The organism is Herbidospora sp. RD11066, from assembly GCF_054661255.1.
The window spans coordinates 112505-198642 of sequence record NZ_BAAGDO010000014.1; the positions used below are offsets into that span (position 1 = coordinate 112505).

Annotated in this window: 75 protein-coding genes, 2 tRNA genes and 1 riboswitch (1 of these 78 cut by a window edge); of the genes, 41 read left to right on the forward strand and 36 right to left on the reverse strand. The window is 68.9% G+C overall.

Annotation, left to right across the window (positions count from 1 at the left end; translation table 11 throughout):
• The 3 genes in view from cobC to speB are tightly spaced (each overlapping or abutting the next) and all read left to right on the forward strand, a layout consistent with a single transcriptional unit that may run on beyond the window.
• A protein-coding gene (gene cobC, locus ACYQ78_RS36585) for an Rv2231c family pyridoxal phosphate-dependent protein CobC (RefSeq protein ID WP_459805568.1) crosses the window boundary here: on the forward strand, nucleotides 1–223 show its final stretch. 911 nt of this gene lie to the left of the window's left edge; 223 of the gene's 1134 nt are visible here — the last part of the coding sequence; its start codon lies off the left edge, out of view; it ends in the stop codon at nucleotides 221–223.
• Complete coding sequence (gene cobT / locus ACYQ78_RS36590; RefSeq protein WP_459805569.1) at nucleotides 207–1232, forward strand: nicotinate-nucleotide--dimethylbenzimidazole phosphoribosyltransferase; 1026 nt, start codon at nucleotides 207–209, stop codon at nucleotides 1230–1232. The genes cobC and cobT overlap by 17 nt, the downstream gene beginning before the upstream one ends.
• Nucleotides 1229–2230: an agmatinase gene (gene speB, locus ACYQ78_RS36595; protein WP_459805570.1), complete on the forward strand. Its 1002-nt coding sequence runs from the start codon at nucleotides 1229–1231 to the stop codon at nucleotides 2228–2230. Before cobT ends, speB begins: the two co-directional genes overlap by 4 nt.
• A gap of 18 nt (nucleotides 2231–2248) precedes the next feature.
• On the opposite strand, the gene ACYQ78_RS36600 is transcribed toward speB, so the two are convergent.
• Entirely contained in the window at nucleotides 2249–3232 is a 984-nt protein-coding gene (locus ACYQ78_RS36600) for a CHRD domain-containing protein (protein WP_459805571.1), read from the reverse strand.
• Between the two features lie 215 nt (nucleotides 3233–3447).
• Here ACYQ78_RS36600 and cobA point away from each other — a divergent pair, with 215 nt between their 5' ends.
• From cobA to ACYQ78_RS36615, 3 genes are read left to right on the forward strand one after another with little or no spacing between them, the layout of a single operon-like run.
• A complete protein-coding gene (gene cobA, locus ACYQ78_RS36605; RefSeq protein ID WP_459805572.1) occupies nucleotides 3448–4680 on the forward strand; it encodes a uroporphyrinogen-III C-methyltransferase in 1233 nt (410 codons plus the stop codon).
• A gap of 47 nt (nucleotides 4681–4727) precedes the next feature.
• Entirely contained in the window at nucleotides 4728–6500 is a 1773-nt protein-coding gene (locus ACYQ78_RS36610) for a dynamin family protein (RefSeq protein WP_459805573.1), read from the forward strand.
• Nucleotides 6497–8122 (forward strand): GTPase, encoded by a 1626-nt coding sequence (locus tag ACYQ78_RS36615; protein WP_459805574.1) that lies wholly within the window; start codon nucleotides 6497–6499, stop codon nucleotides 8120–8122. The genes ACYQ78_RS36610 and ACYQ78_RS36615 overlap by 4 nt, the downstream gene beginning before the upstream one ends.
• Before the next feature lie 98 nt (nucleotides 8123–8220).
• On the opposite strand, the gene ssb is transcribed toward ACYQ78_RS36615, so the two are convergent.
• Nucleotides 8221–8760, reverse strand: coding sequence for a single-stranded DNA-binding protein (ssb, locus tag ACYQ78_RS36620; protein ID WP_459805575.1), 540 nt, complete (start codon nucleotides 8758–8760; stop codon nucleotides 8221–8223).
• Nucleotides 8761–10314: 1554 nt separating this feature from the next.
• Between ssb and ACYQ78_RS36625 the strand changes: the two genes are divergently transcribed.
• The 4 genes from ACYQ78_RS36625 to ACYQ78_RS36640 all read left to right on the forward strand — a co-directional run bounded on the left by ACYQ78_RS36625 (nucleotide 10315) and on the right by ACYQ78_RS36640 (nucleotide 17317).
• Nucleotides 10315–11535, forward strand: a complete 1221-nt coding sequence (locus ACYQ78_RS36625) for a GGDEF domain-containing protein (protein WP_459805576.1) — start codon at nucleotides 10315–10317, stop codon at nucleotides 11533–11535.
• 21 nt (nucleotides 11536–11556) lie between these two features.
• Entirely contained in the window at nucleotides 11557–13221 is a 1665-nt protein-coding gene (gene ettA / locus ACYQ78_RS36630; RefSeq protein ID WP_459805577.1) for an energy-dependent translational throttle protein EttA, read from the forward strand.
• A gap of 766 nt (nucleotides 13222–13987) precedes the next feature.
• Nucleotides 13988–14674: an HAD family hydrolase gene (locus tag ACYQ78_RS36635; protein ID WP_459805578.1), complete on the forward strand. Its 687-nt coding sequence runs from the start codon at nucleotides 13988–13990 to the stop codon at nucleotides 14672–14674.
• A gap of 84 nt (nucleotides 14675–14758) precedes the next feature.
• Entirely contained in the window at nucleotides 14759–17317 is a 2559-nt protein-coding gene (locus ACYQ78_RS36640) for a glycosyl hydrolase family 18 protein (protein ID WP_459805579.1), read from the forward strand.
• Nucleotides 17318–17432: 115 nt separating this feature from the next.
• Here ACYQ78_RS36640 and ACYQ78_RS36645 read toward each other — a convergent pair whose 3' ends face one another.
• Nucleotides 17433–17780, reverse strand: coding sequence for a hypothetical protein (locus tag ACYQ78_RS36645; protein WP_459805580.1), 348 nt, complete (start codon nucleotides 17778–17780; stop codon nucleotides 17433–17435).
• A gap of 93 nt (nucleotides 17781–17873) precedes the next feature.
• Between ACYQ78_RS36645 and ACYQ78_RS36650 the strand changes: the two genes are divergently transcribed.
• A complete protein-coding gene (locus tag ACYQ78_RS36650) occupies nucleotides 17874–18581 on the forward strand; it encodes an SDR family oxidoreductase (RefSeq protein ID WP_459805581.1) in 708 nt (235 codons plus the stop codon).
• Between the two features lie 9 nt (nucleotides 18582–18590).
• Nucleotides 18591–19046: a winged helix-turn-helix transcriptional regulator gene (locus tag ACYQ78_RS36655; RefSeq protein WP_459805582.1), complete on the forward strand. Its 456-nt coding sequence runs from the start codon at nucleotides 18591–18593 to the stop codon at nucleotides 19044–19046.
• A gap of 73 nt (nucleotides 19047–19119) precedes the next feature.
• Here the strand turns inward: ACYQ78_RS36655 and ACYQ78_RS36660 are convergent, their stop codons facing one another.
• The 4 genes from ACYQ78_RS36660 to ACYQ78_RS36675 form a co-directional block, all read right to left on the reverse strand.
• Nucleotides 19120–20613 carry a glycoside hydrolase family 13 protein gene (locus ACYQ78_RS36660; RefSeq protein ID WP_459805583.1) on the reverse strand — a complete coding sequence of 498 codons (1494 nt, stop codon included), beginning with the start codon at nucleotides 20611–20613 and terminating at the stop codon, nucleotides 19120–19122.
• Between the two features lies 1 nt (nucleotide 20614).
• Entirely contained in the window at nucleotides 20615–20992 is a 378-nt protein-coding gene (locus ACYQ78_RS36665) for a globin (protein WP_459805584.1), read from the reverse strand.
• A 34-nt stretch (nucleotides 20993–21026) separates the two neighbouring features.
• Nucleotides 21027–21914, reverse strand: a complete 888-nt coding sequence (locus ACYQ78_RS36670; protein ID WP_459805585.1) for a mechanosensitive ion channel family protein — start codon at nucleotides 21912–21914, stop codon at nucleotides 21027–21029.
• A gap of 598 nt (nucleotides 21915–22512) precedes the next feature.
• A complete protein-coding gene (locus tag ACYQ78_RS36675) occupies nucleotides 22513–22671 on the reverse strand; it encodes a hypothetical protein (protein ID WP_459805586.1) in 159 nt (52 codons plus the stop codon).
• A 418-nt stretch (nucleotides 22672–23089) separates the two neighbouring features.
• Here ACYQ78_RS36675 and ACYQ78_RS36680 point away from each other — a divergent pair, with 418 nt between their 5' ends.
• The 4 genes from ACYQ78_RS36680 (at nucleotide 23090) to ACYQ78_RS36695 (ending at nucleotide 28623) form a co-directional block, all read left to right on the forward strand.
• The gene (locus ACYQ78_RS36680) at nucleotides 23090–24673 is read left to right on the forward strand and encodes a tetratricopeptide repeat protein (RefSeq protein WP_459805587.1); all 1584 of its coding nucleotides are present in this window, start codon (nucleotides 23090–23092) and stop codon (nucleotides 24671–24673) included.
• Nucleotides 24670–25176, forward strand: coding sequence for a GNAT family N-acetyltransferase (locus ACYQ78_RS36685; protein WP_459805588.1), 507 nt, complete (start codon nucleotides 24670–24672; stop codon nucleotides 25174–25176). The genes ACYQ78_RS36680 and ACYQ78_RS36685 overlap by 4 nt, the downstream gene beginning before the upstream one ends.
• Nucleotides 25177–25432: 256 nt before the next feature.
• Nucleotides 25433–27466 (forward strand): tetratricopeptide repeat protein, encoded by a 2034-nt coding sequence (locus ACYQ78_RS36690; protein WP_459805589.1) that lies wholly within the window; start codon nucleotides 25433–25435, stop codon nucleotides 27464–27466.
• Nucleotides 27463–28623, forward strand: coding sequence for an MFS transporter (locus ACYQ78_RS36695; protein WP_459805590.1), 1161 nt, complete (start codon nucleotides 27463–27465; stop codon nucleotides 28621–28623). The genes ACYQ78_RS36690 and ACYQ78_RS36695 overlap by 4 nt, the downstream gene beginning before the upstream one ends.
• On the opposite strand, the gene ACYQ78_RS36700 is transcribed toward ACYQ78_RS36695, so the two are convergent.
• Entirely contained in the window at nucleotides 28620–29057 is a 438-nt protein-coding gene (locus ACYQ78_RS36700) for an NUDIX hydrolase (RefSeq protein ID WP_459805591.1), read from the reverse strand. The two genes, ACYQ78_RS36695 and ACYQ78_RS36700, sit on opposite strands and share 4 nt — an antisense overlap.
• Nucleotides 29058–29137: 80 nt before the next feature.
• Here ACYQ78_RS36700 and purU point away from each other — a divergent pair, with 80 nt between their 5' ends.
• A complete protein-coding gene (purU, locus tag ACYQ78_RS36705; RefSeq protein ID WP_459805592.1) occupies nucleotides 29138–29986 on the forward strand; it encodes a formyltetrahydrofolate deformylase in 849 nt (282 codons plus the stop codon).
• A gap of 398 nt (nucleotides 29987–30384) precedes the next feature.
• On the opposite strand, the gene ACYQ78_RS36710 is transcribed toward purU, so the two are convergent.
• On the reverse strand, nucleotides 30385–32448 hold the full coding sequence (locus ACYQ78_RS36710) for a prolyl oligopeptidase family serine peptidase (RefSeq protein ID WP_459805593.1): 2064 nt from the start codon (nucleotides 32446–32448) through the stop codon (nucleotides 30385–30387).
• A gap of 297 nt (nucleotides 32449–32745) precedes the next feature.
• Between ACYQ78_RS36710 and ACYQ78_RS36715 the strand changes: the two genes are divergently transcribed.
• The 3 genes from ACYQ78_RS36715 to ACYQ78_RS36725 are packed head-to-tail and all read left to right on the forward strand — an operon-like array spanning nucleotide 32746 to nucleotide 34318.
• Nucleotides 32746–33255, forward strand: a complete 510-nt coding sequence (locus tag ACYQ78_RS36715) for an HNH endonuclease (RefSeq protein WP_066363596.1) — start codon at nucleotides 32746–32748, stop codon at nucleotides 33253–33255.
• A gap of 10 nt (nucleotides 33256–33265) precedes the next feature.
• Nucleotides 33266–34081 (forward strand): GNAT family N-acetyltransferase, encoded by an 816-nt coding sequence (locus tag ACYQ78_RS36720; RefSeq protein ID WP_459805594.1) that lies wholly within the window; start codon nucleotides 33266–33268, stop codon nucleotides 34079–34081.
• An 18-nt stretch (nucleotides 34082–34099) separates the two neighbouring features.
• Nucleotides 34100–34318 (forward strand): FmdB family zinc ribbon protein, encoded by a 219-nt coding sequence (locus ACYQ78_RS36725; RefSeq protein WP_459805595.1) that lies wholly within the window; start codon nucleotides 34100–34102, stop codon nucleotides 34316–34318.
• Between the two features lie 340 nt (nucleotides 34319–34658).
• Here the strand turns inward: ACYQ78_RS36725 and ACYQ78_RS36730 are convergent, their stop codons facing one another.
• The 4 genes from ACYQ78_RS36730 to ACYQ78_RS36745 form a co-directional block, all read right to left on the reverse strand.
• A complete protein-coding gene (locus ACYQ78_RS36730; protein ID WP_459805596.1) occupies nucleotides 34659–35480 on the reverse strand; it encodes a serine hydrolase in 822 nt (273 codons plus the stop codon).
• 50 nt (nucleotides 35481–35530) lie between these two features.
• Complete coding sequence (locus tag ACYQ78_RS36735) at nucleotides 35531–36019, reverse strand: helix-turn-helix transcriptional regulator (RefSeq protein ID WP_459805597.1); 489 nt, start codon at nucleotides 36017–36019, stop codon at nucleotides 35531–35533.
• 38 nt (nucleotides 36020–36057) lie between these two features.
• Nucleotides 36058–37890 (reverse strand): dihydroxy-acid dehydratase, encoded by a 1833-nt coding sequence (gene ilvD, locus ACYQ78_RS36740; protein ID WP_459805598.1) that lies wholly within the window; start codon nucleotides 37888–37890, stop codon nucleotides 36058–36060.
• A 147-nt stretch (nucleotides 37891–38037) separates the two neighbouring features.
• Nucleotides 38038–38856 (reverse strand): nuclease-related domain-containing protein, encoded by an 819-nt coding sequence (locus ACYQ78_RS36745; RefSeq protein ID WP_459805599.1) that lies wholly within the window; start codon nucleotides 38854–38856, stop codon nucleotides 38038–38040.
• A gap of 123 nt (nucleotides 38857–38979) precedes the next feature.
• On the opposite strand from ACYQ78_RS36745, the gene ACYQ78_RS36750 reads away from it, so the two are divergent.
• The gene (locus ACYQ78_RS36750; protein WP_459805600.1) at nucleotides 38980–40377 is read left to right on the forward strand and encodes an amidase; all 1398 of its coding nucleotides are present in this window, start codon (nucleotides 38980–38982) and stop codon (nucleotides 40375–40377) included.
• A 3-nt stretch (nucleotides 40378–40380) separates the two neighbouring features.
• Here ACYQ78_RS36750 and ACYQ78_RS36755 read toward each other — a convergent pair whose 3' ends face one another.
• Together ACYQ78_RS36755 and pepN are read right to left on the reverse strand one after the other, a co-directional pair.
• The gene (locus ACYQ78_RS36755; protein ID WP_459805601.1) at nucleotides 40381–41349 is read right to left on the reverse strand and encodes a hypothetical protein; all 969 of its coding nucleotides are present in this window, start codon (nucleotides 41347–41349) and stop codon (nucleotides 40381–40383) included.
• A 71-nt stretch (nucleotides 41350–41420) separates the two neighbouring features.
• On the reverse strand, nucleotides 41421–43988 hold the full coding sequence (pepN, locus tag ACYQ78_RS36760) for an aminopeptidase N (RefSeq protein ID WP_459805602.1): 2568 nt from the start codon (nucleotides 43986–43988) through the stop codon (nucleotides 41421–41423).
• A 167-nt stretch (nucleotides 43989–44155) separates the two neighbouring features.
• Between pepN and ACYQ78_RS36765 the strand changes: the two genes are divergently transcribed.
• From ACYQ78_RS36765 to ACYQ78_RS36775, 3 genes are read left to right on the forward strand one after another with little or no spacing between them, the layout of a single operon-like run.
• On the forward strand, nucleotides 44156–44776 hold the full coding sequence (locus tag ACYQ78_RS36765; RefSeq protein WP_459805603.1) for a mycothiol-dependent nitroreductase Rv2466c family protein: 621 nt from the start codon (nucleotides 44156–44158) through the stop codon (nucleotides 44774–44776).
• A 46-nt stretch (nucleotides 44777–44822) separates the two neighbouring features.
• Nucleotides 44823–46226, forward strand: a complete 1404-nt coding sequence (locus tag ACYQ78_RS36770; protein ID WP_459805604.1) for an aldehyde dehydrogenase family protein — start codon at nucleotides 44823–44825, stop codon at nucleotides 46224–46226.
• A 37-nt stretch (nucleotides 46227–46263) separates the two neighbouring features.
• Nucleotides 46264–47469, forward strand: a complete 1206-nt coding sequence (locus ACYQ78_RS36775) for a nucleotide sugar dehydrogenase (protein WP_459805605.1) — start codon at nucleotides 46264–46266, stop codon at nucleotides 47467–47469.
• On the opposite strand, the gene def is transcribed toward ACYQ78_RS36775, so the two are convergent.
• Nucleotides 47466–47954 (reverse strand): peptide deformylase, encoded by a 489-nt coding sequence (gene def / locus ACYQ78_RS36780; protein ID WP_459805606.1) that lies wholly within the window; start codon nucleotides 47952–47954, stop codon nucleotides 47466–47468. The two genes, ACYQ78_RS36775 and def, sit on opposite strands and share 4 nt — an antisense overlap.
• A 70-nt stretch (nucleotides 47955–48024) precedes the next feature.
• Here def and ACYQ78_RS36785 point away from each other — a divergent pair, with 70 nt between their 5' ends.
• Entirely contained in the window at nucleotides 48025–48492 is a 468-nt protein-coding gene (locus ACYQ78_RS36785; RefSeq protein ID WP_459805607.1) for a ribose-5-phosphate isomerase, read from the forward strand.
• Here ACYQ78_RS36785 and ACYQ78_RS36790 read toward each other — a convergent pair.
• Both ACYQ78_RS36790 and ACYQ78_RS36795 read right to left on the reverse strand, forming a co-directional pair.
• Nucleotides 48489–48635: a hypothetical protein gene (locus tag ACYQ78_RS36790; protein WP_459805608.1), complete on the reverse strand. Its 147-nt coding sequence runs from the start codon at nucleotides 48633–48635 to the stop codon at nucleotides 48489–48491. The genes ACYQ78_RS36785 and ACYQ78_RS36790 overlap by 4 nt on opposite strands.
• A 10-nt stretch (nucleotides 48636–48645) precedes the next feature.
• Nucleotides 48646–49869, reverse strand: coding sequence for a GNAT family N-acetyltransferase (locus ACYQ78_RS36795; protein WP_459805609.1), 1224 nt, complete (start codon nucleotides 49867–49869; stop codon nucleotides 48646–48648).
• 117 nt (nucleotides 49870–49986) lie between these two features.
• On the opposite strand from ACYQ78_RS36795, the gene ACYQ78_RS36800 reads away from it, so the two are divergent.
• Nucleotides 49987–51099: a PP2C family protein-serine/threonine phosphatase gene (locus ACYQ78_RS36800; RefSeq protein WP_459805610.1), complete on the forward strand. Its 1113-nt coding sequence runs from the start codon at nucleotides 49987–49989 to the stop codon at nucleotides 51097–51099.
• A 160-nt stretch (nucleotides 51100–51259) separates the two neighbouring features.
• Here the strand turns inward: ACYQ78_RS36800 and ACYQ78_RS36805 are convergent, their stop codons facing one another.
• Nucleotides 51260–51865, reverse strand: a complete 606-nt coding sequence (locus ACYQ78_RS36805) for a LuxR C-terminal-related transcriptional regulator (RefSeq protein WP_459805611.1) — start codon at nucleotides 51863–51865, stop codon at nucleotides 51260–51262.
• Nucleotides 51866–52052: 187 nt separating this feature from the next.
• On the opposite strand from ACYQ78_RS36805, the gene ACYQ78_RS36810 reads away from it, so the two are divergent.
• Complete coding sequence (locus ACYQ78_RS36810; RefSeq protein ID WP_459805612.1) at nucleotides 52053–53354, forward strand: M50 family metallopeptidase; 1302 nt, start codon at nucleotides 52053–52055, stop codon at nucleotides 53352–53354.
• On the opposite strand, the gene ACYQ78_RS36815 is transcribed toward ACYQ78_RS36810, so the two are convergent.
• Nucleotides 53355–53855 (reverse strand): DinB family protein, encoded by a 501-nt coding sequence (locus ACYQ78_RS36815; protein ID WP_459805613.1) that lies wholly within the window; start codon nucleotides 53853–53855, stop codon nucleotides 53355–53357. It abuts the gene before it with no gap.
• Between the two features lie 18 nt (nucleotides 53856–53873).
• Here ACYQ78_RS36815 and ACYQ78_RS36820 point away from each other — a divergent pair, with 18 nt between their 5' ends.
• Together ACYQ78_RS36820 and ACYQ78_RS36825 are read left to right on the forward strand one after the other, a co-directional pair.
• Nucleotides 53874–54221 (forward strand): MmcQ/YjbR family DNA-binding protein, encoded by a 348-nt coding sequence (locus tag ACYQ78_RS36820; protein ID WP_459805614.1) that lies wholly within the window; start codon nucleotides 53874–53876, stop codon nucleotides 54219–54221.
• Between the two features lie 47 nt (nucleotides 54222–54268).
• Nucleotides 54269–55051, forward strand: coding sequence for an SDR family NAD(P)-dependent oxidoreductase (locus tag ACYQ78_RS36825; protein ID WP_459805615.1), 783 nt, complete (start codon nucleotides 54269–54271; stop codon nucleotides 55049–55051).
• Here ACYQ78_RS36825 and ACYQ78_RS36830 read toward each other — a convergent pair.
• From ACYQ78_RS36830 to ACYQ78_RS36885, 12 genes are all read right to left on the reverse strand, one after another.
• Entirely contained in the window at nucleotides 55046–55465 is a 420-nt protein-coding gene (locus ACYQ78_RS36830; protein ID WP_459805616.1) for a MarR family winged helix-turn-helix transcriptional regulator, read from the reverse strand. The two genes, ACYQ78_RS36825 and ACYQ78_RS36830, sit on opposite strands and share 6 nt — an antisense overlap.
• Entirely contained in the window at nucleotides 55462–57156 is a 1695-nt protein-coding gene (locus tag ACYQ78_RS36835; protein WP_459805617.1) for an MFS transporter, read from the reverse strand. Before ACYQ78_RS36835 ends, ACYQ78_RS36830 begins: the two co-directional genes overlap by 4 nt.
• Nucleotides 57157–57267: 111 nt before the next feature.
• Nucleotides 57268–58599, reverse strand: a complete 1332-nt coding sequence (locus ACYQ78_RS36840; RefSeq protein WP_459805618.1) for a UDP-glucose dehydrogenase family protein — start codon at nucleotides 58597–58599, stop codon at nucleotides 57268–57270.
• 21 nt (nucleotides 58600–58620) lie between these two features.
• Nucleotides 58621–59835, reverse strand: a complete 1215-nt coding sequence (locus ACYQ78_RS36845) for a right-handed parallel beta-helix repeat-containing protein (protein ID WP_459805619.1) — start codon at nucleotides 59833–59835, stop codon at nucleotides 58621–58623.
• Nucleotides 59836–59837: 2 nt separating this feature from the next.
• The gene (locus ACYQ78_RS36850) at nucleotides 59838–61703 is read right to left on the reverse strand and encodes a right-handed parallel beta-helix repeat-containing protein (RefSeq protein WP_459805620.1); all 1866 of its coding nucleotides are present in this window, start codon (nucleotides 61701–61703) and stop codon (nucleotides 59838–59840) included.
• Nucleotides 61700–63814: a right-handed parallel beta-helix repeat-containing protein gene (locus ACYQ78_RS36855; protein WP_459805621.1), complete on the reverse strand. Its 2115-nt coding sequence runs from the start codon at nucleotides 63812–63814 to the stop codon at nucleotides 61700–61702. The genes ACYQ78_RS36850 and ACYQ78_RS36855 overlap by 4 nt, the downstream gene beginning before the upstream one ends.
• Complete coding sequence (locus tag ACYQ78_RS36860) at nucleotides 63814–65064, reverse strand: glycosyltransferase family 2 protein (protein ID WP_459805622.1); 1251 nt, start codon at nucleotides 65062–65064, stop codon at nucleotides 63814–63816. The genes ACYQ78_RS36855 and ACYQ78_RS36860 overlap by 1 nt, the downstream gene beginning before the upstream one ends.
• A gap of 867 nt (nucleotides 65065–65931) precedes the next feature.
• On the reverse strand, nucleotides 65932–66852 hold the full coding sequence (locus ACYQ78_RS36865) for a coiled-coil domain-containing protein (protein WP_459805623.1): 921 nt from the start codon (nucleotides 66850–66852) through the stop codon (nucleotides 65932–65934).
• A 55-nt stretch (nucleotides 66853–66907) separates the two neighbouring features.
• Nucleotides 66908–67045, reverse strand: a riboswitch (cyclic di-AMP (ydaO/yuaA leader).
• Nucleotides 67046–67121: 76 nt separating this feature from the next.
• Nucleotides 67122–68138, reverse strand: a complete 1017-nt coding sequence (locus ACYQ78_RS36870) for a galactose-1-phosphate uridylyltransferase (protein WP_459805624.1) — start codon at nucleotides 68136–68138, stop codon at nucleotides 67122–67124.
• Entirely contained in the window at nucleotides 68139–68912 is a 774-nt protein-coding gene (locus ACYQ78_RS36875) for a DeoR/GlpR family DNA-binding transcription regulator (RefSeq protein WP_459805625.1), read from the reverse strand.
• A 68-nt stretch (nucleotides 68913–68980) separates the two neighbouring features.
• Complete coding sequence (locus ACYQ78_RS36880) at nucleotides 68981–69553, reverse strand: TIGR03086 family metal-binding protein (RefSeq protein ID WP_459805626.1); 573 nt, start codon at nucleotides 69551–69553, stop codon at nucleotides 68981–68983.
• A gap of 59 nt (nucleotides 69554–69612) precedes the next feature.
• Entirely contained in the window at nucleotides 69613–70827 is a 1215-nt protein-coding gene (locus ACYQ78_RS36885; protein WP_459805627.1) for an ion channel protein, read from the reverse strand.
• A 153-nt stretch (nucleotides 70828–70980) separates the two neighbouring features.
• Here ACYQ78_RS36885 and ACYQ78_RS36890 point away from each other — a divergent pair, with 153 nt between their 5' ends.
• Complete coding sequence (locus ACYQ78_RS36890; protein WP_459805628.1) at nucleotides 70981–71397, forward strand: DUF7144 family membrane protein; 417 nt, start codon at nucleotides 70981–70983, stop codon at nucleotides 71395–71397.
• Nucleotides 71398–71400: 3 nt separating this feature from the next.
• On the opposite strand, the gene ACYQ78_RS36895 is transcribed toward ACYQ78_RS36890, so the two are convergent.
• Together ACYQ78_RS36895 and ACYQ78_RS36900 are read right to left on the reverse strand one after the other, a co-directional pair.
• A complete protein-coding gene (locus ACYQ78_RS36895) occupies nucleotides 71401–73137 on the reverse strand; it encodes an ATP-binding SpoIIE family protein phosphatase (protein WP_459805629.1) in 1737 nt (578 codons plus the stop codon).
• A gap of 246 nt (nucleotides 73138–73383) precedes the next feature.
• Nucleotides 73384–73457, reverse strand: a tRNA-Pro gene (locus tag ACYQ78_RS36900).
• 90 nt (nucleotides 73458–73547) lie between these two features.
• On the opposite strand from ACYQ78_RS36900, the gene ACYQ78_RS36905 reads away from it, so the two are divergent.
• Nucleotides 73548–73621 (forward strand) — tRNA-Gly (locus ACYQ78_RS36905).
• A gap of 159 nt (nucleotides 73622–73780) precedes the next feature.
• Complete coding sequence (locus ACYQ78_RS36910; protein WP_459805630.1) at nucleotides 73781–74167, forward strand: hypothetical protein; 387 nt, start codon at nucleotides 73781–73783, stop codon at nucleotides 74165–74167.
• Here the strand turns inward: ACYQ78_RS36910 and cutA are convergent.
• The gene (cutA, locus tag ACYQ78_RS36915; RefSeq protein ID WP_459805631.1) at nucleotides 74157–74498 is read right to left on the reverse strand and encodes a divalent-cation tolerance protein CutA; all 342 of its coding nucleotides are present in this window, start codon (nucleotides 74496–74498) and stop codon (nucleotides 74157–74159) included. The two genes, ACYQ78_RS36910 and cutA, sit on opposite strands and share 11 nt — an antisense overlap.
• 24 nt (nucleotides 74499–74522) lie before the next feature.
• Here cutA and ACYQ78_RS36920 point away from each other — a divergent pair, with 24 nt between their 5' ends.
• From ACYQ78_RS36920 to ACYQ78_RS36930, 3 genes are read left to right on the forward strand one after another with little or no spacing between them, the layout of a single operon-like run.
• The gene (locus ACYQ78_RS36920; RefSeq protein ID WP_459805632.1) at nucleotides 74523–74990 is read left to right on the forward strand and encodes a flavoprotein; all 468 of its coding nucleotides are present in this window, start codon (nucleotides 74523–74525) and stop codon (nucleotides 74988–74990) included.
• A gap of 5 nt (nucleotides 74991–74995) precedes the next feature.
• Entirely contained in the window at nucleotides 74996–75892 is an 897-nt protein-coding gene (locus ACYQ78_RS36925) for an SDR family oxidoreductase (protein WP_459805633.1), read from the forward strand.
• Nucleotides 75889–76794, forward strand: coding sequence for a GNAT family N-acetyltransferase (locus tag ACYQ78_RS36930; RefSeq protein WP_459805634.1), 906 nt, complete (start codon nucleotides 75889–75891; stop codon nucleotides 76792–76794). Before ACYQ78_RS36925 ends, ACYQ78_RS36930 begins: the two co-directional genes overlap by 4 nt.
• Before the next feature lie 186 nt (nucleotides 76795–76980).
• On the opposite strand, the gene ACYQ78_RS36935 is transcribed toward ACYQ78_RS36930, so the two are convergent.
• Nucleotides 76981–77448: an ATP-binding protein gene (locus tag ACYQ78_RS36935; protein ID WP_459805635.1), complete on the reverse strand. Its 468-nt coding sequence runs from the start codon at nucleotides 77446–77448 to the stop codon at nucleotides 76981–76983.
• 264 nt (nucleotides 77449–77712) lie between these two features.
• Here ACYQ78_RS36935 and ACYQ78_RS36940 point away from each other — a divergent pair, with 264 nt between their 5' ends.
• The 6 genes from ACYQ78_RS36940 (at nucleotide 77713) to ACYQ78_RS36965 (ending at nucleotide 85757) form a co-directional block, all read left to right on the forward strand.
• A complete protein-coding gene (locus ACYQ78_RS36940) occupies nucleotides 77713–78582 on the forward strand; it encodes a helix-turn-helix domain-containing protein (protein WP_459805636.1) in 870 nt (289 codons plus the stop codon).
• 173 nt (nucleotides 78583–78755) lie between these two features.
• On the forward strand, nucleotides 78756–80135 hold the full coding sequence (tig, locus tag ACYQ78_RS36945; protein WP_459805637.1) for a trigger factor: 1380 nt from the start codon (nucleotides 78756–78758) through the stop codon (nucleotides 80133–80135).
• Between the two features lie 212 nt (nucleotides 80136–80347).
• Nucleotides 80348–80992 (forward strand): ClpP family protease, encoded by a 645-nt coding sequence (locus tag ACYQ78_RS36950; protein ID WP_459805638.1) that lies wholly within the window; start codon nucleotides 80348–80350, stop codon nucleotides 80990–80992.
• An 11-nt stretch (nucleotides 80993–81003) separates the two neighbouring features.
• Complete coding sequence (locus ACYQ78_RS36955) at nucleotides 81004–81648, forward strand: ATP-dependent Clp protease proteolytic subunit (RefSeq protein WP_459805639.1); 645 nt, start codon at nucleotides 81004–81006, stop codon at nucleotides 81646–81648.
• Between the two features lie 200 nt (nucleotides 81649–81848).
• Nucleotides 81849–83126, forward strand: a complete 1278-nt coding sequence (gene clpX / locus ACYQ78_RS36960) for an ATP-dependent Clp protease ATP-binding subunit ClpX (RefSeq protein ID WP_459805640.1) — start codon at nucleotides 81849–81851, stop codon at nucleotides 83124–83126.
• A 48-nt stretch (nucleotides 83127–83174) separates the two neighbouring features.
• Nucleotides 83175–85757 carry a valine--tRNA ligase gene (locus ACYQ78_RS36965; RefSeq protein WP_459805641.1) on the forward strand — a complete coding sequence of 861 codons (2583 nt, stop codon included), beginning with the start codon at nucleotides 83175–83177 and terminating at the stop codon, nucleotides 85755–85757.
• The last annotated feature ends 381 nt before the right edge of the window (nucleotides 85758–86138 follow it).

An 86138-nucleotide genomic window follows, 5' to 3' on the forward strand; every position in this document is an offset into this window, starting at 1 on the left:
GGGCGAGGTGGTTCCCGACCCCCAGGCCTCCTTCGTCTGTGTACGTCTCCCGCACGCCCTCCACCTCAGAACCCTCCTGCGGGACAGGGGTTTCGCGGTCCGGAGATGTGACACCTTCCCCGGCCTGGGCCCCGACTGGCTACGGATCGCCGTGCGCGACGATGAGACGACGGCCGCCTTCCTGGCGGCGCTGAAGGAGGCCCGTGATGATCACCCCGCTTGACCCCGCAGCCATGGCCGAGGCCCGTGCCCACCACGACCGCCTGACCAAACCCCGGGGCGCCCTCGGCGTCCTGGAGGACGTCGCGGTCCAGCTGGCGGGCATCGCGGCCGTCTCACCCCCGCCGCTCCCCGAGCCGGTGGCGCTGGCGATCTTCGCGGCCGACCATGGCGTACACGACCAGGGGGTTTCTCCCTGGCCCCAAGAGGTGACCCAGCAGATGGTCGCCAATTTCCTGGCCGGTGGCGCCGTGGCGAACGCCTTCGCGGGACAGGTCGGCGCGTCGGTCACCGTGGTCGACGTCGGGGTGAACGGGGATCTTCCGGACGCCCCGCATCTGATCGCCCGAAAAGTGAGGCGAGGCACCGCGGATCTCTCCCTGGGCCCGGCGATGACCGAGGCCGAAGCGGCGGAGGCCAGGAACGCCGGTGCCGAGGTGGCCGAACGGCTGATCGCGCAGGGAGCCAGGTGCCTGGTCACCGGCGACATGGGGATCGCCAACACCACCGCCTCCGCGGCCCTGATCTGTTCGTACACGGGCAAGAAGCCTGAAGAGGTCACGGGACGCGGGACCGGCATCGACGACGCCATGCTGGCCCACAAGATCGACGTGGTCGCCAGGGCGCTGGAGGTGAACCGGGGGAGCGACCCGCTGGCCGCGCTCGGCGGGCTGGAGCACGCCGCCATCGCCGGATTCCTGCTGAAAGCGGCGGAACTGCGGGTCCCCGTCATCCTCGACGGCGTGATCGCCGGAGCGGCCGCGCTCGCCGCCGCCGCGATCGAGCCCGAGGCGGCCGGCTACTGGATCGCCGGGCACCGCTCGGCCGAGCCCGGACACACCGCCGCGCTGGCCCATCTCGGCCTGCGCCCGCTGGTCGACCTGGAACTGCGTCTCGGCGAGGGTACCGGCGGCCTGCTCGCCCACCCGCTCGTCGTCGCGGCGGCCCGGGTGCTGCACGAGGTCGCCACCTTCGACGCCGCCGGAGTCACCGACAAGGAGGCCCTGGCATGACCCGCTACGGCCCCATGTACGGCCCCGACATCACGTTCCTCGGCGTCGACCGCTGCGACCTGACCGACCCGGCCTCCCTCGAAGGGGCCGACGTGATCATCGTGGGCGCCCCGTTCGACGGCGGCACCAGCCACCGCCCGGGGGCCCGCTTCGGCCCCTCGGCGATGCGCCAGGCCTGCTACCTGGCCCACGACGGCTCCCGCCCGAGCCTCGCCCTGCGGGTCGACGGGCTCAAAGACATCAGGGTCCTGGACGCCGGCGACGTCGAGTGCTTCTCCGGCGACCTGGAGACCTCGATCCGGGACATCGAGGCCGCCGTGCACACGATCGCGGCCTCCGGCGCCATCCCCGTCGTCCTCGGCGGCGATCACTCGATCGCGCTCCCCGACGCCCGGGGCGTGGCCCGCCACCACGGCTTCGGCCGGGTCTCGATGATCCACTTCGACGCCCACGCCGACACCGGCGAGATCGAGTTCGGTCACCTCTACGGCCACGGCCAGCCCATGCGCCGCCTGATCGAGTCGGGCGCCATCCGGGGCGACCGGTTCCTCCAGATCGGCCTGCGCGGCTACTGGCCCGGCCCCGAGGTGCTGTCGTGGATGGCCGCGCAGAACATGCGCTCGTACGAGATGACGGAGATCGTCCACAGAGGACTCTCCGCGTGCCTCACCGAGGCCTTCGCGATCGCCCTCGACGACTGCGACGGCATCTTCCTGTCCGTCGACATCGACGTCTGCGACCCGGGCCACGCCCCCGGCACCGGCACCCCCGAACCGGGGGGCCTGTCGGCCCGGGAGCTGCTCGATTCCGTCCGCCGGATCTGTTACGAACTGCCGGTCGTCGGCCTGGAGGTCGTAGAGGTCGCGCCACCCTACGACCACGCCGACATCACCGCCCTGCTGGGCAACCGGGTGGTGCTGGAGGCCCTGTCGGCCATCGCCCGGAGACGGTCGGGCGAACCGTGGGACCCCGGTCAGCCGCTCCTGGACGGCCGCTGAACGCGGGTTGCCAGCGGATTACCAACGGCCGCCGTGCAGCTGGCCGCGCACGGCGCCGCCGGGGAACTCGCCGGTGTGCAGGTTGGCGTAGTAGTTCTTCGGGGTCTTGTTGATGCGGTTGACGATCGCCGACGAGCTCTTGGCGATGCCGGCCAGGCCGTTGACGCCGGCCGGGAGGCCGCCGGTGGCCGCGAAGAAGTCGACGACGACCGCGCCGTTCTTGCCCTTGGGGGCCTTGTGGATGTGGGCGAGGGTCGGCGAGGCGATGTTCTCCCAGACCGTCGCGAAGTGGACCTTGCTGCCCTTGGCCCAGATCAGCCAGACGGCCTTGCCGTTCTTGTCGCCGACCTTCGTGCCGGGGGCCGGGACCTCCTGCCGGCCGTTGGCGATCGCGGTCAGCGTGGTCTTGGTCGCGCCGTTGGCCAGGACGTTGTCGAGGTGGATCGGCTTGATGCGGTGGAGCTGGGCCCGCACGGCGCCGCCGGGGAACTCGCTGGTGTGCAGGTTGGCGTACCAGCCGCCCGGGTTGTTCTTGATCCGGTTGAGCAGGGCCGCGTCGTTGACCGTCACGACGCCCTTGATCGCGCTCAGGCTGGTCGGCAGGGCGGCGCCGAAGAACGGGACCTTGACGTCGCCGTTCTTGCCCTTCACGCCCTGGTGGATGTGGAAGGCGCTGGGCGCCTTGGTGCCCTGCCAGCGGATGGCGTACTCCATCTGGTTGCCGCGGATGCGGAACACCGCGACCGCGATGCCGTCCTTGTCGCCGACCTTCGTCCCGGCCGCGGGGACCTCGTTCTTGCCGAGGAGCGTCGCCGCGAAGTAGGCGTCCGTGGACCGGTGGCCGGGGAGGGCGTTGGAGGCCTGCTCGGTGGTGGTGGCGGCGGGGGCGCCGTGTCCGGAGTGGTCGGTGCCCGGGGTTCCGTGTCCCGGAGTGGCGGCGGCGGGGGTCGCGGCGACCGCGGCGGCGAGGGCCAGACCAGGGACGATGAGCTTGCGCAGCATTTCGGGAACTCCATTTTTGTGGTTCGAGGGTGCTTGCGGATGACATTAGGAGTCGGGAAAGCCCGGTTCTGTGGTCAAATACGCACTCGGAGAACCTTGTGACCGACGTCACTCCTAAGGGGTGACAAGACCGATAACGACGATCTCTTGAGTCCCGTCCCAGGCCAGCCGGTAGGTTTACTGCCTAACGAAACCTGTGCCACAACGAGGGAGAAATGGCCCCCTATCTGCTCGGCCTGCGGCTCGACGGGCGGCGGGTGCTGGTCGTCGGTGGCGGCCGGGTCGCCCAGCGCCGCATTCCCGCTCTGCTCGACGCCGGCGCCGCGGTCACGCTGGTCTCACCCAGCGCGACCCCCGCGCTCGACGACCTGATCGCCGACGGCCGCGTCACCTGGGAACAGCGCCGCTACCAGGAGGGCGACGTCGACGACGCCTGGCTCGTGCACGCCTGCACGAGCGACCGCGCCGCCAACGCCGCCATCGCCGAAGAGGCCGAGGCCAAACGCATCTGGTGCGTCCGCGCCGACGACAAGGACGCCTCCGCCGCCTGGACGCCCGCCAGCGGCCGGGTCGGCGAGATCGGCGTCGCGGTCACCGCGGGGGGAGACCCCCGCCGCGCGGCCGGCATCCGCGACGCCGTGGTCGACGCCCTCCGCGACGGCGCGATCGACGCCCGCCGCCACCGCGACAAGCCCGTCGGTGTCGCCCTCGTCGGCGGCGGCCCCGGCGACCCCGGCCTCATCACCGTGCGGGGCCGCCAGCTCCTGGCCCAGGCCGATGTGGTGATCGCCGACCGCCTCATCCCCCGTTCCCTCCTGGACGAACTGAGCGCCGACGTCGAGCTCATCGACGCCGCCAAAGTGCCCTACGGCAGGTTCCTGGCCCAGGAGAAGATCAACGAGCTGCTGGTCGACCGGGCGCTCGCCGGGAAATTCGTGGTCCGCCTGAAGGGCGGCGACCCGTTCGTCTTCGGCCGGGGCGGCGAGGAGATGATCGCCTGCGCCGAGGCCGGCGTCCCCGTGATCGTCGTCCCGGGCATCACCAGCGCGGTCGCCGTGCCCGCCGCGGCCGGCGTGCCGGTCACCCACCGGGGCGTCAGCCAGGACTTCCACGTCGTCTCGGTGCACGTGGCCCCCGGGCATCCGGCGTCAACCGTCGACTGGAAGCTCTTGGCGGGATCAGAGGGAACCCTGATACTGCTGATGGCCGTGGAACGCATAGCGGAGATCGCCGACACTCTGCTGCGCGAGGGACGTTCGCCGGAAACTCCCGTAATGGTGGTACAGGACGGTACTCTTCCCACCCAACGGGCGGTGCGCGCGACCTTGCACGACGTAGCTGAGCGCGTCCACTCCGCGGGCGTACGGCCACCGGCGATCGTCATCGTCGGCGACGTCGTCAAGGTCGGTCAGGAGATCGAGATGGTGCGAGCGGAGCGAGCCCGATGAAGGCTGCCAACCAGACACCGCGGTCCGAACCCGCAGACGAGGCCGTCATGCCCGAGGAAGAACCAGAGTCGCCCGGCGAGCAGACGCTCAGTTTCCGGGCGATCAAAGAAGACGACGACGCCCCCCCCGAAGCGGAGGAGGACTCCTACGAAGAGGAGTTCGACCTCCCCGAGCAGGTGTCCGGGGCGCTGACCGATGCGCTCACCCAGCTCCGCGAGGCCGTCACCGGCCTCCACCTGGGCCTCGACGTGCCCGGCGCCGACGAGGCCCGCAAGTCGCAGGCGGCGGTGCTGGCCCAGCTCGACGACTACGTCATCCCCCGCGTCCACCGCAGCACCGCCCCCGCCCTGATCGTCGTCGCCGGATCGACGGGGGCCGGGAAGTCCACCCTGGTCAACACCCTCGCCGCGCAGACCGTCAGCGCCACCGGCGTACGCCGCCCCACCACGGGCACCCCCGTCCTGGTCTGCAACCCGGCCGACGAGGCCTGGTTCCAGAAGGGCACGCTGCTGAGCGGCCTCGACCGGGTCGACGAACCGGGGGAGGGCCCCGGCGCCGACTCGATCGTGGTCGCCTCCACCAAGTGGCTGCCCCACGGCGTCGCCCTGCTCGACACCCCCGACATCGACTCGGTCGTCGAGGAACACCACGACATCGCCCACCGCATGCTCGACGCCGCCGACCTGTGGGTCTTCGTCACCAGCGCCTCCCGCTACGCCGACGCCCCCTCGTGGGGCCTGCTGAAGCTGGCCAAGGAGCGCGGCGCCCGCCTGGTGATCGTGCTGTCGCGCGTCCCGGCCCGCTCCCGCGAGGTCATCTCCAAGCACTTCACCCGCATGCTCGACGAATACGGCCTGGGCGAGGTGGAGCGCTTCATCATCAACGAGACCACCGTCACCAACGGCCGCCTGCCCGACGACGAGGTGGCCGACCTGCGCATGTGGCTGTCGGAGCTGTCCGTCGACGAGCAGCGCCGCGCGCTGGCCGTCCAGGCGACCCTGAACGGCGTGCTCAACAGCTTCCGCGCCCGCGTCCCCGCCCTGGCCCGCCACCTGGAGACCCAGGTCGCGCTCCGGGCCGACCTGCGCTCGGACATCGACGCCGCTTTCACCACCGCCCTGTCGGAGATCGAGGAGTCGACCCGCGACGGCTCGCTGCTGCGCGGTGAGGTGCTGGCCCGCTGGCAGGATTTCGCCGGCTCCGGTGACCTGATGCGCACCCTCCAGATCCGCAAGGCCAAGAACCACGGTCCCGAACGCATCGGCGCACTTCGTGGTGCCCTGCGCAGCGGCCTGGAGTCGCTCATCAGCACGGCCGTCCACCGCGCCTCCGAGGAGGTCGTCACCCGCTGGCGCCAGCGCGCCGGAGCGGGCGACCGCCTGGCCGCCCTGCCGGGCCTCGGCCGCCCCGAAGAAGACATCGACCGCCGCACCGCCCGCATGGTCGCCTCGTGGCAGGACCACGTGACCGAGCTGGTCCGCACCGAGGGCGTCACCAAGCGGTCGGTCGCCCGCCTGGTCTCCTTCGACGTCGAGTCGCTGGCCCTGATCTTCACCGTCGGCCTGCTCGGCTACGGCACCGCCGACGCCCCCGGCGGCAACGGAGCCCTCCCGCAGCGGCTCCTGCGCGGCCTCCTCGGCGCCGAGTCGCTCCGCAGCATCAGCGGAAAGGCCCGCTCCGACCTGCGCGCCCGCATCGGCTTACTGTTCGACGACGAGACGCTCCGGTACGTCGACGCCCTCGACGGAGCCGGCATCCCCGACGAGGCCGCGGCCACCCGCCTCTACCAGGCCACGTACAACCTTGAGGTAGCCCGATGACGATAACCGCCGAGCCCAGGCACGGCCTCGGCGCGCGGCTGGCCGCCCTGACCAGGGTGGTCGATCTCGGCCAGGGTCGCGAGGACGACGACCTGCTCACCGAGGCGACCCAACTGATCATCAGGGCCGGCAACCGCCTCAAACTCTCCCCCGACCACACGGTCGTGGCGTTGGCCGGCGGGACAGGAAGCGGCAAGTCGTCCCTGTTCAACGCCATCTCGGGCCTGGAACTGTCCCCAACGGGCGTCCGCCGCCCCACCACGGCCCGCACCCACGCGTGCGTCTGGGGCCTGGAGGGCGCCGCCCCCCTGCTCGACTGGCTCCAGATCCAGTGGCGCCACCGCTTCTCCCGGGCCAGTGCCCTCGACAAGGACGACGGCCAGCTCCACGGCCTGATCCTCATGGACCTCCCCGACCACGACTCGATCCGCGCCCTCACCGACACCGAGGCCGACCGCCTCATCACGGCCGCCGACCTGATCGTCTGGGTCCTCGACCCCCAGAAGTACGCCGACGCCTCCACCCACCGCCGCTACGTCACCGAGCTGGCGGGCCACGACGCCGTGACGGTGTTCGCCCTGAACCAGGCCGACAAGCTGACCTCGGAGGAGGTCGAGGAGTGCCTCGACGACCTCCGCGCGCTGCTGGCCCGCGAGGGCGTCGAGAATCCCCGCGTGGTCGCCACCTCGGCCGTGACCGGCGGCGGCATCGTCGACCTGAGGGCCGAACTGGCCGAGTCGGTCAGCGCCCGCCGGGCGGGCTACCTGCGCCTGGAGGCCGACCTCGACCGCCTGATGCTCCGCCTGGCCAAGGACATGCCGGCCATGCTCAAGGTCGACCCCACCATCGACCCCGCCCGCCGGGCGGGCCTGACCGACTCCCTGTGCGACGCCGTCGGCTCGCCCGCGGTCGGCGAGGCCTTGGAGAACGTCCACGGCACCCGCTCGATCGACTTCGTCGGCTGGCCGTGGGCCCGCTGGGCCGCCCGGATCCAGGGCGACCCGTTGAAGCACCTGAAGCTCGGCGACGTGAAAGACGAGATCCGCAGCCTGGTGGCCAACTCGGTCCACGCCCAGCCCGCCGAGGTCGACAACGCCGTCCAGGCCCTCTCGGACGGCCTGACCCAGGGCATGCCCGAACCCTGGCAGGACGCCGTCCGCGACGCCGCCCGCTCACGGTCGGGCCAGCTTCCCAAGGTCCTGACCGACGAACTGGCCGAGATCGCACCGCCCCTCGACCGCGTGCCCGGCTGGTGGCGCCTGGCCAAGACCTGGCAGTACCTCCTGGTCCTCCTGTTCGTGGCCGGCCTGGGGCTGACGGGCTCGATCCTGGCTTACGGCGTCTTCGGGGCGGGCGAGGCTCCCGTGGAACTGCTGGGAGACGTGGCCGCTCTGCCGTGGGTGCTGCTGATGATGGTCAGCGTGCTCGGCGTGGGCCTCCTCTCGGCGATAGCGAGCCGCAATTTCGTGGTCATGGCCGCGGGCAAGGAACGCGACCGTCTGGAGCGCGAAATGCGCCGCCGCGTCGCCGCCGTGGCCCAGGACCTGGTCATCGAACCGGTCGAACGCGAACTCACCCGATACAACGACTACTTCGCGGCTTTGGACACCTCCCGCCGCTAGGCCGACCTGGGGTTCCCGGCTGATCGGGCCGCCGAAACTGGTTGAGCCTCACGGGCCGGTCTGATCGGGGGAGGTGAACAGACCGGCCCTCGGGTTCGTCAGGCGGCCACGGGGGTCATCTCCTCGGGCCACGTCTCGGACTCCTCGTCCTCCGACGGCTCGTCCTGGCCCGCGCCGCCCTCCAGGACGCGCAGGCCGGGAGTGTTGAGCTCCCAGTCGCGGGTGTCGTCTTCCATCGCCCGCAGGTCCTCGTCGGTGGCGGGCCCCCGCGAGGCGCTCCGGGCCGGACGCTCGAAGGTGGAGATGCCCCACTTCAGGTCGTGGCCGACCGACGTGGCCTCCACCTCGACCCAGAAGCGCTGCTCGCCCTCACGCTCGAACTGCTTGACCCGGAGCTTGCCGACCACCACGACCGGCTGCCCCCGCCGGACCGACTGGGAGACGTGGTCGGCCAGCCCCCGGTAGGACCGAACGGTGTAGAAGGTCGTCTCGCCGTCACGCCAGGTCTGCGACTGGCGATCGAGGACCCGGCGGTCGACGGCCACCCGCATGGACGTGGCCCGGGACCCGTCGCCGAACGTGAACTGCTTCGGGTCGTCGGTGACATTGCCGGTCAGCGTCACGTAGATCTCGCTCATTGCTCTCTGTCCTCCGTCTGCCCGGACCCTCGCCGGGCTCGGACCCAACATTGGCCCGCCCTCCCAGAGGCCACCTGGACAGAATCCGATTCTGTGGATAACCCCTCGGGGCATCCGACCCTGTGGACAACTGCTCTCCGTCCAGAGAGCAACATCCCGTCACCCATGAGGTCGAGTTGGGCACCCCATGGCTGGGCCAGGGCGCTATCGCCGTCTGAAGAGCCGAATCGAGTGCTGAGAAACAAGGGTTCGGTCATCAGGCTCGTGACGGTGCCGCTCAGCGTGTGGCTGGGTGACCCCGGAAGGCGAGGCGGAAGTTCCCGAAAAGAAGCCGAGCGATGCCAGAGGCGCGGCCGACGTGCCCGAAAGGAAGCGGGCGACGCTGAGGGAGCGGCGGAGGTGCTCAGGGGAGCGGGACCGCTAGAGGTGCGGCCCAAGGACCTAGGAGGGAAGCGGGCGAGGCCGAGGAAGTGGCGGAGATGCTCAGGGGGAGCGGGAACGCTAGAGGCGCAACCCAGGGACCCTGGTGGGAAGCGGGCGACGCCGAGGAAGCGGCGGAAGTGCTCAAGGAAGCCGGGCGATGCTGGAGGCGCGACCCAAGCGCTCGAAAGAAGCCGACTGGGGGAACGGAAGTGCCAGGAGCACGGCGACGCTAGAGGCGAGGCTGCAGCGCCCGAAGGGAAGCAGGCTAGGGGCGCGGCCGAAGCGCCGATAGGGAGCTGGGAAATGCCGGGGTGCGGCGGGAATGCCGAACGGTGGCGGGTGATCCTCGTGGCGTTGCGGAAGGGCGAAGGAAGCTGGGTGACGCCAGAAGGCGAGACTGGTAGGGCCGTGGACGCCTCGGATGAGCACCCCTGACCGCTGAGGCATGCACCCACGGGATGAGAGCGATCTCCTGTCGGCGCAGGGCGGCGTTGCACTCGCCGAGCGAAGCGCACCCGCCGGGCTCGTCACGGGTCCCCGCGTCATCAGCGCAAATCAAGCCTTTGCCGCCAAACTCCCCTGGAAACCCAAAAACCAGACCTGGCAGGCGGGCGCCAGATCTGGTTTGTGATCTTCGGGTCCAAGAAAAGTTGGGGGACCCGGTTCGCCGCCCCGGATGGGGAGATCCGGAAGCGGTCATCTACTGGCTGAGCATCTGAGAGACGGTCGCTGGTGCGCGATGGAGGGGGCATCGGCCGTGCGCGGCCGGTATCCCTTTCGCTGTCTTACCAGCGTGGGGAGGACGGCCGATGGCGACTATTCGTGTCGCTGCTAGAGCACCAGACAGGTCAGGTCCAGACAACGCCCCGAGCCATGGCTGCTCCTTTCCACGCACAACCCGCTCCGATTGAGCGGTTTACCTCCGTGCCGGCCACCGGAATGTGATGACCACCTCGCCCAAGGTAGCGGTTCCCGTCGCGCGCCGCACACTCCGCAACTATTGTGTTACACATCGTGAGACGCTGAGTTCAGCGGATGAGAAGGCGTTTGGGGGAGCGGATGACAGCGCCCAGTCAGACCTCGGCCAAACCAATCGGGGGGCCTGCGTCACGGGCGGGCCGCTGGCCTTTGATGGCACAGCGACGCCCGCTGGTCGGCTATCTCTTTCTGATCGTCACCATCGATCTCGCCGCGATCGTCGGGCTGGCCCTCGGGACGGTCCCCTCGATCGGCGATCTGGTGGTGTTCTGCTCGCTCATGGCCTGTGGAGCCGTGTGCATCGAGGCGACCCGGCGGCTCGGCATGCCCGCCGGGGTGTCCCGTGACCTGCTCTCGGCCTGGTGGCTGCCGGTGGCGTTGCTGTTGCCGCCGGTCTACGCCCTCCTGGCGCCGATCCCGTTGCAGATCCTGCTCCAGTTGCGGGTCCGCGCGACGGTCGCCTACCGGCGGGTCGTCACATCGGCGGCGATCGGGCTGGCGGCGGGGGCCGCCTCGCTGGTCTTCCACTCGCAGGTCGACGACCCGGCCCGGCTGACCGAGGGGGTGGGGTGGCCGATCGTGCTGGCCGTCGGCTGCGCGGCGCTGTTCACCATCCTCAACACCGCCCTGATCGCCATCGCCGCCCACACCGCCGACCCCGACCTTCGCTGGCGCGATGTGCTGTGGGATCGGGAGAGCCTGCTGCTCGACGCGGTGGAGCTGTGTCTCGGGCTGATCGTCGCGATCATGTGCGGGCTCAACATGCTGCTGCTCGTCCTGGCGCTGCCGCCGGTCATGCTGCTGCAACGCAGCCTGATGCACGCCCAGCTCCAGGCCGCCGCCCGCACCGATCCCAAGACCGGGCTGCTCAACGCGGCCGCCTGGCAGCGGGAGGCCGACACCGAGATCGTCCGGGCCCATCGCACGGGCGAGATGCTGGCGCTGCTGATCGTCGACATCGACCACTTCAAGCGGGTCAACGACACCTACGGGCATCTCGTCGGTGATCAGGTGCTCATCGGGGTGGCGGCCACACTGCGCTCCCAGCTCCGTGACTACGACGTCGTCGGGCGGTTCGGCGGTGAGGAGTTCGTGGTCCTGCTGCCCCGGGCCGATCTGGCCGAGGCGCGGCGGGTGGCCGAGCGGCTGCGCAGCCGAGTGGGCCGCATGGCGGTGCCGGCCGACGACGCGATGATCACGGTCACGATCTCGCTGGGGGTCGCGATCATGAACGTCCACGGGCATGATCTCATTGAGCTGCTGGCCGCCGCTGACCTGGCGCTTTACCGGGCCAAAGAGCTCGGGCGCGATCGGGTCTGTCTCCCGGCCCAGCAGATGCCCCCGCCCGGCGGTAAGCCAGCAACCGCGTGCTGAGTTGGCACTAAGCTTGTTTGCATGGCCGAGTACATCTACACGTTGCAGCGCGTGCGCAAAGCACACGGCGACAAGGTGATCCTTGACGACGTCACGCTGTCCTTCCTGCCCGGAGCGAAGATCGGGGTGCTTGGCCCGAACGGAACGGGCAAGTCCACCCTCCTGCGCATGATGGCCGGCCTCGAGCCGACCTCGAACGGTGAGGCCAAGCTGATGCCCGGCTTCACCGTCGGCATGCTGCAGCAGGAGCCTCCGCTCAACGAGTCCAAGACCGTTCTCGGAAACGTCGAGGAGGGCGTCGCCGAGACCAAGGCGATGCTCGACCGTTTCAACGCCATCGCCGAGCAGATGGCCACCGACTACAGCGACGCCCTGCTCGACGAGATGGGCAAGCTGCAAGACGAGCTCGACCACCGCAACGCGTGGGACCTGGAATCTCAGCTCGAGCAGGCGATGGACGCTCTCCGCTGCCCGCCGCCCGACGCCGAGGTGACCACCCTCTCCGGTGGTGAGCGCCGCCGCGTCGCGCTGTGCAAGCTGCTCCTGGAGCAGCCCGACCTGCTGCTCCTCGACGAACCCACCAACCACCTCGACGCCGAGAGTGTCAACTGGCTGGAGTCCCACCTCGAGAAGTACCCGGGCACCGTCCTGGCCGTCACCCACGACCGTTACTTCCTCGACAACGTGGCGACCTGGATCCTCGAGCTCGACCGCGGCCGTTGCTTCCCCTACGAGGGCAACTACTCGACCTACCTCGAGGCCAAGGCCGCCCGTCTGAAGGTCGAAGGCCAGAAGGACGCGAAGCGCAAGAAGCGCCTTGAAGACGAGCTCGAATGGGTCCGTTCCAACGCCCGCGCCCGTCAGACCAAGAGCAAGGCCCGTCTCCAGCGTTACGAGGAGATGGCCGCCGAGGCCGACAAGCACCGCAAGCTCGACTTCGAAGAGATCCAGATCCCGCCGGGCCCCCGCCTGGGCACCACGGTGATCCGGGCCGAACACCTGACCAAGGGCTTCGAAGACCGCATCCTGATGGACGGCCTCGACTTCGACCTGCCCCGCAACGGCATCGTCGGCATCATCGGCCCCAACGGTGTCGGCAAGACCACCATGTTCCGCATGATCACCGGCAGCGAGACCCCCGACAAGGGCGCGATCGTCATCGGTGACACCGTGAAGATCTCCTACGCCGACCAGTCGCGTGGCGGCATCGACGCGAAGAAGAACGTGTGGGAGGTCGTGTCCGACGGGCTCGACTTCATCAAGGTCGGCAACGTGGAAATGCCGTCGCGGGCCTACATCGCCGCGTTCGGCTTCAAGGGCCCCGACCAGCAGAAGAAGGCTGGGGTGCTGTCGGGTGGCGAGCGCAACCGGCTCAACCTGGCGCTGACCTTGAAGCAGGGCGGCAACGTGCTGCTGCTCGACGAGCCGACCAACGACCTCGACACCGAAACGCTGTCGTCGCTGGAGAACGCGCTCCTCGACTTCCCCGGCTGCGCCGTGATCACCTCCCACGACCGTTGGTTCCTCGACCGGATCGCGACCCACATCCTGGCCTGGGAAGAGGGCTCGAACTGGTTCTGGTTCGAGGGCAACTTCGCCGACTACGAGAAGAACAAGATCGAGCGCCTCGGCGCCGACGCGGCTCGTCCCCACCGGGTGACCTACCGGAAGCTGACCCGCGACTAACCGCTTTGAGCGGCGAGCCCCAGGCGTCGATCTGACCCAGAAGTAGCAGTTCGCAGGCCGGTTCCGAAGCTCGGAGCCGGCCTCCGCGTTCCGGGGCCGCATGTGGTTCAACTGCGGCCTGCTCATCCGAAAAGGTGCTCCTGTATGGCATCCCGAATGGCGGACCCGGACAGTGGCTCCGAATGGCGTTCCCATGCGGCGGACCTGGGCCGGCGGTCCCGTGCGGCGGACCTGAACGGCAGTCCCGAATGGCGGTCCGGAACGGCGGTCCCGAACGGTGAACCCGGACAGTGGCTCCGAATGGCGTTCCCACGCGGCGGACCTGGGCCGGCGGTCCCGTGCGGCGATCCCGTGCGGCGGTCCCGAACGGCGGTCCGGAACGGCGATCCCGAACGGTGAACCCGGACAGCGGCTCCGAACCGCGGTCCCGAATGGCGGACCCGTGCGGCGGACCCGGACAGCGGCTCTGAACGGCGATCCGTGCGGCGGTCCCGAATGGCGGATCCGGACAGTGGCTCTGAATGGCGATCCTGTGCGGCGGTCTCGAATGGTGGCTTCGAACGGCGGGCCCGAACGGTGGTCTCGGGCGATGGTCCCGAACAGTGGTCCCGAATGGTGGCTTCGAATAGTGGCTTCGAATAGTGTCCCGAACGGCGATCCCAGATGGTGGCCCCGGGCGCCGACTCCGAATGGCGGCTCCGGATGGCGGTCTCGGCTGGCCGGTCTCGGGCAGTGGTTTTGAACAGTGGTTTCGGAAGGCGGCGGTGTGCGGCGCGGTGTTTCGGTGGTCACCTTCGATGGTGATGAGACGTTGTGGGACTTCCAAGGCGCGCTGCGACGTGCCCTCGTGCTCGCCCTCGACCTGTTCCTCGCCGAAGGCGCGACCATCGACGGCGAGCCCGTCACGCTCGACTGGCTGGCGAAGGCCCGTGAGGCAGTGGCCGCGCGTCCCGCGTTCGCCAACGCTCGCATGGAGGACATCCGGCGGGTCTCCTTCGAGGAGTGCGCCCGTCAGGCGTCCCTGCCCGACGAGTTCGCCGATCGGGTGTACGCCGAGTTCATGCACGCCCGCCACGCCGAAGTCAGGCTTTATCCAGACACGCTCCCCTGCCTGGAAGCGCTGGCAGCGATGGGCCTCAGGCTGGGCCTGATCACCAACGGCAACTCGCGTCCCGGCCCGCTCGGCCTGGACGCCCTGCTGTCCTGCACCGTCGTCGCCGCAGAGTGCGGCTACCGCAAACCCGACCCCCGTATCTACCACCACGCCGCAGCCAAACTGGGCGTCGCCGCCGCGGAGTGCGTCCATGTCGGCGACCACATCACCGAAGACGTCCAGGCATCGGCCGAGGCCGGTATGCGCGCCGTCTGGCTCGACCGCTCCCGTACAGGTGAAGGCGCGCGGGCTTGGCGGACCGTTACGAGCCTGGAGGCGCTGCCCGCGCTGCTGGAGTGACGTTTGGGTCTTTACCTCTTGACAGGCCGGGTTTACGCTTCGCGGTATCTCTTAGGAAACTTTCCTTTAAGAAAGGTTCCCCACGTGCGCAGACTCGTTTCTCTCCTCCTGGGACTGGTTGTCACCGCCGTCCTGGCCGTCACACCCGCCTACGCGGCGGCCCGGCTCACCGCGACCTTCGGACTGTCGGGCACCACCGGCAAGTTCGTGGTCGCCAACTCGGGCGACACCGCTGCCAGCGGCTGGTCGATCACCTTCGACCTGCCCGCCGGGGTCACCGTCAGCAACGCGACACACGCTACGACCACGCAGACGGGAACACGGGTCAAACTCACCCCCGCCTACTACATCGCGACCCTTCAGGCGGGCCGCAACACTGAGCCGTACAGTCCGACCTTCACCCTCAGCTCGGCGGCGAGCCCGACCTCCTGCACGATCGCGGGCGCCGCCTGCGACGGCAGCGGCGGACCGCCGCCCCCGGCGCCGCCGCTGGTCGCCGAGTACAACGCCAACGGCACGGCCGCCAGCATCGTGATCTCCAACAACGCCACGACCGCGCTCACCGGCTGGTCGGTCGTCTTCGACCTGCCCGCCGGGGTCACCGCGAGCAACGCCCAGCACGGCGCGATCAGCCAGACTGGCCGGACGGTCACCGTCACCCCCGCCCACTACAACGGCACGATCCAGCCCGGCCGCAGCACCGAGCCCTACAGCCCGGCGTTCACGCTCAGCCAGGCCAACGCGCAGGCGACCGGCTGCCGCGTCAACGACGTCAACTGCGACGGCTCCGCCGACACCCCGCCCGGCGCTCCCGGCAACCTGTCCTCGCCGGTCAAGACCACGCGGACCGTCTCGCTGACCTGGACGGCGCCCACCCCGGGCAGCCTGCCGATCACCGGCTACGAGGTCTACGGCGGCCCGGCCACGATCGCCGCCACCGGCACCTCGGCCACGGTCACCGGCCTCAACCCGAACACCAACTACACGTTCACCGTCAAAGCCAAGGACCGGAAGGGCACGCTCGGAGCGGCCAGCGCCGCGCTGAGTGTGCGTACCAACAATCCGGCGGACGACACGACGGCGCCGAGCGTGCCGGGGAACCTCAGGAGCACGGCCAAGACCTCCGGCAGCGTCACCCTGGCCTGGAACGCCTCCACCGACAACACCTCGGTCGCCAACTACGACATCCTGGTGAACGGCACCGTGGCCACCACGGCGCTCGGCACCTCGGGCACGGTCATCGGCCTGTCGCCGTCGACCGAATACACCTTCACCGTGCGGGCGCGCGACGGCTACGACAACCTGTCGGCCGCCAGCGCGCAGCTCAAGGTGACCACCGCCGACATCGTCGAGAGCGGCTACGCCAAGGTCGGATATTTCGTGCAGTGGGGGATCTACGGGCGGCAGTACTTCGTCCGCAACCTCGACACCACCGGCGCGGCGGCGAAGCTGACCCACCTCAACTACGCCTTCGGCAACATCGACCCGGTCAACCTGACCTGTCTCCAGGGCGTGACCCGGGGCACCACGGCCAACCCGCAGGACCCCAACCAGGGTGACGGCTCGGGCGACGCCGACGCCGACTACGGGCGGCCGTTCAGTGCGGCGCAGTCGGTTGATGGGGTCGCCGACACCGGCTGGGAGGCGCTGCGCGGCAACTTCAACCAGCTCAAGAAGCTCAAGGCCAAGCACCCACACCTGAAGGTGCTGATCTCCCTGGGCGGCTGGACCTACTCCAAGTACTTCTCCGACGTCGCCGCCACCGACGCCGCGCGCAAGAAGTTCGTCACCTCGTGCCTCGACATCTACATCAAGGGGAACCTGCCGATGGCCGGCGGCGCGGGCGGTCCGGGCGTGGCCGCCGGGATCTTCGACGGCATCGACCTCGACTGGGAGTGGCCGGGCGCCGAAGGCCACCCGGGCAACCACGTCAGCCCGGCCGACAAGGCCAACAACACCCTGCTGATCGCCGAGTTCCGCCGCCAGCTCGACGCCCTCGGCGCGCAGACCGGCAAGCGCTACCAGCTGACCGCGTTCACCCCCGCCGACCCGGTGAAGGTCGCCGCCGGCTGGGACCTGCCCGAGGTCGCCAAGTCGCTCGACATCTTCAACGTCCAGGGCTACGACTTCCACGGCGCGGGCAGCGACAACTCCTGGGAGCCCAACCGGACCGGCCACCAGGGCAACCTCTACGCCGATGTCGACGACCCCTACAACTTCCACTTCAGCGTCGAAAACGCCGTCAACGTCTACACCAACGCCGGGGTCAGCCCCCGGAAACTCACCATCGGCCTGGCCTTCTACGGGCGAGGCTGGCAGGGCGTCGCCGACGGCGGCAAGTTCGGTGAGTGGCAGACCGCCACCGGCGCCTCCCAGGGCCAGTTCGCCGACGAGGCCGGCACCCGCGGCTACTCCAACCTGATCGCCTCGGTCCCCGGCTGCACCCCCCGCCACGACGAACAGTCCGTCGCCACCTTCTGCCACACCGGCAACGGCGGCACCTGGTGGACCTTCGACGACACCTGGTCGATCGGCAGGAAGACCGCCTGGCTCAAGAGCAGGAACCTGCTCGGCGCCATGATCTGGGAGATGTCCGGCGACACCGGCACCCTCATGTCCGCTGTGGACGCGGGCCTGCGCTAACAGAAAATCCTTCTTCTCCGTTACGGCTCCGCCTACCCCGACCCCGACCACCGCCCCCGCGACCCGCCGTATCCGGCGCCGACCACCCGCTCCCGCTCCAGTGGTCGACGCCGGATCACGGCAACTGATCGTCGGGCATCCAGCAGCCGTAGTCCGACAACGGCATGCGCTCGTCGAGCACGATCCGATGCACTTCCCCCGCCGGGGACAGCCCGTCGTCACGATCGACGACCCGCTGCCCCGGCCGTGGCGGCTCCGCCGCGTCGCCCGCCAGCTTCCCGAACCGGTCGAGCATGGTGCCGACGACGTCGTACAGATCGGCGAGGTGCGCGTCCTCGTCATCGTTGTCGGGATGGAGCTCCCGGAAGGCCGCCCGCGCCGCCGCCATGAACCGCTCCGGATCCACGACCACGACGTCCCGGCGCGTCCGGACGCTGATCGTCATGCCCGCTCGTAATTCCATCGCCCGAAGGTACCCCCGGCGGCCCTGAGTTGGACATTACAACTCAGGTCGGCTAGGTTCTGGGTAGGAACTCAGAACTCAGGGGGTACGCACATGGACATCCAGAACTCCGTCGCCGTGGTGACCGGGGCCAACCGTGGCCTGGGCCGTCAGCTCGCCGCCGAGCTGCTCAAGCGCGGGGCCACGAAGGTCTACGCGGGCGCCAGGCGCCCCGAGTCGATCGACCTGCCGGGAGTGGTGCCGATCCAGCTCGACATCACCGACCCCGCGTCCATTGAGAGCGCCGCCAAGAGCGCGCCCGACGCCACGCTGCTGATCAACAACGCCGGCATCAGCACCGGCGTGGGCCTGATCGAGGGCGACCTCGCCGACATCAGGCTGGAGATGGAGACCCACTTCTTCGGATCCCTCGGGGTCGCCCGCGCCTTCGCGCCCATCCTCACCGCCAATGGGGGAGGGGCGATCCTCAACGTGCTGTCCGTCCTGTCCTGGGTGCACTTCCCCACGGTGGGCGGCTACAGCGCGGCCAAGGCCGCCGAGCTGGCCATGACCAACGTGATCCGCCAGGAACTCGCCCCGGCGGGCATCGACGTCACCGCCCTCCACGTCGGCTACATGGACACCGACATGGCCCGCAACGTCAGCGCCGACAAGATCGACCCGGCGCTCGTCGCCTCACTGGCCCTCGACGGCATCCAGTCGCGCGCCCTCGAAGTGGTCGCCGACGACACCAGCCGCAACGCCAAGTCGGCCCTCTCGGGCCCGCTGCACCAGCTCTACCCTGGTCTCCCGACTAACTAGGCTGTCGCCATGAGCTCCGCCACCTGCGAATCAGAAGAGATGTGCTCGATCGCCCGCACGATCGAGGTCGTCGGCGACAAGTGGACCATCCTGATTCTGCGCGAGGCGGCGCTCCGGCAGGTGACCCGCTTCGCCGACTTCCGCGACGGGTTGAGGATCGCCCCCGACATCCTCACCAGCCGCCTGAACACGTTGCTCGACGCGGGCGTCATGGAGAAACAGCCCTACCGCGAACCGGGCGCCCGCACCCGCTACAGCTACCACCTGACCCCGGCGGGCGAGAAGCTGATCGTCGTGCTCGCCGCCCTCCAGCAGTGGGGCGACGAACACCGCCCCCCGAGCTCGGGCCCCTCGGTCCTCCGCCGCTCGGCCGACCACGGCCGCCCGGTCCGCGTCGCGTTCGTCGACGACACCGACGCCGTGGTCCCCGCCGACGGGGTGAAGTTCACCTACGCCGCCGGGTAGAAGTTCTTCCTCCGGGGGCGGAAGTCCATGGGAGAAGCGAACGGGTGGAATTCTTTCCTTCTTGGAACAAGGCTCAGGTCAGCAGCCAGGCTCCGCCGTCGGGCGGGAGGAGGTCGTCGACCAGGGGCGCCGAGGCCAGGGCGATCTCCTTGTGCTCGGGCAGCGCGACCGCGACGTCGCCGCAGTTGATCGCGCAGATGACCGAGCCCCGGCGGAAGAACAGGGTGTCGGCCGGGCCGGGCAGCCACTCGATCTCGTCGCCCTCCATGATCCGTTTCCGCCAGGCCAGCGCCGCCTTGTAGAACGACAGCGTCGAGGTCGGGTCGCCGGCCTGGCGCTCGGCCGACAGCAACGCCCAGCTCGACGGCTGGGGGAGCCATGATTCCCCCGTACCGAAGCCATAGGGGCTCGAAGAGCCCGACCAGGGGAGCGGGACCCGGCAGCCGTCGCGGCCGGGGAGTTCGCCGTCGGTGCGGAAGAAGATCGGGTCCTGCCGCTTGTCGGGAGGAATTTCCACCACCTCGGGGAGGCCGAGTTCCTCCCCTTGGTAGAGATAAGCCGACCCCGGGAGGGCCAGCATCGCCAGGAGGGCGGCCTTCGCCCGGTCGACGCCGCCCGACGGCGACAGCGAGCCCTCGCCGTAGCGGGTGACATGGCGCACCGCGTCGTGGCTCGACAGCACCCATGTGGGCGCGGTGATCTCGGTCAGGGTCTTGTCGATCACCGCCCGGAACGCGTCGGCCGACCACGGCGCCTTCAGCCAGGCGAAATTGAAGCTCTGGTGGAGTTCGTCAGGTCGTACATAAAGAGCGAGATCCTCCGGAGTGTCGGTCCAGACCTCGCCGACGAACGCGCGGTCACCGGGGTAGGAGTCCATGAGGGCCCGCCACTCGCGGTAGACCCCGTGGACCTCCGGGCGGCTCGACATCGGGCTGCCCGACACGAAGCCCTCGCGGGTGTCGGGCAGGTCTTCGGCCTTGTAGAGGCCGTTGGCGACGTCGATGCGGAAGCCGTCGACCCCCCGGTCGAGCCAGAACCGCAGCACGTCGAGGAACTCGGCGTGCACCTCGGGGTTGCGCCAGTTGAAATCGGGCTGCTCGGGGGCGAACAGGTGGAGGTAATAGGAGCCGTCGGCGACGCGGGTCCAGGCCGGGCCGCCGAAGACCGACTGCCAGTCGTTGGTCTCCGTCCGGAACAGGTAGCGGTCGCGCTTGATGCCGAGCAGCGCCTCGCGGAACCACGGGTGCTCGACCGAACTGTGGTTGGGGACGATGTCGACCATCACCCGGATGCCCAGGTCATGGGCGTTCGCGACGAGCGCGTCGAAGTCGGCGAGCGTGCCGAACACGGGGTCGACGTCGCGGTAGTCGGCGACGTCGTAGCCGCCGTCGGCCATCGGCGAGGTGTAGAAGGGCGTCAGCCAGACGGCGTCGACGCCCAGCTCCGCCAGGTAGGGGAGACGGCTGGTCACTCCGGGCAGGTCGCCGACGCCGTCTCCCGAGGCGTCGGCGAAGCTGCGGACGTAGATCTCGTAGACGACGGCGTCGCGCCACCAGGGGGAGGTCATCTCATGCGTTTACCAGGCTGTGGGCGGCGTAAACCAGGTATTGCCACAGCTTGCTCTCCTGCTCGGCGGGGAGTTGGAGATCGTTGACGGCGTCGCCCATGTGCTTCAGCCAGGCGTCGCGCTCGGCCTCGCCGATGACGAACGGGGCGTGGCGCATGCGCAGCCGGGGGTGGCCGCGCTCGACGCTGTAGGTGTTCGGGCCACCCCAATATTGCACCAGGAACATGCGCAGACGATCTTCGGCGCCCTCGAAGTCGTCTTCTGGGTAAAGGGGTTTGAGCAGCGGGTCTTCGCGGACGCCCTCGTAGAACCGGTGGACGAGGCGGTTGAAGGTCTCCTCGCCGCCGACAAGATCGTAAAAGGTCTGCTCGCTACTCACCGTCTCAGGTTAAAACAGCTCCCGAGTGCCGGTGTCACGCGATCGTGGCGATGGCCAGGCCGCGCTCGTCGAAAGCCCGCTTGATCCGGGCCCGCAGCTCGCGCGCGACCTCGTGTTGCTTGCCCGGCGCGGTCTTGGCGACCACCCGGAAGACGATGGCCGTGCCCGAGATCTGCTCCATGCCGAAGACCTGGGGCTCCTCGACGATGACGCTGTCGCGGTAGTCCTGCTCCTCCCACATCTCGGTGGTCACGCCGACCAGGAGTTCCCTGGTCACGGCCACGTCGGAGTCGTAGGCGACCGGGATGTCCACGAGGGCGCGCGACCAGCCCTGCGACTCGTTGCCGACCCGGGTGATGGTGCCGTTGCGGACGTACCAGACCTTGCCGTCGGCGTCGCGGAGCCGCGTGATGCGCAGGCTGACCGCCTCGACGGTGCCGGTGGTGACCGCGACGTCGACGACGTCGCCGACGCCGTATTGGTCTTCCATCAGCATGAACATGCCGGCGATGAAGTCCTTCACGAGCTCCTGGGCGCCGAAACCTATGGCGACGCCGAGGATGCCGACGCTGGTCAGCAGGGGTGCCAGGTCGAGGCCGAGGCGCGAGATGACCATCAGCAGGGCGGTGCCGAGGATCACTATCGACGTGATGTGCTTCAGCACCGAGCCCAGCGTCTCGGAGCGCTGGCGGCGGCGCTCGGCGAGGATCGCGTCGAGACCCTCCTGCGGGCCGCCGAACCGGGAGCGCAGCCGCTCCGGCATCGACACGGAGGAGGCACGGTTGGAGACGCGCTTGATCAGGCGGTGCACGATGGCCCGGAGTATCAGCGCGACAACGAGGATCAGCACGATCGCGATGGTCGCGCTGAGCAGGCCTGCGATGATCTTGGCCCAATCGCCGTTCGAAATGAGACTGCTCATCAGGTTACAGAGCCCGAAGTCGTCTGAACTACACAATGCGGTGGCCGCTTCCTTCGGATCCGGTATGAAGCCCTCCGGAGTCGGCGATGTAAGCGGAGACGGCGAGACGACGGTCGGTATAGGCGTCGCGACGGGTGTGGCGATAGGTGTCGCGACGGGGGTCGGGCTCGGGGAGAGCAGGAACACGGAGTGGATCCCCCTCGGATCGGCTCGGTCGGATTCGGGCAGCCTGCACCCATATTGCCGATCGAACCGGCTGCCGTCACATTCACGCCGGGGGACGTGAGCATCGTCTCACCGGGCCGCGGAGGGCGGCGGGACGGGTGCTCGTGTGGCGGTCAGCGGGGCGGAGACGCGCACCCGGAAGCGTGTCTCATGCCTTTCTCCGAGAGGGGGATCCCCCCCAGTGCCACCCGATTTCAGCAGGTGGCAGACCGGGGAAAACCGTGGACATCACCGAAATTCGGAGCCGGCGGGCCGGCCACAACGTTCCCGAGGGAACGTTCCGCACCGGGCCGCCCGCCGGCTCCGTGAGGCCGCGGCGGTGACGACGGGCCCCGGGTGACTGCGCTTCACCCGGCCCGCCGCCGTTAGCGATCTACTCGCCCACCGCGGCGAGAACGCGGGCGACCTTGCTGGCTGCCCCGGCCGGATCATCTGCTCGATGCATCCGCTCCCCCCAGGACCACCAGTAGTCGGCCGACTTGCAGACGACGTTCTCGGTGAGACTCGTCGCCTTCGGGTTGATCACTCGCACGAAGGCCCGTCCCGATTGGGTGGTTACGACCCGTGCGAGGAGCCCCCGCGAATCAAGCTCCGAAGCGAGGCGCTCCAGATGCCCGAAATCGTCCTCCCCCAACGATTCGTCCTTCCTCTCCCGCATTCCGAACCCTGCGTTCGGTGCTGGTTGGCCCAAGATGACTCACTGCGCCTGATGGGTCAACGAGGTGATAACTGGTCGTTGGATGCGGTTAGCACCAAGTGGGTTGAAGAATGTCGTCCGCCGGTGGACGATCCTCTATCAGCACGTTCTATTGCAGGTCCGGGCCACACCAAATCTGGTCCATTATTTCTTCTGGGCGTAGTGCAACCTCAAGGTTACGCTGTGTCAACGAATTGTGGACCGGTCGGGACATGTGGACGGCGCGTACGGCCGGCCACGGAGAGGGGCCGGTATGTCCGGCAGGCAGCACAAGGAAACGGAGACCGCCCGGCGGGTGCGGGCCAGAGGCCTGGCCAACGGGCGGAGTCTGGCGAGCATCGCCGAAGAGATCTTCGAGGCATGCTCGGTTCAGTTCGGTACGTCCCGGATCAAATGCCACCGCCTCTCATACGGCATCGCACTAGCCGACGTCATCGAACAAGTACGCGCTCTCTTCGAGCGAGACGGCAAGAACCCTCCGGGGATCGGGGAGACCCTCCTGTCGGCGTACGAGTCGGGGCTCAAGCGGCCCGGGCCCGAATACCTCCATTACCTGTGCACCGTCTACCGGGTTGAACCGGTCGCCCTCGGATACGAGGGTCCGTGCATCTGTGGCCACGGCCACCGGATGCCGGGCGTCGTACGCGGTGGCGACCCCCAAGAGGCAAGACCCGACGTTTCCCCGGTCCCGCGCGAACTGCTGCTCCAGACGGACGGCGGTGCAACCGCGCAGGGCGGGGGCGAGGAGGACGAGAACGTGCTACGGAGGACGCTGCTGAGGCTCCTGGCCGGTGGTGCCGGGGCGACGGCGGTTGGGCTCGACGCCCAGGTGCTCGCCGCCACGGAGAACAACCGGCGCAAAATGGACGACGTCATGGTGTCGGCCACGGTTTCCCCGGCGATGCTCGATCAGTGGGAAGAGGCCACGATCGGCTTCGGCAGGCAGTACATGAACACCCCACCCTTACGCCTGCTCTGCGACGTGCAGCTGGAGTTCTCCGCGATCCGCAAGGCGCTGGAGCGGCGCCAGCCGGTCGACCTGCAAGAGCGGTTATGCCGCATGGCCGCGCAGTTATCCGGCCTGACCGGCATGATCCTGATCGACCTGGGCGACCACCGGCTCGCCCGGACGTTCTTCCGCACCGGCCGCACCGCCGCCGACGAGACCGGCGACCGCGCGCTGCGGGCCTGGGTGACCGCCAGGGAATCCCTGGTGCCGCTCTACTACGGCGACCCGCGCGAGGCCCTGACCCTCGCGAAGAAGAGCCGCGACCTGGCGGGGCAGACCCCGTGCGCGGCCAAGACCATGGCCCCGGTCGTGGAGGCCCGCGCGCTGGCGATGCTCGCCGGTGCGACCGGCCAGAAGAAAGACGTCGTGGAGCAGGCCAAGCGGGCCCTCTCGCGGGCGCGGGCGGCCTTCGCCCAGATGGTGCCCTCGGAGCAGGAGGACGCCGCGTTCGGCTACACCGAGAGGCAGCTCTACTTCTACCAGGGCGACGTCCTGGTGAAGCTGGGCGAGACCCTGGAGGCCGACGTCGTCCTCGAACAGGCCCTCGGGCAATATGCCGGAGAGCCGCTCGACCAGACCCTCATCCGCATCGACCTGGCCATGTGCCGGCTGCTGGAAGGTGACCCCAAAGAGGCGGTCAAGCAGGGCCTCGACGCCCTGCACCGCATCGAGCACATCCACCGCACCGAACTGGTCATGGGCCGCGTCCACGACCTGATCAGAGCGGTCATCGCCAAGAACGGCGAAAGCGTGGAGGGGCTCAGGGACCTTCAGGACGAGGCGCTCATCCGGGCGACCATCTCCGCCGACCCCACGGTCAACATATGACGGCCCCTCTGCGGGTGCGCCGCTACCAGTTTTCGGATCTCGAAGAGGTATGGGCGCTGCACCAGGTCAGCCTGGCCCAGGTCGGGCTGACCCCCGGCGGCGGGGTCTACTACGACGACGACTTCCCCCGGATCAAGGAGATCTACCTGGAAGACCGGGGCGAGTTCCTGGTCGGAGAGGTGCCCGGCGGCCACATCGCCGCGATGGGCGGGCTGCGCCGGGTCGACGACCAGGTGGCCGAGATGTGCCGCCTGCGCGTCCACCCCGACTACCAGCGGCGCGGTTACGGCGCGTTGATCCTCGAGACCCTCGAAGAGCGGGCGCGCGAACTCGGCTACTCGGTGCTGCGCGGTGACACCACCCTGCAACAGGATGCGGCGGTCGCGCTCTATCGGAAGTACGGGTGGCGGGAAGTGAGCAGGGAGGAAAGAGGCGTTTCGGTTGTGCTTTATGGGGAGAAAGTCCTGACTTCTGCCCGTTCTTCGCAATTCACCCCCAGATAGTCGGGTTCTACTATTGGCGAAACGCACATTCGTACTAATAATTGTGCGTTGTTGCCCAAAGTGGGGAACCCTTTAGCGGGGAAAGAGGCACGATGAAGAAGATCATTGTCCGGAAGCCCGGCACGGTGAAACTCACCGGGACCGCGAGCGTCATCCACAAGGGGTGAGGGCGGGGCCTCGGCAGATCTGGGTTCGGGGAGATCTCTCTCGTGACCGCTTGGCGGCGCTCCGTTCTCTCGGAGCGCCACCTCTGTTCATGGCCGCCGTCAACGCGCATCGGCGGCTACGCGGGCCGTACACGTTCGGCGGAGCGTTGCTCCGCGTGCTCGTGGCCGAGGCGATGGAGCGTTCCCCTGGCCTAGCCGACCGATTCGACATCGAGATCGACGCCGTCCTCCCGGGCCTGCGCGAGGCCGTCCCGGGTCGGCGGCGTCCGATCGACGCGACGCTTCCCGAAGACGAGCGCATCCTGGTCCCGGCGCCGCGCCGCACGTTGCGCCTGGCCAACGGCATCGCCGAGCTGGCCGCCGAGGTCATGCCCGAGGGCGTGTCGCTGGTGGCCGACAACGTGCGCGAAGCCGACCCGACCGACCTGGAGCTACTCCAGGTGCTGGCCAGGCGGCTCCCGGGCGTCACCGTGGTCATGTTCGACGGGGCGTCGGCGCCCGCTGACGTGATCGTCTCCGACGGCACCACCGACGACCCGGCGGCCTGGGCGGCCTACGAGGCGCTCGCGCCGGACGTCCGGAAGCACCTCCACGACATGCGCGCCACGCAGCTCGGCCCCGAGGAGATGCTCGGCGCACTCCCGTGGCACCTGGAGCGGGGCAGCGACCAGGCGGCCGCCGTCGAGGCGCTGTGGGCCGCCGTCGACCGCTGCGTGGGCGAGGGCTTCCTGCACGCCGTCGTGGACCTCGGGCGCCGCGGCCTGGCGCTCTCCGAGCCGGGCTCGCCCGGCTGGTGGCGCTTCGCCCAGCGCACCGCCACCGCCCTCGGCGGCCTCGGTCAGCCGGAACAGGCTCTGGTCGTGTACGACCAGGCGCGCCGCACCAGCCTCGATCCCGCCGTCCACGCGGCGTCGGCCTACGGCACCGCGATGCTCGACGCCCGCCACCCCGACCCCGCCCAGCGCGACCTCGGCCGGGCCACCGCCTGGATCAACCAGGCCATCGCGATCTCCACGATCCTCCCCGACCCGCGCGAACGCGCCTTCAAGCTGGGCTTCGACCAGAACGGCAAGGCCCTCATCGAACTGCGCCAGGGCCGCCTGGACGCCGCCCTCGACCTGGTCGAATCGGCCATGGAGCTGGCCGGCGAACTCCCCGAGGGCGCCCATCCGCTGCACCGCATGGTCCTGCTGGCCAACCGCGCCCAGCTCCTGGCCGCCATGGGCCACCCGAAACAGGCCCTGCACGACCTCGACCGCGCCATCGCCTACGACCCCGCCGTCCCCGACCACTACCTCGATCGCGGCAATCTGCGCTTACGCTTGGGCCAGACCGACGCCGCCCTGGCCGACTACGAGACGGCGATCGAGGTCAGCCCGCCCCTCCCCGAGGCCTTCTACAACCGCGGCGAACTCCGCCTGGGCCAGGGCGACCTGCTCGGCGCCCAAGCCGACTTCGACCACGTCCTCGACCTCGACCCGGGTTTCCTGAACGCCTACGTCAACCGCGCCGCCATCCGGGAGATGCTCGACGACCACGAGGCGGCCAGAGCCGACGTGCGAGCGGGCCTGGCCCTCGACCCCCGCAACCCCCATCTGCACGCGGTCCTCGGCCAGCTCGAAACCGCCCAGGGCGACCATCGAGCCGCGATGGCCGCCTTCGACGTGGCCCTCGCCGGAGCCCCCGACCTCCCGTCGATCTGGGCCAACCGAGGCATCCTCCGCTACGAGTCGGGCGACCCGACCGGCGCGATAGCCGACCTCACCCGATCCCTCGAACTCGACGAGAACGCGGCGGTCTACTACAACCGCGCCATCGCCCACCGCGCCCTTGGCCACGAGGAGTCGGCCCAGGAGGACCTGAACAGGGCACACGACCTCGACCCGGACGACCCCGACATTAGACACGCCCTAGGGGACGTGAGCGGGGCCCACGCCTCTGTGAATGCCCCCGGCGAGGTGGCCGGGACGGACCTGGACCCTTCCGATGCCGATATCCGGTCGGCTCTCGGTCGGCGAGAGGAGGCGGCCGACTCCGCCGCCCCGGACCAGGGAGCGACAGTTCGGGAGGAAGCGAGGAGAGCCCGCGATTTCGGCCTGGGTGATCCTGGCCCGAGCCCGTGATTCGTGACTACGTCCTGTTCTGGACGGGTTCGACGGTCTCGTTCCTCGGTACCCGGGCGAGTGCGATCGCCTACCCGCTGCTCGCCCTGGCCGTATTGGGCTCGCCGGTCGCGGCCGGCCTGATCGCCTCCATCGGCATGGTCCCCTACCTGGTGCTCTACCTGCCGGGAGGGGTGTACGTCGACCGCCGCGACGCCCGCACCCTGATGGTCGGGGCGGAGACCGCCAGGCTGGTGGCCGCGCTCGTCATGGTCGTCGTGGTGGCCACCGGGCAGCCGGGGTTCGCGCTGTTCGCCCTGGTCGCGGTGGCCGACGGCACGGCGGCGGTGATCTACTCGCTGGCCGAGGTGAACCTGCTGCGCGGCATCGTCGACCAGCCGAAGATCGCCGGTGCGCTGGCCGGGAATGAGGCCAGGACCAGCGTCGCCGGGCTGCTCGGCCGCCCGGTCGGCGGATTCCTGTTCGGCCTGGGGCACGCCGTGCCCTTCGTCGGCGGGGTGGTGACCTCGGCGGTGTCGATCGTCACGCTGGCGTTCCTGCGCCGGGTGCCACCGGAGGCTCGTACGGAGAAAGCCCTGCTCACCGAGGTGGCCGAGGGCCTGAGATGGCTCGTCGGTGATCGCTACCTGCGCGCCACCACCACACTGTCGGGCCTGGAGAACGTGATCGCGCACGCGCTCTTCCTCGTCTACCTGGCCGCCATGCAGGAACGCGGCGTCACCGCGGCGGCCACCGCCGTCGCCTTCGCGGCAACGGGCGCCGGCGGCCTGGTCGGCGCCGCCTGCGCCCAGTGGTTCTTCCGCCGGTACGGCTACCGCCTGTTCTCCTACAGCCTGTGGGTGTGGGCCGTGGCCCTGATCCCGCTGGTCTTCTGGTTCACCCCGGTGACCTTCGCGATCAGCTCGTTCACGATGACCTTCGCCGGAATCGTCGGCAACGTGGCCTGCGGGACCTACATGTTCACCGAGGTGCCCGCCGGAATGCTGGCCCGGGTCAAGTCGGTCGACATGCTGCTGGAGACCGCCGGGGTCGCCCTCGGCCCCCTCGCGGGCGGCCTGCTGATCGCCTCACTGAGCCCCGCGACGGCCATCTCGGTACTCCTGGGCGGAACAGTCTTGATAGCGGCAGCAGGTACATACTCGGCCAAGTCCATCTAGAGCAGTCGTTCGATGACGTCTCGGAGATTGGGTGGTTCCACCCGCTCCTCCAGGGAGTCGAGCGAGTCGGGGGTGTGCCAGGCGTGCCCCCGGTAGGTTCCCGTCTCCTCGGAGGTGAAGTCGACACTCGCGACCTGCGGTGTTCCCTCGAACCTGGCCAGGAAGAAGGGCTCGGTCTTCACGTAGTGGACGCCCAGCCAGTGGAAATCGCGTTCCACCGACACCCAGAGGTCTTCGACCGCCTCGCCCGGCAGGCCCGTCTCCTCGGTCAGCTCGCGCCGGGCCGCCGCCAGCGGCGACTCGCCGGGGTCGATGCCGCCACCGGGGGGTTCCCAGAAGACCTCATCGCTGACATGGTCGTGCCAGCGGAGTAAGAGCACCCGCCCGTCGCCGTCGAGGCAGACGACACGGGCGGCAGGTCTGGTCTCAGCCACGGTGCGTCCCCCATCTGCCGCTCTCTGGCCGGGTATCATTCTCCGTCCGAGTCACCCCGTCGACTGAAGGTTTGCGGAAAATGACCGCCGAATACGTGCTGACGCTTTCGTGCCCCGACCGCCCCGGAGTGGTCGCCGCCGTCTCCGGGCTGCTGGCCCGCCACGGCTGCAACATCACCGAGAGCCAGCAGTTCGGAGACCCCGTCTCCGAGCGATTCTTCATGCGCGTGCAGTTCACCGCGGAGGTCCCCGCCGACGTGCTGCGGGGTGACTTCGCCGCCCTCGCGCCCGACTTCGGAATGGAACTCCAGCTTTTCGACCGGTCGGTGCTGCCGCGGGTGCTGGTGCTGGTCTCAAAGTTCGACCATTGCCTCAACGACCTGCTCTACCGTGTCCGGTCGAAGTCGCTCGGCATCGAGATCGTCGCGGTCGCCTCCAACCACCCCGACCTGCGGCCGCTCACCCAGTCGCACGGGATCGACTACCACCACCTGCCGGTCACCCCGGCCACCAAGGAACGCCAGGAGCAGGAGATCCTCACCCTGGTCGACCACTATCGCGCCGACCTGGTCGTGCTGGCCCGCTACATGCAGGTGCTCTCGGCCGACCTGTGCGGCAAGCTCGCGGGCCGGGTGATCAACATCCACCACTCGTTCCTGCCGTCGTTCAAGGGCTCCCGCCCCTACCACCAGGCCGCCGACCGTGGCGTGAAGCTGATCGGCGCGACCGCCCACTACGTGACCGCCGACCTCGACGAGGGCCCGATCATCGAGCAGGAGGTCGCCCGCGTGAACCACACCCACTCACCCGAGGACCTCGTGGCCATAGGCAAAGACCTCGAATCGCAGGCCCTCGCCAGGGCCGTCAAGTGGCACGCCGACCACCGCATCCTCCTCGACGGCCACAAAACGGTCATCTTCCCCCGCTGACCCCTCCCGACCTGGGGCAGCGGGCGGATCGCTGACCGGGGCGCGTCGATCAGGTCATCACCGGACGCGGGGTCGTACAGGAAACGGGTCGGTTCGGCCCGTCGGCTCTTGAGCCCGGAGTCGGGCCGTGGAGCGGGCAGGCCGTTGCCGGGGGCGGGTCGACAGAGAGCAGGTTGGTTCGGCCTGCCGGTTCTTGAGCCCAGAGAACGGGTCGGTTCGGCCCATCGGCTCTTGAACCCGGAGTCGGGCCGTGGAGCGGGCGGGCCTTGCCCGAGGCGGGGTCGTACAGAGAGCAGGTTGGTTCGGCCTGCCAGCTCTTGAGCCCGGAGGTGGGGGCGTACAGAGAACGTGTTGGTTCGGCCTGTCAGCTCTGCCCAGAGCTGACAGGCCGTTTTTGATCAGACCTTCAGGCCCAGGTGGGTGGCGAAGAAGGCGAGCTGGTCGGCGGCGAGTTCAACGCTCTTGCTGACCGCGCGAGCCCCGTGCCCCGCCTCGGCCTCGTTGCGGAGCAGGATCGGGCGGTCGCCCGACGTGGCGTGCTGGAGCGCGGCCGCGGTCTTCCAGGCGTGGAGCGGGTGGACGCGGGTGTCGCTGGCGAAGACCGTGAACAGTGTCGCCGGGTAGTCGACGCCCTCCTTCACGTGGTGGTAGGGCGAGTAGGCCCACAGCCAGCCGAACTCCTCGGGGTCGTCGGCCGAACCGTATTCGACGTTCCACGTGGCGCCCAGGCCGAACTTCTCGTAGCGGATCATGTCGAGCAGCGGGGCCGAGCAGACCACGGCGGCGAACAGCTCGGGACGCCGGGTCAGCGCCGCGCCGACCAGCAGGCCGCCGTTGGAGCCCCCGGAGATGCCGAGCATCTCGGGCGTGGTGATGCCCTGGGCGATCAGGTATTCGGCCGCCGCCTCGAAGTCGAGGAAGGTGTTCTCCTTGTTGGCCAGCATGCCGTCGCGGTGCCACTCTTCACCCTGTTCGCCACCGCCTCTGAGCTGGGCGATGGCGTAGACGCCGCCCGCCTCGACCCAGCTGAGCACCGAAGCCGAGTAGCCGGGCGTCATCGAGATGCCGAAGCCGCCGTAGCCGTTGAGGATGGTCGGGCGCGGCCCGTCGCGGTCGACCGGCGAGATCACCAGCAGGTGGACCTCGGCGTCGCCCGACGGGTAGACCAGGTGTTCGGTTTTCACGGCCGGCACCTCGACCGAGCCGGGGGAGGCCGCCCACAGGGTGGTCTCGCCGGTCTTGGCGTCGTAGCGCTGGATCGTCGGCGGGGTGGTGTTGTCGGTGTAGCCGAACCACGCCTCGTGGCCGCCCTCGGGACGCTCGGAGATGCCGCCGATGGTGCCGATGCCGGGAGTGGGCACCGAGCCGATGCGCTCGCCGGTGTCGAGCCGGTGGATCGTGATCTCGGAGATCGCGTGGCGGGTCCAGCCCGCCAGCAGGACCGGCTCGTCGAGGTCGTCGAGGATGGCGTAGTCGCTCAGCACCGCCTCGGGGTCTTCGGGCAGCAGGTCACGCCACGACTCGTAGCCCGGCTCGGCCGGGGAGGTCACGCAGACCCGTGCGCGGGGGGCGTCGCGGTCGGTGAAGACGTAGAGCCGCCCGTCGCGCCCGAAGTGGAGGCCGGTCTGGGCGTCGACCCCTTCCTGGACGGTCACCAGCGCGGGCGCCGCCACGTCGCCCTCGCGCAGGTCGGCCAGCCACAGGTCGTTGCGCGGCGCCGTGCCCCTGGACGCCGAGATCGTCAGCCACGACCCGTCGCGCGAGACGGAGACGCCGTAGTAGTTGGTCTTCTCAAGCCCTTCACCGAAGATCAGGACGTCGTCGTCGGGCGAGGCGCCGAGGGTGTGCAGGTAGACCCGCCGGTGGAACTGCTCCTCGCCGTCGGGCACCAGCTCGGGGGCCAGGCGGCGGACGTAGTAGAACCGCTCCCCGCCCGGCAGCCAGGCCACGGGGGAGTAGCGGCAGCGGTCGATCGGCCCCTCGACGATCTCGCCGCTGGTGATGTCCATCACGTAGAGCTTCGACTCCTCGTCGCCGCCCACCGAGATCTGGTAGGCCAGCAGACGGCCTTCCTTGTCGGGCTGCCACGTGTCGAGGGTGGTCAGTCCGCTCGGGTCGAGCGCCATCGGGTCGAGCAGGGCCCGCTCGGTGCCGTCGCCGTCGACGACGTAGAGCACGGCGTGCTCCTGGTCGGGGGTGCGCCGCATGAAGAACCGCCGCGCGCCGCGCCAGGCCGGAACCCCGATCGAGCCCGACTTGAGCAGCTCGGACACCCGGCCGCGGAACCGCTCGCGCCCGGCCATCTCGCCCTCGCCGAACAGCTTGGCCTGCGCCGACAGCCAGTCGGCGACCTCCGGAGCGTCCGGCTCCTCCAGCCACCGGTAGGGGTCGGGCACGGTGGTGCCGTGGAGCACGTCGGCCACGTCGGCACGCCTGGCGGCGGGGTAGGAAGGTCGCGTCATGCCTGGCACTCTAAGGCAGCTCACCGACAGGCAGACACCGAGATCTCGACGCCATCGACACGCTTCGCCAGGGGAGTAAAAAGATGATCGCCGGGGCATAAAGAGCATCAGGCGTACCAGTTGCCCAGGTTATGGGGTGGCGGACTTGTCTTCGCAAAGGACACACTTTGGTTGAGGGCGGTGCCGTGGTGACCATCCGCTGGGCCGTCCGGCGGAGGTCCGTGTGAAAGAACGACCTGAGTCCCAACAGGCGGGGCCACAACTTTGGCGCACAGCCACGGCCGAGGGGGTCGGCTGATGCGCCAGGTGCTCCTCCTCAATGCCACCTACGAGCCGCTGACCACTCTCTCGATGCACCGGGCAATAGTGCTCGTGCTCCGCGAGAAGGCGGACATCATCCATCGTGACGGTCGTGGTGGCGTGCTCCGATCCGCGACCCGGACCCTCGACATCCCGTCGGTGATCCGGCTTCGCCGTTACGTCCGAATTCCCTACCGGTCGAGAATCCCGCTCACGCGGGCGGCGCTGATGCGCCGCGACGACTTCCGCTGCGCCTACTGCGGGCAGCGGGCCGAGACGATCGACCACGTCATCCCCCGCTCCAAGGGCGGCCCGCACACGTGGGAGAACTGCGTGGCGTCCTGCATGCCCTGCAACCATCGCAAGGCCGACAAACTCCTTGAGGAGATCGGCTGGCAGCTCCGGGTGCTCCCGGTGGTCCCTCACGGGCCCCACTGGAGGCTGATCGGCGCCCAGCTCGACGGAGACCCGCAATGGGCCCCCTACCTCGAGGAGTCGGCGGCCTAGGATCCCGAGCATGACCTGGGTTCTGAGCGACGATGTCACCGGTTTCCCCGGTGACGCCGAAGACTGGCTGCTCCGCGACCCCGTGCGCAACACGGTCCCGCTGACCGTGCTGCGGGGGTTGCGGAGCGGCGTCTTCCGCGAGGGCAACCTCTGCGGCTGGCACGTCGAAGACGACGAGATCACCGGCGTGGTGCTGCACACCCCGCCCTACCCGCTCCTGCTCGGAGCGGTGCCCGTGGGCTTCCTGGGTTCGCTGGCCAGCGAGCTGATCGCGATCGACCACACGATCCCCGGCATCTCCGCGCCGCTCGAGGTCGCCGAGGCCTTCACCCGCCTCTGGTGGCGCCCCGAGACCCACCGCCGCAGCGAGCGCCTCTACCGTCTGACCACCCTGGCCCCCCACCAGGCCCCAGGCTCGTCGTGTACGGCTTCCGCCCGCGACCTCGACCATCTCGTGAGCTGGTTCCGCGCCTTCCAGAACGAGGCCCACGTCGACCGCGACAGCGACCCGACCCCCGTGGTCTCGGCCCGGACCAATCGGGAGGAACTCCTCTACTGGACCGACGGCGACGCCCCCGTCTCGGTGGTCGGCTTCTCCCAGCCGATCGCCGGGATGTCCCGCATCGGCCCGGTCTACACCCCGCCCGAGCTGCGCGGGAAGGGCTACGGCTCGGCGGTCACCCACGCGGCGACCACCTCGGCCCTGGCGGCGGGGGCGACCGAGGTCCTCCTCTTCACCGACCTGTCGAATCCGACCTCGAACTCGATCTACCAGAAGCTCGGCTACGTCCCCGTCGGCGACTACGCCTCGGTGTCCTACGTCTGAGCCCCTTACTCTGGTGCCATGCCTCGATATGACTACCGCTGCCGCGCCTGCGGGTCGACCTTCGAACTCAACCGCCCCATGGCCGAGGCCAACGCCCCCGCCCCCTGCCCCGGCGGCCACGACGACACCGTGAAACTCCTGTCCACGGTTGCCGTCACGGGCACCGCCAGCGGCAGCTCCGCTCCCCGGCCGTCAGGCGGCGGCGGTGGCTGCTGCGGCGGAGGCTGCTGCGGCTGACCCCGAGCCCCACCACGGTTACCAGGGCGGGGAGTCCCGGCAAACGCCCGCCCAGGCACCAGCGCCTCCGAGCCGAACATCAATGGTGCGACGGGGGCTTCTTCGGGCAACGAGCGCTTCGTGCTTGTGTTCAAGGCGACAGATCATGGCGCGCCCGAGGGCTCTCAGCCGGGCGATCATGATGTGGCGACGCCTTGCGGGTCCGTCGCCATGCCACAGGCCAGCCGCGCACGGAAGTCGGCCGGATCGAGCGGTGGACTTCTCATCCACAGCTCAGGTTGCTCTGACGATCTGAGATCCCTGGCTTCACATCCTCGGCATGGGTCGGACGAGGGGGTTCTCAGCTGCGGATGGCGGTGATCACCAACTTCGCCAGCTCTTCTGTGGTCTTGATCCCGGTCTCCCTGTTGGGATTGTGTTCCGTCAGGATCGCTATGAGCAGGTCGGACGACTCCGACGACAGGTGGCCCACGCTGTTGACCGCCCATCTCCCCTCATGGGCCTGCACCGGCATCCAGCCGTTCTTGATCGCGACCTTCTCCCCGGGCAGGGCGCCTGCGCGCACGCCCCAGGCCTGCGATGGTTCGACCGAGGTCATCAGGTCGTGGGCATAAGCGCGGTTCCGGGCGGTCAGCGGGCCCTCGGGTGAGGTCAGCAGGTCGAGGAGCTTGAGCTGGTCGGCCGGGCAGCTGCGGGTGGTGCCCCAGGCGGTGGCCGGCCAGGTCTGGTCGACGCCCAGCTCCCGCAGCCGCCGGGTCATGCCCTCCTTGCCGCCCAGTTCCACCGCCAGCGCCTGGGCCGCCGCGTTGTCGCTGCGGCGCATCATCGTGTCGGCCCGCAGCCGCTCCGGCGGGGTGAGGGCCCGGCCCTGCGACTGGGCGTTCAGCAAAGTGCCCAGCAGGATCGCCACCTTGGCCACGCTGGCCAGGCGGAACGGGCCCGGCACCGGTTCCATGGTGAAGCGGGTGCCGGTCAGGCGGTCGTGGACCGCCACGGCGGCCCGGCCCGGACGGGCGCGCAGGTAGGCGGCGACCTCGCGGGTCAGGGTCAGGCGGTCGGCCGGGCAGAAGGCCATGGGCACCTCACGGACCGGGGCGGAGATCACTGGGCCTTGGACGGTCCTGACCTGCGCGGATGCCGCCGGTAGGGGCCTCGGGTTCATGATCACAGAGTCGGCCGAGGGCCCTGACCGGCGGTTTCACGACACGCGGGCTATGCCGCAGTCTTACTCCGGCGCTGGAACGGCAGGAAACGTTCCGGTAAGTGAGGGCGAGCCGGGATGTCGGTGGACTCGACCGAGATGATGCGGTCGAAGCGGAAGGCGCGGATGCCCTTGCGCAGGCGGCACCAGCCCGCCAGATACCAGTGTTCGCGGTGGACCAGGCAGGTGACCGGTTCGACGTCGCGCACGCTCAGGTTGCCGGCGGCGTCGAGGTAGTGGATGCGGACGACCAGCCGGGAGCTGATGGCCTGGGCGACCGCGCGGGCGCGGCGGGCGACGTCGGGGGACAGGGGGGTCGTCAGGGTGGACAGGGTCGTGGCGATCACGTCGTCGTCGAGCTCGATGTGGTCGAGGGCGTGGCGCAGACCCCGGCGCGCGGTCACGGACTGCGGACCGGCGCCGAGGTGGGCGAGCGAAAGCGCGAGCGCGGCGAGCTCGGCGGTCGTCAGGGACCCGGTGTGCCGAATGACAGTGGCCATACTCCGATTTTAACTAAGCCCACTGACATTTTCTCGAACTAGTTCGCGAGCTGGGAGAGGTCTCGTGAGGCTCCCGTGCTGGCCGAGGTGGTCAGCGCGGCGTACGCCTGGAGGGCGGCGGTGATCGGGCGCTCGCGGTCGACGGGACGGTAGCGGCCCAGTTCGGACAGCAGCTTCTCGCGGCGCGCGGCCAGCTCGGCCTCGGGCACCCGGAGCTCGATCGAACGCCCGGGGATGTCGATCTCGATCAGGTCGCCGTTCTCGACCAGCGCGATCGCGCCGCCCTCGGCCGCCTCGGGGGAGGCGTGGCCGATCGACAGGCCCGAGGTGCCGCCGGAGAAGCGGCCGTCGGTGACCAGCGCGCAGGCCTTGCCCAGGCCGCGTCCCTTGAGGAACGAGGTCGGGTAGAGCATCTCCTGCATGCCGGGGCCGCCCTTGGGGCCCTCGTAGCGGATGACGACGACGTCGCCCTCCTTGACCTTGTCGCCGAGGATGCCCTCGACGGCGGACTCCTGCGATTCGAACACCACGGCCGGGCCGGAGAAGCGCCAGATCGACTCGTCGACACCGGCGGTCTTCACGACGCAGCCGTCGACGGCGATGTTGCCGTAGAGGACGGCCAGGCCGCCGTCTTTGGTGTAGGCGTGCTCGACGTCGCGGATGCAGCCCTCGGCGCGGTCGAGGTCGAGGGTCTCCCAGCGGGCGTTCTGTGAGTAGGGCTTCACCGTGCGCTTGTTGCCGGGGGCGGCGTACCAGAGATCGGCCGGGTTGGAGATCGCGTCCCACTGGTCGAGCATGTCGCCGAGGGTGCCGCCGTTGACGGTGACCGTCTCGCGGTGGATCAGGCCGCCGCGGGAGAGCTCGGCCAGGATCGCGGGGATGCCGCCCGCCCGGTGGACGTCTTCGATGTGGTACTTGTTCGTCGCCGGGGCGACCTTGCACAGGCACGGCACCCGCAGCGAGATCTCGTTGATCTCCTTCAGGCCGAAGTCGACCCCGGCCTCGCGGGCCGCCGCCAGGATGTGGAGGATCGTGTTGGTCGAGCCGCCCATGGCGACGTCGAGGGCCATGGCGTTCTCGAACGCGTCTTTGGTCGCGATCGAGCGGGGCAGCACCGAGAAGTCGTCGTTCTCGTAGTGGCGGCGGGTGATCTCGACGATCGTCTTCCCGGCGTCCTTGTAGAGCTGCTCGCGGGCCTTGTGGGTGGCCAGGATGGTGCCGTTGCCGGGCAGGCCCAGGCCGATCGCCTCGACGAGGCAGTTCATCGAGTTGGCGGTGAACATGCCGCTGCACGACCCGCAGGTCGGGCAGGCCTCTTCTTCCATCGTCAGGAGGTCTTCGTCGGAGACGCTCTCGTCGGCGGCGGCGATCATCGGGTCGATGAGGTCGAGCTTGCGGCCACCGAGCTGGGTCGTCTTGCCGGCCTCCATCGGGCCGCCCGAGACGAAGACGGTCGGGATGTTGAGCCGCATGGCCGCCAGCAGCATGCCGGGGGTGATCTTGTCGCAGTTGGAGACGCAGATCAGCGCGTCGGCGCAGTGGGCGTTGACCATGTATTCGACCGCGTCGGCGATCAGCTCGCGGGAGGGCAGCGAGTAGAGCATGCCGCCGTGGCCCATCGCGATGCCGTCGTCGACGGCGATGGTGTTGAACTCGCGGGGGATCGCGCCGGCCTCGCGGATCGCGCCGGCCACGACGTCGCCGACCTCGCGGAGGTGGACGTGGCCCGGCACGAACTGGGTGAAGCTGTTGGCCACCGCGACGATGGGCTTGCCGAAGTCGCTACCGGCTACACCGGTCGCCCGGAGCAGGGCCCGGGCACCGACCATGTTCCTGCCGTGGGTGACCGTTCGAGACCTGAGGGCGGGCATGGCCAGACTCCCATCGGAAGACGTTCAACGTCCATACATGGTAAGTCCGCCGCCCGACCGCTGAGACACGGGTCCCAGAACGTGAAACGGCCCGCGCCGTGGTCGGCGCGGGCCTCATTGGACGGTGAATTTTAGAACGTTCCTCCGTCAGACCTCGCTGTAGCGCGACGGCAGGACGTTCTCGGCGGCCTTGAAGATCGAGTCGACCTCCGAGGTCGTGAGCGACTTCTCCCGCTTGGTGATCCACTTGCGGACCATGCTTCCGGAGAACACGTCGACCTCGCGGACGTTGAGGATCCGCCAGGGGATCGCCGGACCGTAGATGGCCAGCGACGGCACGACCGTGATCTCCCGGCCGAGCGCCTTGCTGATCAGGTCGCCGGCCTGGTTGGCCTCCCAGCGCGCCTCGTCGAGGCGCGGCTTCTGGTTGAACGGCCCGTGGAAGAGCTTGCGGTGTGACTGCACGCGGACGGGAAGACGCCGGTCCCACTTCTCTGAGTCGACGGCGTACACCCCCGTCGGGCCCACGACGAGGTGGTCGATCTGGGCGTCGCTGCCGGGGATCGACCGGGCGTGGAGCGTGCGGTAACCACCGCGTTCAAGCTTCTTCAACTGAGCCTCGGTCCGCCTTTCGGCGACCGACGGCCGCCGCCACGCGGGGACGGACGACGTCGTCCGGGCCCGGTAGACGGTCAGCCCGATCGCGGTCAGCACCAAGAACAGCAGACCCGTTCGGACGCTGCCGAACAGCAGACCCGTCACGATCCCCACCGCGACGGAAATTGCTGCTCGGCGTGCCAGATCCTGGTATTTGGGCTGCTGCAAGGTGCTCCGCAGGGACGCGCGCTCAACAGGCGCGTAGGTCGACGCGGGCGTGTCGGGTCGCGTCGGGGGGCGCTCCTCACGATCGCTCACCCAGATCGGTGACGCTTCGTGACCCTCTTCGGGCGCTAGACGGCTATCCACATAACAGACCGTAGTTGAGGCGCCAAGCTGTTGCCTAGTGGAGCCTTGTTCATACTTTTGTGGCCAACATTTGTTGATTCGCCCATGCTGGTATAGGGCATCATCTCCAGATATCTTCCGGCAGTGGCCGGCATACATGACCTCACCGCCCTCGAACTCGCCGCAGCGGTCCGCGCCCGTGACCTGTCGCCCGTCGAGATCGCGGAACACTATCTCGCCCGTGCCGACGAGGTCGGCGCCTTCGTCACCGTGACCGCCGAGATGGCGCTTGACCAGGCGCGACGCCTCGAAAACGAAGATCCGGGAGACCGGCCGCTGTTCGGTGTGCCGGTGCCGGTGAAGGACCTGAACTTCGTGAAGGGCGTGCCCGTCAGGTTCGGTTCGGCCACGTATCAGGGCTTCACGGCGCCCGTGGACGACTCCATCGTGACCCGCCTCCGCGAGGCCGGGACCGTTATGTCCGGTAAGACCAATACGCCAGAGTTTGGTTTGCCCTGCTACACGGAAACAGCCGTCGCGCCACCGGCCCGCACCCCCTGGGACGTCACCAGGTCGGCGGGTGGGTCGAGTGGGGGCGCCGCGGCCGCCGTGGCGGCTGGGCTCGCGCCCGTCGCGCACGGCAGTGACGGAGCGGGGTCGATCCGCATCCCGGCCGCGGCCTGCGGGCTGTTCGGCATCAAGCCCAGTCGTGGACGAGTCTCGTTCGCCCCGATGATCCCCGACCTGGCCGGGCTGTCGGTCAACGGCCCGCTGGCCCGGAACGTCGCCGACGCGGCCGCCCTGCTCGACGTCCTGGCCCACCACCAGCCGGGCGATCTCTACTGGGCACCCGATCCCGAGGGGGCCTTCTCCTCCTACGTCCAGAGAGAGCCGGGACGGCTCAGGATCGCCCGCTACCGCGACCCGGTCGTCGAGGGGTCGGAGCTGCACCCCGAGGTGGTGGCGGCCTACGACCGGGCCTCCAGGCTCCTCGAACAGCTGGGCCACGAGGTCGTCGACATCGACAACCCCTACGGCGCGGACACCGTGCCGCTGTTCGAGCGGATGTGGTTCAGTTTCGCCTGCATGCACGTCGTCGCGCCCGAGCGGGAGCACCTGCTGCGGCCCGTCACGGCGTGGCTGCGCGAGCGCGGGTTCGCCACCTCCGCGCCCGACTTCCTCAGGGCGTGGTCGGCGATCCAGCTCGCCACCCGGTTCGCGCTGCTGGTCACCAACGAGTTCGACGCGGTCCTGACCCCCACGGTCACCGGCCCTACCCCGGAGATCGGCTGGTTCGAGGACGTCGATGACCCCGCCGAGACCTTCGCCCGCATGAAGCGCTTCGCGCCCTTCGCGGCCGTCTACAACGTCAGCGGCCAGCCGTCGGTCAACCTGCCGATCCACTGGACGCCCGAAGGCCTGCCCATCGGGGTCATGCTGGGCGCCCGATGGGGCGGCGAAGGCACGCTGATCTCGCTGTCGGCCCAGGTGGAGGCCGCGGTGGGCGGCTTCTGGGGAGAACGCCGCCCACCCGGCTGGTAGCCCCTATTTCAGCAGCGAGACGACGTGTTCCGACACGTCGGCCAGCAGCCCCGAGGGCCGTACGTCGGTGCCCGCGACGGCGGAGATCAGGCTCGGCAGGCCCTCCAGCGGGAAGCCGTCGTCGACCATGACCTGACCGCCGACGTCGTTCTTGTTGAGCACGGCCCTGCTGCGCCGCCAGGCCTCCAGCACCTCTTCGGGAGAGGGCACGCCGAAGCCGTGGCCGACCGGCGCCGCGTGGCGCAGCCGGACGAGCGGGGTGTCGGCGAAGGCCAGCGCGGTGCGGCAGCGGGTGGACAGGACGTCCTTGTCGGGGACCCAGTCCATGGCCGTGCAGGGGGTGCGGCACTTGGCGACGCAGACGGCCATCGCACCCGCGACCTGGCTGTGCTGGCGGTCGAAGTAGGCCCGCCAGCCCTCGGCCGGCTCCGACGCGACGCGGAGGGATCGCTGGGTGGCCGACTGCTCGGAGCGCGTGTGGTCGCACTCCTTCTCGCCGATGACGCCGAAGCGGCTGCCGGGCGCCTGGAGGCCCTCGGGCCAGCGGGCCGGGTCGCCGGAGTGACCCAGAGCGTCTTCGAAGGCGAGCAGCGGTAGGTATTCGGAGGTTATGTGGAGGGCGGCCATCATGGCGCTGAGCTCCCGCTGGTCCCACCGCACCTTGATCACCTCAAGGAGCAGAGAGTAGGCCGGGCGCAGCGAGTCGAGGGCGCCGCGCGGGCGCTCTTTCGGGGTCTGCGGCATGTGGCAGGCGCGGGCCCGCCGCCGCAGGTCGGCGGGGATCACCGGGGCGTCGAGCTCGCTCGCGAAGTCTTCGGCGTCGAGCGTCAGCAGACGCTGGCCGAACTCGCAGACGGCCGCGACCAGCGCCGCGCGTGCCTCGTCGGGCAGCACGGAGCCGGACAGGGCGCCGACGTCGCCGAAGGAATAACGGCGGGCCAGCGCGATGAGCAGGTCGTGGGCCGACTCCATCCATTCACTTTCTCACGGGGTACGGGGGAGGCCGGGTGCGGGCCCGGCCTCCTCAGAACCTACGTGACCGTTCAGCCCGATGCGGCGTCCTTGGCGCGGGCCCGCAGCGCGCGGGCCACGCCGTCGGCGCCTTCGAGCAGCAGCCGCTTGAGGCCGTGGGGCGGCTGGGCGGAGGTGATCAGCTCGTGGGTGGCGTCGGCCGTCTCCTGGCGGATCAGGTGGGTCGGGTAGCAGCCGACCGCGAAGTTCTGGGCGGTGTCGCTCGTCCAGGTCTTCCAGACGCGGGTGACCTCGGAGAAGAACGCCGGGCCGTAGGGCTCCAGCAGGTCGACCCGGCGCGGCTCGCCGAAGCCGACGATGGTCGAGCGCAGCACCGCGCCGCTCAGCTCACCGCTGACGATGCGGGCCCAGGCGCTCGCCTTGGCCTCCTCGGTCGGGATCGAGGCGCGGGCCTGCGCGGCCGAGCGCTCGCCCGTGGCGGTGGCGTCGCGGACCAGCTCGGCGTCGATGTCTTCGGAGGTGAGCACGCCGCCGACGACCAGGGCCCGGGTGAGGGTCCAGCGCAGGTCGGCGTCGACGGTCAGCCCGGCCGGGGTGTTCAGGCCGAGCAGGATCGCGTGGAGGAAGTCGAGGTCGGCCTTGGAGCCGGCGGTCTCGGCGAAGGCGTTGAGGTAGGCCAGCTGGTGGTCCGACCCGGCCTCGGCGCCCTCGAACAGGCGGCGCAGCGTGGCGGCCAGGGTGGCCATGCCGGTGTCGCGCCACTCGGGGGCGGCGTACTGCTGGACGGCCTGGCGGGCCTGGCGCAGCACGGTCTGCAGCACCGTGAGGTCGGTGACCGAGTGGATGCCGCTGTCGACCAGGGTGACGTAGTCGCGGGTGGCCATCTCGCCGTCGCGCGTCATGTCCCAGGCGGCCGACCAGCACAGGGCGCGCGGCAGCGAGTCGGCGAACTTGACGATGCCGCCGTTGATCACCGTCGCGAGGGAGCGCTCGTCGAGGCGGACCTTGGCGTAGGTCAGGTCGTCGTCGTTGACCAGGACCAGGTCGGGCTGGACCTCGCCGACCAGTTCGGCCACGGAGGTGCGGGCGCCGACGACGTCGAGCTCGACGCGCTTCACGCGGGTCAGCACACCGTCGCGGTCGGAGTAGAGGCCGATCGCGACGCGGTGGGAACGCAGCGTCGGGTAGTCGGCCGGGGCCTCCTGGAGCACCTCGAACCGGGTGAACCGGCCCTCGGCGTCGACCTCGAAGGCGGGCCGCAGGGTGTTGACCCAGGAGGTCTCCAGCCATTCCTTCGACCAGGACGAGAGGTCACGGCCGGAGGTGCGCTCCAGGGCGCCGAGCAGGTCTTTCAGCTCGGTGTTGCCCCAGGCGTACTCGTTGAAGTAGGCGCGCACCCCGGCCAGGAAGTTGTCGAGGCCGACGTAGGCGACGAGCTGCTTCAGGACGCTGGCGCCCTTGGCGTAGGTGATGCCGTCGAAGTTGACCTCGACGGCGTGCATGTCGGGGATGTCGGCGGCGATCGGGTGGGTCGAGGGGAGCTGGTCCTGACGGTAGGCCCAGGCCTTCTCGACGTTGGCGAAGGTCGTCCAGGCGCCCTGGCCCCAGCGGGTGGCCTCGGCCTGGCACAGGACCGACATGTAGGTGGCGAACGACTCGTTCAGCCACAGGTCGTCCCACCAGCGCATGGTCACGAGGTCGCCGAACCACATGTGGGCCATCTCGTGGAGGATCGTCTCGGCGCGGCGCTCGATCAGGGCGTCGGTCACCCGGGAGCGGAAGACGTAGTCCTCCAGGAAGGTGACGCAGCCCGCGTTCTCCATCGCGCCGGCGTTGAACTCGGGGACGAACAGCTGGTCGTATTTCCCGAACGGGTAGCGCAGGCCGAAAACCCGGTGGAAGAAATCGAAGCCCTGTTTGGTTACCTCGAAAATGTTGTCCGCGTCGAGGTGTTCCGCCAGGGACTGGCGAACGTAGATGCCCAGGGGAATGCCGTCGTGCTCGTCGTGCACCGACGCGTACGGACCGGCCACGAGCGCGGTGATGTACGTCGACATGACCGGCGTGGCCGGAAAGTGCCACCGCTTGGCCGCCTGGAGCGTGCCATGACGTCCCTCGTGCGCGTCCATCGAGATGGTGCCGTCGGGGGCCGAGTTGGAGATGACCGCCCAGTCGGCCGGGGCCAGCACCGTGAGCTCGAAGGTCGCCTTCAGGTCGGGCTGGTCGAAGCAGGCGTACATGCGGTGGGCGTCGGCGGTCTCGAACTGGCTGTGCAGGTAGACGCGCTTGTCGACGGGGTCGACGAAGCGGTGGAGGCCCTCGCCGGTGCGCATGTAGTGGCAGTCGGCGTCGATGCGCAGCTCGTTGTGCTCCGACAGGCCCGTGAGCGGGAAGCGGCCCGCCTCGGCGTCGTAGGCGCCGGGCGAGAGGTAGGCGCCGTTCAGGATGACCGAGCGCACGTTGGCGTTGTGCAGGTCGACGAAGGTGTCGGCCCCCGGCTGCGCGCACGTGAAGTGGATCGTCGTGACGCTCTCGAACCGCTCGTCGCCCTCGGTCAGGTCGAGTTCGACCGTATAGGACTGAACGGTCAGCAGCCGGGCGCGCTCCCGGGCCTCGTCACGGGTCAGATTCCCTGCCACATCCGCTCCTCACACACGGCCCGCCGCACCGTCGCGACCGGGATGACCGCATCCTGCCACGACGACCGGACAAAGCCGCACTCAAATGTTTCCCTACCTGGAATAGGTAGATCCCTGACTCCAGTTGTCGATCGATGGAACCACATTCCTGTCGGGAGAGTGAACAAATGTCCGAACACAAGATCGCAGATTTCTGGTTTGACCCCTTCTGCCCTTGGGCGTGGCTGACCTCGCGGTGGATGCTCGAAGTAGAGAAGGTGCGGCCGGTCACCGTCCGGTGGCATTTGATGAGCCTCACCTTCCTCAATGAGGGGCGTGACCTCCCGGAGCAATATCAGGCACGTTTGAGCAAGGCGATCGGCCCCGTCCGGGTCGTCGCCGCCGCGCAGCGCAAATACGGCGACGACGTGGTCGCCGAGCTCTACACCCAGCTCGGCACCCGTTTCCACCCTGGTCAGCGCATCAAGACCCTCGACCATCTCGAAGAGGTCGCGGCCGAGGCGCTCGTGGCGGCCGGGCTCGACCCGGCGCTGGCGCGGGAGATGGACTCCACGGAGTACGACGAGGAGATCCGCCGCTCCCACCACTCGGGCATGGACCAGGTCGGCATGGACGTCGGCACCCCGGTGATCGCGGTCGAGGGCGTCGCCTTCTTCGGCCCCGTGATCAGCCCCGCCCCTAAGGGCGAGGACGCCGGACGTCTATGGGACGGAGTGGTCCTGGTCGCGTCCACCGACGGGTTCTTCGAACTGAAGCGGACCCGCACCAGGGACCCCATCTTCGATTGACAGGTGGAACTCGCCATATGACATCGATCACGCAAGGATGGTGCGCATGCGTCAGCTCTTCGTGAACGGTGCCTGGGTGTCGTCGGCGTCCGGCGAGGGCGTCGACGTCGTGAATCCGGCGACCGAGGAGGTCGTCGACCGGGTCCCGGCGGGGTCCGCCGACGACGTGGCCGAGGCGGTCGCCGCCGCCCGTTTCGCCTTCCCCCGGTGGGCCGCCACCCCGCCGGAGGAACGCGGCGCCCTGCTGTCCCGCGCGGCCGAGCTGATCGAGGCGCGGGCCAGGAAGATCGCCGAGATCATCGCGACCGACATGGGCGCGCCGCTCGGCTTCGCGCTGCGCACCCAGACCCAGATGCCCGCCGGGGTGCTCAGGTCGTTCGCCGCCATGGCCGGGCGGCAGGCCGAGACCACCCGGGTGGGCAGCTCGGTGATCGTCCGCGAGCCGGTGGGCGTGGTCGCCGCGATCACCCCGTGGAACTATCCGCTGCACCAGGCGATCTGCAAGGTCGGCGCCGCGCTCGCGGCCGGGTGCACGGTCGTGCTCAAGCCCAGCGAGGTGGCGCCGCTGGCCGCCTACGCGCTGGCCGAGGTCCTCGAAGAGGCCGGTCTGCCGCGCGGCGTCTTCAACATGGTGAGCGGCCCCGGCCGAACCGTCGGCGAGGCGCTGGCCGCCCATCCCGACGTCGACATGGTCTCCTTCACCGGATCGACCGCCGCCGGGCGCCGGGTCGCCGTGCTGGCGGGCGAGTCGGTCAAGAAGGTCGCGCTGGAGCTCGGCGGCAAGTCGGCCAACGTGATCCTGCCGGGCGCCGACCTCGAGACGGCGGTCAAGGTGGGGGTCGGGCAGGCCTACACCAACGCGGGCCAGACCTGCTCGGCGCTGACCCGCATGCTCGTCCAGTGGGACCAATACGACGAGGCCGTGCGCCTGGCCGTCGAGTTCTCCGGCCGCTACACCGTGGGCGACCCGTTCGCCGACGACACCCGCATCGGGCCGCTCGTGTCGCGGGTCCAGCGCGACCGGGTGGTCCGCTATCTCAACATCGGCCAGGAAGAGGGCGCGCGGCTGGTCGCCGGGGGCACCGAGCCGGTGCACGAGCGCGGCTTCTACGTCGAGCCCGCCGTCTTCGCCGGGGTCGCGCCGGGCATGACGATCGAGCAGGAGGAGATCTTCGGCCCGGTGCTGTCGATCATCCCCTTCGGCACCGTCGACGAGGCCGTCTCGATCGCCAACGGCACCCCCTACGGCCTCTCGGGCGCCGTCTGGGCCTCCGACGACGACCAGGCCGTCGCGGTCGCCCGCAGGCTGCGCACCGGCCAGGTCGCGATCAACGGCGGCAGGTTCAACCCGCTGGCGCCGTTCGGCGGCTACGGGCAGTCGGGCGTCGGCCGGGAGCTGGGCGAGGCCGGGTTCGACGAGTTCCTCCAGGTCAAGTCTTTACAGATGTGACCTTTCCGGCTTGACCCGGGCACCGATACACAAAACCATGCACGTCTTGATCGTGGGGCTGGGCTACGTCGGGCTGCCGACCGCGCTGGCCTTCCTCGAAGCGGGCTGCCGGGTGACCGGCTACGACGTCAGCGCCGCCCGGCTCGCCGCCATCGACGACGGCCAGGCCGACCTGTCGCCCCGCGACCACGCCCGGCTGCGCCGCCACCGGCTCACGACCACCACCGATCCGGCCGCGATCGCCACCGCCGACGCCGTGGTGATCTGTGTGCCGACGCCGGTCGACGAGCAGCACGTACCGAACCTGAAGGCGCTGAGGGCGGCCTGCGGCACGGTCGTCGCGCACGCCGTGCGCGGGCAGCTCGTGGTGCTGACCTCGACGACCTACGTGGGGTCGACCCGCGACCTGCTGATCGAGCGGCTCGACGGGGTCGACGTGGTGTTCAGCCCCGAGCGGGTCGACCCCGGGCCGGGCGGGCGGCCGCTCGAACACGTGCCGAGGGTCCTCGGGCCCGCCTCGAAGAGGGCGGGCGACCGGGCGGAGGAGCTGCTCAAGCGGGTGGCGCCGCAGGTGCACCGGGTGAGCTCGCCGGAGGCGGCCGAGCTGTGCAAGCTGCTGGAGAACTCGTTCAGGGCGGTCAACATCGCGCTGGCCAACGAGTTCGCCGACATCGCCCGCGAGGTCGGGGTCGACCCCGTCGAGGTGATCGAGGCGGCGGCCACGAAGCCGTTCGGGTTCATGCGGTTCGACCCCGGGCCGGGCGTCGGCGGGCAGTGCGTGCCCTCCGACCCCTACTACCTGCTGTGGCGGCTGCGCCGGGCCGCGCCGACCGTGCTGACCGCCGCGATGGGGGCCATCGCCGCCCGGCCGTCGGCGGTCGTGCGGCGGGCGCTGGAGATGCTGGCCTCGGCCGGACGCGACATCCGGGACGCGAAGGTGCTGATCGCGGGGGTGTCGTACAAGCCGGGGGTGGCCGACGCGCGGGAGACGCCGGCCGCGCCGATCATCGCCGAGCTGCGGCGGCTCGGCGCGCGGGTGGAGTTCACCGATCCGCTGGTGGAGGAGCTCGCGGTCGGTGGGGAGTACCTCAAGCGCGCGCCCGACCCCCGCACCGAACCGTGGGACCTCGTCGTCGTGCACACGCTGGGCGGCGACCTCGGGTGGCTGACACCGGAACAGGCGGTGCTGGACGCCACCTACCGGCTGGAGCGCCCCGAGCCCGGCCGCTGGGAGGTGCCCTAAGGGGTCTGCAGCATGATCCGGCGGGCCGCGGTCTTCGGCAGGCGGTCGACGTAGAGGGTGCCGTTGAGGTGGTCGAACTCGTGCTGGAAGCAGCGGGCCAGCATGCCGCGCGCCCTGATCTCCTGCGGGCGGCCGAGCCGGTCGAGACCCCGGACCGTGACGCCCGCCGCGCGCGGGGTCGGCGAGTAGAGGGGCTTGCCGGTCTCCTTGCTCGGGACGGACAGGCACCCCTCCTCTTCGAGGATCTCGGCGTCGTCGTCGATGACGAGCTCGGGGTTGACCAGAGCGCCCTTGCGGTTGCTGATGTCGTACACGAAAAGGCGTTTCGGCACGCCGATCTGGGGGCCCGCGAGACCGACGCCGTCGGCCAGGTACATCGTCGCGAACATCTCGTCGATCAGGCGGCGCAGGTCCTTGTCGAATTCGGTCACCGGCTCGGCCGGGGTGCGCAGCACGGGATCTCCGACATACCGGATCTCGCGCATGGGGCCCTCCGTTGTAAGGGTTGACGGGGGTAATTGGCCGTTACTCTAACGGACCTGAGAAGCTCTCCGTATGCGCGTCTACATCGGTTCTGACCACGCCGGCTACGACCTGAAGAACCACCTGGTCGGCTGGCTCAAAGAAAACGGCCACGACGTGGCCGACTGCGGCCCGTTCGTCTTCGACGCAGAAGACGACTATCCGCCCTTCGTGCTCCGCGCCGCCGCCGGGGTGGTCGCCGAGCCCGGCTCGCTCGGCATCGTGATCGGCGGTTCGGGCAACGGCGAGGCCATCGCCGCCAACAAGGTCAAGGGCGTGCGCGCCGCGCTGGCGTGGAGCGACGAGACCGCCAAACTCGGGCGGCAGCACAACGACGCCAACGTGATCAGCATCGGCGCCCGGATGCACTCGGAGGCCGACGCCACCCGTTTCGTCGAACTGTTCCTCGCCGAGCCCTACTCGGGCGCCGACCGCCACACCCGGCGCATCGACATGCTGAGCGACTACGAGCAGACCGGCGAGCTGCCCCCGCTGCCCTAGGGCTTCTTACGGACCTCCTTGCGGGGGACCTCGTCGCGCAGGGGCCGCCGGTCGGCGGCCTCCTGCTGTTCCTTCGACGGGCGCGACACGTCGCGGGCGCGCATGGCGGTGATCGCCGTGATCGTCAAACTCGTCAGGGCCATGCGCCTCACACTAGAAGACGAGCCCGCCCCACGGCAGAGGGCTCCACGACATGGCCGCCGACAGCTCCCTGACCGCGCCTTCGCGATGCTCGGCGATCTGACCCGCCATCCTGTACGACTCCAGCGACCGCCCCCCGAGATACCCGGCGCCCAGGATCCGGACGTCCAGGCTCAGGTCGGGCGCGTCGGTGGTCGGCTCGCAGGTGGCCTTGGCCGTCGACAGGCGCCAGCGCCCGGCGTTCCACGGGCACACGTCGTCGTCGACCTCGACGACCAGGTCGACCGGCGCGCTGTAGACCCGCCGCGCGAGGGCGCCGGGCACGTCGACCAGGCGGATCCACAGCTCGTCGAGGGTGCCCGCGTTCAGGTGCCGGGGTTCGGCGAGCAGGTGCATGATCGGGTCGTCCACGGGCCGGTTGGCGGCGAACACGCGCGAGCACAGGTCGCGGTCGAGCACGCTGCGCCACACCATCGCGTAGGCGGCCGGGTCGAGCGCGAACAGCTCCTGGAGATCCAGCGTGCCGTCGGGCACGTCGTGGTCGGTGGTCTGGCGCTTCACCCGGAACAGCGCGTAGCCGCGCACGCCGTGGTCGTCTTCGGCCAGCACGCAGCGCAGCCGCCCCGAACCGGCCCTGGCGTTGTCGTCGTCGGCCAGCACCGCGTTCCAGCGGGCCCGCGTGCGCGTGTAGAGACCCGGACGGGTGGTCCGGACCTGCTCGAAGACCTTCTCGAACTCCGCGCGGACCTCCTCGGGCGGCTCCACCCGCAGACGCAGCGACGGATCGACCGGCGCGTCGGGGCGGAAGGCGCTGGAGTGCTTGGGGATCGTGTAGAAGACGTTGTCGACCGCGCGGCCGTAGCCGTAGCGGCCGTAGATGGCGGCCTCCGAGGCGTAGAGCGCCGCGACGACCTCACCCCGGTCGCGCACGTCGGCGAGTTGCCTGCGCATCAGCGAGCTCAGCACCCCCTGCCGCCGGTGGGAGGCCAGCACGCCCACCGAGGTCACCCCGGCCACCGGGAGCACGCCACCGGGCACGGTCATGTCGAAGCTCATGACCTGCGTGAAGCCGACCATCCGGTCGCCGTCGAAGGCCGCGAGGGAACGGTCGAGCTCGCTGACCGCCTTCCACCGGTCGGCCTGGCCGGTGGCCCAGGAGGAGACGAAGGCCTCGTCCAGCAGGTCGAGCACGACGGGGAACTCGGAAGGGGTGACAGGGCGAATGGGGTGATTCACGGCACCACCGTAGGGCCGGGCAAAGAGGGAGGGCCACCCAATATACGTCCTAAATGATCAAGGTGTTGGTCAAGACAGCGCCTCACCACGAAGCCGACCGATACAGTCGTGGTCATCATGAGTTCCCGTCCGGTGCCGCTCATTCCCCCTCGGCTCCGCGCGATTTTGGTGCGGGTCCCGTTTCTGGTGCCGATCGTCCGGTTCGTAAGGAAGAGTTCGTCGAAAGATAGCCATCTGCTGATCGTCCTGGTCGTCGTGAGCCTGCTCATCGGAGTGCTCGGCGTCCAGGTCTCGACGCGTTGGTTCTCGCCGTCGCTCCTCATTCTGGTGACCCTCGCCGGGGGGCTTCAGCTGCGTCTGCGCAGCCTGGCGGCCCTGCTGGTCGCCGTCGCCGCATCGGTCACCTATCTGGGGATCACCTACGGCGCCCGGCAGGTCGGTCCCGGCTATCTGCTGACCATGGGCTTCACGGTCGTGCTCGCCTGGCTGATGTCGCGCACCCGCGGCACGCTCGGCGTGCAGGGGCTGCGCGGCGACGCCATGCTGCTGGAGCTGCGCGACCGGCTCAAGAAACAGAGTGAGCTGCCCTCCTTCCCGAAGGCGTGGGGCGGCAAGGTCGTGCTCAAACAGGCCGGCGGGTCGTCGTTCGGCGGCGACTTCGTGGTCTCCATGCGCGAGGGCACCCGGGTCGAGCTCGCCGTGGTCGACGTCTCGGGCAAGGGCGTCGACGCCGGCACCAGAGCCCTCCTTCTCTCCGGCACGTTCGGCGGCCTGCTCGGCTCGGTGAGCGACTTCCTCGGGGCGTGCAACGCCTACCTGCGCCGCCAGCGCGAGGGCGAGGGGTTCGTCACCGCCGTCCACCTGAGCCTCGACCTGGCCACCGGTGCCTACGAGATCACCTCGGCCGGTCACCCGCCGGTCGTGAAGTTCGATTCGGGCACCGGAACCTGGCGGGTCTCGGCGGCCAAGGGGGTCGTGCTCGGGGTGGTTCCCGACCTGGCCTGCGAGCCCGACCGGGGCACCCTGCGCAGGGGCGACGCGCTGATGCTCTACACCGACGGCCTGATCGAGCAGCCGGGGCGCGACATCGACGCCGGGCTCGACAAACTGCTCGGCGAGGCCGAACGCCTGCTGCCCGGCGGCTTCTCCAAGAGCGCCCGCCAGCTCGTGACCGCGATGTCGTCGGGGCACAACGACGACTGCGCGCTGGTCTTGATCTGGAGACCGTGACACTAGTCACTGGTCGTGCCCTGAGGTGAGTTGAGACCCTTTATCCGGTCGCCGGCGGTACGGGGGTGTCGCCGGAGAGCGGCCCCATTCAGGGTCCCCGGGCCTTCTCAGGTTGGCGGCGCGGCCCACCTGCGGAGGCCCGGCCCCGTCATATATGGGTTCATAACCAGCCCGAGTCACTCGCGATGCGCACGGCGTCGACCCGGTTGCGGGCCCCGGTCTTGCACATGATGCGCGACAGGTGGTTGCGGACCGTTCCCACCGACAGATAGAGCTCGTCGGCGATCTCCTTCGAGCGGGCCCCCTGGGCGGCGATGCGCAGCACGTCGAGCTCGCGCCGGGTCAGCGGGTTCTCCGCCGTCTGGAGGGCGGCCACGGCCAGGTCGGAGTCGACCGCCCGGCGGCCGGCCGCGATCAGGCGGATGCCCTCGGCCAGCTTCTCGGGACCGGCGTCGGTGCCCATGAAGCCCAGGGCGTTGGCCGCGAACGCGCGGCGCACCTGCCCCGGGTTGGCCTGCGAGGAAAGGATCATCACCCGGCACGCGGGCACCTTCTCCAGCAGCCGCGCCGCGGCGGCCAGGCCGCCCATGGCGGGCAGGTCGATGTCGATCACAGCGGTGTCGGGGCGGTGTTCCACCGCGGCCGGGATGGCGTCCTCCCCGGAGGCCACCCCGGCCACGACTTCGAGATCGCTCTCACCGTTGAGAGAGGCGACCAGGCCATGCCGGACGAAAGGAAGGTGCTCGGCCACCAAGATCTTGATCATGAGGCCCCCATTTCATACCTCAGGGTGATCGATCAGACGCACAGTGTCATCGAAGTCTCTCCATTCGGCAAACCCACCGCAAGTTCAACAGCGGAAATACCCGCGAATGCGGACACGGCCGGACGCCGGACAGGGTGGGCTACAGTCGATGCGAGACTGATTTTCCGCCTGCCGGGGGTAGACGCCGATGAGCTGGCAGTACTTTGCCGGGTTCGTGATCCTGTTCGTCGGCCTGTTGGTGTCGATCGCCCTCCACGAGATCGGCCACCTCGTCCCGGCCAAGATCTTCGGCGTGCGCGTCACCCAATACATGGTGGGTTTCGGCTCCACCATGTGGTCGCGCAAGCGCGGCGAGACCGAATACGGCATCAAGTGGATCCCCATGGGCGGATACATCCGCATGATCGGGATGCTGCCGCCCCGCCCGAGCGACGACCCGACCAGGCTGCGGTCGGTCTCGACCGGCCCGTGGCAGGGCCTCATCGAGAACGCCCGGCAGGTCGCCGGTGAGGAGATCAAGCCAGGCGACGAGAGCCGCGTCTTCTACCGCAAGCCGTGGTGGCAGAAGGTCATCATCATGTTCGGCGGTCCGTTCATGAACTTCGTGCTGGCCTTCGGCCTGTTCGCGATCGTCATGATGGGCTTCGGCGTGACCGTGCTCAAGCCGACCGTCAACAGCCTCAGCGACTGCGTGATCCCGGCCACCGAGGCCAACCGCGAATGCACCGCCGCCGACCCGAAGACGCCCGCTGTCCTGGCCGGGCTGCAGAAGGGCGACACCTTCGTCTCGATCGACAGCAAGCCGGTGACCTCATGGGAGGCGGCGACGGCGACCATCCGGGCCCACGGCGCCGGTCCGGTGCCCATCGTCATCGAGCGCGGCGGGCAGCGGCAGACCCTCACGGTCAACCTGATCGCGACCGCCCGGCCCGACCTCGAGGAGCCCGGCAAGATCGTGCAGAACGTCGGCTTCCTCGGCGTCGAGCCGACCCAGGTCATCGAGCGCCAGGGCCCCGGCTACGTCGCCTCCGAGATGTGGGACATGACCACCCGCACCGCCGCGTCGATGATCGACATCCCCGGCAAGATGGTCGGCGTCTGGCACGCCGCCTTCTCGGGTGAGGAGCGCGACCCCAACGGGCCGATCGGGATCGTCGGGGCCGGCCGCATCGGCGGCGAGATCGCCGCCTCCGCGGCGCCGCTAGAGAACAAGATCGTCATCTTCATCAACCTGCTGGCCGGGCTGAACCTGGCGATCGGCATCTTCAACCTGGTCCCGCTGCTGCCGCTCGACGGCGGCCACATCGCGGGCGGCCTGTGGGAGGGCGTCAAGCGCGGCTTCGCCCGCGTCGCCCGGCGGCCGACGCCCGGCTACGTCGACGTGGCCAAGGCGCTGCCGCTCACCTACGCCATGGCGGTGGTGCTGCTCTTCATGGGCGGCCTGCTGATCTTCGCCGACATCGTCAACCCCATCAGGCTGAGCGGCTAGCTACTCGCCGGTCACGCCGTCGATCCGCTCGCGGAGCAGGTCGGCGTGGCCGTTGTGCCGGGCGTACTCCTCGATCATGTGCACGAGGATCCAGCGGTGCGACATGACGTCACCGGCGCGGTTGGTCTTCCTCATCAGGGCGTCGAGATCCGTCTCCGCGCTGATCTTCCGGGCGAGCTCGACCTCGGTCTTCCAGGTGGCGAAGACCTCGTCGGCGGGGGCGGTGCCGAGGGCGTCGAAGTCGTCGTCGGGGGCGGCGTCGGTGAAGAAGATCGGCGCCAGCTCCTCGCCGTTCAGGCGGATGCGGAACCACGCCCGCTCGACGTCGGCCAGGTGCCTGACCAGGCCCAGCAGCGACAGCGACGAGGGCTCGACGGCCCGGAGCGTGAGCTGCTCCCCGGTGAGGCCCTCGCACTTCATGGCCAGGGTGTCACGGTGGTAGTCGAGGAAGGCGGTCAGGGTGGCGCGCTCGTCACCGGCGAGCGGCGGGTCGGTTCTCATGAGGGTTATGGTGCCACCATGGAGCAGTTGGATCGGTTGCGCGCCATTTGCCTGGCCCTCCCCGAGGCGACCGAACGCCTCAGCCACGGCGAGCCGACCTGGTTCGTCCGGGGAAAGAAGACGTTCGTGACGTTCGCCGACCACCACCACGACGACCGGCTCGGCTTCTGGTGCGCGGCGGCGCCCGGGGTGCAGGCCGAGCTGGTGGAGACCGAGCCCGAGCGCTTCTACCGGCCGCCCTACGTGGGGCATCGGGGGTGGCTGGGGGTCTACCTCGACGTCCCGGTGGACTGGGACGAGGTCGCGGCCATCGTGGCCGACGCCTTCCGGCAGGTGGCGCCGAAGACACTCGCGGCCCAGGTGTAGGCGCTCTCCTGCCCGGAGGATTACCGAACGCCGGGAACAACACCTTCATGACACTTGACGGGAAAGTCGCGATCGTCGCCGGAGCGAGCCGGGGCATCGGTGCGGTGACCGCGCGGGCGCTGGCCCGGGCCGGGGCCGCCGTCGTCCTCGCCGCTCGTGATTCCACCGCCATCGAGACCGTCGCCGCCGACATCCGGACCTTCGGCGGGCGGGCGCTGGCCGTGCCCACCGACGTGGGCGACTCCGACTCGGCCGAGCGGCTCGTCGCGGTGACCCTGGAGAAGTTCGGGCGGCTCGACGCGGCGTTCAACAACGCCACCGACGGGCCCGTCCCCGCGCCGCTGGCCGAGATCGACCCGCTCGACTTCGACCTCGGCATCCGGACCAACGTCCGGGGGACCTTCCTCGGGATGAAGTTCCAGATCCCGGCCATGCTGGCCTCGGGCGGCGGGTCGATCGTGAACATGGCGTCGGTCGCGGGGGTGCAGGGCACCGCCAACCTCGCGGGCTACGTCGCGGCGAAGGCCGGGATCATCGGGCTGACGAAGGTGGCCGCGCTCGACTACGCCGACCAGGGGATCAGGGCCAACGTGCTGGCCCCGGGGCCGATCCTGACCTACCACTTGGAGGCGGCGGGGGAGGACGTGCAGCGCAAGGCGGGCAACGCCACCCCGATGCGCAGGGTCGGGCTGCCCGAGGAGGTCGCGGCCACGGTGATCTGGCTGTTCTCCGACCAGTCGTCGTACATCACCGGGGTGACGCTGCCGGTCGACGGCGGGCTCGGGGCCGGGAACAAGCCGCCGCAGATGATGCGCATGTCGGCCTCATGAGTCGGCCAGGGCTTCGATGGCGGGCAGCGCGGCGGCCAGCGCCGCCCGCTGGTCCGGGGGCAGGGCGGAGATCCGGGCGACGAAGAAGGCGATGCTCTCGCCCCGCAGCCGGGTGAGCTCGGCCTCGCCGGTCGGGGTCAGGCTGATCAGGGACGCACGGCCGTCGGCCGGGTCGGGGCTGCGCGCGAGCAGGCCGAGGAACTCCAGCCCGGCGACCACCCGGCTCAGCGTGGGGGCGGTGATGCCCTCGTGGGCCGCGAGGTCGCCGAGCCTGACCGGGCCGAGCTGGGCGACGGCCGCCAGGGTCGAGGTCTGCCCGGCGGTCAGGTCGCCCCGGGTCTGGCGGCGGTTGCGGCGGCCCAGGCGGGCGAGCGCCGCCTTGAGGCGTTCGGCCAGGACGTCGACGTCGGTCATGGCCTGCTCACCGTCACCGCGGCGAGGGGGAGTTCGTCGTGGACGTACCGGCCGCCTCTCAGGAGGGAGGCCACGCCGGCGACCAGCGACATCGCGATGGCCAGCGCGAAGACCACCACCAGGCCCTGGTGGAAGGGGCCAGAGATGAGGGTCGGGAAGTACTCCCGGCCGGTCAGCGTGGCGGCGTTCGCCGGGGCCACGTGTGCGAGCGCGCCGGTCGGGGCCAGCAGGTTCTCGATCGGGTTGTAGCCCAGGAACGCGGCGAACAGGATGCCGACCGGAGGCAGCGCGGCGACCGTCGTGGCGATCCCGGCGGGCACGCCGTGCTGGGTGAGGCCGCCGGTCAGGGTCTGCGGCAGTGTGTTCGCCAATCCGGCGATCATCAGGGAGAAGAACACCCCGATCGACAGGACCATCCCGGCGTTGGTGAACGTCGCGCGCATCCCGGAGGCCACGCCGCGCTGCCCGGCCGGGACCGAGTTCATGATCGCGGTGGTGTTGGGCGCGGTGAACAGGCCCGACCCGACGCCGTTCAGGAAGATCAGCGCCGCGAACACGCCGTAGGGGAAGTCGATCGGCACCAGCAGCAGCCCGAGGAAGGCCAGCGCCGACAGGATCAGCCCGCCCGAGGCGAACGCGCGGGCGCCGTAGCGGTCGGAGAGGTAGCCCGACACCGGGCCCGCGAGCAGGAAGCCCGCCGTCAGCGGCAGCAGGTAGATGCCCGCCCACAGCGGGGTGTCCTCGAAGCGGTAGCCGCGCAGCGGCAGCCAGATGCCCTGCAGCCAGATGATCAGCATGAACTGGAGGCCGCCCCGGGCGATCGAGGCCAGCAGCCCGGCCACGTTCCCGGCCGCGAAGGCGCGGATCCTGAACAGCGACAGATGGAACATCGGCTGCGCGACCCTGGTCTCGATCAGGCAGAAGATCCCCAGGATCAGCAGGCCGCCGACGATCCCGCCGACGACGAGCGGGTTGGTCCAGCCCATCGGGTGGCCGCCGTAGGGCTGGATGCCGTAGGTCACCGCCGCCAGCACCATCGTCAGGCCGGTCGCGAAGGCCAGATTCCCCCACCAGTCGATCTTCGCGCCCTCGACCTTCGTCACGGTCTCCCGCAGCGAACGGTAGGCCCACACCGTCCCGATGACCCCGATGGGCGCCGAGGCGAAGAACACCAGCCGCCAGTTCACCTGCGACAGCAGCCCGCCCGCGACCAGCCCGAGGAAGGTGCCGGCGATCCCGGCGACCTGGTTGATGCCCATGGCCATGCCGCGCCGCCCGGCGGGGAAGGCGTCGGTGAGGATCGCCGCCGAGTTGGCCATCAGCAGCGCGCCCCCGATGCCCTGGAACACCCGCCAGCCGATGAGCCACAGCGCCCCGCCCGACTCCTGGAAGGGGTCGAGGGCCAGGATCAGCGTGCCGATGGTGAAGACGGCGAAGCCCGCGTTGTACATGCGCACCCGGCCGAACATGTCGCCGAGCCGTCCCAGTGTGACCACCAGCACCGCCGAGACGAGCATGTAGCCCATCAGCACCCAGAGCAGGTAGGAGACGTTGCCGGGTTCGAGCGGGTTCAGGTGGATGCCGCGGAAGATCGACGGCAGCGAGATGATCACGATCGAGGCGTTCAGGGTCGCGAGCAGCATGCCCAAAGTGGTGTTGCTCAAGGCGATCCAGGGATAGCGGTTCGACATGAGGCCCCCGAATTACTTGCTTGTCCTAACTAACAAGCAGCGGGCCCGGCAAATGCCCCATACAACACAAAAAGGGACACGCAAGATGCGTGTCCCTTTCGGTGACGAGGGTTACGGCATGCCCAGCGCCCGGTACTCCCAGCCTTCGGCGCGCCAGAACTCGGCGTCGAGGGCGTGGCGGCCGTCCACGATGCGGCGGTGCGCCACCACGGCGGCCAGGGCGGAGGGCTCGATCTCCCGGAACTCCGACCACTCGGTCAGCAGCACCACGACGTCGGCGTCCTGCGCCACGTCCATGGCGCTGGTGCCGTAGCGCAGCTCGGGGTAGGCGCGGCGGGCGTTGTCGAGCGCGGCCGGGTCGTAGACGCGGACGTTGGCGCCCAGGCCGTGCATGGTGCGGGCCACGTCGAGCGCCGGGGCGTCGCGGATGTCGTCGGAGTTGGGCTTGAAGGCGGCGCCGAGGCAGGCGACCTTCTTGCCGTTGAGCTGACCGCCGAGCATCTCGCGGACCAGGTCGATCGTGCGCGAACGGCGGCGGCGGTTGATCGCGTCCACCTCACGCAGGAACGACACGGCCTGGCCGACGCCGATCTCCTCGGCGCGGTAGGCGAAGGCGCGGATGTCCTTGGGCAGGCAGCCGCCGCCGAAGCCGAGGCCCGGCTGGAGGAACCGGCCGCCGATGCGGTCGTCGTGGGCCAGCGCCTTGGCCAGGTGGCGCACGTCGGCGCCGGTGGCCTCGCAGATCTCCGCCATCGCGTTGATGTAGGAGATCTTGGTGGCCAGGAACGAGTTCGCGGCCACCTTCACGAGCTCGGCCGTGGCCAGGTCGGTGACGACGACGGGGGTGTCGTTGTCGATGATCGGCCGGAAGGAGGCCTCGAGCTGCTCGCGGGCCCAGTCGGAGGACACGCCGAACACGAGCCGGTCGGGACGCAGGGTGTCGTCCACGGCGAAGCCCTCACGCAGGAACTCGGGGTTCCAGGCGAGTTCGATCTCGTCGCCGGCCGGGGCCAGCTCCTTGACCAGTGCGGTCAGTCGTGCGGCGGTACCGACGGGGACGGTCGACTTGCCGACGACCAGCACCTTGCGGTCCAGGAGAGGGGCGAGTGCGGCCACGGAGGCGTCGACGTAGGTCAGGTCGGCGGCGTCCATGCCGGGCTTCTGCGGGGTGCCCACACAGATGAAGTGCACGTCGCCGTGGGCGGCGGCCTCTTCAACGGACGTGGTGAACCGGAGGCGGCCGGTCGCCATCGTCTTGGCGAGCAGTTCGGGCAGACCGGGCTCGAAGAACGGCACCTCGCCGGACTGCAGCCGCTCGATCTTGCGAGGGTCGGTGTCCAGGCCGACGACCTCGTAGCCCAGGGAGGCCATGCAGATCGCGTGGGTGGCCCCGAGGTACCCGGTCCCGATGACGGTGAGCCGGGGGAGTGCGGTTTCAGTCATTGTCAGTTCTCTCGCAGAAACTCAGGAGCATTCGCTCTTCTTAGTGAGCGGGCCGCCGGTCACCTCGTTGTCGCAGGAGATGGTGTTGCCTCCCGCGGTGTCGTTGATGCCGTAGCCCCCTGAACCGCCCAGATCGATGACGTTGGCCCGGAAGGTGTTCCCGGTCCCCCAGCCATTGATGATCTTGTGGGTCTGGAAGCCGTCCGCGGGGGAGCCGCGGCCGGTGTTGCGTTCGATCAGGTAGCCGTTCCCCTTGACGTCCACCCAGCTGTCGTTGTGACCATCGCCGGTGATCATGGAACCATCGAAGATGTTTCCGATGATCTTGCCGTCGGAGGTGCCCTCCTTGATGTCGATGGCCTCAGCGGTGGCGCGGATGACGTTCCCGCGCGCGATGTTGCGGTCGCTCTTGTCCATCTGACCGCCGGAGAAGGTGGCCCAGTTGCTCTCGGCGGTGCCGAAATAGACCCCTTCGCCGTACTTGTCCTTGCGCAGTCCAGTGGCCCAGATGAGGTTGTACTGCGCGATGTTGTCGGAGCTGAAGTTCCGGAAGTGGATGCCCTCGTCGCCGATGTGGTTGACGTCCAGGTCCTGCACCACCGAGAAGTTGGTCTTGTCGGCCATCACGCCCTTCTGGGCGTGGCGGACGGTGAAGCCGATCAGGCGCCAGTAGTCGACCTCGTTCAGATGGAAGGCGTAGCCCTCCTTGACGCCGCCGCCGTCGATGATCGCATCACGCGAGCCACAGACGAAGATCGGCTGGTCCTTGGTGCCCTTGGTGGCGGCCACGAAGTGACCCTGGTACTCGCCCGGCTCCATGAAGATCACGGTGCCCGGCTCGGCCGAGGCGAGGGCCTCGGTGAGCTCGTCGGCGTTGGTGACCGTCACGGTCGCGTCAGGACAGGCGATCTTGCCGTCGCCGTCGGGGACCGCGATGTCCGGAGGCTGCTGGCTGGCGGTGAACACCTCGAAGTCCTCGTTCTTCGACTTGTCCTCCTCCACCTGCTCCTCCTCCGCGAAGTCCTCTTCGGCGCCGCTGCCGCTGTTGTCCAGCGTCGGAAGGGGCTGGCTGGTGTCGGGCGCGATGTTCTCGACCGCCGGCCCTCCCGCTTGTTGCTCCTGTTGCCCACCGCCGCCGAAGATCCCGTACATGACGACCACGATCAGGATCGTGAAGGCCGCACCGGCCGCCGCTCCGATCAGGGTCTTCTTGTCGATGTCGATCTCGATGCGCATGGTCAGTTCCTCTCGGCGGACGCCCCGGTGAGCGACCAGACCGGGCGCTCCTCCATGACTGCCTGCCTCTCGTACGGATTGACGACGCGACGCCCGACCCGGGGCCCGTTGTTGCCCAGGGCCCGGATCGCGGAGATGGCGATGACCAGGATGACGCCGAACCAGATCAGGTTCATCGGCTTGGCGATGCGCTTGACCGTGGTCCAGAAGTCCGCGGTGTCCTGCCAGCCGTCAACATTGTTGGTGGTGACCGCCTTCACGCCGGTGGCGCGGGCGGTGTCGAGCGCGCTGCGGCCGGCGCCGCCCAGAGTGTTACCGGTGATCTCGGTCCCGGTCGCGACACCGAGCACCGAGACGCCGTGCAGCGTCGCCTGGTTCACGGTGTTGCCGTTCACCTCGGCCTCGGCGTTGCGCAGGTAGACGGCCGTCGGGACGTTGCTCACGATGTTCCCGACGATCTTGGCGCCGGTGACGCCGTCGCGGACGGCGATGCCCTGGCTCCACTGACCGCTGATCCGGTTGCCGGAGACCCGGACACCCGTCGCGTCCTTGTTCACCACGATGCCCGTCTGCCCGCCGGTGACCTCGGTAGTCTGCACCGACAGGTCGACGCCGCCCTGGATCTCCACGCCGTAGCGCTTGTTCTCCTTGGCCCACGAACTGGTGACCGAGCTGCCGCCGAAGCTCGTCAGCGACTCACCCGAGGCCGACGGGCCGCGGGCCAGCGGCAGGCCGCTGATGGTGAAGCCGTTGCCGCCGTTGGCGACCGCGCCGGAACCGGTGATCGTCACGTTCTGGGTGCCGCGCGAGAGCACGAACCCGTCGCCGCGCGACCCCGTCACCGTGGTGTTCTCGATGGTGGCGTTGCGGGCGAAGCGGTGCAGCAGCACCCCGTCGACCAGGCTCCCGGCCACGGTGACGTTGGCCATCCGCGTCTGGTTCGAGGCGGTGATGAAGATGCCGTAGGCGTTGCCCTTGATCGCCGTCTCGGTGATCTCACCGGTGACCAGGTTCGCCTCCGGCAGCTTGTACGCCACCTTCTTCAGGCCCTGGCCGTCGGTGATCTCCACCTGGTCGTCGCCGCCCATGCGGGGCACGAGCGTGCCGCCCGGGAGCAGCACCTTCTCGTCGGTCGGCGGCGTCGGGGTGGTGACGTCGGCGTCGAGCGTGGTGCGGTCGCTGCCGGTCAGCGCGAGGCCGCCGGTCGCGCCGCTCCAGAACCCGAGGTACTCGACCTGGGCGTGGCTCATCCGCAGCTCGCCGCCGATGACCCGGACGTAGGCCCGCCCGTCGTTGACGCGCGTGTCGGCCGTGTTGATGTTCGGGTCCCAGCTCGTCAGGCGGACCGGGTTCTGCGGCGACCCGTTGATGCGGATGCTGGCGCCGAAGCCGACGATCGTGGCGAACGACCCCGGCTCGCTGCGCATCCGGATCACCAGTGGGCCGGTCGCGTTCTGCAGCACCAGCTTGGCGTTCGGGCCGACGAACAGGTTGATGCTGAGGATGTACGACCCGTCGTTCTGCTTCTGGAAGTACTCCCCGCCCATCTTCTCCAGGTCGGCGACCCGGTAGGCCTCCCGCCGCGACGGCAGCACCAGCGTCTGGCCGTTGGCCGAGCTGGAGATGTGCGGCTGACGGGCCCGCTGGGCGTTGGGGCCGCCCCGGGCGATCGCCGACATCAGCGTCGCCCGGGTCTGCATGATGCGCAGGTCCTCCTGGTCGACCAGGTTCGACTGCTGCTTGGCGTCGGCGGCGCTGACCTCGTCGACCCCGGGGGTCGGCGCGGGCCGGTCGGTGTACGACACGTACGCCCAGACGCTCGCCCCCAGCAGGAGCACCACGAAGAACGTGATCCAGGCCTTCTTCATCGCCCGCCTCCCACGGTGACCGTCGGCACCGTCGGCTGCGTCGGCCGGGGGCGCCCGTTGAACCCGCGGCCGTGGTCGCCGGTGGCCGGGTTCGCCAGGGTCCAGGCCGGGCGTTCCTCCATCGCCTTCTGCAGCTCGTACGGGTCGACGATGCCCCGGCGGCGCCGGTCCATGACGCCGCGCGAGCGCAGGGCGGAGACGAGGATGAGCAGGATCACGCCGGCCCAGATGACGTTCATCGGCTTGACGTAGCGCTTGGCCTTGCTCCAGAAGGTCGAGGTGTCGACCCACTGCTCCTCATTGTTGTTGTGGTCGTTCACGTCGCCGGTCGAGCGCGCGGTGCTGACCGGGCTGGTGCCCGAGCCCACGATGGTGTTGCGGGCGACCTCGGACCCGTCGGCCAGGCCGACGATGGTGACGCCGTGGGCGTTCGGGTCCTTCAGCGTGGTGATCTTGTTGCCGACCACCCGGCCGCTGGCGTCGCGCATGTACACGCCCGTCGGGCCGCCGGTGATGGTGTTGCCGGAGACGTAGGCGTTCTTGACGCCGTCGCGCAGCGCGATGCCCTGACGGACCTGGCCGGTCAGCTTGTTGCCCGACAGCTGCACGCCCTCGGCCCCGGCGCGGACCACGATGCCCATGTCGCCGCCGACGACCTCACTGGTCTGCACGGCCTGCCGGATGCCACCCATGATCTCGATGCCGTAGCGGCCGTTGCCCTTGGCCACACTGTTGTTGACCGAGCTGTCGCCGTAGACGGCGAGCGACTCGCCGGAGGCCGAGGGGCCGTGGGCCAGCGCCCGGCCGTCGAGGGTGAAGCCGTTGCGGCCGTTGTTCTCGGCCAGGCAGTCGTTGACCTGGACCTTCTCGGTGGCACGGGAGAGCACGAAGCCGTCGCCACCGCTGCCGGTGACCTCGGTCTTGGAGATCGTGGCGTTCTTGGCGAACCGGTGCATGAACACGCCGTGGACGATGCTGTCGCGGATCTTGTTGTTGATGATCTGCGTCTGGTTCGACCCCGACACGAACAGCCCGTAGGCGTCGCGGGTGATCACGCTGTTCTCGATCTTGCCGGTGACCAGTTCGTCGGCCGGCACGTGGGAAGCGGTGCCGGGCCCGACGGGGTGGGTTTCGACGTCACCGTAGGAACCGCCGCCGGGCTCCTCGGTGTTGCGGTTGAGGCGGTCGGCCTTGTCCTCGTGGCGCTGCGTCTTGGTGCGGTGGCGGTAGGTGGAGGAGGGCCGCTCGGTGCCGGTCAGCGCGATGCCGCCGGTCCGCCCGCTCCAGAAGCCGAGGTCGGAGACCTGGCCGTACACCATGTCGAACGCGCCGCCGACGGCGCGCACGTAGGCGCGGCCGTCGCTGGTGTCGAGGTCGGGCTTGCTGGCCTTGACGTCCCAGCTGGTGATCCGGACCGGCTTGGTCGCGGTGCCCTTGATGTCGATGTTGCCACCGAAGGTGACGATCGAGCTGAAGGACCCGGGGATGCTGCCCATCCGGAGCGTCATCGGCCCGCGGAGCTGGAGAGTCGCCCCGTCGGCCACGAAGATGTGGATGCCCAGCAGGTAGGACCCGTCGGTCATCAGGCGCACGTACTTGCCGTTCTCCACCTTCTGAAGATCCTTCAGGGTGTACGGCTTCGCGTCGTTGCGCGAGGGCAGCACCATCGTCCGGCCGAACGACGACGAGAAGATCTGCGGCGCCTTGCGCTGCGCCGCCGCGATGCCACCGGTCTGCAGCAGCGCGGTCAGGGCCGCCCGCGTCTGCAGGATCCGCTGGTCCTCCATGTCGACGAGCAGCGACTGCGCCTCGGCGTCCTCGGGGGAGACCTTGATCAGCGGCTCCGGCTCGGAGCTCGGGATCTCGGTCGCGTCACCGGGCGCCGTGGCCGGCTCGGCGGCCGGCTTCTGCGTGGGCCTCTCCGTGGGCTTCGCACTCGGGATCGTCGAGGAGATCCCGGTGTCGCCCGTGGCCTCTCCGTCCGCCGAGGGAGTGGCGGACGGCTTGGCCGGGGGAGTGGGGGACGGCGCGGCGGCGGCCGGCATCACGCCGATCGTGAGCGAACAGAGCACCAGGGCCCCGGCCGCTGCGACGATTCTTTTCAGGGCCATCAGGCCAGCCCCTGCAACGTCGCGGCCGTCTGGCCCTCCGAGCCGGCCTGGTCGGACTTGCGGGTCAGCCAGCCCTGCTTGTTCATGGTGATGAACGCGTAGAGCTTGATCGGCAGCGCGATCATGATGATGACCAGGGTCGTCAGCGGCAGCAGCAGGATCTCCTGCGGGTGACGGCGCAGGTGCGACCAGCCGCGGATGCCACGGCCGATGAGCAGCCAGCCGAGGCAGGTGCCGATGCCCCAGGGCGTCAGTTCGAGGCGACTGAAGAACAGGTAGCCCAGCGTGACGCCCATCGTGACGGGCGTGAGCAGGATCTGCAGCACGGTCACCTTGGTGACCAGCGGGGTCTTCCACAGCCAGCCCTTCCACAGGGCGGTCAGGTAGCAGCGGTAGGAGTTGCGGCTCCAGCGGATGCGCTGCTTGAAGAAGGCCCGGAACGAGCTCGGGAACATCGAGATCGCCCGCGCGGACGACTGGTGCACCGTCTTGTACCCGGAGGCCAGCACCAGCCAGGTGAGCCGCCCGTCGTCACCGGCGATGCACCGGCGGCCGAGGAAGAACTCGTTCTCCAGGTGGTGGACGACCGGCAGGATCGCCGACCGGCGGTAGGCGGCGGTGCGGCCGGACAGGCAGGCCACGCCACCACGGCTGCCCATGGCCGGCACGTAGTCGTAGTAGCGCAGGTTGACCAGCCAGTCGGCGATGCGACGCCAGACGCTGGTGGTGCGCTGGAACACGTTCTGCTGAGTGCCGACGCCACCGACCTGGGGGTCCTCGAACGGCATCTGCACCGCGTCGAGGAGACCCGGCTCCCACCAGGTGTCGGAGTCGGCGAACACCACGATGTCGCCGCGGGCGGCCCTGATGCCGACCCCCAGCGCCGAGCGCTTGCCCGAGTGTTCGTAAATGAGCACGCGCAGCCGGGGGTCGTTGACCTCCCGGAGCTTCGCGTGACATTCGGTGTCCGCGATGTCGACGACGATGATCACTTCACCGGGGTTCTGGGAGAGCCAGCTCTCCAGACACCGGACCAGGATCTCCGCGTCCTCACGGAAGGACGGCACCACGACAGAAACGGAGGCGCGGTAACCGTTGACGACGGGCTTGGCCAGCCGGGACAGCACGACCCGGTAGACCCACAACCCCCATACGAGAGCACCGGCCAGGCCCAGCGGGACGATGTCCCGCCAGCTGCCGTTGGCGCTCGATCTCACCAGCCATTCATAGGCGGTATCGAGCCAACTCATGAATCAGACCCCACGACCTTGTTCTCCTGAGCTTTTTCGCACGCGAAAGAACGCCCCGAGTCGTTCCGGGAATCTCAGGAAATGAGATGACCGGCGGAGCTCACTTTTTGTTCGGCTTTAACGTCAACTTCGGACATCGAAGTCAATTAGAAGGTCGGGCCCCTAGGAAGGGGTGAACCCGACTGCCGAGCCGAGACGGCGGGCCCGGTGACCGCGGGCCGGGGAAAAATCAGCGGATCTCACGCTGGTCCTCTCGCGTGGCATGGGAGGGAGATAGTCGGGATCCGCGCCCGTCCGACTGCGAAGAGTCACAGCTGGAACAGGTGCCACAACGGTCCCGAGGTGTACCGTTCCATAAGCTAATTTCGGGATAAGTCGGTGTCAACGGTGCTGTCGTTGAAACTTTTATCTGTAGTGATGGAGTGGCGCAAGGTAAACATGATGCGAAGTCCGTCTTCCCAGGTGGGGTGGGGTAGGAGCTCCAGGTTGGGGGGTTCCTGCACAGTTCCGAGGGTGGTCGTCCGCAGCAGAATTCACATGCGTGTAACCAGGCCTCCGAAAAACGCTGAAACATGATCGTTATGAAACTCGGTAAACCTTCGGGCGCTTCTGCAAATGATCACTTACTTCGGGTTCCGAAGGATGATCACGCGGGTGTGCGAACCGCGGGGGCTGGGCGCGCACACCCGCGTGATCGTGGGTGGGGCAGTTGGTCTGTGGGGGCCGGTGGGGTGTTCGGTGAGGTTTGAGGGGTTTGTGGTCCCATGGTATTCGCAGGGTAGTCGTGCTACCTGAGAACTCCCTGGGTGGGGGCCGGGTGGCCCGCCGGCCGTGGGCTATTTTGCGGTCTTCGCGGGGGTGAGTGGATCAGAACATCGAGATGTGTACGTGGTCGTAATGGTTGGCGGTGTTGCCGCCCCGGTTGCTCATGAACCGCCAGCCGGTGCCGCTGTTGATGCGCTGGCGCCAGATGACGTACTTCACGCCGAGCTTGGTGCGGTTCTTCAGCGCCCAGGCGGCCAGCGAGTCACCCAGCGCCTGGGCCGCGCCGGTCGCCATCGCGCCGCCGGTGGTCATCATGAAGTCGCAGGCGCGGCCGAGCGGGTGCTCGCCGCTGGTGTCGACGCGGAAGCAGCCGATGGTGTTGCTCAGCTTGAAGGCCGACTTGGCCTCCTCACGCATCAGGCGGGTGCGGGCGGTGATGTTGTCGGCGCCGGTCGGCAGCTCGGGCGCCCAGCCGCCGTTGGTGAGCTTGCCGGGGGCGAGGGGGATCAGGTCGTCGAGCTTGTCCTTGATGTCGCCGATCAGCCCTTCGGCCTCCTTACGGCGCTTCTCGATGTCCTTCGACTTCTCGTCGATCTGGACGACCAGGGCTTTGGCCTCGGCCACCGCCTGGGCCTGCGCCTGTTCCTTCTGCTTGTAGTTGCGCACGATCGCGGCCTGCTCGTTGCCGAGCTGCCGGGCGAGCGGCGACACACCCACACCGGGCGGCAGCAGGACCCCGCCGTTGCCGGGGATCGACTGGTAGCTCATGCTGGCCAGCCGGGCCATCTCGCGCTGGGCCACCGCGAACTCCTCTTTCGCCTTCGCCAGCTTCGCCTGGACCGCCTTCTGGGCCGTCTTCGCCTTGGCGAGGTCCTCACGCGCCGCGTGATACTGCTCGATCAGCGAGTTGACCTTCTTGTCGAGGCTGGTGAGCTGCTTGCGCAACTGATCGGCGTCGGGCTTGGGGGCCGCGGTCGCGGGGCCGGGGGTCAGCACGGCCACGAGGGCGGCGACGAGGACCACCACCGGCAACGGGAGCGACCGGTGAGTGCGACGGGGCGACGTGGCGGGCAGCGCCCACTCCTCTCCTAGCGCCTGCCGGGTTAGCTGACGGATTCGGGCGGAGGAGCCCGGGCGCTCGGCGGCGCCTTCACCCCAGGTTCTGGTGGGTCCCCGGCTCCCGGGCGACACGCCCGGGATTAGGCAGGTCCGCCGAGGTCTCGGCGGGGCTGGTGTGGATAGTAGTGGCAAAGAAGAGACAACTGCTACTCAAAGTTGCAGCCTGATGGATATCAGTCTGTTATGTGGCGTTCCATCTTTCCCGATGCGTCCCTGAGCATGGCGGCGGCCTCTTCCGGGAGGACGTCGTTCACGAAGGCCCCCATACCCGACTCGGATCCCGCCAGGTACTTCAGCTTCGCCGGCGCCCTCCTGATGCTGAAGAGCTCCATGTGCACGTACGCCACCTCCCTCCCGAACCGGACCGGCGCCTGGTGCCAGGCGGCGACATAGGGCATGCGCACCCCGAACAGCCCGTCGAGGGCCCGCAGTACCCCGGTGTAGAGCGGCCCGAACGCCGCCCGCTCCTCCGGAGTGAGCGACGGCAGGTCGGGCGCCTGCCGGTGGGGATAGAGGTGCACCTCGAACGGATACCGGGCGGCTCTCGGGACGAAGGCCGTCCAGTGGTCGTTCGTGGCGACCACCCGCTCCCCGGCACGCTCCTCCGCCACCACGGTGGCGAGAGAGCCTGGCCGGGCGACGGTGAGCATCCGCCGGGAGCGGGGTGTCACATAGGGATACGCATAGATCTGCCCATGCGGATGGGGCAAAGTGATGCCGATTTCCTCGCCCCGGTTCTCGAAGCAGAAGACCTGCTCGACGCCGTCGAGTCTGCCCAGCTCAAGGGTGCGGTCGACCCAGGCGTCCATCACCAGATCGGCCCGTTCCGGTGAGAGGTCGGCGAAGGAGGCGTGGTGGTCGTCGGTGAAGCAGACCACCTCGCAGCGCCCGATGGGGCCGCTGAACGAGGGGAACCGGTTCTCGAACACGGCCACGTCGTAGGCCGAGGGGAGTTCCGACCAGGGGCGCCCGGGGCAGAGCGGGCACTCCTCGGGCGGGGGGAGATGGGTGCGGGTCTGCCGGTGACCGGCCATGGCGACCCACTCGTCGAGCACCGGGTCGTGCCGCAGCTCCGAGGGCGCGGGGCGGGGCGGCAGGTCGCGGGGGTCCTTGGCCGAGTGGTCTCGGGGGGCGAGGTCGAAATAGATGAGCTCCCGGCCGTCGGCCAGGTGGGTGAGGTGACGCTTCATTTAGGGTTCCGCGACGATCAGCTCGCCGACGTGCGCGGCGAGTTCCTCACGGGCCTCCTTGTCCAGGCCGGAATCGGTGACGAGAACGTTGGCCCGGTCGAGCCGGGCGATGGTGGAGATGCCGACGGTGCCCCACTTGGTGTGGTCGGCCAGCACGACGAGCTGCTGCGCGGCGGCCACCAGCTCGCGGTCGGTCTCGGCCTCCAGCAGGTTGGGGGTGGTGAACCCGGCCCGCGCGTTCATGCCGTGCACACCGAGCACGAGGGTGTCGACGTTGAGCGACCGGATCGCCTGCACCGCGATCGGCCCGACGAGGGCGTCGGACGGGGTGCGGACACCGCCCACCAGGACGACCGTCTGGTCGGGCCGCCCGGCGCGGTGGAAGACCTCGGCCACCCGCACCGAATTGGTGATGAGGGTCAGGTCGGCGACGTCGACGAGATGGTGGGCGAACGTCCAGGTCGTGGTGCCGGCCGACAGGGCGACCGCGCTGCCCGGCCGGATCAGGTGGGCGGCGGCGCGGGCGACCGCCTCCTTCTCGGGCTGCTGCCGCACCGACTTGGCGGCGAACCCCGGCTCCTCGGTCGACCCGGGCCCGGCGACGGTGGCCCCGCCGTGCACCTTCTCTATGAGGCCGCGGTCGGCCAGCGCCTCGAGGTCGCGCCGGATCGTCATGTCGGAGACGCCCAGGTCGCGGACGAGGTCGGCGACCCGCACCCCGCCCATGCGCCGGACCCGTTCGAGGATCGCCTGCTGCCGTTGCTGCGCCAGCATCGCCCCTCCTCCTCAACACGTTCCAACAAATCATCTCATAGAAGATGTTGGATCGTGGTGGGAGGAGGTCAGTGGGCCTGCCGTCCCCAGGCGGCCAGCAGCCGCGTCTGCGGGTCGGAGTCCTCCGGCACCGGCACGTGTCCGCCGATGATGCCGGAGCTGCGGTAACCCTCCTCGCTGTCGGCGAACCAGTCGGCGCACATCGAGACGAGTTCCGGGTCGAGCCGGTCGGCCACGCCGATGGCGTTCGACAGGTCCCAGGTGTGGATGAGGGCGTCGGCGAACAGTTCGGTGACGTACTCACGTCCGGAGACGTCGCCGAACGACAGGTGCACGGTCCGGTCGAGCACGCCTTCCGCGGAGGCGGCGGTGATGGCGGCGTGGGCGGCGAAGTCGAACGCCTTGAAGGCGTCGTCGCCGAGGAGGTCGCCGTCGAAGACGTCGCCCACTTCGGCCATGCTGCGGCCGGCGAGCAGTTCGGGAGCCCAGAGCGACTCGTAGACGAGGTGGTTGACGAGGGCGTGCACGTCCCAGTCGACACACGGTGTCCGCAGGTCCCACTGGCCGGGCTTGATGAGGTGGACGCGCGTACCGAAGGCGTCCAGGGCCCGGCGGTAGGCGTCTGCGATTCCGATCGTCACATTTCGACGGTAACCCGAACGGGAGCCCACGTCATGGGGCTTCGGACGGAAGTGACAATTTAGGGCATTTCTGGCGCAGCGGGTGGGACGATCATCTGTTTCTTGCCTGTCACCAGCAACCACGCGGGCAGAATCGTCACACAGGCCACGGGAATCAGCGCCACCTCGCCGACGACCGCCACCGCCGCGAACAGGCTCAGCCACCCCTGCTGCGTGATCGCCAGCACGAACCCCAGCACCCCCGACGTCAGCGCCAACGAGAGCGGCACCGCCGGAACCAGCGTGTGGACGGCCACGCCCAGGGCGACGCCCATGAAGATGGCCGGGAAGATCCGCCCGCCCCGGAACCCGCAGGTCGCCGCCACTGTCAGCGCCACCAGCTTCACCACGAGCACCAGGATGACCGTGCCCACGGCGTAGTGCCCCTGGATCAGTTCCCCCGCCTGGGTCAGCCCTTTGAACAGGGACACCTCGCCGCCGAGAACCCCCAGGCCACCGAGGATCAGCCCGCCTGCTGTGACCATGAGCACCGGGTGGGAGATGCGGTGGAAGACCGCATGGGCGTACGGGAACAGATAGACCGCCACCAGCCCGAGAGCCGCGCCGACGAGCCCGATCAGCGATCCCGAGACCAGATCCATCAGCCGGAACCCGGGATAGCCCGGCACCTTCATACTGAGCGACTCCCCGGCGAGGACGGCCGTGGTGAGCGCACCGGCCCCGGCCGCGACGAGCGGCGCGAAGAGCCGGTCCCAGAGCGGCGTCTCGGTGCCCTTCATCGGCATCTCGGAGAGGATCAGCGCCGCCGCCACCGGGGTCCCGAACAGGGCCCCAATGGTCCCGGCCGCGCCCAGGGCGACCCACATCGCGCCGTCGACCTGCGGGAACAGCCAGCGGCCCAGGGCGAAGGTCAGGGCGATGTTGGCGGAGGTGATCGGGTTCTCCGGCCCGAGGCTCACCCCGGACGACAGGGTGACGACGGCCGCCAGCAGCACTCCGGGTACCACCCAGGCCGGCATCGGCGGCGCGACCAGCCCCTCGGTGGCCGGATCGGGTCCGGCGTGGCCGGGAAAGTGCCGGATCAGCAGGCCCGTGAGGGTTCCCGCCAGGGTGAGGACGAGCAGGATCCGCCACCACTCGAACGAGGGCCAGATCAGGTGCTCCAACCATTCGGCAAGCTCGGTGATGCCGAACAGAATCAGACTCGAGCCAACGCCGACCACCAACGCGGGCAAAACCAGTGCCAGCAGCCTGACCCACGTCGCCTTCGGCATTTCCGCGTCCCCCCGGCCTCAATGCACCGGGAATACCCGTGGGCTGCTCAAAAGAAAGTCTCGCATCGCCAATAGTGCGCCATGTGAGGCATTTGTGGCGATTTATGTGGTTATGGTGGCTATTGCTAGTCGACGAGGAAGGAGCTGGTCGCGTTGACCACCGCATCCACGACACCCACTACGGGCGGACGACTGCCGCACCCCTCCAATTGGCTTCGCTTCGCCGGGATCCTCGGCATCGTGGTAGGGCTGCTCAACATCGTCGGCGGGTTCGCCGCGATCTTGAAGAGCCACTACCTCGTGGTCGGATCATCCGGCGTGCTGATCTTCAACCTCACGTCATGGGGCATCATCTGGCTGGTCGCCGGGGTCCTCATGGTCATCGCGGGCGTAGGAATCCTGCAGGGCGCGATGTGGGCCCGGACCTTGGGCATCGTCCTGGCGGCACTGGTCATCCTGGGCCAGTTCGCCTACGCGGGGGCGTTCCCGATCTGGTCGCTCATCGTGGTGGCACTCGCCGTGGTCGTCATCTACGGCCTGGTGGTGCCCCCGCGCGGCAGCATCGCCTAGCGCTCAGGGAAGTCTCTGCTCAACCCAGACGATCTTCCCGAGAGGGGTCGGGCGCGTGCCCCACCGGTAGGTGAGCCGCTTGATGAGCTGAAGCCCGCGCCCGGTGTCGTCCTCCGAAGTCGGAGTGCGCAACGCCGGGACGGTGGGCGAGCCGTCGGCGACCTCGCAGACCAGGGTTCTGCCCCGGCCCCTCAGCAACCTCAGCTCGATCGGCGGCCAGCCGTGCTTGAGCGCGTTGGTCACCAGCTCGCTGACCACCAGTTCGGTGATGTCACAGACCGACCCGAGGCCCCACTCGGCCAGCGTCGCCCGGACGAACCGGCGCGCGTGGCTGACGAAGCGAGGATCGGCCGGCAGCGAGCAGGAGGCGATCTCGTCGGGCGCGAGTTCATGGACCCGGGCAAGCAGCAGCGCGATGTCGTCGCGCTCGTGCCCGGGTCGCTGACTGTTGATCGTCACGTCGCACATCTCCTCCAGATCCTGGCTCGGCCCCGACAGCACCCTGCGCAGCGCCATGATCCCCAGATCGATGTCCCGGTCGCGGCTCTCCACCAGCCCGTCGGTGTAGAAGGCGAGCACCCCACCGGCCGGCAGCACCATCTCCACCGTCTCCAGCGGCTCGCTCCCGATCCCCAGCGGCAGCCCCGAGGGAAGTTCGATGATCTCCGTACGACCGTCGGGATGCAGCAGCACCGGCGGCACGTGCCCCGCCCGCGCCAGCGCGCAGGTGCGGGTCACCGGGTCGTAGGTGGCGTAGACGGCCGTGGCGATCTGGGTCGGATCGAGGTCCTGGCTCATCCGGTTCAGCCGGAACAGCACCTCGTCCGGGGGAAGGTCGAGGGAGGCGAGCGTCCGCGCGGCGGTCCGAAGCTGCCCCATCGTGGCGGCGGCCCGCGTGCCGTGCCCCATGACGTCACCGACGACGAGCGCCGCCCGGCAGCCCGGCAGCGGGATGACGTCGAACCAGTCGCCGCCGACCCCCATGAGGTCGCTTGCCGGGAGATAGCGGGAGGCGATGTCCATCCCGAGCGGCTGGTGCAGGTCGGCCGGGAGCAGGCTGCTCTGCAGCGTGAGGGCGGTGCGCCGCTCCCGGGCGTACAGCCGCGCGTTGTCTATGCAGACGGCGGTGCGCGCGGCGAGCTCCTCCGCGACCGCGACGTCCTGCTCCTCGAACGCCGGCCCACCGGGATTCCGCGTGAAGATCGCGCACCCCAGCACCCGCCCCCGCGCCCGCAGCGGCACGGCGATGAACGACCCGCCCACCAGCAGCTTGGCCACGACGTCGCGGTCGAGGGTCGCCCCGATCAGCTCCGCGGTGTGCTCGTCGAGCTCCGGATACATGATCGGATGCCCGGTCGACATGCACTGCGCCTGCGGAAGCTGCGCGGAGTACACCGTGACCTCGTTGATCGGAAAGGCCTGCACCCACTCGGCCGGATCGGCCTCCGCCACCCCCATGGCGATCCGCCGGACGAGCGCGGTCCCGTCGACCGGCCGCGAGGGGAACTCCCCGTCGATGACGAGCCGGTCCTGAACCATGATCGCCGAAGTGTCGGCGAACCGGGGCACGGCGATGTCCATGAGCTCACGGCTCGTCTCACCGAGATCCAGGGTCGTGCCGATGCGCCGGCTGGCCTCGTTGAGATAGGCCAGCCGCTCCTGAGCCGAGGCCGCCGAGGCCCGCCGCCATTCGAGCCGGTCGCCCGGCGCCGGCGTCTTGATCACGCTGTTCCGGTTCATCAGTTCCGCATCGTAGGGAGGACAACCGCGGCATTTCATGCCTTTTCCCAGACTGTACGGCCCTTTACGCAGTGGATCGCAGGGTCAAGACCACATCGATCGTCCAGGGGTCCCGGAGGGCATAGGTCATCCGCGCGGAAAGGTAGTGTTCGTCGGCGTTCACGACCGAATGACCGGTATCGCGCGAGAGGCGATTTATTACCTGGCGGCCTCGCGCGTCCGACGACGCGCCGAGGCAGATGTGTGTCGGGGTGACAGGATTTGAACCTGCGGCCCCCTGCTCCCAAAGCAGGTGCGCTACCAAGCTGCGCCACACCCCGTTGGCCGCCTGGCGCCGACGCTCCGAGATCTCCGGTACGCTTACGTTTTGACGGCCGGATGAAGTCTAGACCAGATGCCGACCGGCGCGCGCGGACGTAGCTCAATGGTAGAGCCCCAGTCTTCCAAACTGGCTACGCGGGTTCGATTCCCGTCGTCCGCTCCACGTTGAAAGGCCAGGTCACCCCGTGTGGGTGCCCTGGCCTTCGTCATTTCCGATTTTATTTGTCGATCTTGCAGGCCCGACGGACTCCCGGGTGCGATTCGCCGATATGACTACACTGCTGACTCGCCAGTACCGACACAGTCAAAGGGGATGTACGGCATGGAGTCTCGCATCAAGCAGCGATTCGCCGCATTAGTCAGCACGATGCTGGTCGCCACCGGCGTCGGCGTCATCGCGGCCCCGCCCGCCGCGGCCAGCGGCTGCACGCTTCCCCCGTGCGGCCGGGTGGAGAACCAGACCAGCACCTATATCAGCGTGCGCTGGAAGAACAACGACAGTGACCCCTGGTCGACGGCGAGCCTCGCCCCGGGCGCCGGCATGGGCGGCTTCACGCACAGCCCGCGCCGGGACATCGACGGTTTCTACAGCATCCAGGGCTGCCGCACCGCTTATTCGGTGCGCGCGGGCTCGCAGTACTTCGCCTACGGCGGCTGGGTGAAGGTCAGCTCCAACGAGACCGCCAAGGTGCAGTCGATCACCTGTTGATCTCGGGGGCGGGGCCTTCCGTCTCCCGGTCGATCCAGCCCAGATAGTCGGCCGTGCCGATGGCGATCGGCACGGCCACGATCTCCGGTACGTCGTACGAGTGCACCTCGCGCACGCACCCCGACAGATCCCCGAACCGTTCCGCCGTCGTCTTGAACAGCACCAGCCACTCCCGCGACCGCGTCATCTCCCCGTCCCACCAATAGACGGAGGTGATCGGCCCGACGATCTGCGCGCAGGCGGCGAAGCGACGGCCGACCACCGCGTCGGCGAGACGGTCGGCCTCGTCGGGGGATCCGGCCGTGACACGGACCTCAATATGGTCAGGCATGCCTGCACGCTACCCGGGAGACCCATGGACCTCTATGTGATCGTCTGCGCCGCCGGACCGGTGCGGGATCTGCCCGACCTGATCGCCGAAGCCCAATCCCGATCGTGGACGGTACAGATCGTCGCCACCCCCAAAGCGGTCGCCTTCATCGACGAGGCCGACCTCGAGCGGCGTACGGGAAGAAAGGTGCGCGTTCACTACCGTCACCCCAGCGAACCCAAGCCGCCCCGGGCGACCGCGATCGTCGTCTATCCCGCCACGTTCAACACCATCAACAAGTTCGCGCTCGGCATCACCGACACCTATGCCCTGGGCCTGCTGTCCGAGGCGCCCGGTCTCGGCATCCCGGTGACGATGGTCCCGTTCGTCAACGACGCCCTGGCATCCCGGGTCCCGCACCGCAAAGCCGTCGAGACCCTCAAAGAAGAAGGCGTCACGTTCGCCGCCTCGTGGCGGGAGGCCGAATTCTGTCGGTGGCGACCGGCAGACTGACACGCATGACCATTGCACTGGTAGCAGGAGCGACCCGGGGAGCGGGGCGGGGCATCGCCGCCGAGCTGGGTGCGATCGGGGCCACCGTCTACGTCACCGGCCGCACCACCCGCGAGCAGCGGTCGGAATACAACCGGCCCGAGACCATCGAAGACACCGCCGAGCTGGTCACCCGGGCCGGGGGCGTGGGGATCCCGGTGCAGGTCGATCATCTGGAGAGAGACCAGGTCAGAGATCTGGTCGCGCGGATCGAGCGGGAGCAGGGGCGGCTCGACGTCCTGGTCAACAACATCTGGGGTGGCGAGAACCTCTTCAGCTGGGACAAACCCCTGTGGGGACACGACCTCGACGACGGCATGCGCATGCTGCGGCTGGCCATCGACACCCACATCATCACCAGTCATTTCGCGCTGCCCCTCCTGCTGAAGCACGAGGGCGGCCTGGTCGTCGAGATGACCGACGGCACCGCCGAATACAACGCGGCGAACTACCGGGCCACCTTCTTCTACGACCTGGTGAAGAGCTCGGTCATCCGCATGGGGTTCGCGCAGTCCAAGGAGCTCGGGCCGCGCGGGGCCACCGCCGTGGCGCTGACGCCGGGGTGGCTGCGGTCGGAGATCATGCTGGAGCACTTCGGCGTCACCGAGGAGACCTGGCACGACGCCATCAAGACTGAGCCCCACTTCGCGATCTCCGAATCGCCGGCATTGGTGGGCAGGGCGGTCGCGGCACTCGTCCAAGACCCTGACCGGGCTCGCTGGAACGGCGCGTCGCTCTCCAGCGGCGGCCTGGCCCAGGTCTACGGCTTCACCGACGCCGACGGCAGCCGTCCCGACGCCTGGCGCTACATCGTCGAGGTGCAGGACGCCGGAAAGCCGGCCGACACTACGGGTTATCGGTGAGAGATCACCAGTTGACGGCGATCGCCGAGATCGCGGAAATGGGCTTCGAGGTCCGGCTGCGCGGCGGCTGGGCGATGGATTTCGCGCTCGGAGAGGTGACGCGAGACCACATCGATATCGATTGGTTCGCCTGGGCCCACGACGCCGACCGTCTCGAAGCGGCCCTCGTCGAGCGTGGATTCGTTCCCCAGCCGGGTCCGCCGCGCGACCAGCAGCGTGATCTCGCCCGCGACGGCGTCGAGGTCAGCTTCGCGCTGCTCGCCCCCGATCTGACGGTGGCCGGTGGGCCCTACCGGGGTGCCGCCTGGCCCGCGGGGCTGTTCGACGCGCCTATGGGGCGTCTGGGTGCTCTGACCTGCCCGATCATCGGGGTGGCCGCGCAGATCGAGATCAAGGAAATGATGCCCGTGTGGGTTCCGGGCCTGCCACGGAGGGAGAAAGACGTGTCCGATCTGGCGCTTCTGCGAATGCACGTTCGCCTGAGAGAGGTCCGGGAGTCCGATCTCGAGATCTTCCACACCCAGGAGCAGGACCCCGAGGCCACCCGGCGCTCCCGCTTCCCGGCCCGGGAGAAGGAGAGGTTCCTGACCCACTGGCGCGGGCGGATCCTGGGCGACGACACCAACCACGTGCGGACGGTCGAGGTGGGCGGGCAGGTCGCCGGCCACATCCTCACCTGGTGGGAGGGCGACCACCGCTATCTGGGCTACTGGCTGGGCCGGGAGTTCTGGGGGAGCGGCGTCGGCACCCGCGCCCTGACCCTGTTCCTCGAAGAGGAGAAGGCGCGCCCTCTCCACGCCGACCCCCACCAGGGCAATACGGCCTCGGTCCGCCTCCTGGAGCGACTCGGCTTCACCCGCACGACCGTCAACGACGAGGGCTTCGTCCTGTACGTCCTGTGAAACTTTCGACCGGATACGAGATGCTCTCCACGATGACAAGCGTGGAACCTGTTGAAACTCGCCACGGAGCGCATCTCTCGTCCGGAAGCGCTGAGGGCGCGGCCGGTTGGCGCCGGATACGGGGAAGAGCCGGAGACGGCGGGCGGTGCCAGGGTGGGCGGAGCCGTAACGGAGAAAAAGGAAGTTTCAGTCCTGGGCCCGGAACATCGCCCAGACGGCCTTGCCGCCCTCGTCGAGCGGGTCCCAGCCCCACGCCTGGCTGTAGGTCTCCACGATGTACAGCCCCCGCCCGTTCTCCGAGATGAAGTCGGGCTCCTTGGGCGTCGGCACCTCATTACTGGGGTCCGCGACGGCGAGCAGCACGTGAGGTGCCAGGCGGACCAGCATCAGCGTTATCGGGTGCTCGTTGGGCGCCCCGGTTGGATACAGAGCGTAACGAACCGCGTTGGTCACCAGCTCCGAAACGACCAGGGTCGCATCGTCGGTAAGTTCCGAAAGTCCCCAACCCTGCAGCGTTGATCGCGTAACATCGCGTGCGGTCTTGACCGAATCTGCCAGGGGGCGTAACGGGCAGGTGGTGGCATCGGACTCGGGGGCGGTGCGCACGAGGCGCTCGACTCCGACATCGCGGGCGGATATGGGATTATCCAACATCCTGCCCGCACCTCCCGATCGCCAGATTTGAGAACTAGTGCACCTTTAGCCCAATATGCACTAGGCCATCATGGGTCAACGGACCGCCTCCTGCAAGACCCAAATGCACGTGCAGGTGACTTGTGCACTTGCCCAAAACGTTGAGCGATTGTGAAATGGACGGGGGGTTCAAGCCTTGTCTTCCTGGCCGGAAGTGGTGACACTGTGTGGGCTGGGGGTGTCGGCTCGACCTTCTCCGGCGAGTCGAGCAGAAAGGGAGGCGCCGTGACACGTACCCAGCCGGGACAAGGTCCCACGGCGCTGCGGATCCTCCTCGGCACCCAGCTGCGCAGGCTGCGGGAGAACCGGGGGATCACGCGATTCGAGGCCGGACACCTCATCCGGGGCTCCGAATCGAAGATCAGCCGCATGGAGCTGGGCCGCGTCAGCTTCCGCGAACGCGACGTCGAAGACCTCCTCACCATGTACGGAGTGGAGGACGACGCCGCCCGCAAGCCCATCCTCGAACTGGTCAAGCAGGCCAACGAGCCCGGCTGGTGGCACCGCTTCAGCGACGTGCTGCCCGGCTGGTTCCAGGCATACGTCGGCCTTGAAGAGGCGGCCGCCCGGCTGCGCACCTATGAGGTGCAGTTTGTCCCGGGCCTCCTCCAGACCAAGGAATACGCCCGCGCGGTCATCACGGCCGGTGCGGTCGGCTCCGCCCCCGAGGAGATCGCCCGGCGCGTCGACCTGCGGCTCGAACGCCAGCGCCAGGTGCTCGAACGCCACCAGCCGCCCACCTTCTGGGCGGTCATCGACGAGGCGGCGCTGCGCCGTCCGATCGGCGGCGTCGACGTCATGCGCGGTCAGATCCAGCATCTGATCGAGCTGATGGACCAGACGAATGTCACGATCCAGGTGATGCCCTTCCATTTCGGCGGACACGCCGCGGAAGGCGGGGCGTTCAGCATCCTGCGCTTCCCCGAGGCGGAGCTCCCCGACATCGTCTACGTCGAACAGCTCGGCAGCGCCCTCTATCTCGACAAACGCGACGAGGTCGACCGATACAGCGAGGTGATGGAGCGCCTGTGCGCGGTCTCCACCACGCCGACCGAGACGGTCGACATCCTCAGAAAGATCTCGCGCGAGCTCTGAGGCGTCACTCGCGGGGGCTGCTCTGCTCTATGCTGAAGTTTGGCGCTGGACACCCCGCCGCAGTGGAGCATGCCCATGTGCCCTCTTCGTGGGCGCGGTGCGCGTAACGTGCCGCGGTAGCTGTGCATGACGCGCCCGCGATCACCAGATGCTGTTATTTAGGAGACCACCCCGTGAAGACCGCTGTCGAGGAGCTCAGCCCCACTCGGGTGAAGCTCACCGTCGAGGTGCCGTTCGAGGAGCTCGAGCCGAGCCTGAAGGCCGCCTACAAGAAGGTCGCGCAGCAGGTGCGCGTCCCCGGCTTCCGCCCCGGTAAGGTTCCGGCCCGGATCATCGAGCAGCGCTTCGGCCGCGCGGTCGTGCTCGAGGAGACTCTCAACGACGCGCTGCCCGGCCTCTACGGCCGCGCCGTCGACGAAGTCGATCTCTTCCCCGTGAGCCAGCCCGAGATCGAGGTCACCCGGATCGACGACGGCCAGCAGGTCGAGTTCACGGCCGAGGTCGACGTCCGTCCCACCTTCGACCTGCCCGTCTACGAGGGCACCGAGGTCACGGTCGACCCCGCCGTCGTCGGCGACGACGACGTCGACACCCAGCTCGACGCCCTGCGTCAGCGGTTCGCGACGCTGGCCGGCGTCGAGCGCGCCGCGACCAAGGGCGACTACGTCGTGATGGACCTGCGCGCCGAGATCGACGGCCGCAACCTCGACGAGCAGCAGGCCGCCGACGTCTCCTACGAGGTCGGCGCCGGTTCGGTCCTCGAGGGCCTCGACGCCGCGCTCGAAGGCCTGTCGGCCGACGAGGAGAAGACCTTCCGCACCACGCTGGTCGGCGGTGAGAACGCCGGTGAAGAGGCCGACGTGATCATCAACGTCAAGTCGGTCAAGGAGAAGGTCCTCCCCGAGCTCGACGACGAGTTCGCCCAGCTCGCCAGCGAGTTCGACACGCTCGAGGAGCTGAAGGGCAGCATCCGCGAGCAGGTGCGCCGCAACAAGCTGATCGAGCAGGTCGTCCAGGCCCGTGAGAAGGCCGTCGACGCCCTCATCGGCTCGCTCGACATCCCGCTGCCCGAGAGCGCCCTCAAGTCCGAGGTCGACGCGCGCAAGCACAACCTCGAGCACCAGATCGCCGAGAGCGGCCTGAGCCGCGAGGCCTACTTCCGCCTCTACCAGACGACCGAGGAGGAGCGCTTCGCCGAGTTCGACGCCAACTCCGCCCGGGCGCTGAAGATGGGCTTCGTCCTCGACAAGATCGTCAAGGCCGAAGACATCGGTGTGGCCGAGGAAGAGCTGACCCAGTTCGTCGTCCGCCGGGCCGCCCAGATGGGCGTCGCGCCGAACACGCTGGCCCAGCACCTCGCCGACAACGACCAGCTGACCCTCGCGATGATGGAGATCGTCCGCGAGAAGGCCAAGTCGGTCGTGGGCGACGCCGCCAAGGTCGTCGACACCGAGGGCAACGAGGTCGACCTCAAGGCCATCTACGCCGAGCTCAACCCGGAGCAGACTGCTGAGGGGCTCGCGCAGTCCCCGGCCGGTGCCGTCGCCGAGTAACACGCTCATCGCCGTTCATCAGGCCCCCGGTTTCCACCGGGGGCCTCTTGGCATGTGTTCTGTACGTCATGCGAAAGGCGAAAGTCGTACAAACAGGGCGTGGGGGACCATGCGCCGTCAGCGAACACCCGGGTGAGGGGGCATGACCTATCGGCGGCGCGCGTTAGGGTCGAGCAAAGCCAATCGATAACGACGCATCGGAAGGTGACGCTGTGACCAGCCCGCCGACCTTCTTCCAGCCCATCGGCTTCGAGCCTGAGGCGCGTGGCAGAGAGAATGGCCCCGCCCGTTTCGAAGACCAGCTCTACCAGCGTCTGCTGCGCGAGCGAATCGTGGTGCTCGGCACTCAGGTCAATGACGAGGTCGCCAACCGGCTTTGCGCCGAGCTGCTGCTGCTCGCCGCCGACGATCCCAGCCGGGACATCTCGATGTACATCAACTCTCCCGGCGGTTCTGTCACGGCCGGCATGGCGATTTACGACATGATGCAATATGTGCCGAACGACGTAGTCACGGTGGCGATGGGCCTGGCCGCTTCCATGGGCCAGTTCCTGCTCTGCGCCGGCACGCCCGGGAAGCGCTACGCCCTGCCCCACGCCCGGATCATGATGCACCAGCCTTCGGGTGGCATCGGCGGTACCGCCGCCGACATCGCGATCCAGGCCGAGCAGATGCTCTACGTCAAGAAGACCCTGGCGGAGCGCATCGCCTCCCACACCGGGCAGCCGCTCGACCAGATCGAGCGCGACTCCGACCGCGACCGCTGGTTCACGGCCGACGAGGCCAAGGACTACGGCTTCATCGACCAAGTCGTGCGCAGCGCGCGGCAGGTGCCCTCCGAGGGCGCCGTTTCATGACGGGAGCGTCCATGAGTGACCTGATCCGGCCGGGTGACATCAACGGCCGCTACATCATCCCTTCGTTCGTCGAGCGCACGACCTACGGCGTGAAGGAGATGAACCCGTACAACAAGCTGTTCGAGGACCGCATCATCTTCCTCGGCGTGCAGATCGACGACGCGTCGGCCAACGACGTGATGGCGCAGCTCCTGACGCTCGAGTCGCTCGACCCCGACCGTGACATCAGCATCTACATCAACTCGCCCGGTGGCTCCTTCACGGCCATGACGGCGATCTACGACACGATGCAGTTCGTCCGGCCGGAGATCCAGACGGTGTGCCTGGGCCAGGCGGCCTCGGCCGCGGCGGTGCTGCTGTCGGGCGGCACGCCCGGCAAGCGCTTCGCCCTGCCGAACGCCCGGGTCCTGATCCACCAGCCCTCCACCGAGGGCGGCGGCCAGGGTTCCGACATCGAGATCCAGGCTCGTGAGATCCTGCGTATGCGGGACCTTCTGGAGCAGATCGTGGCCAAGCACACCGGCAAGGAGCCGTCCGAGGTCCGTCGCGACATCGAGCGCGACAAGATCCTCAGCGCGGTCGAGGCCAAGGCCTACGGGATCGTCGACGACATCATTCCGTCGCGCAAGCGCCAGACGGCTGCCGTCGCCTCGTAAAAGAGTTCGAAGGTCGCAAGTGCACCGGAACGGTGCCCAATTGGGCACCTTCCGGTGCGACTCACCGCTAGGGGGCTCACTGAGGGCCCGGAAGACGGTAACGTCGAAACCTGAGCGGGATGACGTTTTCGCACCGAAGTGACCGGCGCGAATGGACGGACCGCGGCAGCAGGGTGGTCCCACGCAAAGGAGAGTCTGGGGTGGCACGCATCGGCGACGGGGGAGACCTGCTCAAATGCTCGTTCTGTGGCAAGAGCCAGAAGCAGGTCAAGAAGCTCATCGCTGGGCCAGGTGTCTACATCTGCGATGAGTGCATCGAGCTCTGCAACGAGATCATCGAAGAGGAGCTCTCCGAGTCCTCCGAGCTGAAGTGGGACAACCTCCCCAAGCCCCGCGAGATCTACGAGTTCCTCGACGCCTACGTGATCGGCCAGGACAAGGCCAAGAAGGCCCTCTCCGTCGCCGTCTACAACCACTACAAGCGCGTCCAGTCGGGCGAGCGCGGCCGCGACGACGGGCTGGAGCTCTCCAAGAGCAACATCCTGCTCCTCGGCCCCACCGGCTCGGGCAAGACGCTGCTGGCCCAGACCCTGGCCAAGATGCTCAACGTGCCGTTCGCCATCGCCGACGCCACCGCCCTCACCGAGGCCGGCTACGTGGGTGAAGACGTCGAGAACATCCTGCTGAAGCTGATCCAGGCCGCCGACTACGACGTCAAGAAGGCCGAGACCGGCATCATCTACATCGACGAGGTCGACAAGATCGCCCGCAAGAGCGAGAACCCGTCGATCACCCGCGACGTCTCGGGCGAGGGTGTCCAGCAGGCGCTGCTGAAGATACTGGAAGGCACCACCGCATCGGTGCCTCCGCAGGGTGGCCGCAAGCACCCCCACCAGGAGTTCATCCAGATCGACACCACCAACGTGCTGTTCATCTGCGGTGGCGCCTTCGCCGGCCTCGAGAAGATCATCGAGTCGCGGGTGGGCAAGAAGGGCATCGGCTTCAACGCCATCATCCGGTCGAAGGAAGAAGTCGACTCGGTCGACATCTTCGGCGACGTGATGCCCGAAGACCTGCTGAAGTTCGGGATGATCCCCGAGTTCGTGGGCCGTCTGCCGGTCATCACCAGCGTCCACAACCTCGACCGCCCGGCGCTGATCCAGATCCTCACCGAGCCCCGCAACGCTTTGGTGAAGCAGTACCGCCGGCTGTTCGAGCTCGACAACGTCGAACTCGACTTCACCGACGACGCGCTCGAGGCCATCGCCGACCAGGCGATCCTGCGCGGCACCGGTGCCCGTGGTCTGCGCGCGATCCTGGAGGAGGTCCTCCTCTCGGTGATGTACGAAGTGCCCTCGCGACAGGATGTCGCCCGGGTCGTGATCACCCGCGAGGCGGTCCTCGAACACGTCAACCCGACGCTGATCCCACGTGACCAGCTCAAGCAGCAGCGCACCCCACGCGAGAAGTCCGCATAACACATATTGGGCCGGGGTGCTCGTCCGGAGCTTCTAGAATTGGCTTTCGTGACGACGCCTGAACTGCCGACCCAGTATGCCCCTGCCGACGTCGAGGCCCCCAGCTACGAGCGCTGGGTAGCGGCCGGTCACTTCGGAGCGAGCGCGGTAGACGGGCGAGAGCCGTACAGCATCGTCCTCCCGCCGCCGAATGTGACCGGCTCGCTCCATGTCGGCCACGCCCTCGACCACTCCATCCAAGACGCGCTGACCCGCCGGGCCCGCATGCAGGACAAGGCCGCTCTGTGGCTGCCCGGCATGGACCACGCCGGAATCGCGACGCAGAATGTCGTCGAGCGCGAGCTGGCCAAAGAGGGCCTCTCGCGCCACGACCTCGGCCGTGAGGCCTTCGTCGACCGGGTCTGGCAGTGGAAAGAGGAGTCGGGCGGCCGGATCCTCGGCCAGATGACCAAGCTCGGCGACGGCGTCGACTGGTCCCGCGAACGCTTCACGATGGACGAGGGCCTCTCGCGGGCCGTCCAGACGATCTTCAAGCGGCTCTTCGACGACGGCCTCATCTACCGGGCCAACCGCATCATCAACTGGTGCCCCCGCTGCCTGACCGCGCTGTCCGACATCGAGGTCGAACACCAGGAAGACGAGGGCGAGCTCGTTTCGATCCGCTACGGCGACGGCGCCGACGCGATCGTCGTGGCCACCACCCGCGCCGAGACCATGCTCGGCGACACCGCCGTGGCGGTCCACCCCTCCGACGAGCGTTACGCCCACCTGGTCGGCACCGAGGTCGAGCTGCCGCTGACCGGCCGCCGCATCCCGATCGTCGCCGACGACCACGTCGACCCGGCGTTCGGCACCGGCGCGGTCAAGGTCACCCCGGCCCACGACCCCAACGACTTCGAGATCGGCCGCCGCCACGACCTGCCGTCCCTGACGGTGATGGACGAACGCGGTGTGATCACCGCCGCCGGTCCGTTCGAGGGCCTCGACCGGTTCGAGGCGCGGCCCGCGGTCGTCGCGGCGCTGCGCGCCGAAGGCCGGATCGTCGCCGAGAAGCGTCCCTACCTGCACAGCGTCGGCCACTGCTCGCGCTGCAAGACCGTCGTCGAGCCGCGCCTGTCGCTGCAGTGGTTCGTCAACGTCTCGCCGCTGGCCAAGGCGGCGGGCGACGCCGTCCGCGAGGGCCGCACCCGCATCCACCCGCCGGAGCTGGCCAAGCGCTACTTCGACTGGGTCGACGACATGCACGACTGGTGCATCTCCCGCCAGCTCTGGTGGGGGCACCGCATCCCGGTCTACTACGGTCCCGACGGCGAGGTCGTCTGCGTCGGCCCCGACGACGCGATCCCCGAGGGCTACACCCAGGATCCCGACGTCCTCGACACCTGGTTCTCCTCGGGTCTGTGGCCGTTCTCGACGCTCGGCTGGCCCGAGCAGACCGACGACCTGAAGAAGTTCTATCCGACGACCGTCCTGGTCACCGGCTACGACATCCTCTTCTTCTGGGTCGCCAGGATGATGATGTTCGGCATCTACGCGATGGACGGCCAGCCGCCGTTCAAGACCGTCGCCCTCCACGGCATGGTCCGCGACCAGTTCGGCAAGAAGATGTCGAAGTCGTTCGGCAACGTCATCGACCCCCTCGACTGGATCGAGCGCTACGGCGCCGACGCCACCCGCTTCACCCTGCTGCGCGGCGCCAACCCCGGCTCCGACGTCGCGATCAGTGAAGACTGGGCGGCCGGCTCCCGCAACTTCTGCAACAAGATCTGGAACGCCACCCGGTTCGCCCTCATGAACGGCGCCGTCAGCGACGGCCTGCCCGATGAGCTGACCGCGGCCGACCGCTGGATCCTGTCGCGCCTGCAGTCGGTGGTCTCCCTTGTCGACACGGCCTTCGACGACTTCGAGTTCGCCAAGATCAGCGATGCGCTCTACCACTTCGCGTGGGACGAGGTCTGCGACTGGTATCTGGAGCTCGCGAAGATCCAGATCGCCGGTGGGGGCCAGGTCGCCGAGAACACCAAGCGCGTCCTCGGCCACGTCTTCGACGCGCTGCTACGCCTGCTCCATCCGCTGACCCCGTTCGTCACCGAGGAGCTGTGGCGCGCGGTCACCGGAAAGGAGTCGATCGTCGTCGCCCCCTGGCCGACCTCCGACCCCGGCCGCGTCGACCGGGCGGCCGAGGCGGAGATCGAGGCGGTCCAGAACCTCGTCACCGAGGTCCGCCGCTTCCGTTCCGATCAGGGTCTCAAGCCCGGCCAGAAGGTGGCCGCCCGTCTCTCTCTTTCCGGTACGCCTGTCGCCGCGCACGAAGACGCCATCAGATCGCTGCTGAAGCTCAACCCGTCTGGAGAAGATTTCAGCGCGACCGCCCGGCTCGTCGTGGGCGCCGTCACCGTCGAGATCGACACCGCCGGCACCATCGACGTCGCCGCCGAGCGCAAGCGCCTGGAGAAGGACCTCTCGGTCGCGAAGAAGGAAGAAGCCCAGGTCACGGGCAAGCTCGGCAACGAGCAGTTCATGTCGAAGGCTCCCGACGACGTGGTCGCGAAGGTCCGCGCCCGCGCCGCCCAGGCCGCCGAGGACATCGCTCGGCTCGAGGCCCAACTCGCCGCATTGCCTCAGGTTTAGGCTTTCGTAGCCAGGGAATGATTGCGGGGTTGCCGAAGAAGGTCGCGGCAACCCCGCAGAGGTGCTAACGTTCTTCTTACGCCAGCGGGACGGGCGCGGGCCGGACTCGAGAGAGCCGGAGCGGCCAGATCCCCGAAGCGGACCCAACCAACTTCCTCCGGGAAACCGGCTGATTTGACATCGGCTGCGACCCGGGTAAGTTAGAGGGGTTGTCTTTTCCGCAGGAACCGAAAAAGTGCCAGTTTGACACTAACCGGAACCGCTGAAAAGATAAAGACACAACAGCAACACGAAACACAAGCTTAAAAAAGCAAGTCCGTTTCTTGAGAACTCAACAGTGTGCTAAAAGCCAGTGCATGATGCACAACCCCGTCATTTGAT

What these genes read in the sequence shown, in the direction of transcription:
- cobT (WP_459805569.1), top strand. Translation starts at nt 207, where the DNA reads ATGATCACCCCGCTTGACCCCGCAGCCATGGCCGAGGCCCGTGCCCAC.
- speB (WP_459805570.1), top strand. Translation starts at nt 1,229, where the DNA reads ATGACCCGCTACGGCCCCATGTACGGCCCCGACATCACGTTCCTCGGC.
- ACYQ78_RS36600 (WP_459805571.1), bottom strand. Translation starts at nt 3,232, where the DNA reads ATGCTGCGCAAGCTCATCGTCCCTGGTCTGGCCCTCGCCGCCGCGGTC.
- cobA (WP_459805572.1), top strand. Translation starts at nt 3,448, where the DNA reads ATGGCCCCCTATCTGCTCGGCCTGCGGCTCGACGGGCGGCGGGTGCTG.
- ACYQ78_RS36610 (WP_459805573.1), top strand. Translation starts at nt 4,728, where the DNA reads ATGCCCGAGGAAGAACCAGAGTCGCCCGGCGAGCAGACGCTCAGTTTC.
- ACYQ78_RS36615 (WP_459805574.1), top strand. Translation starts at nt 6,497, where the DNA reads ATGACGATAACCGCCGAGCCCAGGCACGGCCTCGGCGCGCGGCTGGCC.
- ssb (WP_459805575.1), bottom strand. Translation starts at nt 8,760, where the DNA reads ATGAGCGAGATCTACGTGACGCTGACCGGCAATGTCACCGACGACCCG.
- ACYQ78_RS36625 (WP_459805576.1), top strand. Translation starts at nt 10,315, where the DNA reads ATGGCACAGCGACGCCCGCTGGTCGGCTATCTCTTTCTGATCGTCACC.
- ettA (WP_459805577.1), top strand. Translation starts at nt 11,557, where the DNA reads ATGGCCGAGTACATCTACACGTTGCAGCGCGTGCGCAAAGCACACGGC.
- ACYQ78_RS36645 (WP_459805580.1), bottom strand. Translation starts at nt 17,780, where the DNA reads ATGGAATTACGAGCGGGCATGACGATCAGCGTCCGGACGCGCCGGGAC.
- ACYQ78_RS36650 (WP_459805581.1), top strand. Translation starts at nt 17,874, where the DNA reads ATGGACATCCAGAACTCCGTCGCCGTGGTGACCGGGGCCAACCGTGGC.
- ACYQ78_RS36655 (WP_459805582.1), top strand. Translation starts at nt 18,591, where the DNA reads ATGAGCTCCGCCACCTGCGAATCAGAAGAGATGTGCTCGATCGCCCGC.
- ACYQ78_RS36660 (WP_459805583.1), bottom strand. Translation starts at nt 20,613, where the DNA reads ATGACCTCCCCCTGGTGGCGCGACGCCGTCGTCTACGAGATCTACGTC.
- ACYQ78_RS36670 (WP_459805585.1), bottom strand. Translation starts at nt 21,914, where the DNA reads ATGAGCAGTCTCATTTCGAACGGCGATTGGGCCAAGATCATCGCAGGC.
- ACYQ78_RS36680 (WP_459805587.1), top strand. Translation starts at nt 23,090, where the DNA reads ATGTCCGGCAGGCAGCACAAGGAAACGGAGACCGCCCGGCGGGTGCGG.
- ACYQ78_RS36685 (WP_459805588.1), top strand. Translation starts at nt 24,670, where the DNA reads ATGACGGCCCCTCTGCGGGTGCGCCGCTACCAGTTTTCGGATCTCGAA.
- ACYQ78_RS36690 (WP_459805589.1), top strand. Translation starts at nt 25,433, where the DNA reads ATGGCCGCCGTCAACGCGCATCGGCGGCTACGCGGGCCGTACACGTTC.
- purU (WP_459805592.1), top strand. Translation starts at nt 29,138, where the DNA reads ATGACCGCCGAATACGTGCTGACGCTTTCGTGCCCCGACCGCCCCGGA.
- ACYQ78_RS36710 (WP_459805593.1), bottom strand. Translation starts at nt 32,448, where the DNA reads ATGACGCGACCTTCCTACCCCGCCGCCAGGCGTGCCGACGTGGCCGAC.
- ACYQ78_RS36715 (WP_066363596.1), top strand. Translation starts at nt 32,746, where the DNA reads ATGCGCCAGGTGCTCCTCCTCAATGCCACCTACGAGCCGCTGACCACT.
- ACYQ78_RS36720 (WP_459805594.1), top strand. Translation starts at nt 33,266, where the DNA reads ATGACCTGGGTTCTGAGCGACGATGTCACCGGTTTCCCCGGTGACGCC.
- ACYQ78_RS36725 (WP_459805595.1), top strand. Translation starts at nt 34,100, where the DNA reads ATGCCTCGATATGACTACCGCTGCCGCGCCTGCGGGTCGACCTTCGAA.
- ACYQ78_RS36730 (WP_459805596.1), bottom strand. Translation starts at nt 35,480, where the DNA reads ATGAACCCGAGGCCCCTACCGGCGGCATCCGCGCAGGTCAGGACCGTC.
- ACYQ78_RS36735 (WP_459805597.1), bottom strand. Translation starts at nt 36,019, where the DNA reads ATGGCCACTGTCATTCGGCACACCGGGTCCCTGACGACCGCCGAGCTC.
- ilvD (WP_459805598.1), bottom strand. Translation starts at nt 37,890, where the DNA reads ATGCCCGCCCTCAGGTCTCGAACGGTCACCCACGGCAGGAACATGGTC.
- ACYQ78_RS36755 (WP_459805601.1), bottom strand. Translation starts at nt 41,349, where the DNA reads ATGGAGTCGGCCCACGACCTGCTCATCGCGCTGGCCCGCCGTTATTCC.
- ACYQ78_RS36765 (WP_459805603.1), top strand. Translation starts at nt 44,156, where the DNA reads ATGTCCGAACACAAGATCGCAGATTTCTGGTTTGACCCCTTCTGCCCT.
- ACYQ78_RS36770 (WP_459805604.1), top strand. Translation starts at nt 44,823, where the DNA reads ATGCGTCAGCTCTTCGTGAACGGTGCCTGGGTGTCGTCGGCGTCCGGC.
- ACYQ78_RS36775 (WP_459805605.1), top strand. Translation starts at nt 46,264, where the DNA reads ATGCACGTCTTGATCGTGGGGCTGGGCTACGTCGGGCTGCCGACCGCG.
- def (WP_459805606.1), bottom strand. Translation starts at nt 47,954, where the DNA reads ATGCGCGAGATCCGGTATGTCGGAGATCCCGTGCTGCGCACCCCGGCC.
- ACYQ78_RS36785 (WP_459805607.1), top strand. Translation starts at nt 48,025, where the DNA reads ATGCGCGTCTACATCGGTTCTGACCACGCCGGCTACGACCTGAAGAAC.
- ACYQ78_RS36790 (WP_459805608.1), bottom strand. Translation starts at nt 48,635, where the DNA reads ATGGCCCTGACGAGTTTGACGATCACGGCGATCACCGCCATGCGCGCC.
- ACYQ78_RS36800 (WP_459805610.1), top strand. Translation starts at nt 49,987, where the DNA reads ATGAGTTCCCGTCCGGTGCCGCTCATTCCCCCTCGGCTCCGCGCGATT.
- ACYQ78_RS36805 (WP_459805611.1), bottom strand. Translation starts at nt 51,865, where the DNA reads ATGATCAAGATCTTGGTGGCCGAGCACCTTCCTTTCGTCCGGCATGGC.
- ACYQ78_RS36810 (WP_459805612.1), top strand. Translation starts at nt 52,053, where the DNA reads ATGAGCTGGCAGTACTTTGCCGGGTTCGTGATCCTGTTCGTCGGCCTG.
- ACYQ78_RS36815 (WP_459805613.1), bottom strand. Translation starts at nt 53,855, where the DNA reads ATGAGAACCGACCCGCCGCTCGCCGGTGACGAGCGCGCCACCCTGACC.
- ACYQ78_RS36820 (WP_459805614.1), top strand. Translation starts at nt 53,874, where the DNA reads ATGGAGCAGTTGGATCGGTTGCGCGCCATTTGCCTGGCCCTCCCCGAG.
- ACYQ78_RS36825 (WP_459805615.1), top strand. Translation starts at nt 54,269, where the DNA reads ATGACACTTGACGGGAAAGTCGCGATCGTCGCCGGAGCGAGCCGGGGC.
- ACYQ78_RS36830 (WP_459805616.1), bottom strand. Translation starts at nt 55,465, where the DNA reads ATGACCGACGTCGACGTCCTGGCCGAACGCCTCAAGGCGGCGCTCGCC.
- ACYQ78_RS36835 (WP_459805617.1), bottom strand. Translation starts at nt 57,156, where the DNA reads ATGTCGAACCGCTATCCCTGGATCGCCTTGAGCAACACCACTTTGGGC.
- ACYQ78_RS36840 (WP_459805618.1), bottom strand. Translation starts at nt 58,599, where the DNA reads ATGACTGAAACCGCACTCCCCCGGCTCACCGTCATCGGGACCGGGTAC.
- ACYQ78_RS36845 (WP_459805619.1), bottom strand. Translation starts at nt 59,835, where the DNA reads ATGCGCATCGAGATCGACATCGACAAGAAGACCCTGATCGGAGCGGCG.
- ACYQ78_RS36850 (WP_459805620.1), bottom strand. Translation starts at nt 61,703, where the DNA reads ATGAAGAAGGCCTGGATCACGTTCTTCGTGGTGCTCCTGCTGGGGGCG.
- ACYQ78_RS36855 (WP_459805621.1), bottom strand. Translation starts at nt 63,814, where the DNA reads ATGGCCCTGAAAAGAATCGTCGCAGCGGCCGGGGCCCTGGTGCTCTGT.
- ACYQ78_RS36860 (WP_459805622.1), bottom strand. Translation starts at nt 65,064, where the DNA reads ATGAGTTGGCTCGATACCGCCTATGAATGGCTGGTGAGATCGAGCGCC.
- ACYQ78_RS36870 (WP_459805624.1), bottom strand. Translation starts at nt 68,138, where the DNA reads ATGAAGCGTCACCTCACCCACCTGGCCGACGGCCGGGAGCTCATCTAT.
- ACYQ78_RS36875 (WP_459805625.1), bottom strand. Translation starts at nt 68,912, where the DNA reads ATGCTGGCGCAGCAACGGCAGCAGGCGATCCTCGAACGGGTCCGGCGC.
- ACYQ78_RS36885 (WP_459805627.1), bottom strand. Translation starts at nt 70,827, where the DNA reads ATGCCGAAGGCGACGTGGGTCAGGCTGCTGGCACTGGTTTTGCCCGCG.
- ACYQ78_RS36895 (WP_459805629.1), bottom strand. Translation starts at nt 73,137, where the DNA reads ATGAACCGGAACAGCGTGATCAAGACGCCGGCGCCGGGCGACCGGCTC.
- ACYQ78_RS36910 (WP_459805630.1), top strand. Translation starts at nt 73,781, where the DNA reads ATGGAGTCTCGCATCAAGCAGCGATTCGCCGCATTAGTCAGCACGATG.
- cutA (WP_459805631.1), bottom strand. Translation starts at nt 74,498, where the DNA reads ATGCCTGACCATATTGAGGTCCGTGTCACGGCCGGATCCCCCGACGAG.
- ACYQ78_RS36920 (WP_459805632.1), top strand. Translation starts at nt 74,523, where the DNA reads ATGGACCTCTATGTGATCGTCTGCGCCGCCGGACCGGTGCGGGATCTG.
- ACYQ78_RS36925 (WP_459805633.1), top strand. Translation starts at nt 74,996, where the DNA reads ATGACCATTGCACTGGTAGCAGGAGCGACCCGGGGAGCGGGGCGGGGC.
- ACYQ78_RS36935 (WP_459805635.1), bottom strand. Translation starts at nt 77,448, where the DNA reads ATGTTGGATAATCCCATATCCGCCCGCGATGTCGGAGTCGAGCGCCTC.
- ACYQ78_RS36955 (WP_459805639.1), top strand. Translation starts at nt 81,004, where the DNA reads ATGAGTGACCTGATCCGGCCGGGTGACATCAACGGCCGCTACATCATC.